82 protein-coding genes and 3 tRNA genes (1 of these 85 running past the window's edge) are annotated in these 85,143 nt (G+C 52.0%); 52 read left to right on the forward strand and 33 right to left on the reverse strand.

What is annotated here, in order from left to right:
• Together PsAD46_RS08830 and PsAD46_RS08835 are read right to left on the reverse strand one after the other, a co-directional pair.
• Nucleotides 1-1,577 carry the 5' portion of an acyl-CoA dehydrogenase C-terminal domain-containing protein gene (locus PsAD46_RS08830; RefSeq protein ID WP_063306614.1) on the reverse strand. Its footprint begins 220 nt before the window's first position, so only the first 1,577 of its 1,797 coding nucleotides appear in the window; its start codon is at nucleotides 1,575-1,577; its stop codon lies beyond the left edge, outside the window.
• 245 nt (nucleotides 1,578-1,822) lie between these two features.
• Entirely contained in the window at nucleotides 1,823-2,503 is a 681-nt protein-coding gene (locus PsAD46_RS08835) for a winged helix-turn-helix domain-containing protein (protein ID WP_063292179.1), read from the reverse strand.
• Nucleotides 2,504-2,638: 135 nt separating this feature from the next.
• Between PsAD46_RS08835 and PsAD46_RS08840 the strand changes: the two genes are divergently transcribed.
• Both PsAD46_RS08840 and PsAD46_RS08845 read left to right on the forward strand, forming a co-directional pair.
• On the forward strand, nucleotides 2,639-2,959 hold the full coding sequence (locus tag PsAD46_RS08840; RefSeq protein ID WP_063287326.1) for an NIPSNAP family protein: 321 nt from the start codon (nucleotides 2,639-2,641) through the stop codon (nucleotides 2,957-2,959).
• 29 nt (nucleotides 2,960-2,988) lie between these two features.
• Nucleotides 2,989-3,297, forward strand: a complete 309-nt coding sequence (locus PsAD46_RS08845; RefSeq protein WP_063287327.1) for an antibiotic biosynthesis monooxygenase — start codon at nucleotides 2,989-2,991, stop codon at nucleotides 3,295-3,297.
• A 139-nt stretch (nucleotides 3,298-3,436) separates the two neighbouring features.
• Here the strand turns inward: PsAD46_RS08845 and PsAD46_RS08850 are convergent, their stop codons facing one another.
• Nucleotides 3,437-3,883, reverse strand: a complete 447-nt coding sequence (locus tag PsAD46_RS08850) for a MerR family DNA-binding transcriptional regulator (RefSeq protein WP_057464950.1) — start codon at nucleotides 3,881-3,883, stop codon at nucleotides 3,437-3,439.
• A 477-nt stretch (nucleotides 3,884-4,360) separates the two neighbouring features.
• On the opposite strand from PsAD46_RS08850, the gene PsAD46_RS08855 reads away from it, so the two are divergent.
• The 3 genes from PsAD46_RS08855 to PsAD46_RS08865 all read left to right on the forward strand — a co-directional run bounded on the left by PsAD46_RS08855 (nucleotide 4,361) and on the right by PsAD46_RS08865 (nucleotide 10,843).
• Complete coding sequence (locus PsAD46_RS08855; protein WP_063306615.1) at nucleotides 4,361-8,974, forward strand: peptidoglycan-binding protein; 4,614 nt, start codon at nucleotides 4,361-4,363, stop codon at nucleotides 8,972-8,974.
• A 157-nt stretch (nucleotides 8,975-9,131) separates the two neighbouring features.
• A complete protein-coding gene (locus tag PsAD46_RS08860) occupies nucleotides 9,132-10,061 on the forward strand; it encodes a sulfite exporter TauE/SafE family protein (RefSeq protein WP_063306656.1) in 930 nt (309 codons plus the stop codon).
• Nucleotides 10,058-10,843, forward strand: coding sequence for a TIGR02186 family protein (locus tag PsAD46_RS08865; RefSeq protein ID WP_063287329.1), 786 nt, complete (start codon nucleotides 10,058-10,060; stop codon nucleotides 10,841-10,843). The genes PsAD46_RS08860 and PsAD46_RS08865 overlap by 4 nt, the downstream gene beginning before the upstream one ends.
• Nucleotides 10,844-10,907: 64 nt before the next feature.
• Here the strand turns inward: PsAD46_RS08865 and pdeM are convergent, their stop codons facing one another.
• Nucleotides 10,908-11,579 (reverse strand): ligase-associated DNA damage response endonuclease PdeM, encoded by a 672-nt coding sequence (pdeM, locus tag PsAD46_RS08870; RefSeq protein ID WP_193758274.1) that lies wholly within the window; start codon nucleotides 11,577-11,579, stop codon nucleotides 10,908-10,910.
• Between the two features lie 68 nt (nucleotides 11,580-11,647).
• Nucleotides 11,648-14,176, reverse strand: coding sequence for a ligase-associated DNA damage response DEXH box helicase (locus tag PsAD46_RS08875; protein WP_063306616.1), 2,529 nt, complete (start codon nucleotides 14,174-14,176; stop codon nucleotides 11,648-11,650).
• A 350-nt stretch (nucleotides 14,177-14,526) separates the two neighbouring features.
• On the opposite strand from PsAD46_RS08875, the gene PsAD46_RS08880 reads away from it, so the two are divergent.
• The 3 genes from PsAD46_RS08880 (at nucleotide 14,527) to PsAD46_RS08890 (ending at nucleotide 16,511) form a co-directional block, all read left to right on the forward strand.
• A complete protein-coding gene (locus tag PsAD46_RS08880) occupies nucleotides 14,527-14,919 on the forward strand; it encodes a DUF4440 domain-containing protein (protein ID WP_057464953.1) in 393 nt (130 codons plus the stop codon).
• A 300-nt stretch (nucleotides 14,920-15,219) separates the two neighbouring features.
• Nucleotides 15,220-15,843: a 2-hydroxychromene-2-carboxylate isomerase gene (locus PsAD46_RS08885; RefSeq protein ID WP_063302342.1), complete on the forward strand. Its 624-nt coding sequence runs from the start codon at nucleotides 15,220-15,222 to the stop codon at nucleotides 15,841-15,843.
• A gap of 143 nt (nucleotides 15,844-15,986) precedes the next feature.
• Complete coding sequence (locus PsAD46_RS08890; protein ID WP_063306617.1) at nucleotides 15,987-16,511, forward strand: hypothetical protein; 525 nt, start codon at nucleotides 15,987-15,989, stop codon at nucleotides 16,509-16,511.
• A 62-nt stretch (nucleotides 16,512-16,573) separates the two neighbouring features.
• Here the strand turns inward: PsAD46_RS08890 and PsAD46_RS08895 are convergent, their stop codons facing one another.
• Nucleotides 16,574-17,443 (reverse strand): thioesterase family protein, encoded by an 870-nt coding sequence (locus PsAD46_RS08895; protein WP_057464956.1) that lies wholly within the window; start codon nucleotides 17,441-17,443, stop codon nucleotides 16,574-16,576.
• Between the two features lie 69 nt (nucleotides 17,444-17,512).
• Entirely contained in the window at nucleotides 17,513-18,478 is a 966-nt protein-coding gene (locus tag PsAD46_RS08900; RefSeq protein ID WP_063306618.1) for an alpha/beta hydrolase, read from the reverse strand.
• 204 nt (nucleotides 18,479-18,682) lie between these two features.
• Between PsAD46_RS08900 and PsAD46_RS08905 the strand changes: the two genes are divergently transcribed.
• The gene (locus PsAD46_RS08905) at nucleotides 18,683-19,087 is read left to right on the forward strand and encodes a secondary thiamine-phosphate synthase enzyme YjbQ (RefSeq protein WP_206599618.1); all 405 of its coding nucleotides are present in this window, start codon (nucleotides 18,683-18,685) and stop codon (nucleotides 19,085-19,087) included.
• Between the two features lie 13 nt (nucleotides 19,088-19,100).
• On the opposite strand, the gene PsAD46_RS08910 is transcribed toward PsAD46_RS08905, so the two are convergent.
• The 3 genes from PsAD46_RS08910 to PsAD46_RS08920 all read right to left on the reverse strand — a co-directional run bounded on the left by PsAD46_RS08910 (nucleotide 19,101) and on the right by PsAD46_RS08920 (nucleotide 21,616).
• On the reverse strand, nucleotides 19,101-19,463 hold the full coding sequence (locus PsAD46_RS08910; protein WP_057464959.1) for a hypothetical protein: 363 nt from the start codon (nucleotides 19,461-19,463) through the stop codon (nucleotides 19,101-19,103).
• Between the two features lie 147 nt (nucleotides 19,464-19,610).
• Nucleotides 19,611-21,323 carry a sodium:solute symporter gene (locus tag PsAD46_RS08915; RefSeq protein WP_063306620.1) on the reverse strand — a complete coding sequence of 571 codons (1,713 nt, stop codon included), beginning with the start codon at nucleotides 21,321-21,323 and terminating at the stop codon, nucleotides 19,611-19,613.
• Nucleotides 21,320-21,616 carry a hypothetical protein gene (locus PsAD46_RS08920; RefSeq protein ID WP_208980478.1) on the reverse strand — a complete coding sequence of 99 codons (297 nt, stop codon included), beginning with the start codon at nucleotides 21,614-21,616 and terminating at the stop codon, nucleotides 21,320-21,322. The genes PsAD46_RS08915 and PsAD46_RS08920 overlap by 4 nt, the downstream gene beginning before the upstream one ends.
• Nucleotides 21,617-22,104: 488 nt before the next feature.
• On the opposite strand from PsAD46_RS08920, the gene PsAD46_RS08925 reads away from it, so the two are divergent.
• Nucleotides 22,105-22,764 carry a response regulator transcription factor gene (locus PsAD46_RS08925; RefSeq protein ID WP_008550072.1) on the forward strand — a complete coding sequence of 220 codons (660 nt, stop codon included), beginning with the start codon at nucleotides 22,105-22,107 and terminating at the stop codon, nucleotides 22,762-22,764.
• Between the two features lie 84 nt (nucleotides 22,765-22,848).
• On the opposite strand, the gene PsAD46_RS08930 is transcribed toward PsAD46_RS08925, so the two are convergent.
• Nucleotides 22,849-26,382 (reverse strand): PAS domain-containing hybrid sensor histidine kinase/response regulator, encoded by a 3,534-nt coding sequence (locus tag PsAD46_RS08930; RefSeq protein ID WP_063306621.1) that lies wholly within the window; start codon nucleotides 26,380-26,382, stop codon nucleotides 22,849-22,851.
• A gap of 160 nt (nucleotides 26,383-26,542) precedes the next feature.
• Here PsAD46_RS08930 and PsAD46_RS08935 point away from each other — a divergent pair, with 160 nt between their 5' ends.
• From PsAD46_RS08935 to PsAD46_RS08955, 5 genes are all read left to right on the forward strand, one after another.
• The gene (locus PsAD46_RS08935; RefSeq protein ID WP_063292159.1) at nucleotides 26,543-27,268 is read left to right on the forward strand and encodes a hypothetical protein; all 726 of its coding nucleotides are present in this window, start codon (nucleotides 26,543-26,545) and stop codon (nucleotides 27,266-27,268) included.
• 534 nt (nucleotides 27,269-27,802) lie between these two features.
• The gene (locus PsAD46_RS08940) at nucleotides 27,803-28,909 is read left to right on the forward strand and encodes a PAS domain S-box protein (RefSeq protein WP_063306622.1); all 1,107 of its coding nucleotides are present in this window, start codon (nucleotides 27,803-27,805) and stop codon (nucleotides 28,907-28,909) included.
• A gap of 52 nt (nucleotides 28,910-28,961) precedes the next feature.
• The gene (locus tag PsAD46_RS08945; protein WP_181952038.1) at nucleotides 28,962-29,564 is read left to right on the forward strand and encodes a response regulator; all 603 of its coding nucleotides are present in this window, start codon (nucleotides 28,962-28,964) and stop codon (nucleotides 29,562-29,564) included.
• A 172-nt stretch (nucleotides 29,565-29,736) separates the two neighbouring features.
• On the forward strand, nucleotides 29,737-30,072 hold the full coding sequence (locus PsAD46_RS08950) for a response regulator (RefSeq protein WP_057464964.1): 336 nt from the start codon (nucleotides 29,737-29,739) through the stop codon (nucleotides 30,070-30,072).
• Between the two features lie 235 nt (nucleotides 30,073-30,307).
• Entirely contained in the window at nucleotides 30,308-31,027 is a 720-nt protein-coding gene (locus PsAD46_RS08955; RefSeq protein WP_063287338.1) for a helix-turn-helix domain-containing protein, read from the forward strand.
• Nucleotides 31,028-31,179: 152 nt separating this feature from the next.
• Here the strand turns inward: PsAD46_RS08955 and hemN are convergent, their stop codons facing one another.
• Nucleotides 31,180-32,529: an oxygen-independent coproporphyrinogen III oxidase gene (gene hemN, locus PsAD46_RS08960; protein WP_063306623.1), complete on the reverse strand. Its 1,350-nt coding sequence runs from the start codon at nucleotides 32,527-32,529 to the stop codon at nucleotides 31,180-31,182.
• A gap of 215 nt (nucleotides 32,530-32,744) precedes the next feature.
• Between hemN and PsAD46_RS08965 the strand changes: the two genes are divergently transcribed.
• The 9 genes from PsAD46_RS08965 (at nucleotide 32,745) to ccoS (ending at nucleotide 42,314) form a co-directional block, all read left to right on the forward strand.
• Nucleotides 32,745-33,857, forward strand: a complete 1,113-nt coding sequence (locus PsAD46_RS08965) for an AbrB family transcriptional regulator (protein WP_063306624.1) — start codon at nucleotides 32,745-32,747, stop codon at nucleotides 33,855-33,857.
• A gap of 359 nt (nucleotides 33,858-34,216) precedes the next feature.
• Nucleotides 34,217-35,869 carry a cytochrome-c oxidase, cbb3-type subunit I gene (gene ccoN, locus PsAD46_RS08970; protein WP_057464968.1) on the forward strand — a complete coding sequence of 551 codons (1,653 nt, stop codon included), beginning with the start codon at nucleotides 34,217-34,219 and terminating at the stop codon, nucleotides 35,867-35,869.
• A gap of 14 nt (nucleotides 35,870-35,883) precedes the next feature.
• Nucleotides 35,884-36,618, forward strand: a complete 735-nt coding sequence (gene ccoO / locus PsAD46_RS08975; RefSeq protein ID WP_063287341.1) for a cytochrome-c oxidase, cbb3-type subunit II — start codon at nucleotides 35,884-35,886, stop codon at nucleotides 36,616-36,618.
• A 10-nt stretch (nucleotides 36,619-36,628) separates the two neighbouring features.
• Nucleotides 36,629-36,787, forward strand: coding sequence for a cbb3-type cytochrome c oxidase subunit 3 (locus tag PsAD46_RS08980; RefSeq protein WP_057464970.1), 159 nt, complete (start codon nucleotides 36,629-36,631; stop codon nucleotides 36,785-36,787).
• Nucleotides 36,787-37,662, forward strand: coding sequence for a cytochrome-c oxidase, cbb3-type subunit III (gene ccoP, locus PsAD46_RS08985; RefSeq protein WP_057464971.1), 876 nt, complete (start codon nucleotides 36,787-36,789; stop codon nucleotides 37,660-37,662). Before PsAD46_RS08980 ends, ccoP begins: the two co-directional genes overlap by 1 nt.
• A gap of 171 nt (nucleotides 37,663-37,833) precedes the next feature.
• A complete protein-coding gene (gene ccoG, locus PsAD46_RS08990; RefSeq protein WP_063306657.1) occupies nucleotides 37,834-39,234 on the forward strand; it encodes a cytochrome c oxidase accessory protein CcoG in 1,401 nt (466 codons plus the stop codon).
• Nucleotides 39,235-39,357: 123 nt separating this feature from the next.
• On the forward strand, nucleotides 39,358-39,885 hold the full coding sequence (locus PsAD46_RS08995; protein WP_063287342.1) for a FixH family protein: 528 nt from the start codon (nucleotides 39,358-39,360) through the stop codon (nucleotides 39,883-39,885).
• A gap of 12 nt (nucleotides 39,886-39,897) precedes the next feature.
• Complete coding sequence (locus PsAD46_RS09000) at nucleotides 39,898-42,117, forward strand: cation-translocating P-type ATPase (protein WP_063302331.1); 2,220 nt, start codon at nucleotides 39,898-39,900, stop codon at nucleotides 42,115-42,117.
• Nucleotides 42,118-42,125: 8 nt separating this feature from the next.
• Complete coding sequence (gene ccoS / locus PsAD46_RS09005; protein WP_057464974.1) at nucleotides 42,126-42,314, forward strand: cbb3-type cytochrome oxidase assembly protein CcoS; 189 nt, start codon at nucleotides 42,126-42,128, stop codon at nucleotides 42,312-42,314.
• 156 nt (nucleotides 42,315-42,470) lie between these two features.
• On the opposite strand, the gene hemA is transcribed toward ccoS, so the two are convergent.
• A complete protein-coding gene (hemA, locus tag PsAD46_RS09010; protein ID WP_057464975.1) occupies nucleotides 42,471-43,748 on the reverse strand; it encodes a 5-aminolevulinate synthase in 1,278 nt (425 codons plus the stop codon).
• A gap of 301 nt (nucleotides 43,749-44,049) precedes the next feature.
• Between hemA and PsAD46_RS09015 the strand changes: the two genes are divergently transcribed.
• Nucleotides 44,050-44,559 (forward strand): response regulator, encoded by a 510-nt coding sequence (locus PsAD46_RS09015; RefSeq protein ID WP_082597066.1) that lies wholly within the window; start codon nucleotides 44,050-44,052, stop codon nucleotides 44,557-44,559.
• 80 nt (nucleotides 44,560-44,639) lie between these two features.
• Here the strand turns inward: PsAD46_RS09015 and PsAD46_RS09020 are convergent, their stop codons facing one another.
• The 3 genes from PsAD46_RS09020 to PsAD46_RS09030 all read right to left on the reverse strand — a co-directional run bounded on the left by PsAD46_RS09020 (nucleotide 44,640) and on the right by PsAD46_RS09030 (nucleotide 45,531).
• Nucleotides 44,640-44,822, reverse strand: a complete 183-nt coding sequence (locus PsAD46_RS09020; RefSeq protein ID WP_057464977.1) for a hypothetical protein — start codon at nucleotides 44,820-44,822, stop codon at nucleotides 44,640-44,642.
• A 527-nt stretch (nucleotides 44,823-45,349) separates the two neighbouring features.
• Nucleotides 45,350-45,424 (reverse strand) — tRNA-Thr (locus PsAD46_RS09025).
• Nucleotides 45,425-45,456: 32 nt separating this feature from the next.
• A tRNA-Thr gene (locus PsAD46_RS09030) sits at nucleotides 45,457-45,531 on the reverse strand.
• A 190-nt stretch (nucleotides 45,532-45,721) separates the two neighbouring features.
• On the opposite strand from PsAD46_RS09030, the gene PsAD46_RS09035 reads away from it, so the two are divergent.
• The 8 genes from PsAD46_RS09035 (at nucleotide 45,722) to PsAD46_RS09070 (ending at nucleotide 51,685) form a co-directional block, all read left to right on the forward strand.
• Nucleotides 45,722-45,937: a hypothetical protein gene (locus PsAD46_RS09035; RefSeq protein ID WP_063302330.1), complete on the forward strand. Its 216-nt coding sequence runs from the start codon at nucleotides 45,722-45,724 to the stop codon at nucleotides 45,935-45,937.
• Nucleotides 45,938-46,241: 304 nt separating this feature from the next.
• Nucleotides 46,242-47,531 (forward strand): UDP-N-acetylglucosamine 1-carboxyvinyltransferase, encoded by a 1,290-nt coding sequence (gene murA, locus PsAD46_RS09040; RefSeq protein WP_063302329.1) that lies wholly within the window; start codon nucleotides 46,242-46,244, stop codon nucleotides 47,529-47,531.
• A gap of 206 nt (nucleotides 47,532-47,737) precedes the next feature.
• The gene (locus PsAD46_RS09045) at nucleotides 47,738-48,184 is read left to right on the forward strand and encodes a DUF2948 family protein (RefSeq protein ID WP_057464980.1); all 447 of its coding nucleotides are present in this window, start codon (nucleotides 47,738-47,740) and stop codon (nucleotides 48,182-48,184) included.
• A gap of 126 nt (nucleotides 48,185-48,310) precedes the next feature.
• Nucleotides 48,311-49,606, forward strand: a complete 1,296-nt coding sequence (hisD, locus tag PsAD46_RS09050) for a histidinol dehydrogenase (RefSeq protein WP_063306625.1) — start codon at nucleotides 48,311-48,313, stop codon at nucleotides 49,604-49,606.
• A 31-nt stretch (nucleotides 49,607-49,637) separates the two neighbouring features.
• Nucleotides 49,638-50,147 (forward strand): UPF0262 family protein, encoded by a 510-nt coding sequence (locus PsAD46_RS09055; protein WP_057464982.1) that lies wholly within the window; start codon nucleotides 49,638-49,640, stop codon nucleotides 50,145-50,147.
• A gap of 2 nt (nucleotides 50,148-50,149) precedes the next feature.
• A complete protein-coding gene (locus PsAD46_RS09060) occupies nucleotides 50,150-50,581 on the forward strand; it encodes a low molecular weight phosphatase family protein (protein ID WP_208980475.1) in 432 nt (143 codons plus the stop codon).
• 172 nt (nucleotides 50,582-50,753) lie between these two features.
• Complete coding sequence (gene infA, locus PsAD46_RS09065) at nucleotides 50,754-50,972, forward strand: translation initiation factor IF-1 (RefSeq protein ID WP_008549604.1); 219 nt, start codon at nucleotides 50,754-50,756, stop codon at nucleotides 50,970-50,972.
• Nucleotides 50,973-51,049: 77 nt separating this feature from the next.
• Complete coding sequence (locus PsAD46_RS09070; RefSeq protein WP_057464983.1) at nucleotides 51,050-51,685, forward strand: Maf family nucleotide pyrophosphatase; 636 nt, start codon at nucleotides 51,050-51,052, stop codon at nucleotides 51,683-51,685.
• Between the two features lie 11 nt (nucleotides 51,686-51,696).
• On the opposite strand, the gene PsAD46_RS09075 is transcribed toward PsAD46_RS09070, so the two are convergent.
• Nucleotides 51,697-52,056, reverse strand: a complete 360-nt coding sequence (locus PsAD46_RS09075; protein WP_057464984.1) for a hypothetical protein — start codon at nucleotides 52,054-52,056, stop codon at nucleotides 51,697-51,699.
• Nucleotides 52,056-52,454: a hypothetical protein gene (locus tag PsAD46_RS28110; RefSeq protein ID WP_193776929.1), complete on the reverse strand. Its 399-nt coding sequence runs from the start codon at nucleotides 52,452-52,454 to the stop codon at nucleotides 52,056-52,058. Before PsAD46_RS28110 ends, PsAD46_RS09075 begins: the two co-directional genes overlap by 1 nt.
• Here PsAD46_RS28110 and yacG point away from each other — a divergent pair.
• The 8 genes from yacG (at nucleotide 52,439) to paaE (ending at nucleotide 59,551) form a co-directional block, all read left to right on the forward strand.
• The gene (gene yacG / locus PsAD46_RS09080; protein ID WP_057464985.1) at nucleotides 52,439-52,636 is read left to right on the forward strand and encodes a DNA gyrase inhibitor YacG; all 198 of its coding nucleotides are present in this window, start codon (nucleotides 52,439-52,441) and stop codon (nucleotides 52,634-52,636) included. The genes PsAD46_RS28110 and yacG overlap by 16 nt on opposite strands.
• A gap of 344 nt (nucleotides 52,637-52,980) precedes the next feature.
• Complete coding sequence (locus PsAD46_RS09085) at nucleotides 52,981-54,579, forward strand: 5'-nucleotidase C-terminal domain-containing protein (protein ID WP_063306626.1); 1,599 nt, start codon at nucleotides 52,981-52,983, stop codon at nucleotides 54,577-54,579.
• A gap of 158 nt (nucleotides 54,580-54,737) precedes the next feature.
• Complete coding sequence (locus PsAD46_RS09090; protein ID WP_153040716.1) at nucleotides 54,738-55,628, forward strand: PaaX family transcriptional regulator C-terminal domain-containing protein; 891 nt, start codon at nucleotides 54,738-54,740, stop codon at nucleotides 55,626-55,628.
• 129 nt (nucleotides 55,629-55,757) lie between these two features.
• On the forward strand, nucleotides 55,758-56,741 hold the full coding sequence (gene paaA / locus PsAD46_RS09095) for a 1,2-phenylacetyl-CoA epoxidase subunit PaaA (protein WP_063306628.1): 984 nt from the start codon (nucleotides 55,758-55,760) through the stop codon (nucleotides 56,739-56,741).
• A gap of 106 nt (nucleotides 56,742-56,847) precedes the next feature.
• A complete protein-coding gene (paaB, locus tag PsAD46_RS09100) occupies nucleotides 56,848-57,135 on the forward strand; it encodes a 1,2-phenylacetyl-CoA epoxidase subunit PaaB (protein WP_054664467.1) in 288 nt (95 codons plus the stop codon).
• 7 nt (nucleotides 57,136-57,142) lie between these two features.
• A complete protein-coding gene (paaC, locus tag PsAD46_RS09105; protein ID WP_063306629.1) occupies nucleotides 57,143-57,901 on the forward strand; it encodes a 1,2-phenylacetyl-CoA epoxidase subunit PaaC in 759 nt (252 codons plus the stop codon).
• A 14-nt stretch (nucleotides 57,902-57,915) separates the two neighbouring features.
• Nucleotides 57,916-58,425: a 1,2-phenylacetyl-CoA epoxidase subunit PaaD gene (gene paaD / locus PsAD46_RS09110; RefSeq protein WP_063306630.1), complete on the forward strand. Its 510-nt coding sequence runs from the start codon at nucleotides 57,916-57,918 to the stop codon at nucleotides 58,423-58,425.
• A 43-nt stretch (nucleotides 58,426-58,468) separates the two neighbouring features.
• Nucleotides 58,469-59,551, forward strand: a complete 1,083-nt coding sequence (gene paaE / locus PsAD46_RS09115; RefSeq protein WP_063301753.1) for a 1,2-phenylacetyl-CoA epoxidase subunit PaaE — start codon at nucleotides 58,469-58,471, stop codon at nucleotides 59,549-59,551.
• Nucleotides 59,552-59,645: 94 nt separating this feature from the next.
• Here paaE and PsAD46_RS09120 read toward each other — a convergent pair whose 3' ends face one another.
• A complete protein-coding gene (locus PsAD46_RS09120; RefSeq protein WP_082597067.1) occupies nucleotides 59,646-60,071 on the reverse strand; it encodes a PACE efflux transporter in 426 nt (141 codons plus the stop codon).
• A gap of 333 nt (nucleotides 60,072-60,404) precedes the next feature.
• Between PsAD46_RS09120 and PsAD46_RS09125 the strand changes: the two genes are divergently transcribed.
• The 4 genes from PsAD46_RS09125 (at nucleotide 60,405) to PsAD46_RS09140 (ending at nucleotide 63,891) form a co-directional block, all read left to right on the forward strand.
• Complete coding sequence (locus tag PsAD46_RS09125) at nucleotides 60,405-61,616, forward strand: serine hydrolase (RefSeq protein WP_063292144.1); 1,212 nt, start codon at nucleotides 60,405-60,407, stop codon at nucleotides 61,614-61,616.
• 346 nt (nucleotides 61,617-61,962) lie between these two features.
• A complete protein-coding gene (locus tag PsAD46_RS09130) occupies nucleotides 61,963-62,460 on the forward strand; it encodes a MarR family transcriptional regulator (protein WP_063306631.1) in 498 nt (165 codons plus the stop codon).
• A gap of 11 nt (nucleotides 62,461-62,471) precedes the next feature.
• Nucleotides 62,472-62,954: a GNAT family N-acetyltransferase gene (locus tag PsAD46_RS09135; RefSeq protein WP_063306632.1), complete on the forward strand. Its 483-nt coding sequence runs from the start codon at nucleotides 62,472-62,474 to the stop codon at nucleotides 62,952-62,954.
• A 223-nt stretch (nucleotides 62,955-63,177) separates the two neighbouring features.
• Nucleotides 63,178-63,891 carry a DNA helicase gene (locus PsAD46_RS09140; RefSeq protein ID WP_063306633.1) on the forward strand — a complete coding sequence of 238 codons (714 nt, stop codon included), beginning with the start codon at nucleotides 63,178-63,180 and terminating at the stop codon, nucleotides 63,889-63,891.
• Between the two features lie 79 nt (nucleotides 63,892-63,970).
• Here PsAD46_RS09140 and PsAD46_RS09145 read toward each other — a convergent pair whose 3' ends face one another.
• Together PsAD46_RS09145 and PsAD46_RS09150 are read right to left on the reverse strand one after the other, a co-directional pair.
• Complete coding sequence (locus tag PsAD46_RS09145; protein ID WP_063306634.1) at nucleotides 63,971-64,588, reverse strand: glutathione S-transferase family protein; 618 nt, start codon at nucleotides 64,586-64,588, stop codon at nucleotides 63,971-63,973.
• Between the two features lie 102 nt (nucleotides 64,589-64,690).
• The gene (locus PsAD46_RS09150) at nucleotides 64,691-65,593 is read right to left on the reverse strand and encodes a LysR family transcriptional regulator (protein WP_063306635.1); all 903 of its coding nucleotides are present in this window, start codon (nucleotides 65,591-65,593) and stop codon (nucleotides 64,691-64,693) included.
• Between the two features lie 141 nt (nucleotides 65,594-65,734).
• On the opposite strand from PsAD46_RS09150, the gene PsAD46_RS09155 reads away from it, so the two are divergent.
• Nucleotides 65,735-66,310 (forward strand): cytochrome b/b6 domain-containing protein, encoded by a 576-nt coding sequence (locus PsAD46_RS09155; protein ID WP_084404369.1) that lies wholly within the window; start codon nucleotides 65,735-65,737, stop codon nucleotides 66,308-66,310.
• Nucleotides 66,311-66,367: 57 nt separating this feature from the next.
• Here the strand turns inward: PsAD46_RS09155 and PsAD46_RS09160 are convergent, their stop codons facing one another.
• The 5 genes from PsAD46_RS09160 to paaG all read right to left on the reverse strand — a co-directional run bounded on the left by PsAD46_RS09160 (nucleotide 66,368) and on the right by paaG (nucleotide 70,373).
• On the reverse strand, nucleotides 66,368-66,919 hold the full coding sequence (locus tag PsAD46_RS09160) for a sugar O-acetyltransferase (RefSeq protein WP_153040721.1): 552 nt from the start codon (nucleotides 66,917-66,919) through the stop codon (nucleotides 66,368-66,370).
• A 233-nt stretch (nucleotides 66,920-67,152) separates the two neighbouring features.
• Nucleotides 67,153-67,764 carry a TetR/AcrR family transcriptional regulator gene (locus PsAD46_RS09165; RefSeq protein WP_063292137.1) on the reverse strand — a complete coding sequence of 204 codons (612 nt, stop codon included), beginning with the start codon at nucleotides 67,762-67,764 and terminating at the stop codon, nucleotides 67,153-67,155.
• 14 nt (nucleotides 67,765-67,778) lie between these two features.
• The gene (gene paaK, locus PsAD46_RS09170; RefSeq protein WP_063306637.1) at nucleotides 67,779-69,092 is read right to left on the reverse strand and encodes a phenylacetate--CoA ligase PaaK; all 1,314 of its coding nucleotides are present in this window, start codon (nucleotides 69,090-69,092) and stop codon (nucleotides 67,779-67,781) included.
• 34 nt (nucleotides 69,093-69,126) lie between these two features.
• Entirely contained in the window at nucleotides 69,127-69,558 is a 432-nt protein-coding gene (gene paaI / locus PsAD46_RS09175) for a hydroxyphenylacetyl-CoA thioesterase PaaI (protein WP_063292135.1), read from the reverse strand.
• Complete coding sequence (paaG, locus tag PsAD46_RS09180) at nucleotides 69,558-70,373, reverse strand: 2-(1,2-epoxy-1,2-dihydrophenyl)acetyl-CoA isomerase PaaG (RefSeq protein ID WP_208981741.1); 816 nt, start codon at nucleotides 70,371-70,373, stop codon at nucleotides 69,558-69,560. The genes paaI and paaG overlap by 1 nt, the downstream gene beginning before the upstream one ends.
• Nucleotides 70,374-70,635: 262 nt before the next feature.
• Between paaG and paaN the strand changes: the two genes are divergently transcribed.
• Complete coding sequence (gene paaN, locus PsAD46_RS09185; protein ID WP_063306638.1) at nucleotides 70,636-72,300, forward strand: phenylacetic acid degradation protein PaaN; 1,665 nt, start codon at nucleotides 70,636-70,638, stop codon at nucleotides 72,298-72,300.
• A 75-nt stretch (nucleotides 72,301-72,375) separates the two neighbouring features.
• Here paaN and iolG read toward each other — a convergent pair whose 3' ends face one another.
• The 6 genes from iolG to PsAD46_RS09215 form a co-directional block, all read right to left on the reverse strand.
• Nucleotides 72,376-73,368, reverse strand: coding sequence for an inositol 2-dehydrogenase (iolG, locus tag PsAD46_RS09190; protein WP_063306639.1), 993 nt, complete (start codon nucleotides 73,366-73,368; stop codon nucleotides 72,376-72,378).
• A 132-nt stretch (nucleotides 73,369-73,500) separates the two neighbouring features.
• Nucleotides 73,501-74,325, reverse strand: coding sequence for a 5-deoxy-glucuronate isomerase (gene iolB, locus PsAD46_RS09195; RefSeq protein WP_057465008.1), 825 nt, complete (start codon nucleotides 74,323-74,325; stop codon nucleotides 73,501-73,503).
• Nucleotides 74,322-75,230: a myo-inosose-2 dehydratase gene (gene iolE, locus PsAD46_RS09200; protein ID WP_057465009.1), complete on the reverse strand. Its 909-nt coding sequence runs from the start codon at nucleotides 75,228-75,230 to the stop codon at nucleotides 74,322-74,324. The genes iolB and iolE overlap by 4 nt, the downstream gene beginning before the upstream one ends.
• Nucleotides 75,231-75,235: 5 nt before the next feature.
• Nucleotides 75,236-77,068, reverse strand: coding sequence for a 3D-(3,5/4)-trihydroxycyclohexane-1,2-dione acylhydrolase (decyclizing) (gene iolD, locus PsAD46_RS09205; protein WP_063306640.1), 1,833 nt, complete (start codon nucleotides 77,066-77,068; stop codon nucleotides 75,236-75,238).
• A complete protein-coding gene (iolC, locus tag PsAD46_RS09210; protein WP_193776925.1) occupies nucleotides 77,065-79,005 on the reverse strand; it encodes a 5-dehydro-2-deoxygluconokinase in 1,941 nt (646 codons plus the stop codon). The genes iolD and iolC overlap by 4 nt, the downstream gene beginning before the upstream one ends.
• Before the next feature lie 142 nt (nucleotides 79,006-79,147).
• The gene (locus PsAD46_RS09215; RefSeq protein ID WP_063287371.1) at nucleotides 79,148-79,999 is read right to left on the reverse strand and encodes a MurR/RpiR family transcriptional regulator; all 852 of its coding nucleotides are present in this window, start codon (nucleotides 79,997-79,999) and stop codon (nucleotides 79,148-79,150) included.
• A gap of 343 nt (nucleotides 80,000-80,342) precedes the next feature.
• Between PsAD46_RS09215 and PsAD46_RS09220 the strand changes: the two genes are divergently transcribed.
• The 5 genes from PsAD46_RS09220 (at nucleotide 80,343) to PsAD46_RS09240 (ending at nucleotide 84,798) form a co-directional block, all read left to right on the forward strand.
• Nucleotides 80,343-81,269, forward strand: coding sequence for a sugar ABC transporter substrate-binding protein (locus PsAD46_RS09220; RefSeq protein ID WP_063306641.1), 927 nt, complete (start codon nucleotides 80,343-80,345; stop codon nucleotides 81,267-81,269).
• 64 nt (nucleotides 81,270-81,333) lie between these two features.
• Entirely contained in the window at nucleotides 81,334-82,440 is a 1,107-nt protein-coding gene (locus PsAD46_RS09225; protein WP_063287373.1) for an ABC transporter permease, read from the forward strand.
• A gap of 2 nt (nucleotides 82,441-82,442) precedes the next feature.
• Nucleotides 82,443-83,222 (forward strand): ATP-binding cassette domain-containing protein, encoded by a 780-nt coding sequence (locus tag PsAD46_RS09230; protein WP_063306642.1) that lies wholly within the window; start codon nucleotides 82,443-82,445, stop codon nucleotides 83,220-83,222.
• 184 nt (nucleotides 83,223-83,406) lie between these two features.
• Nucleotides 83,407-84,519 (forward strand): Gfo/Idh/MocA family oxidoreductase, encoded by a 1,113-nt coding sequence (locus PsAD46_RS09235; RefSeq protein WP_063306643.1) that lies wholly within the window; start codon nucleotides 83,407-83,409, stop codon nucleotides 84,517-84,519.
• A gap of 203 nt (nucleotides 84,520-84,722) precedes the next feature.
• Nucleotides 84,723-84,798, forward strand: a tRNA-Phe gene (locus PsAD46_RS09240).
• A 1-nt stretch (nucleotide 84,799) separates the two neighbouring features.
• On the opposite strand, the gene PsAD46_RS09245 is transcribed toward PsAD46_RS09240, so the two are convergent.
• Nucleotides 84,800-85,143: tyrosine-type recombinase/integrase (locus PsAD46_RS09245; protein ID WP_153040717.1), on the reverse strand; the 344-nt coding region annotated here is incomplete at its 5' end.

Below are 85,143 nucleotides of genomic sequence, written 5' to 3' on the forward strand. Positions count from 1 at the left end.
AGGTGCATGTAGTCGTTGGATCCGGCACCCGCATTGTCCGGGTTCTTCATCGCGTTCTGCATAAACCACATGGTCGCGGCCTGAAGGTCCTTCAAAGACTGCTTCAGCGCTGTGGTGTAAACGCTCAGCTCTTCGTCGCCTTCATGCTCTTTGATGAACGCGCCAACTTCTTTGAACCATGCCTGAATAGCGCGGCCACCGTTTGCTGGCAGCTTACGGCCAACAAGATCAAGCGCTTGAATGCCGTTGGCACCTTCATAGATCATGGCGATACGAGCGTCGCGAACGAACTGCTCCATACCCCATTCCTGAATGTAACCATGACCACCGTAAAGCTGCTGAGCCATCACAGCGTTGTCAAAGCCCTTATCGGTGATAACGCCTTTGATCACTGGGGTCAGAAGACCCATGATGTCGTCAGAAGACTGTCTTTCAGCTTCATCCTCGGAAAGATGAGAGACATCACCATGCAGGCCAGTCCACATGTAAAGAGCACGCGCTGCCTCATTAAAGGAGCGGATGGTCATCAACACGCGGCGCACATCCGGGTGCACAATGATTGGGTCAGCTGGCTTATCTGGTGCCTTAGGTCCGGTCAGGGAACGGCCCTGCAAGCGATCCTTCGCGTAGATAACTGCGTTCTGGTAAGCCACTTCGGACTGGGACAGGCCCTGAATACCAACGCCAAGACGCGCTTCGTTCATCATCACGAACATGGCGCGCAGGCCTTTGTTTTCCTCACCAACGAGGAAACCAGTCGCATCGTCATAGTTCATGACACAGGTTGCATTGCCGTGGATGCCCATTTTCTCTTCAATGGAGCCACAGGAAACGCCGTTCATTTCACCCGGATTGCCGTCTGCATCGAGCTTCTTCTTCGGCACAACAAACAGGGAAATACCCTTGGTGCCGGCAGGAGCGCCTTCGATACGAGCCAGAACGAGGTGAATGATGTTCTCGGAAAGATCATTGTCACCTGCAGAGATGAAGATCTTTGTGCCGGAAATCTTGTAGGAGCCATCCGCTTGCGGAACAGCCTTGGTGCGCAGCATGCCCAGATCCGTACCACAATGCGGCTCGGTCAGGTTCATGGTGCCAGTCCACTCACCGGTTGCCATCTTAGGCAGGTAAGTGTCCTTGATCTCGTCACTTGCATGCGTATGCAGAGCAGCCATCGCGCCAGCTGTCAGGCCCGGATACATGGCAAACGCCATGTTGGCCGAACAGATGTACTCATTCACAATGCCGGAGAAGATGGACGGAAGGCCCTGACCACCATACTGCTCAGGAACGGACAGACCACCCCAACCAGCTTCAACATAGGCGTTGTAGGCTTCTTTAAAGCCTGGAGGCGTTGTCACAGAGCCATCATCATGGCGGATACAACCAGCTTTATCGCCAGAATGGTTCAGCGGCTGCACGATCTCCTCAGAGAACTTTGCGCCTTCTTTCAAGATGGCTTCAACCAGATCCGGTGTCGCCTCGGAGAACCCGGGCAAGTTGGAATGTTTTTCGTAACCCAAAACATCTTTGAGCAAAAAGAGAGTGTCTTCGACGGGAGCACTATAACTCGGCATAGCAATTTTTCCTTCCGACCAACCTTAGAGGCATGGCTTTAACGTTTGCGTAAACGTCAACTTGTGACGGAATATAGAGCGCCCTCGCGCCTGCGGCAAGTTATACCCAAGTGTAATTTCTTAGGGGTAGGTACGTATCCGCGGAATCCTGCGGGTTTGTACCTGATAACTTCCCTGTGAAATCTTAGTGGACCCTGCCTCTGGTACTATGAAAGTGACGGGTAAGCTTTGTCTGCCCCTCAATTTTAAAGGGAAAATATGGCGTGAAAGCGAGAATCGCCGTTTTTGGAAAACTCGATTATGCGGCTTCCGTCCACACGCTTGGCCCAGCCTTGCTCCAGAAAGAAGGAGAGCAGGGAGGTGCCCGCAATTCCTGCCAGATGAGACCGCCGTGCACTCCAGTCCAGACAGGATTTGCACAAGGGCCGCCGCTTGGTCTCCTTGTCCGGTAACACCACGCCCAGTTCACTCAGGAAGGATCGACCGTCTCCGGTGAGGTGAAGCTGCTCACCATCTTCCACCAAAAACTCTCGCGCCAGCAAACTGTCATAGGCCTGCACCCCATACTCTCCGGCCAGATGATTGTAGCAGATACGGGCTTTGCGCAGGGCAGGCTCCTTTGGCCCGGTCCGCACACGGGTCATTCCAGAGCGCATGGCAATCCCGCTCATGGCCTCCAGCAAAGCTGCAACATCAGCATCCGCCAGGTTGTAATACTTGTGCCGTCCTTGTTTGCGCAGGGTGACCAATCCGGCCTCCGCCAGCCGTCCCAGATGAAAACTGGAGGTCTGAGGCGTGACACCAGCCTCCTGAGCCAGCTCACTGGCCGTTAACGCCACGCCAGTCATAAGAGCCTGCAACATGTTCGCCCGTGCCGGATCTCCAATGAGTGCGGCAATCCCGGCAATATTTGGACCTTCTTTCATGTGGGGCTCCATTCTTGAATTCTGCTCGATGACTATAGCACACACGCAAAATTGATAGTTCGATCACGATCGAAACAATAGCGCAGACCAGCTTGCTACACCGGGGGCATTGACGAACTGAACCGGAGATTTGTGATGCTCACCTGTGTCATCCGCTACCAGATAGACCCGACGAAAAAGGCAGAATTCCAACAATACGCGCGCAATTGGGGGCAGGCGATCCCGCGCTGTGGAGCGGACTTGATTGGCTACTATGCCCCTCATGAAGGTTCCACCACATTGGCCTATGGCATCTACAATGTGCAAAGCTTGGCTCACTATGAAGAATACAGAGCCACTCTTGCAAATGACCCGCTCGGGCGCGAAAACTATGAGTTCGCTATGAGAGAAAAGTTCATCCTGAAAGAAGACAGAACGTTTCTCACTCTTGCATCCACGCCGCATGCAAAGCCGTAATCGCCAAACAAGCCGTGAAAGTTCCCAGCATGATTGCCGTTATTTTTGAAGTTGAACCCTTCGCAGACCACAAAGCCAGTTATCTGGATGTGGCCGCCTCAATTAAGCCTGAACTGGAGAAAATCCCGGGGTTTATCTCTGTTGAGCGATTTCAGAGTCTCACCAATCCTGAGAAAATTTTGTCACTGTCATTTTTTGAGGATGAGGAAGCCGTGAAACGCTGGCGCACTCAGGAAAAGCATCAGGAGGCGCAGCAACTGGGAAAAAATGAATATTTCCAGAAGTATCGCATCCGCGTGGCAAGCGTTTTGCGAGATTATGGCTTGGATAACAATTAAATTAAGAAAGTTCGGGAGATATGCCGGTATTTTATAGGTGAAAAATATTGAACGTATTCTTCATGAATAAATTCAGGTGCCTATAAGTGGCTATAAATCAAAAAGGTGGGGTAAAAGCCCCACCTGACCGGACTGAAAATCAGCCTCTTTTTTCGCGCAGCATACCTTCAACAATCGTGACGGTTCTCTGCAGGTCTTCAATCGCTTCATCAATGTTGGCGCGCTGACCTTCAAGCACTTTAATCTGCTCCTGAAAGCGGCTCAGTGCCACCTCAAGCTGGGTGACCTGACCGTCACGCAGATCATAAAGATCCAGCATACTGCGGATTTCAGTGAGAGAAAAACCAACACGTTTTCCCATCAAGACCAACTTCAAACGCGCACGATCCCGACGGTTGTAAATGCGATTAAGCCCGTCACGCTTAGGATTCAGGAGGCCCTTGTCCTCGTAAAATCGAAGAGTGCGGAGGGTAACATCAAATTCTTTTGCCAGGTCGCCAATGGTAAACTGTGTCTTCTTTCCCTTACCCAGCTCATTGGCAACAACATCAACAATCATCTCATTGATATGTAGGGCTTCGCTCATCTGCTTGACCTGTTCTTCTTTGCTCTCACGACACTGCCTCTAATGTACGACATCCGTACTTAAGTACATGCTAAATGATGCACCGCGCAATTTCCATCAAGTTTATACATTGGCAAGAACACGTAGGTCCAGCGTGCGCGGCTTGATAACCCTTAATTCGAGTAAATCGGGACACGAATTATTTTCATGAGTTTGTTCCGTACTCCCTGAAATAGCAGGGTATCTGCATGATAACCGCCGTAATTCACATTCCTTAAGGGCTCTTCACGCAGAATTCGAGCTATTAACCCGCTATTTACCCTAACGAGTAAAAAACTAGTCCTACGAGTTTTAAGACCGGTGCAAAACCGCAAAGTGATTCGTTTCTTGACCCACTCACAGACCACGTAAAGTGGTTGACGTTTATTTTTATAATGTGATTTGGGCAGGGAAAGACGACATGGCGCGGTCCGGACAGTTTTATGAGGCCCTTCAGGCATGTCTTGGAATAAACCAGAATTTGGAAAATCCGCTTCAGACAAGTCCTTTGGTGAAGGGCTGGATGCAGACCACGTAAAGTGGTTGGAGGAAAGTGGAATGGCGCAACATAATCCTGCAGCAGCAAGGCATGCGGCCCATTCTCCCTATTCTGATGAATTTGGTACAGCGGCGCAGCAACCTTACGGACAACCTCATACCACGTCTCAGGAAGCGGCGATGAACGAAGTTGCGCAGGCACTAAGCCGCCTGATGCAGTCTGAAGGCCGTACACCCCTCGCTCATGTAGAACCACAGCCACGTGCACGTGATCAACACATGCATGCGCCGCATGCGCGTGATCCTCATGTTCGCGACCCACATACTCGTGACACCCAAGTTCGTGATCCCCAAAATCGTGATCCCCAAATTCGTGATCCATGGCACCGCTCTGACCTGAGATCCGGTCTTGACCAGTCAACAAGCCCACATGCCTATGAGGATCAGTACGATCCGTCTGCCGACCAGCACCTGTATGCACGCGCTGGTATTTCTCGTGATCCGCTCCTGCATCCGCGCCCGCCAGTTATGCGCAGACAGGAACAGGCTCCTTTACCACAGGCTCCTGAAGCTTATGCGCCGCAGCGCCGTGCCCAGCAATATGCTGAGCCTGCACCAATGCAGCCGCGTGCGCATCAGCCATCCGCTTACCCTGCTGCCCCTATGCAGCCGGAAAAGCAGGAATGGGCCGAACCAGTGGCCAGACAGGACGAAGATCCAAACGCGGAGAATTCCAAGGTAAAGCGCATCAGCTCTGTGCTTGATGCCTTGAACGCCCTGGATGAACGCTTGAACTCCCTTGCTCATAACGAAAATGAAAAAGGGAAGGGTGTTCCGCCAAAAGCTGAAAATACTGCGCCTATGCAGGAGCCGAAACCAGCTCCTGTAGAGCAGAACTGGGCACCCGCCGCGCAAGATTATGCTCGTCCGCCGGTCACGCAGATGGAGCCTCGCTTCAACGCAGGTGCAATGCCGCACGGTGTGGAAGCACGGCAGAGCCAGAGACCAGCAGCACCGCAGCCAGCACAAACTGCGGAATATTCTGAACTCAACACAATGATTGATGGCCACTTCAAGCAGCTGGCCAGTCAGCTTGATACGTTGCGCGAGCCAGATGAGGCGCGCTTTGAGCAGTTGCATGATGGCATGCAGACACAGCTCAACAGCCTGCGCGACGAAATGATGGACCGCACCTCCGACAATCGCTCGCAGCTCTCTGAGATTATTGGACGCCTGCGCGATGAAGAGGGCAACGGCCTGCTGCTCAAAGAACTGCGCCACGAACTGGAGCAGATGAAATCTGCGCTGTCCCGCTCTGACATTGAGGACAGCCTCAATGCTTTGAGCATGGCGCACGCATCCATCCAGTCTCGCTTGCAGGAACTGGCAGAAAAGAATGTCGATCCGGCGATTTACGAGAGCCTGTCTGAGCGGATGGCTGAGGTGGAAAACCAAATCCGCCAGCTGCCTCGTGTTGATCAGCTCAACTCGCTGGAAAACCGTCTGTCCTCCATGGGTGACCGTCTGGAAGATGTTTTGCTGCGCTCCGGCACCGCTGGTCTGGAAGTTGTCCGCGATGAAGTTGCTCAGCTGAGACAAGTTATTGATCGTCTGGATTCAGGCCGCATGATCCATGATGTGGATCAGCGCATCCGGTTCCTGACAGCCCGTATGGATGAGCTGGACCACTTCTCTGCAATTCAGCGTGATATTCAGTCTCGCCTCAGCAGCGTTGAAACGCGCATGCCTGATGGCGAAGTGATTGACCGTCTGCATGGCCGTTTGGACTCCATCTCCAACATTCTGGCTGAAGGCCCGGAAAAAGCAGGCAACAACGATCAACTGAACCGATTGGAAGATCGCCTTTCTGATATCGGCCAAAAGCTGGACCGCATGGAGAAAAGTCCGGAAGCCACAACAGGCTTCGATCAGGCGTTCTCGTCCATTGAAGGTCGCCTCGACCATCTCTGCAACAAAGTGGATGACATTGAAGTCCGCCTGACGGAAACCTCCTTCGAGGTTGCTTTGAACGAGAACGAAAGTGCGGCTCTTGCCCGTCTTGAACAGCGTGTAATGACGCTGACCCAGATGGTTGAAGACAGTGCGCATGCCGGTTCCTCCGACAAAGCAATGTCCATGATCCGCGCTGAGATCGCAGAACTACGTGGCCACATCGGTGCATTGGCAACCTCAGGCGATATTGAATCCCAACTGCAGGAGCTGGCTGCAACCATCTCCAGCCCGTCTGGCCTGTCCTCTGATGTTGAGATCGATCGTCTGGAACAGCAGATCGCAGACCTTTCTCAAAAACTGGATATGTCTCAAACCCAGTTTGGTGCGATCGGCAATCTGGAAAACAGCTTCGGCACCATCGAGCAAGAGATCAAAGGCCTTCACACCGACATGGTGGATAAGGCGCAGCAGATCGCACAGGATGCAGTAAAGGCTGCAACAGACAATCTGGCTCTGGGTAATGGCGCTGAGCAGGGTGAGGCAGTTGAAGCCGCTATTTCTGCGCTGCGTCTTGACCTGCAGTCCCTGCTGGAAGCATCCGGCCAGAAAGACGATGTAGACCAGCATGCTCTGCAAGATGTGCGCGATGTGCTGGGCACCATTTCCCATCGCCTGGAAAATCTGGAAAGCATCCGCAACGCCATTGGCAACACAGAGATTTCCGACGAACACCAGAAACTGGTTGGCGACACGCAAATCAGCAGCATTCTGGGCGCCTTCAATATGGGGCGCAAAGGAAACACAGCGGAACAGGCTTCTGCCGCGGCGGAACCGGAAGGTCCACGTAACCGTAAAGCAGACTTCATAGCAGCGGCCCGCCGTGCTGCAAAAGCAGCTGCCAAAGAAGTGAAGACAGCCAAGCAGGAAGAAGAAAAGCCAGCATCCGGCACGAGCAAAGCACCAGAACGGGCACGCCGTCTGCGTGACTACATCAGCCCGAACCGGACCAAACATGTTGAGGTTCCTGAAAACCTGCGCGCCAAAAAGGCAGCTGCAACGGCTGAGGTTCTTAGCAAACTTCAGGTGGCTGAAGAACCTATTTCTTTAAGCTCAGAAGACATCGTAAGCGAGACAGAGACTGCGGTGAAAGAGCCGATCAATCTGTCTGCTGCACCTGTTGAGTTGGGCAAAGTTGAAACAGAAACAAAAGGCAAGAAGAAGGAAAGCAAATCCAACCGCCGCCGTGCAATCATGCTGGCAGCTGCAGCTCTTCTTCTGACCATCGGCGCGTTGCGGGTGTTCGACACAGGTCTGTTCTCCAGTTCAGACGGCGTTGACACTGCAGGATCTGACACAATGCCAAGCATCATGGCGCCAGATGCACCAATGCCAGGCAAAGACAACTCCTCCCTGCTGAGCGGTGGTGTAGACGCAATTGCAGCGCCTGATGTTGTCAGCCGTGTATCCTCCATGCCCTCTGGGGCAGAGTTACCTTCACCCGTCAGTTCCACAAGCATCTGGCAGTCTGGCTCCGCCACCGCACCGTCCGAACCAACCAAAGAATTGATCTTTGGTCAGGCAACCGACATTGGCGGGGGAAATAGCAAAGCACAGCCAGCTCAAAAAGTTGCCTCCAATGTGGCCGCTGATCCGATCACAACGGCAAGCGTTCCAACCACACAGGCAACCGCCTCTGGGTTTGGAGAGCAGGTGACACCAATCATTCCGCAGCAGCCAGTTCAGCAGGTTGCTCCAAAACAGTCCGCCTACGATCTGCCATATGCAATCGGCCCGATTGATCTGCGCACAGCCGCCGCCACTGGCGAAGCTGCCGCCCAGTTCGAAGTCGCACGCCGCTACACTGAGGGCAATCTGGTTCCCGCCAATCTGGGTGCAGCAGCGGACTGGTACCGCAAAGCGGCAGCGCAAGGGTTGGCACCAGCGCAATACCGCCTCGGCAGCTTCTATGAAAAAGGCCGCGGTGTTGAGAAGGATCTGGCACAGGCACGGGACTGGTATTCCCTGGCAGCCGCGCAAGGCAACATCAAAGCCATGCACAACCTCGCTGTTCTCTTCGTAGAGGGCATTGATGGCAAACCGGATTACACCTCCGCCGTCAAATGGTTCCGCATCGCTGCTGACCATGGCGTAGCAGACAGCAAGTTCAACCTTGCCATCCTTGCAGCGCGTGGCCTTGGCATGAAGCAGGATCTGGTGGAAAGCTACAAGTGGTTCGCCCTCGCAGCCCTGCAAGGGGACGATGACGCCGCCGGAAAACGCGATGAAGTCGCCGCCAGCCTGACTAAGCGCCAGCACGGACAGGCTCTGGAAGCGGTCGCGACCTATCAGATGAAGCCGGTTGATCCTGCAGCCAACAAAGTCATGATCGACACCAAGTGGTCCGGCAAGCCGAAAACCACAGTTTCACAGGCCGGTTCTCCATCTGTGAAAAAAATACAGCAAGCCTTGCTCGATATGGGGTATGATCCAGGCAACCCAGATGGTGTAATGGGACCTAATACACGGCGCGCGATCAAGAGTTTGCAGGCGCGTTTGGGAATGGAAGCAACGGGTGAACCTGACCGGCGTCTGATGACGGCGCTGGCCTCTCAGACCATATAATTTCACGTTACTAGGGGATTTCTGGTTAGATTTGCACTTGCTGCTCCGCGTAGATTGACAGAGCGTCTGGAATGGCGCTTAACACTCTACAATGTTGTTGGATAAAAGGTGACTCGGGGCGCACTGTCAGGTCACCTGAGTGACCCGCGGTGCCATTTTGCAGATCTATCTACCCATCGCAGAACTGCCGATTAATGTCTTTATGATCTTCGCCATGGGCGGAACCGTCGGGTTCCTCTCAGGGCTTTTCGGCATTGGTGGCGGCTTCCTGCTCACGCCACTGCTCATTTTCTCCGGAATTCCGCCAGCGGTCTCTGTTGCAACCGTCACCACACAGATCGTTGCCTCCTCGGCCTCCGGCGTTCTGTCGTACTGGCGCAAAGCGGGCATTGACTTCAAACTTGCCGGTGTTCTGCTGTGTTCAGGTATCGTCGGCTCGGCAATCGGCGTCTGGATCTTTGGCATCCTGCGCAGCCTCGGGCAGTTGGATCTGGTGATCTCGCTGGCCTACGTCACCTTCCTCGGCACCATCGGCGTGCTGATGCTGGGTGAATCCATGAAGGCCATCATGCGCCGCAAAAGCGGGAAAGCACCTGCTGGCCGCAAGCCCGGACAACACAACTGGGTGCATGGCCTGCCGTTCAAGGTCCGTTTCCGCCGGTCTAAACTCTATGTGAGCGTCATCCCGATCTTCGGCATCGGCAGCTCCATCGGTTTCCTCGGCTCAGTTCTCGGCATCGGCGGCGGCTTCATGATGGTGCCAGCGCTTATCTACCTGCTGCGCGTACCGGCCAACATCGTCATCGGTACCTCATTGCTGCAAATCCTCGGCACCATGGCCGTGGCAACCTTCCTGCATGCCATCAACACCCAGTCCGTTGATATCGTGCTCGCCCTGACGCTCATGATCGGCGGCGTGATTGGCGCTCAGTTCGGCGCTCAGGTGGGGCAGGGCATGCGCGGTGAACACCTGCGCCTCGGCCTCGGCCTGCTGGTGTTGCTCGTCGGCCTGCGCTTCGCGTTCAATCTGATTGTGGAACCGGAAGACCTCTATTCCGTCAGCGTGATTGAGGAGCCAGCCAAATGAGACGAGCGCTCCACTCACTCACAACACTGCTGACAGTCCTCTTTCTGGCACTCATCTCTGGTGCACCCGCTCTGGCTGAAAAGCTCGTGTCTGCCGTCTCGTCCTCTCACGTGGCCATCACCTCCAACTTCACCGGAACGCAGATCCTCGTTTACGGAGAGATCGCCAGAGACGCAGAAACCGTCTCCAGAACCGGCAATCAGGATGTGGTCGTCGTTGTGGAAGGCCCGCTGGAGCGAGTCACCACATGGCGTAAGGATCGTATCGTCGGCCTTTGGATCAACGCCACCTCACAAACCTATATCGCTGTCCCAAGCTTCTACGCCGTCCATGCAACGGATGACCTGCGCAACATCGCATCAGACGACTGGCTCAAACAGTACCGCATTGGTTTGGAACACCTGCCGCTTGCAGCCTTGGGCACCCGTGCGCCAGCGTTAGAGCGCAATGCGTTCAAGGCAGCGTTCCTGCGCTCCCGTGTCCAGCACGGCCTTTATTCGCAGATGTCCAAGTCCATCAACTTCCTGAGCCCGACCCTGTTCTCCACCACCGTGGACCTGCCAGCCACCATCCCGACAGGCGACTACAAGGTCACGACCTTCCTCTTCAGCGGAGGCGTATTGCTGGACCAGCAGGAGCAAGTCCTGACCGTGGCGAAAACAGGCTTTGAGCAGGTGACATTCAACCTGTCCCGGCAACATCCGGCAGTCTACGGCGCACTGGCTATCATTCTGGCCCTGTTCACCGGCTGGCTCGCAGGCGTGATCTTCAAGAAAGATTAGGAAGAGAAAGCGTTCAGCGAGGTAGACAAAACAAAAGGCCCTCAAATCAGAAGGGCCTTTTTTGTTAGTCGCTGAGGAGCTTGGAGGCAGTGAATGGGAACAATCGCCCGTTGCCCAGCATAAACACCGAGAACCGCTTCTCGGCAAACACATCAGAAAAAGCTCTGTCCATCACATTCAGGCCACCTGTCAGCGCACCAAAGGCTGGCAACACAAGGCGGTTGCCGTTGGTCGCAAAGCAGGCTCTGCGAATGGTACGGCCCATGCGGCGCACTTTGGCGGCTGGGTGCAAGTGCCCGCAAATCTCGCCGCGCTCAGCCTCTTCATTCGGCTCATGCCGGAAACTGAGGGATTTGATGGAGAGCTCTTGATAGCGCTCACCGCAAATGTGCCGGGCAATCTCAGGGTCGTGGTTGCCGGTGATCCAGATCCACTCCCGTCCCAGCTGCATGGTTGCCAACATGGCGAGATACGCCGCAGGCATGCGCTCGGAGCTTTCGCAGTCATGGAAGCTGTCACCAAGGCAGATCACGCGGCGCGGATCGAACAGATCGATCAGGGCGGAGAGCTTTTCCAGTGTAGCGGCTGTATCATAAGGAGGCAGCATCAGGCCCTTGCTCTTGGCAATGCTGGCTGCTTTTTCCAGATGGAGATCGGACACCACAAGGGTCCGCTCTTCTGGCCACCACAGGGCTCCACTGTCGTGAAGGCCAACAAGTTCTCTTGCGAGAGACAAGTCGTGGCATACAGGAATAGGTTGACGATAACTCGGTTCTACTCGTGGCTGCAACTGACTGTTAAGTCTCACAATTGGGCCTCCAGTAATAAATCATCTGCTGCGTCCGCCAGCAGCTCTTCTGTCGCACTTCCAAAGATAGGCTCTTTCCCAATTTCAAGAAGAACCGGAATAGCCAAAGGAGAAACGCGACCCAAAGCACTATGCGTGATTCTTTTGTCGATACGAGAAAGAAAGTGACCTAAACGAGAGATATCCAGAAGTCCTGTAGCGGCATCCGTCCAGGTTGCTTGTAAAAGCAGGTGATCGGGCTCGTGTTCGTGCAGTACGTTATAAATAAGATCCGTATTTATAGTTATCTGCCGCCCGGTTTTCTCTTTGCCAGGGTGCCGTCGTTCTACGAGACCTGAGATCATAGCGCAATTTCTAAAGGTTCGTTTCATCAAACTACTTTCAGCAAGCCACGCTTCAAGGTCATCACCAAGCATATCTTCTTCAAATAGGTCATCCAGCTTCAAGCGCCCGCTTTTTATGGCAGCGCCCAAATCTGTCAGCCCCCACAGGGCCAGTGAATACTCAGTTGCCACAAACCCCAGAGGATGCAGACCAGCGCGCTCAAGACGGCGTGTCAGCAGCATTCCCAGCGTTTGGTGAGCCAATCTGCCTTCAAACGGGTAGCACACAAGGTAGTGCTTATCGTTCCGCGGAAAGGTCTCTACCAGAAGACGTTCATAATCTGGTAACTGTGATTTCTCTTTTTGTAATTCCAACCATTCACGAACCTGACCTGGCAAAGAAGACCAACTGTTAGGATCAGAGGCAAAGTTGCGTACACCTTCAGCAAGATAGGTGCTGAGCGGAAACTTCCCCCCCTGATAACTTGGGATCTTCGGGTCTTGCGAAGCACTGCGAGACACATAAGCCTCGCTCTCCTTAAGGCCCTCAAACTTCAGCACCTGACCAGCAAACACAAAGGTGTCACCAACAGCAAGCTGTTCAATAAACCACTCTTCAATCTCTCCCAGCATCTTGCCGCCAAACCCAAGAGGCCGCTTGCTGTTGGCCCCCCGTGGTTTCACCTGTCGTACTTTAAGCGTTGCTGCATCTAAAATCGTGCCGGAGTTAAGGCGATACTGCTGGGCAAACTGCGGGTGGGATACGCGAAACAACCCCTCTTTGGTCGGGCGCAACTTGGCGTATCTGTCATAGGCTTTCAGGGCATAGCCACCAGTTGCCACAAACTCTACAGCCTTCACAAACAGATCATAGTCCAGATGCCTGTAGGACTGGCTGCTGATCACTTCTTCATAAAGCTGCTCAGGCTCAAACGGTGCAGCACAGGCAACGCACAAGATGTGCTGAGCCAAAACATCCAGTCCGCCCTCGCGAAGAGGAGGAGTATCTTGCTCACCTGCTTCAGAGGCTTCTAGGGCTGCCTGACATTCCAACACTTCAAACCGGTTGGAGGGCACTAAAATGGCCTTGGAGGCTTCATTCATGCGGTGATTGGCGCGTCCAATACGCTGCGCCAGCCGGCTTGCCCCTTTGGGAGCACCCACATTGATCACCAGATCGATATCACCCCAGTCGATACCCAGATCCAGCGAGGAGGTACACACTACGGCTTTAAGCTGACCCGCCGCCATATGGGCTTCCACCTTGCGGCGTTGTCCCACATCCAGCGAGCCATGATGAAGCGCAATAGGCAGCGTATCTTCATTGATGCGCCAAAGTTCCTGAAACAGCCGTTCTGCTTGCGAGCGCGTGTTTACAAACACCAGTGTGGTGGTGTGGGTTTTAATCTCCTCATAGATCTCCGGCAAAGCATAGATGCAGGAATGACCAGACCACGGAAGACGCTCCTGCGTCTCCAGAATGCTGATATGAGGCTTGGCCCCACCTTTGGCCTTCACAATCTCAGCATGGCGAACGTCTTGCGATAAAGGTTGTTCCACCAGATAGGCACGCAGATCATCAGGGTGAGCAATAGTAGCTGAAAGCCCGATACAGCGTAGGTTAGGCGCCAGCTTGCGCAAACGAGTTAGAGCCAGCGCGAGCAGATCTCCGCGCTTGGAGGTCACCAGCTCGTGCAACTCATCCAAAATGACATAGTGCAGATCAGCAAACAGCCGCTCTGCGTTCTTGTCAGAAAGCAGAAGCGAGATCTGTTCCGGCGTGGTCAGCAAAATGTCTGGTGGAAGACGTTTCTGTCGCTGCTTCTTGTGGCTGGGCGTATCGCCGGAACGGGTCTCCAGCTTGATGGAGAGCCCCATCTCCTCAATTGGCACCTCAAGGTTCCGGTGAATATCCGTCGCCAGAGCTTTAAGGGGAGACATGTAAAGTGTGTGCAGACCACCTGTCCCGGCAGCCTTCGCTTCTCCGGCCTTGCGCTTGTCCGCCTGACGTTTGTGATGCAGGTCCACCAGTGACGGCAAAAAGCCCGCCAGTGTCTTACCGCCACCAGTCGGAGCGATCAAAAGGGCGGAGTTGCCAGCGGTCACCTTGTCAAACAGCTCCAGCTGGTGAGCACGCGGTGCCCAACCACGGCTGCCAAACCAGTTGTTAAAGACTGAGGGAAGGTGAGAGGTGTCTGTCATAAACGACGAAAAGGTCCGATCCTGAAAACAGTTGAGCGCACTTTGCCACCAATGATCACATGTGCCAATCAGAAATGGGGCAAACCAAGAACATTTTAGCAAAGAGGAGAAGGGAGGGGGATAAACCGATCTCACTCAACCCATTGGTGTCAAACCATGAGATATATTCTGTGAGGTGGTCGGGATATCGGCATAAAAAGCGGAAAATACCCATGAAATTTGTTTCCTTCTGAAAAAAGGACTGGCAAACTGAGCCCTATCCACGGCATATAAGGGAAAACGGGCTCCAGAAGCCTTACCTTCGTGAAAAATGCTGGCACATCAATAAGCTGGGAAAAGGGGCAGTCACTATGAGTGTTCAGGACGAAACAGAACTAATGCTCTCCGAGTTGTTTGATAGCTATGCAGATGCCTATGAGGATTATGACGCCGGGCTGATTGCAGATTGCTTTGCATTTCCCTGTGTAATCTGGCAGCTGGAAGAAGGCCATGTCTTCAACGACAAGGCAGAGCTTTGCGAGAACATCGAAGCACTCTTGGAAGTGCACCGCGAGCATTATGTAACCTCTTCCATTTACGAAGTGGTGTCCTCTCACATCTCCGGCTCCACCGCGAGCGTCAGCCTCGACTGGCAGCAGGAAGATGACGAAGGCGAAGCAGTCTTCGATTTCACTTGTCACTACCTGCTTATCAACATCGAAGGCCGGTGGAAGATCGCAAGCATTGTGAACGAGCCTGCCTGATTGAATTCGGCTCAGCAATGAAGAATGAAGCTCCCGACTGCGAAGTTTGGGGGCTTTTTTGTAACCAACGCACAAAAAACGCCTTTAACGCAAACCAACGCACATAAGAACGCAAAGCTGATTTCTGATGTGTATCCGACTCCAATGTGACCGGTTTTCAGATAAACAGCCGTAAAAACAAAACTCTACAGCTGCTCATACGGTCTGCGCGTTTTTGTGAACGCCAGCACAGGGCTTTCTCATTGAAATCTATCTGTTTTTGCAACAGGATAGGCTGAGTGTATACATTGGGGAACAATCATGACTGCACAGATCGATTACTTCTATACGCACCTGTCGCCATGGGCGTATCTGGGCCATCAGGAGTTTCTGCGCATCGCGGAAAACTATGATGTCACAGTGACCTTTCGGCCAGTCAATCTCGCTGTCTTGTTCCCGTTGACAGGCGGTCTGCCGCTGGGCAAGCGCCATCCGGCTCGCCAGAAGTATCGGTTTATTGAGCTTCAGCGCTGGGCAGAAAAGCGCGGCGTTTCAATGAACTACAAGCCAGCCCATTTCCCGGCGGACATTGCACTGGCAGATTCCATCGCAATTCGTCTGCAGGAGCAGGGCGGTCCGGTTGGCACTTATTCCCAGAAAGTCTTTGAAGCTGTCTGGCAAAAAGATCTCAACGCAGCCGATGAAAACGTCCTGACAGCCATCCTGAATGAGCTCGGTCTGGACGCGGATAACCTCATCGCGGCTGGAAAGTCTGATGAGATGCTGGAAGCTTACACAGTCAACTCCCGCATGGCTGAAACGGCAAATGCGGTCGGTTCACCAACCTATCTGCTCAACTCCGAGCCATTTTGGGGACAAGACCGCCTCGATCTTCTGGAAGATGCGTTGAAAAGTGGCCGCGGCCCTTATCAAAGCCTCGAGTAGTTCCCATTTCATGCCTATGTCTGATCGGATGGTCAAGGCGCTCTGATTGCTGCTAAACTGAAAGCCATATCTGCCAGCAGGTATGGCTCTGCAATCTCCAGAGGCTTTAAGTCGTTGATTTGAAACAGAGATGGGAAGAAATCGTGAAACAGTCTTATCTGGCCAGTGGAATCCTTGCGGTCACCTTTGCGCTGAGTGGACAAAGCGCATTTGCCCAAACTGAGCAGGATGTTCCCGTTCGCTTTGAAATGCAGCAGACGGATAAAGGGCTGATCCGCCTCGACACCCGCACGGGGATAGTCTCACTCTGCGCCACCAAGGTCGAAAAACTCGTCTGCCAGCCTTCCCTCGACGGCATCATGGTCTACGAGGACGAAATCACCCGTCTGGAAGCAGAAAACAACAAGATGCGTCAGGAACTTAGACGCATCTCCGAAGCACTTGCTACCCTGACCGAAGACGCCAGCATCGCCGCCATCAAACCCGAAGCAGGCCTCGACCTCTCCATCGCCAAACAACAGGAAGAAGGCTGGTTCGGTGATGAAGAAGAGCAAAAACTGGAAGAAGCACTGGAGTTTACCGAAAACGCCATGCGCCGTTTCTTCTCTGTTGTCGAAGAAATGAAAGACGATTTCCAGAAGGGCGAAAACGAACAGCCAGCGCAGTAACAAGCGGGCATAAAAAAACCGCCTTCAAAGGAAGGCGGTTCTTAACACGTTGATCGCAAAGCTTACTGTGTTTGTAAGGCCACCAGTGCTGTGCGGAAATCTGCGGTCAAAGGAACAGTCTTACGGCTGTTCAGATCCATGCTGATAGACACCTGATCACACACCGCCGCCAAACGCTTGGTACGAGATTCAAACAGATGATGGCGGATCGTGAAGGTGTTTTCCTGAACGCTGGTCAGCGTAGAAATCACCAAGCCCATATCCCCCAGCTTCAGCGGGCTGATCCAGGAAAGCTTCTGCTCCAGCGCAACCCGGCCATATTCATTCTCATCCAACCACGCCGTGTTCATCGGAGTCCGCTCCCACACATGCGCCGCTGCATCAGAGAAGCAGGCAAGTGCAAATGCGTCTTCAGCTTTCTGTTCAGCATTCAGATTCCGTGGCAGAACTGTTGAGCGGCCAGTAATCTGCGCACCGCTCTTGAGCAAATCATCAATGGTTGGTTTGCCAGAGAACGGGCTTGGAGAGATGCCACGTGGAACCGCTGGCTTGGAGATATTCTCCTCAACATCTTTGAAGCGCGCCCGCAACTGCTTTGCAGAACTAGGATTTGGCGTATAGCCATCAATCGCGGTTGCGCAGATCTCCCCGGTGGAGCCTTCAATCATTTCATGCACAACAGAGAGCATGTGCGGCCCGTCAAAGGCCACATAAGACTTCACGGTAATCAGGGATGCAGCAACCAGCTCTGCATGGTAACGCACGTGCCGAACACGGCGCGCACCAACCAGTGCTTCGCTAAATCCGGTCATCATTCTGAATTGACGGTCAGCTTCTTCAAATTTGGAGAAGTAAAACTGCACGTTCAAATGGTCGTTCTCGTCGCATTCCCATGTATTCACAAACGAGAGAAGTGTTTCTAAGCTTGCCATATCCAACCCTTTGTGCAGCCTCGGTCCATAAGCGCTACTGCGATAACCCACCAATTATTAATAATTAGGTCAGGTCGAACCGAATTTCGTCCGAAAAAAACTATCTATCCTTTGGGTGCTCAGCTTGGCAAGAGCAAGATCAAAACTTTGAAAAACATGACATCCATGGGGATAAACCTCAAGTGAAGTCTCCACTTCAGCAGATTTCAACCTGGACGCGAGAAAACAAGTATCATCCAGTAGTGGATCTTCTGTACCTACACTTAGCAGTGTTGGTGGCAATCCTTCCAGCCGGGCATACAAAGGAGAAACAGCTGGTTCCTCCGCGTTTTCCTCGCCAAGCAGAAAATGCCTCCCGAACATTTGAAGGTCACGGGTTGTCGGAAAAAGTACCTCTTCACCCCAGAGGCGGGCAGATGGTGTAAGCCCGATGTCATACCAACCTGATAACAAAACCAACGCCTTAAAGGGGATCATCCCATGCTTGTCCCGCAGACGCAGGGCGGTCGTAAGGGCCAATGTCGCACCAGCACTTTCCCCGGTCAAAGCAAAGGCATCCCAGCCATATTGGCTCGCACCTTCATTCAAAACCCAATGGCAAGCCGCCTCACAATCATCTGGTCCTTGCGGGAAAGGATGTTCCGGAGCAAGGCGATATTCAACTGAAACTACGTCAAGCCCAGTGTTGTTTGCCATGTTCTCCAGATAAGGATCCTGAAAGGAAGCAGAGCCGAAAACAAACCCTCCACCATGGAAATGAATTATCACACCTTTTGATGAGTTTTTATCAGCTTTGAAGAGCCGTAGGGGAATAGAACCATGCTGCCCTTCAATCTCCAGATCTTCAGCTTGCTCCGAGTAGGTGGGGATAGGAAACGCACCAAGCCCCTGTAACCGGCGTTCACGGGTGACAGTAGGGGGGAAACTCCATGGATCAGGAAGCGCGCGCAGCTGCTCCGTCATTTCCTTGTTAAATGCCTTTGCTTCAGCGACGGCCTCTTGACTTATCGACAGAGGAGCGAAATTCTCAGACATGTAGTTTCTCCGGAAGCGACAATAAAATGTTGCCAATATGTTTGTTATAGAAGTTGTCGCGCAATCTCGCGTCAATGACAACGACACGATCTTAATTAACGAATAATAAGGGGATGGATTTCGAGCATGTCGGGTTGGTCAAAAACGAAGAACAGCTGCGAAGTCTGGACCATTGATAGTGGTCAGACGCAGCTTTCTCAGTCCATGGGACGACTGGTGTTCATGACGGAGGGATTGGGCTTTTATGAAGTCACCAAAGAGATCCGGGAATGGGCCAAGGCGCTCCAATTAAAAGATGGATTGCTCACATTATTCGTTCGCCACACTTCGGCCTCTGTCACCATACAGGAAAATGCTGATCCGACTGTTCTGCAGGACCTGCAAAAGGCCCTGACAAATCTCGCGCCTGAAAATGGTGGGTGGCTCCATTCCTATGAAGGCCCGGACGATATGCCTGCGCACATCAAGACCATGCTCACAGGAGTATCTCTGCAAATACCGGTGGTCGACGGCGAGTTGGATTTGGGGACCTGGCAGGGGATCTACTTGATCGAACATAGAAGAGCGCCGCATCGACGCTCCATGACCCTGCATTATCTTGGTTCCTGACGACTGACAGCCCTCAGTCAGAAATACTAGCCACAACGCTGACGAACCAGAGCCCTAGAGCGATAACCATCGCCCGCTTGGAATACTCATGATAGGCGGTGCGTAGCGCGTCGCTTTGCATTTTGTTTGGGTCTTGCCCGCTGCTGTCCTGCCCCTTGATCAAGGCCCACGCATCATCGCCGTCATGCTTACCGTTTGGCATAATCCAGGCTTTGTAAACAAGAACAGCACTCAGAGTGATTGCAAGCATAGCGCCTGTACGGAAAGAACTTGCCGGATCAAAGCTGAGCGCTGCCATAATCAGGAGCACGCCGAGGCAATAAAATCCGCAGATACGAGCAACACTGGCACGGGCAGCACGTTGTAAAGCGTCCATAGGTTTCTCCTAGGCTTCTATTGGAGATAAACTATAGACGCAGCTCTATTGAATTCGACTTAGCGGAAGTTGTAAATTTGAATCGGCGTAAATGGACTACAAACGACGGTCAGTGCTTGTAAGAGTTTACTTACAACTTTCTGAAAATTACATCTTAATCTCTATGAGTTCTTCCGGTTCATCCTTGTCAGAAGTGTCAGGTAGATCTATCGAGAGGTCTCGTTCGCCTGGTTGCTCCAATAAACTTGCCAGATAAAAATGACGCTCATCCTCGGAAAAAGTAACGTAGGAAAGTGAGATTCCGACAGCAAATCCTAAGAACACACCGAGCAATCCGCCCATCTCAGCAGGAAAACCAAACCAGAAGCCCGTGGAACCACTGGTCACGGCAAGAGCGTAAAACAGGGTTGCCAAGCTGCCTGAGAGCATTGCACTGTATGCCGCTGTTGCGTGAAATCTGCTCCACCAGCATGAAAGTACAAGCACAGGAAAGAAGGCTGCAGCTGCAAGGGAGAGCGACAATGTCAGCATGTCTAAGAACAACAAACTCTCGCTATAGGCAAGATAGGTGACAAAGGCACAGATCACCAGAACCACAACACGTGCCAGCACGATTTTCTGGTTGAGTGAGGCACGCGGCAACACCAAAGTCTCAATGAGATCTCGCGAAACGCTTGTTGAAAGCGTCATCAAGAGTGCAGAACTTGCAGCAAGTGCGGCTGCAACAATCCCAGACCTGATCAACGCCGCAATGAGACCGCTTTGATGGCCCTGATCAAGTGCATTCGGCCCAAGCAGGTTCTGAAGCCGTTCATCTGCCAGCAACAGGAAATAGGCCGACCCAACAACCATCAGGAGCAAAAGGAAAGAAAGAGAATATCCGGCAGCGCGACGAGCAGATGCTGAACTTCCTGTTCCCTGGAACTTGCTGAGAAGGTGGGGAAGGCTAGCCATGCCAATAGCAAAGAAGAGAGCTGTGCCAATCAACGGCCAGAGACCGCCAGCATATGGCCCCTGCATCAGGAACCAGCCGATACTTGTATTCTCAATATCAATGATCGCGGCGAGTTGCTCTGTGAGCGAAGTACTGACAACACTGGTGAAACCAACATTCTCAGAAATCATAGGTGAGGTTAGCTGGTCTAAACCAAGCAGGATGACTGGCGAAAGGCAGGCAAACACCATCAGCACACCTTGCAGAGCCTGTGTCCACACAGCTCCGCTGATACCACCAAGCACAACAGAAATGAGCAACACCATTGAAAAGAGCAGAATGCCCGTCGTTGAGGTCGCGTTGAGAGATGTTGCCAGAACCTGACCACCAATCAGCATCTCAGTGCACAGGAGAGGAATACCAACGAGAACAACCAGACCACTGGCAATCAACCGCACCAAATTGCTCTGTAAACGAACACCCAGAAACTCCGGAACCGTCGCCGAACCAAACTTCCTGAGAGGAGAGGCAAAGAGCACTGCACATAAGACAAGACTGCTCACCCATCCTAAAACAATTGGGAAGCTGATGTATTCTGGCAAGAAAACCACACAGAGGAACAGGGGAAAGAAGCTGCCACCAACAAAGCACGCAGCTAAGGTCACACCCGTCAAGCCTGCTGGCACATTCTTACCACCCCAATGATACTCAGAGAGCTTCATCGTCCGCGCCAGAATACCCACCATGGCAAATACCAGCAACGGCAGCAAAGCCATCAACGCTTCGATGAGCACGACAACAACGCCCGCTTTTTCCATAACGGCGAGTAGACCGGTCAGCAAAAAGAGTGCGAGCGTGAACAGACAAAGTGCAAGCGTAAGACCTTTGTATTGTGAAGGATGAGGATCGAGGCTGGAGAGTGTCATGATGTGCTCCCCTGCTGCTGAGAAGAGCCTGTGTTGCTTTCATCAAGCCTGTCTTGTGCGCCGCAAAACCACGAGATCAGGATACTGGCGACAAAAAACAGGAGGCATCCCCACACATAACTGTTTGATAGAGAACCCAAAAGCCCACTCAACTCATTTTGAGGCGCATTTGGATCAGAGCCGGGTGCTCCATAATAGACAGCGATGCCAAAGAAGATGAGCCAGAGAATGAGCGTTGCAGCCATGAGTGCACGTGTTTTGGTCCAATAGGCGACTCTATTTGGTGTACGCACTCCCACCTCCAGTAATGATTACCCAACGTATACATACTCTACAGTCCCCTAAGCGAACCGCTAGACTAAAATTCTACTACCTAATACTAATCCCCAATCCTCGAAGTTCAAAAAACAGAAAAACGCAGGATTTGGGAGACCCATACTTTGGGAGCAACTCTTGAGTTCTATGCATGCCTTCTTGCAATATCTTAATGATTACTGACGGTTTTGTGGTAAAAGTGCGTGAGATGAGTGAAAACAATCAACTTCATGCTTGCCAGCACCTCCCTGTTTCGCATAATGCTTTTGTATAGGGGGATGCGACCGATTGAGACTCTAAGGAGTTCTAAGGTTGTAAAATATCTATCGTGGCGTTTTGGGAGAGCTGCGAAAATCTCGTTCAAGCTCCCAAGGCGTCGAAAACTGTACATCTGATGATCTTATTTCGACGAGACGGATCGAAGGTCATTAGAGGCAGTCCACGACAAGAAATGGAGGAGCACAGCGTGCACAACGCGGTCCACCGCTTTATTATCGCTGATGACCACCCGCTGTTCCGTGGTGCAATGCGTCAAACAATCGAGAAACAGTTCGCATCGGTAAAGATTATCGAGGCTGGGAGCCTTGATGAAGTCACCGCTGCGCTCGATCGGGAGGAAGACGTAGACATGATCCTTTTGGATCTGTCCATGCCGGGCATGCGAGGGTTCTCTGGATTAATGTACTTGCGTGCTCAATATGTGGGTGTGCCAATTGTTGTCGTTTCCGGAACAGAAGATCCGACTACAATTCGCAGTGCCATTGAGTTTGGCGCGTCCGGGTATATTCCAAAGTCACTTGGTATTGATGTTATTCAGGATGGTGTTTCAGTAGTTCTGGAGGGAGGCGTTTGGATTCCACCAGACATTGACCTGAACACCGTTGATGAAGCAACCAAAATGGCTCAGCGTCTGGCCTCTTTAACACCGCAGCAAGTGCGCGTGTTGATGATGCTTTCGCAAGGTTTGCTGAACAAGCAGATCGCCTATGAATTGTCTGTATCGGAAGCGACTGTAAAAGCGCATGTTTCTGCTATTTTGCAGAAGCTTGGTGTTGAAAGTCGGACACAGGCAGTCATTGCAGCGGCAAAGATCGAAGCTGGTCAGTGGCAAAGCATTGCTGGCTAGGTATTCTTCGAGTTGATCTACGAAAAAAGGCGCTCTTTGGAGCGCCTTTTTTGTTGGCAGTACAAAGGTGAGGCTGCTGAAAGATCATGTGTCCCCGAGAGCTGCCTTGCACCGCATCAGGTGTGCTCGCAGCACAGCTGGTTTCAGCGGCTTATGGATCATCTCCATATCTTTGTCAGAGGCCTCTGTTCGCACTTCTGCCGTTCTATCTGCAGTAATAAGCATAGCAGGGAAGTGCACGCCAAACTTCCAGCGCAGGTGCACAACGGCTTCAATGCCAGTCCCCTGATCCAGATGGTAATCTGCCAGAATGATGTCTGGTTGCGTCTTGCTGGCATAGATTGCCTTAGCAGCATCCTGCGCATTTGGAGCCGTCAGCACGTTACATTTCCATGTACGCAACAAAGACTCCATGCCCTCCAGAATCTGCGGTTCATTATCGATAGCCAGCACATTGAGACCAGCCAGCTGACTGACGATAGCACTAGGCTGAGCTTGTTTTACAGCAACCGGCACACTCATAGCCTCTTTAATGGCAAGAGAGAAGCGAGAGCCTTTCCCATCCTGAGACTTGAGTGCCACGTTGAGCGCCAACACCTTACTAATGCGTTCTACGATGGAAAGGCCAAGCCCAAGCCCGGAGGCAATGCGTGCGCCATCATCAAGGCGGCGGAATTCCTTGAAAATCAGCTCCTGCTGCTTTTCTGGAATGCCGATCCCGCTATCGTAGACCTCAATATTTGCCATATTGTTCTTAGTCTTGCGAACACCAACTACGACGCCACCTTTTGTGGTGTACTTCAACCCATTCGAAATGAGGTTCTGCAGCAAACGCCGCAAAAGACGTCGATCTGAGCGCACACAAACATCTGTGCTGCGGATTGTGAGCTTGAGCCCTTTTTCCTTGGCAATTGGAGTGAACTCTACGCGCAGTGGGTTGAGAATATCATCAAGGCGGAATGTCGAAATCTCTGCCTTGAACGCTCGGGTATCCAGACGGGAAATATCAAGGACGGCACCAATGATCTCTTCTACAGACTCCAGTGAGGCCTCGATATTGCTAACCAGTTTGCGGTCTTCCGGGTCTCCGTCCATGAAACGGTCGGTCAGGGTAGAAGAATAAAGTCGTGCTGCATTCAACGGCTGTAAAATGTCATGGCTTGCGGCAGCCAAAAACCGCGTTTTGTCCTGATAAGCCAGCTCAGCTGTCTTCTTGGCAGCCTCGAGCTGCTCATTCACCTTCGTCAGCTCTTCAGTCCGGTCACGAACCCGCTGCTCCAAATTCTCATTGGCGCGGGCAAGAGCTTCCTCTGCAAAAACACGCTCAGTAATATCAGTGTAACTAGTGACCAGGCCACCATAGGGCATTGGGCTGGTACGCACTTCCAACACTGTTCCAGTGCTGACTAGGTGCTCCTGATAGGTCTCTTGGCGATTGATGAAATTGTGCATGCGCAGACCGACAATCTCGTCTACATCGCCATCTCCAAACTCGCCTGCTTCTGCAATATGGCGGATCATCTCTTCAAGCGAAGTGCCAACTTGTCCAAATTTGGCCGGCAACATAAGCATTTCGCGATACTGCCGGTTCCAGCAGATCAGGCGCAAATCCTTGTCATAAACGGAGATACCCTGCCGCACTTGGTCCAGCGCGATCTGCAAAAGGTCGCGGTTATATTGGATGGCCTCGGTCGCATCATCCAGCAGTTTGATGGCTTCCTGAGTGCCCGGGTCTCGCCGTTTGAGCAGAAGAGAAAGCACCAGTCGTGCGGATGCTGATCCGATTGCACTGGCGAGCAGCTGCTCGGAAAAACGCAGGATCACGGCATCAGCTTCTTCGCTGCTGTCAATCGTGATGCGATGCTCCGCAGCATAAGTATCAAAGGAGCGTTGTGTCCGCTCTTCTCCAACATAACGAGAAATCGTTGCTTGTAGATCTCCGATCGTCACTGTTGTCCGCAGCTTCCGCAGGGCGGGGGCCTGTGCAATCCCAGTGGGCACAAAGGTGTTGGCCTGAATGCGCTCAATCGCAGTTGGTTGCCGCGTGAGCGAGAAGACCACGTAAAACAGCAGTCCTGACAAAAGGCTCCAGAGCACACCGTGCACAAACGGATCCATATCAAGGTAAAGCAATGCTTCAGGCTTCAGGAACTCTATGCCGAACGGGCCGTTACTAAGGATGTTTGAGCCAAAGATACTCTCCCGCGCAAAGACTGGAAGCAGCAGAGTGTAGAACCAGACTGCAAATCCAGCCGTCATACTGGCAATCGCGCCGCGCGCCGTCGCTCTGCGCCAGATTAAGCCGCCGATAAAGGCAGGAGCGAACTGTGCAATTGCTGCAAAAGAAAGAAGGCCGATGCTCGAAAGAGCCGCGCTATCACCCGCAACGCGATAGTAGACATAACTTCCTAGAATGACGAGGAAGATCGACATGCGTCGAATGCCCAGCACCAGCTGGCTCATGTCTTCGCCTGAAGTCGAAATGATCTCGTCTTCACTACGCCGGCGCAGAATAATCGGCATCACCAGATCGTTGGAAACCATGATGGAAAGCGCAACGGTGGTCACAATCACCATGGCTGTTGCTGCGGAAAGACCACCAATAAACACCAACAGGGTCAACCAATCAGCATCATAAGCACGAGGCAGCGCCAGCACGAACATGTCCGGGTCGACCGTGTTGCCTAAAATGGTCATACCTGCAAGGGCAATGGGCACGACGAACAGATTGATGGCGATTAGGTAGCTTGGAAACAGCCATGTCGCCCGCTTCAACTCAGCTTCACTGTTGTATTCTGTCACTGTCACATGAAACTGGCGAGGCAGAAGCACAATCGAGAACAAAGACAGGAGCGTGATAACGGCCCACTTGCTGGCATTGATATTCGTGAACAGGTCCTGTGAGCTGTTGGTGTTAGCAAAGGAAGCGTGCAGGAGATCCCATGGCCCATCAAACAGCATGAAGGTAACCCAAATGCCGATCGCGAGAAAAGCAACGAGCTTAACAACGGCTTCAGTCGCGATGGATAGCATCAAGCCTTCTTGGTGCTCTGTTGCATCAATATGGCGGGTGCCGAATAACCACGTAAACACAGCCATGAAAATGGCGATCATCAGTGTCTCATCACCGAAGATCGAAATCTCCGCATCATCAAGCGACAACAAGGGGTGCAGCACAATCGTGCCGACAGACAGATCCAGTGCCTTCAGTTGAAGGGCGATGTAGGGGATCATGCCGATAAAGGCGATCAATGTGACAATCGCGCCGACCATAGGGTTTTTGCCATAGCGTGCAGCAATAAAGTCGGCAACGGATGTAATCTTTTCTGCCTTCGCAAGTTGGATCACCCGCAGGATCAGCGGAAACCCAAAAGCGAATACGAGGATAGGCCCGAGGTAAATGGCAATAAACTCGAAACCATTTCTCGAAGCAGATCCGACAGATCCAAAAAAAGTCCATGATGTACAATAAACGGAGAGCGAGAGAGCATAGATGAGTGGCCGCCCTCTTGTCTTTTTAACGCGGTTCTTGGCGACTTTGTCACCGTAACTCGCGATAACAAATAAGAGCAGTATATATGCCAAAGCGACAAGGACTACGATCCAACCTTGAAGCATGCTTCCCCCGCCGGACTGGTAGGTCCGTTACTTCCATTAAGTGTTTTTTGTCTCTCAATGTTGCACAGTTGACCGATCTTTTGTGAAAGGCAAGAGTTCAATACGAGTTATTGCGTCTTTGTAACCGTAGATTTTTCCGACCGCGACGAAAGGCTATGAGTTGGGACAACAACGCAATTCTACCAAAGAGAACCTGCTAGGTGCCTTTGAAAATATCGAGAATGTATCTCTCGACAGTCCAAGCTGGCTGAAGCGCATCTATGCTTTCTTCTTTTATAGATCCGACTTGGATACCCTTCTTAAGTTAAAGGGGTATCTTGGGCGCAGTGCGGCGTATCTGACTTATAAGAATGTGCAAGAATACTCCCGCTCTCGGGCTGGTGTTCATTGGAAGACACTGCTTGACGAGGAAGATTTTCAGCAGGCTCTCGAAGCCTCCCGTTGGAGCTCCTTCTCCATCACTGTGGAGCTTGTGGGCGAAATGGCTCTCATTGTGTTGCGGCAAAAAACGAGAATGGACCCGCAGGATCTTGCTGGCATGATCGGGCAACTGCTCAAGGAAATCTTGGTTGAGCATCAGGAAGCTTCCGTTTGCTCTGCGCAGGAATGGAATGCCTTAGCTCAGAACATGTCGACCAAAATGCGTACGGATGCTTTAGTGCCAGCCCGCAGTGTTGCAGACATTGCAGCAACACAGGTCTCGAAGATCTTTTGTAGCTTACCGGTTCACAAACGCCTGCATGGTCATGATGAGCTGTTGCTTCTCAACGGATTGCGATTGAACCTTTTGCAACTGCAGCATGAGTTTTCAATACGTGCCAACTTCAAAGCACTTACAGAACTGGCACAAAACCATCAGATCCGATCTCCTGACCCTGATTTGTGAGTGCGAAATAAAATTTCAATCGCGGCACACGACTCAAGGAAGGGGGCTTCGATACCGGGCGAAAAGAGCCTGAAACGTTGTGCTACGGTGGAAAACCTAGGCTCAGAGTATGATATATCCTGCGACATATACGCGCCGTATAGGTGAACACGCTTACTACTTTTGGTTTACTCTACTTAGTCTTATTCCAAATTACGCAATGATTTTGCGTCGTGACCCAAAACTCGTAAAATAATATTTTACATAAACTAACCTAAGGGTTCTCTGGGTTTTACAATAGGTAAATGCATTATCTAGCGGGAGGGCAGCGTCGCTTCCGATGTCTTCAAACTCCAGATTTACACGCACAGGTTTAGAGAACGCTCGTCTCCTACATAATATATCAATGAATTAGCGGGAATTAATCGTTAAATCAGTCGCAGGCTAGGTGATTGACCTAGCTCAGGCCATGGGATAGCTGATTAGTCAAAATACCCATCTAGATACCCGTTTAGATAAGCGTACGGGTGCGCCTACAACAACTAGGAAACTACTATGGTCTCCTCTTCATGCTTGCACAGTGTTCTGGATACAGCCGTTAATGGCATCATCGTCATCGATGATAACGGAACGATCCTGATCTATAACCGTGCTTGCGAGACTATGTTTGGCTACAAGAGCGCCGAAGTCGTTGGCAAGAATGTCAACACACTGATGCCGAGCGCCACTGCTAAGCAGCATGACCAGTTCATTCGGAACTATCTGAAATCCGGAGACCCGAAAGTTGTCGGCATTGGCCGCGAAGTCGTCGGTCGCCATAAAGACGGAACCGAAATTCCAATAGAGCTGTCCGTTGGCGAAGCTCAGACAGAAAGCGGTCATCAGTTCATTGGCGTCCTGAAAGACCTTCGGGCAACCAAGGAATATGAAGAACGCCTTCGTGTGCTGCAATCTAACCTGGTGACGATGACCCGAGTGAACGCGCTGGACGAAATGGGCGCTGCGATTGCTCACGAGGTTAATCAGCCACTCACGGCTCTGATGCTCTATCTGCAAACGGCAGCGCGCCGTGCAAGAGCTGCCGATCAGCCTGATGATCCTATGATCAGCCTGATGGATAAGGCTGTGGTGGAGGCTGAACGTGCTGGTCAGATCATCCAGCGGATGCGTAACTTTGTCGAACGACAGGCTCCGCAATGCATCGGAACCGGTCTTGCAACACTCATTGATGATTGCCTCGAGCTCGTTCGGGTAGGGCACGAAGCGGATGATGTCGAGTTCATCTCTACTTTCGTGGACTATAACTACCAGCTTGAGTTGGACTCCGTACAAATACAACAGATTCTTGTAAACTTGATCCGAAATGCCGGCGAAGCCGTAAAGGATCAACCTGTTAAGCAAGTAGTTGTTTCTGTCGAACGTGACGATGACAATGTGTTTGTTAAGGTTATGGACACCGGACCAGGGCTGGATGAGGAAGCAGTGTCGCACCTTTTCAAGGCCTTTACTGGGACAAAGCGGCGCGGTTTAGGTATTGGACTTGCGATTTCTCGGAGTATAGCCCAAAACCATGGTGGCGATTTACTTGTTGAGCCATATGAGGAAGGTAAAGGTGCAACCTTCACTTTGAGGCTCCCGGTAAACTCAAAAGCAACAAGCTAAGCTGAAGCTGTTGTTTAGAACAACAAGAATAAGGACCTGAGCAATCATGACCATGCCGTCTGTGATCCATATTGTTGACGATGACCCAGCGGTTCGCGACGCGCTTTCTCTGCTGTTTGAAACAGAAGGGTTTCGCGTAAAATCCTTTGCGAATGCTGAAGAGTTTCTTGGTGGGGTAGAAGAAGAAACACCGAACTGTGTTCTTCTTGACGTTCATATGCCAGGACGCTCAGGCATTGATATTCTGAAAAGCCTGAATGGTGAGAACTTCCCTGCACCAATCTTTATCATTTCCGGTCAGGGCGATATCCCAATGGCTGTTGAAGCGATCAAATCAGGCGCTTACGACTTCATTGAAAAGCCATTTGACGTTGAATCCATCATCTCTCGTGTGCGTGAAGCTGTTTCCAGAAATGCACAGGCGAGTGGTGCAAACACACTGACATTCCCTGGCGCAGAAACTCTGACGCCACGCGAACGCCAGGTGTTGACTGAGATCACTGCTGGTTCCTCCAACAAGGAAGCTGGTAGAAACCTCAAGATCTCTCCACGTACTGTTGAAGTTCACCGCGCGCGCATCATGGAAAAACTTGGTGCACGTAATGCTGCGGATCTCGTCCGCATCGTCCTCACTGGTGAGCCACCAGCTGCTTGATGTAGCGCAACTTCATAGGGAATGATTGGCTATACTTTCGGCCAATCTTGTTATTCCCGAGTGTTACTACGCATTACAAGACCCCGGCGCTTGGTTATGGTGACTGGTGAGACAAAGTGCTGCACCTTTGTGCTTTGTCTCATGAGCTACGAGAACAACGCTGGGGTTTGTTGTGATCTATATTGTCGAAGATGATGTATCTGTGCGAGATGCAATTGCCAGGATGTTTGAGAGCCTCGAACTCTCATGCGCCGCTTTTGCAGATGGAGAATCGTTTCTCTCAGATGCTTCACCTCGTATAGATGACACTGTCTTTGTTGATCTGCATCTTCCCGGATTGGCGGGATCTGATCTGATTGAGAAGGTTGCTGCTTTGGATGAGGCGCCACAAATTGTCGCAATCAGCGGCCAGCCTCTCTGGAAGATCACGCGAGATTTGCCAAAAATCACCACAACGCCTGTTGTTCGTAAGCCATTGAAAGAACAGGACTTATTGGTGTACGTGTAAACTTGATCTAACGCAAAATTTCGATTGTTTCAGATCAAATTACTAAGATATGAACCTGCTCCATAAGTTTTAATGCGTATTTTGACGTTGCATTCTAATCAGTAAATCTGCATCAACAGGTCAGGCAAGCAATGACGGATGTTTGCCATGGCCAAGCGGCATTTAGAGAATAGACGAATAGTTCTCGCTACTTGCCCAGGCACGATGTTTGCGGAGATATCCGCGAGGAGGGATTATGGTATCGGCCACATTGACAAAGCTTAGCGACCTTGATGGCCAGGCACCATTCAACGGTTGTCAGGAAAACTTCAAGCAGCCAGAAGCCGCGGGAAAGCATCTTGGTCGTAAGCAGCGTTTGTCTGCGCATGACGTGCTTTTCTATGAAGGTGATAAGGCAGAGCGCCTCTATGAAGTTGTGCGTGGGGTTATGATGCTCTACAAGCTGCTTCCGGACGGACGTCGCCAGGTGGTCTATATTCTGCGTGAAGGCGATATGCTCGGTTTCTCCAACCGTGACTTCTTCGACTGCACGGCTGAAGCGCTGACCGAAGTTGAGTTGCAGGTTTTCGAAAGCCGCGAGATCTCTACTTCTCCGATGATGCAGCACTATGTAAATCGTTGCTTGCTCTCCCAGATGGAGATCCTTCACGAGCACACAGTTCTGCTGGGCCGTAAATCCGCACTGGAGCGCGTTTCTACCTTCCTGATGAGCTTGGTGCCAAACCGTGGTGGACACGGCTGCTCAGGCCCGAATGAAGAGGGTCGACCAGATACCAAGACTGTTGCACTGTCCATGACCCGTCAGGAAATTGCCGACTATCTAGGCCTGACCATTGAAACCGTAAGCCGCGTGATTTCTCAGTTGAAGCGTCGCGGTCTGATCAAGGTTGAAAAGCAGGACAGCATCCACATCACCAATATCTGTGGCATCTGTCAGCTGACTGGTATGCACTAAGAAGCTCACTTCTAGAGCAAAGATGTCCTGATAAGGCATCCGCTGTACATGAATGAAATAGGCGCTGAAAACTCAGCGCCTTTTTTTGTTGTCTGGACAAAAGAAAAGCGGCCCATAAAGGCCGCTTCTTTCATCTTTGGATTAGATCGGGATTAAACCGCGACAGAGTGCCGTGCTTGCTGAGTTGCAAGGTAAGTATCAAACGCCGCTGCCACCACGCGAACATAGCGTCGGCCTGCATCTGTCACTGTAACAACCGTTCCCTCAAGGGTCGCAACGCCATCATCGATCATTTCCTGCATCTCAGCTGGAATGCTGTCAAACTCACTGACTGGCAATCCGTGCTTTTCTGCAGTGGCTGCGTAATCGACCTCATAGTAGGTCATCAGCTGCATGATGATTTCAGCACGGCACAGATCGACCTGATCAACGGCAATGCCTTTCTTGATCGGCAGTACATCATCAACCACCATACGCTCCCATTCGCGAGCTGATGGTGTCGTTTGCACATAGCCTTGTGGCAAGAAGCCGATGGAGCTGCAACCGAAGCCGATCAAGGTATCAGCTGTATCGGTGGTGTAACCTTGGAAGTTCCGGCGTAGGCGGCCTTCCTTCAAAGCGATTGCCATCTCGTCCGTTGGCAGAGCAAAGTGGTCAAGACCGATCACTTCATAACCAGCATCGACAAGCGCATCGCGAGAAACGTCAGAAAGGCGGATACGCTCGTTCGCGCCCGGCAGGTTCTCTTCCTTGATCAACTGTTGGTGTTTCTTGAACCAAGGCACGTGCGCGTAACCGAACAGAGCAACACGGCCCGGCGCAAGTTCTTTGGTGTACTCAACTGTCTCGCGAATTGTCTGCTCAGATTGTCCCGGCAACCCGTACATCAAGTCAAAGTTGATATCGTTCAATCCAACATTACGAAGAGCGGTAACAGCCTTCATCACTGTTTTGTACGGCTGAATGCGGCCAATCTGTTTCTGAACGTCTTCATCAAAGTCCTGAACGCCCAGGCTGGTCCGTGTGATGCCAGCCATTTTAAGTGTCTCGGCCAGATAATCACCAACGGTTCTCGGATCGAGCTCGATCGCGTGCTCTATGTCCTCAGAGAAAACGAAGTTGTCCTTCAGCTTTTCGACAATCTTCAAAAAGGCTTCGCGCGGAACGAGGCTTGGTGTGCCGCCACCCCAATGGATGTGGTGCACCAGACGGCCTGTACCAAGGCGTTTCAGCACAAGGTCGATCTCTTTGAGCATCAACTCCACATACGCAAGCACCGGCGCCATCTTGCGTGTCGCCTTGGTGTTACATCCGCAGTAATGGCACATTTCTTGACAAAACGGCACATGCAGATAAAGCGACAAAGGAGTGTCATGAGGAATACTCTCCAGCCAGTCACCATAGAGAGACGGTGTCACAGCTTCACTGAAGTGAGGAGCTGTTGGATAGGAGGTATAACGGGGTACGTTCAAGGACGCATATTTTTGCTCTAGATCGGTCATGACGCTACCATACGCAAATGGACTAATTGAACTTTGATCCCTGTCAACAACACTGAGTTTTTAAAAAACTGAAGTCCCTTCAAGCAATTCGTGGCTGTTTGCGAACAGTTCTAAACTCTCTGATTGAAATTATATATTGATTGGTTCTATCAAGATTGATCATATGAATTGCGATTTGTACTTCTTGTGTCGTGACGACATGAGGAGGTAAAGCCGTGAGCGGAAAAGACATTCTGAGTTTAGTTGGAGTTCTTGCGCTTGGAGGGGCAGGAGCTGCTGTCTTTGAACTACTTTCTCTTCCTGCTGGTTTTCTGGCAGGGCCTATGGTTGTCTTGGTTCTGGCGAAATCTCTTTCTCTACCTTTGATCGCTAATCAGGATTTCACATTTCCCAAGCATCTAACCTCCACAAATTCCATATTTATCGGAGCTGCAATGGGGACTGCTGTCTCTCCAGATTTCTGGGAGGGGGCCTCTTTGTGGCCTTTGTCGATGTTAGCGCTGGGTGCTGTTGTCGGTGGCATCACCTCAGCGGTCTACCTTTACGCTTACAAGAAATGCAAATGGGGTAGGGATGAGGCATTCTTCGCAGGTTTACCGGGCGCACTGGGAATGACCGCTGCGCTCGCCTTGGAGAGGGGAGCGCCCATGGACCGAATTATGATTGTCCAGCTCGTGCGCCTCTTCCTTTTGATTGCTGTTCTGCCTTTGATTGTCACAAATATGGTCGATTCAAATGAGGTAGCCGACGTTATAACTAAAGATGCCGAAGTGGCGTTCAGTCCAACGGTTGTAGTTGAACTCATAGCTGCTCTTCTGATCTGCACGATCTTTGCAATGCTGGCCTTAAGGCTGAAGGCGCCTGCTGGGCTGCTCACCGGGGCATTCTTTGCCAGTGCTGCCCTTAACTCAACGGGGATTTTAGAGTTTAACTTGCCTGCTTGGCTTGCCATGCCTTGCTACGTAATCATGGGAACCAATGTAGGCCTCTATATTGGGAAGATGGAAAGCAGTACCCTAAAGCCCATGCTTGGCACGTCTCTTGTGGTGTTTGCGATCAGTCTGTCAGTTGCGCTGACAGGGGCGCTGGTGACGTCTTGGGCTCTGGACATCTCATTCGATAAGGTTTTTCTGGCCTTTGCTCCCGGAGGTATGGAAGCAATGCTTCTTATATCGATCCTGCTGGACATTGATCCGGTGTTCGTTGCCACCCACCAGTTAGCTCGCTTTATGGGACTTTTAGCGTTCATGCCGGTTGTGACCAGATACGTGCTGGGGCCAACCTCCGCGCAAAAAACAGATCCCACGGAAAATTCGGTTGCGACCTAGGTCGAGTTTCGCTGCGAGAGTTTGGTGCGCTGCGGTATGGAATTGAGAACTGATCTAGCTAATCATGATTCTATGTATGCGTGCCGCCTCCGCTTCACCTATCAAATTACGCTAACTTTCTCAGGAACCAGTGAAACTCGCTTCAAGCTGCGCCAAAACAACGCATCTTACCCTAAATTCATGTAATATATGACGAAAACCCAATAATGGGGGGTGTAGTTGCGAATTAGAGTAATTTTATTTTTTTTGTTCGAGTTCTTTTTGACATGTATCAAGGGCGGGGCAATTTGCCACCCATAGAACTACGCTCAGGTAGTCCTATCTGGACGAACTTGTTTACTTTATATGGGGCGAACATCATGGGTGAGCGGAAAGTCAGATATCTGTCACTTGAAGAAGGCGGTTACACCGTACTTCTTTTGGTAGCAGCGATTTTCTGTCTGATCATTGCAGGGAAAACCTGGGATCAGGTCTTGGCATTTCATACCGCTTTGATTGCATTAGCATCACTGGCGGGTATCTTCTTTATTTTTCGCCGATACTTCGACGGAAACAACAGTCCGGCACCGTTAGAGATTAACGGCAAACCGAACTATAATATGGGGCCCGTAAAATTTGCGACTTGGGCTTCTGTTTTTTGGGGTATCGCAGGCTTTTCCGTCGGCGTGATTATCGCTTCGCAGTTGGCATTCCCAGCGTTGAACTTTGATCTGCCTTGGACCAATTTTGGGCGTCTCCGTCCTCTCCATACTTCAGCCGTGATTTTCGCATTTGGCGGAAACGTGTTGATTGCGACATCGTTCTACGTTGTGCAGCGCACGTGTCAGGCCCGCCTGATGGGTACGATTTCGCCTTGGTTTGTTGTTCTGGGTTATAATCTGTTCATCGTTGTTGCGGGTACAGGTTACCTGCTTGGTGTTACACAGAGTAAAGAATACGCCGAACCAGAATGGTACGCAGATTTGCTGCTGACTATTGTCTGGGTGGCCTACCTGTTGACATTCTTGGGGCCAATCTGGCGTCGCAAAGAAGCTCACATTTACGTAGCGAACTGGTTCTACCTCGCGTTTATCGTGACAATTGCAGTTCTGCATTTGTTCAACAACGCGTCTATTCCTGTCAGCATCTACTCCACTAAATCCTATATTGTTTGGGGCGGCGTTCAAGATGCGATGGTGCAGTGGTGGTATGGCCATAACGCTGTTGGCTTCTTCCTGACTGCTGGCTTCCTGGCGATCATGTATTACTTTATTCCAAAGCGTGCTGAGCGTCCGGTGTATTCTTACCGTCTGTCAATCGTGCACTTTTGGGCTCTGATCTTCCTATACATCTGGGCTGGTCCTCACCACTTGCACTACACGTCTCTGCCTCAGTGGGCGGGCACGCTCGGTATGACCTTCTCCATCATCCTTTGGATGCCTTCCTGGGGTGGTATGATCAACGGTCTGATGACTCTGTCAGGTGCTTGGGACAAACTGCGGACAGATCCTGTTCTGCGTATGATGGTTGTTTCCGTTGCATTCTACGGCATGGCGACCTTCGAAGGACCTCTGATGTCCATCCGTGCTGTGAACGGTCTGTCACACTACACTGACTGGACGATTGGTCACGTACACGCTGGCGCACTCGGCTGGGTTGGTTACATCTCCTTCGGTGCTCTGTATTGCCTGGTTCCTTGGCTTTACAATAAGTCATTGTACTCTTTGCGCTTGGTTAACTGGCACTTCTGGGTCTCTACACTTGGCATCGTGTTCTATATCTGTTCAATGTGGGTATCCGGCATTATGCAGGGTCTGATGTGGCGTGCTTACGACAGCCTCGGCTTCCTTGAGTACTCCTTCATCGAAACAGTTGATGCGATGTACCCGTTCTATGTCATGCGTGCATTCGGCGGTCTGCTCTTCCTCGCAGGTGCTCTCGTCATGGTTTACAACCTCGTAATGACAGTTCGTGCCGGTGAAGCAGTTGAGAGCGAAGGTGCAGGTCAACCTGCTCTGACGCCAGCGGAATAATCGGGAGATCACGAATGTCTGCTTGGAAAAAACACCAAATCTTCGAGAAAAACTCGCTGATCCTGATTGTTGGCATCATCATCATGATCTCAATCGGCGGTCTCGTGGAAATCGTGCCTCTTTTTTACCTGAAAAGCACGATTGAGAAAACTGAGGGCATGCGCCCTTACACTCCGCTTGAGCTTGTTGGACGTAACATCTATGTGCGTGAAGGCTGTTATGCATGTCACTCACAGCAGATCCGTCCAATGCGCGACGAGTTGGAGCGCTACGGCAACTACTCGCTGGCAGCGGAATCCATGTACGATCGTCCATTCCAATGGGGTTCTAAGCGTACTGGTCCTGACCTCGCTCGTGTAGGCGGCAAGTACTCTGATGAGTGGCAGCGTGATCACCTGATCAACCCACGCTCAGTGTCTCCGACCTCAGTGATGCCTGGCTACCCGTTCCTGATGGATGCCAAGCTCTCTACGATCGAGATCGAGAACCATCTGAAAGTGAATGCATTGTATGGTGTTCCTTATACCGAGGAACAGATCGCAAGCGCAAAAGTGGATCTCCTCGCTCAGGCCGAGCCTGATAGTGATGCAGCGGAAGCGTTCGAAGAGCGTTACCCAGATGTTCTCATCCGCGACTTTGACGGCAACGCCAAAGAAGTGACTGAGATGGATGCACTTGTGGCTTATCTGCAGATGCTTGGCACACTCGTAGACTTTAGCCTCTACGACGAAAAAGCCAACTTGCGCTAAGGAGAAGATGATGGACGCGACTTACACCGCTCTTGCACACTTCGCGCAAACTGGTGGCCTGCTCTATTTCATGGCAATCTTTGCAGGCGTAGTTCTTTACGCTTGCTGGCCAAGCAATGGGGAGCGCTTTAACGATGCTTCACAGATCCCGCTGCGGGAGGACGATTAATGGCTGAGCACAAAAAGGAAATCGACCAGGTAACGGGTGTCGAAACCACTGGTCACGAATGGGATGGCCTGAAGGAACTCAATCATCCGCTCCCTAAGTGGTGGCTCTATATGTTCTACGGCACCATCGTATGGTCCGTAATCTACTGGATCCTCATGCCAAGTTGGCCATTGGTCAACGGCTATACAAAAGGTCTTCTGAACTACAGCCAGCGTGCGGTTGCAACGGAGAACTTTGATGTAGCGGCTGCAGAGCGCGCAGAAACCGGCAAGATGCTTCTCGAAGCATCTCTCGAAGAAATTCGTGATACTCCGGAACTGCTCGAGTTTGCTATGGCTCAGGGTGAAGTGGCATTCGGTGACAACTGTGCACCTTGTCATGGAACTGGTGCGACAGGCTTTGAAGGCTATCCTAACCTTCAGGACGACAGCTGGATCTGGGGTGGTGACTTGGACACCCTCTCAACCACGATCTCTTATGGTGTTCGTTCAGAACATGACGAAACCCGGTATGCGGAAATGCCTGCATTCGGCCGTGATGAGCTGCTTGAAAAAGAAGAGATTGTTCAGGTTGCGAACTATGTTGGTTCTATAGCAGGTCTTCCAACACAAGAAGGCGTTGATCTGGAAGCAGGCAAAGTGATCTATGAAGAGAACTGTGCTGCCTGTCATATGGAAAACGCTAAGGGTGATCTGGAAACAGGTTCTCCGAACCTGACAGCACCAACCTATCTCTATGGCAAGTCCGTAGAAGACATCATCGCGCAGGTGAATGCACCACGTCACGGTGTGATGCCTGCATGGATCGATCGTCTGGGTGAAACCACAGTTAAATCACTGGCTGTGTACGTTCACTCACTCGGTGGCGGTCAATAAGATCTCTGAATATTTTTGAGATGACGACATAAGCGAGGACGCGTAAGTGCCCTCGCTTCACTTGCACAAAGCACATCGCCAACTGAGGAAGACATTATGTCTAGCCAAGTTGAACCCATCGATAAAGAAGAGGACGAAGCCTGGTTCGCGTCAGCGGCTAAAGTTTACCCTATGGAGGTAAATGGCCGTTTTCGGAAAATCAAATGGGCAATCCTTTTTATTACCCTTGGAATTTATTACTTTACTCCCTTCATCCGTTGGGACAGAGGGCCTTTGCTCCCTGATCAGGCTGTTCTCGTCGATTTTGAGAGAAAAAGAGGTTATTTCTTCTTTCTCGAAATCTGGCCACAGGAAGTCTATTACCTCGCCGGATTGCTCATCATTGCAGCTGTTGGTCTGTTCTTGATGAATGCTATCGCGGGTCGTCTCTGGTGCGGTTATCTTTGCCCGCAGACAGTTTGGACAGACCTGTTCTTCCGCGTAGAAAGCGTGATTGAAGGCGATCGCCGCAAAAGGATTACGCTGGACAAACAGCCCTGGAATGCAGAAAAGATTCTCAAAAAGGGAACGAAGCATTTTCTCTGGTTGATGATTGCCTGGTGGACCGGCGGAGCGTGGGTTCTTTACTTCGCGGATGCTCCAACCCTTGCGTATGATCTGGCAACCGGTCAGGCTGCATTTTCTGCTTATGTCTGGATCGGCATCCTGACGTTCACCACCTATTCGCTGGCTGGTCACATGCGTGAGCAGGTCTGTGTGTATATGTGTCCTTGGCCACGTATTCAGGCAGCTCTTACGGATGAGCATGCGCTCAATGTGACGTATCGCTACGACCGTGGTGAACCTCGTGGTCACTTGAAAGAGAGCAAAAAGCGCATCGCAGAAGGCTTGCCAGCTGGTGATTGTATCGACTGTAATCAGTGTTTCTATGCATGTCCGACTGGTGTCGACATTCGTAAAGGCGCGCAGCTCGATTGCATCCAGTGTGGTCTGTGTATTGATGCGTGTGACTCAATCATGACCAAGGTTGGAAAGCCAACGGGTCTGATCGCATATGACACGGACGATAACATTGAGCGTCGTGAGAAAGGTGAGACAGCAGTTTACCGTCTGATCCGTCCTCGTACTGTAGTCTATACAGCAATCATTGCGTTGATTGCAGGTGGGATGCTGTACGCCCAGCTCAATCGCTCCATGACGAGTTTGTCTGTCGTTCATGACCGGAACCCGCTGTATGTTAAACAAAGTGATGGGTCCTTCAGAAACGGCTACTCACTCCGCCTGCTGAACAAACACAACGACGAGCAATCTTTCACGCTTAGCGTTGAAGATATGCCTACAGGGGCTACCTTTGAGGTTGTGGGCATTCACAAGAATGCGGCTGACGTGACAAAGGATACTCAGCTGAGCTTGTCGGTAGATGCTGATACGACCCGTTCTGTACGAGCACTGGTGTTCTCTCCAGCTGGCGTTGAAATGCCAAGCTCTCTGCCTATGAGCTTTAAGCTGGTGGACACAGAGACGGGTGAAACAACAGTGATCAGCGACTTCTTCCGGGCACCCGGCAAATAGTCGTCACAGGCTGTAAAAGCACCTAATTAAACTTGCGTGATAAGGGGTACGCCCCTTATCACTTTAACAATCAAAAGGCGAAGCTCACCCCCCATCTTATGAGCCGCCAAAAGGAGCTAGGATATGACAATGGCTGTAGACCACAAGTCTCCACGCAAGCCACGGCAGATTACCGGCCGAATGGTTCTGTTCAGCCTTATCGCGTTCTTCGGTGCTATCGCCGCTATGAATGCTGTTATGATCTATATTGCGCTCGATACCTTTCCAGGACTGGAAGTCGATAGCTCCTACAAGGTAAGCCAGCGATACAACAAAGAAATCGCCAAGGCGAATGCTCAGGCCGCTCTGAACTGGAGCGTAAATGCTGCCATTGAACGCAACGGTGATGGCTCTGCCCATATTCGCGTTCTGGCTAAAGACAAAGCTGGTGCTCCAATCACTGGCGAAATGGTCACCGTTAAACTGCACCGCCCAACAATCACCGCAGCTGATCAGGATCTTGTTCTGTCTGAGCGCTCCGCGGGTGAATATGTAGCCAATGCATCTGGCATTGGTGCGGGCAACTGGAACGTGGTCGTAGAAATCGCGGATCGAAGTGACAAAACACTTCCGATCTTCCGTTCCAAAAACAAGATTTTCTTCGCTGAGTAAGGCGGTAATAGCATGTCTGCGCCTGAAAGGGATTGGGCTGCATTCGTAACAAATACCGATGATGGCAAGGCTCATATGGACCTTGCCGTTGATGGTATTACGTGTGCCGCATGTATGTACGAAATTGAGCGTGGCCTCCAGAAATTGGATGGCGTAGAAAAAGCACGCGTAAACCTGTCATCCCACCGTCTTTCAGTGGACTGGGATGGAGAGAAGACCAATCCATCTCCTATTGTCGATCTTCTCCAAAGGCTGGGCTATAAAGCGTACCCTTTTGATCCTGCTCAGGTAAAATCCCGCGGCGATGCTGTGGGCAAAGAGATCTTGCGCGCACTGGCCGTCTCTGGCTTTGCAGCAATGAATATCATGCTGTTGTCCATCTCAATCTGGTCTGGCAACGCATCAGATATTGATCCTGAGACCCGGTCTTTCTTCCATTGGATTTCCGCACTAATCGCACTGCCAACCGTCGTTTACTCTGGCCGCATTTTCTTCCGCAGTGCCTACATGGCTGTGAAGACAGGCCGTTTGAATATGGACGTGCCGATCACAATCGGGGTGTTGCTCGCAACTGGCCTATCCATGTGGCAAACCGTTCAGGAAGCAGAGCACGCTTATTTTGATAGCGCAGTGATGCTGTTGTTCTTCCTGCTCGTTGGCCGTTACTGCGATCATCTCATGCGCAGAAAAACGCGTTCTTTTGCGGAAAACCTCGCGACTTTGAAAGCCGAGAGCGCTGCTAAGATACAAGAGGACGGCAGCGCACTCGATGTGCCTCTATCTAAATTGTCTATTGGTGATCGTGTTCTGGTCAGAGCTGGTGAGCGCATTTCCGTCGATGGCAAAATCTCCACGGGCACATCAGAAGTCGATCAGAGTCTGGTGACAGGCGAAACCTTGTTACAGCCTGTCGGGGAAGGGGACCTCGTCTACGCAGGTACCATGAACACCTACGGCGTGTTGGAGATTGAAGTCACAGCTGCTGCAAAAGGCACACTGCTTGATGAAGTGAACAGGCTTTTGGAAACGGCTATGGAAGGTCGGTCCAAATACGTTCATATCGCAGATCGCGCCTCACAGCTTTATGCGCCCGTTGTGCATGCGGCTGCACTACTGACGCTCGTGGGCTGGATCATGCTCGGCATGGCGTGGCAGCCGGCTTTGGTCATCGCGATCTCCGTTCTCATCATCACATGCCCCTGTGCTCTAGGCCTTGCAATTCCGGCAGTTCAGGTTGTGGCAAGCGGCTTGTTCTTTAATGAACGAGTGCTGCTGAACGCTGGTGATGCGATTGAGCGTCTGGCGACAGTTGATACCATTGTGTTCGACAAAACCGGCACTCTGACATTGCCAGAAGCTTCGCTCTCAAAGGAGCATGGTCTTGCAGCTGAACAGTTAGAGCTGGCGGGTCGTCTTGCTCTGTCTTCTTCACATCCATTGTCTCAGGCCATCGCAAAAGCAACCGGCGCACAACAAGCACTGCCAGATGCAAAAGAGAGTGCGGGCAAAGGGGTGGAAGCTGTCGTCGATGGAATGTGTGCGAAGCTAGGCTCTCCCGCATTTTGCGGTGTTTCTGATGAGCAGCTCGAACAAGCAAAAACGCAGCAACCGGATGCTTCCTTTGTCGCTTTCCAATCTGGAGACAAGCCTGCACAATTGCTTCCCGTTGGCCAGTTTATGAGGGAAGGGGCAACTGAAACGATCCAGAAGCTCAAAACTGCGGGCTACACAATTGAAATTCTCAGTGGTGACCATAAAGGTGCAGTCGAACACGCAGCGCAGATGCTTAGTGTTGAAAGTTGGCAAGCTGCTATGAAGCCTCAAGACAAGATCGACCATATCGAAAAACTGAAAGCACAAGGCAAGAAGGTTCTGATGGTTGGTGATGGCCTCAATGATGCCCCCTCGCTCGCGGCAGCAAACGTATCCATCTCGCCTGTTTCAGCGGTTCACGTCAGTCAGGCAGCTGCAGATGCAGTCTTCCTGGGAGATAGCCTTGCGCCCGTTATGAGCGCACTGACAATCTCGAAGAAAGCGCGTTGGGTGATGAACCAAAATCTCGCCATTTCTGTTGTCTATAACTTGATTGCAGTGCCGTTTGCAGTGCTAGGTTTTGTCACACCTCTTGTTGCAGCCTTGGCTATGTCGGGTTCTTCCATTATTGTGACACTCAACGCTGTACGCCTGAGAATGCTCGCAGGCTCATCTACTCAGCCTAATCCGGAGGCCTGAACAGAACTATGGAAGTCTTAATCTACCTCATTCCGATTGCGTTGTTTCTTGGTGGCGCAGGTTTGGTAGCGTTTTTATGGTCCCTCCGCTCTGGTCAGTATGATGATATGGAAGGGCCGAAATGGCGTATACTGGATGATGGTGATTTGCAGGAAAACAGTACACCGGTAGAAGCTGCTAAACGCAAGGTTTCCTGAGTAGGGACCTCAGCGTCACGAGCTGTATTTAGCGATAAGAGAAATGAAATGAGAGGCTTGTAAGCGACCCGCTTCAAGCCTTTTTCTATGCAGTTTTGAAAGCAACAAAAAAGGCCAGCAAATTTGCCGGCCTTTTGCAATGAATTGAGGTAGCGTTTAGCCGCCAGCAAACTGATAAACAGCCTGGCCTTGCGCAGCATCCAGATCTTCTTCCGCTGGAGCATCGGTGAATGGCAACTCAAGAGTCTGCCAAACATCCACCAGAGCATCGCGCAGATGATCAATCAGGGCATCGTTGTGGACTGGGCCCGGAGTGATGCGCAGACGCTCAGTGCCGCGTGGAACTGTTGGGTAGTTGATTGGCTGAATGTAGATGCCATGCTTATCCAACAGCAGATCGGTTGCCTGCTTACACAGATCAGGATCAGCAACCAGCACTGGAATGATGTGTGTGTCAGAAGGCATCACAGGGAGGCCTGCTGCTTTCAGTACATCTTTTGTGCGCTGTGCCTGACGCTGCTGACCTTCGCGCTCTACACCGGATTCCTTCAGGTGCTTGATGGAAGCTGTTGCTGCCGCAGCAAGTCCTGGTGGAATAGCAGTGGTAAAGATGAAGCCTGGAGCATAGGAGCGAACCGCATCAATGATAGTCTGAGAAGCAGTGATATAACCGCCCATCACACCGAATGCTTTCGCCAGTGTACCTTCAATAATGTCGATGCGATCCATGACGGCGTCACGTTCAGCAATACCTGCGCCGCGCGGACCGTACATGCCAACAGCATGCACTTCGTCGATATAGGTCATCGCATTGTACTTGTCGGCAAGGTCACAAATGCGCTCGATCGGTGCGATATCGCCATCCATGGAGTACACGGATTCAAACACGATCAGCTTTGCGCGGTCGTTTCCAGCAGACTTGAGCAGGTCTTCAAGGTGCTCAAGGTCATTATGACGCCATACTTTCTTAGAAGTCCCTGCGCCGCGAACACCCGCAATCATGGAAGCGTGGTTCAGCTGGTCAGACAGGATCAGGCAATCAGGAAGCAACTTTGCAATTGTCGAAATGGACGCTTCGTTGGAAACAAAACCACTTGAGAAAACGAGGGCGCCTTCTTTTCCGTGGAGGTCTGCGAGTTCTTCTTCAAGCTGTACCAGAGGGTAGTTCGTGCCCGAGATGTTACGCGTACCGCCTGCGCCAGCTCCCATGCGCTGAACGGTTTCTGTCATGGCATCAATAACTTTAGGGTGTTGGCCCATCCCCAGGTAGTCGTTTGAACACCAAATGACGATTTCACGGAGGTTTTGATTTTCTTTACGCCACAGTGCGTGTGGGTGACGCCCTGCAATGCGTTCGAGATTAGCAAATACGCGGTACCGTTTTTCATCCTTCAAAGAAGCAATCGCCTCATTGAAGATATTTTGGTAGTCCATTTTTTGCCCCTTATATTGCGGCGGTATTATTCGGCGATACTTTAGAGTTAGCCTAAACTTAGCGATAATCCTTATCCCTGTCGAAGGACACATTGACGCGGTCCATGGAATTGCGGATTTATCAAAGGATTTTTTCACCTAACGCATATCAGCCTATATATATCGCAGACATAGTCTTTGACATAGAACTATAATTGGGCAGTCTTGCAATTTGTTATGTTCTCTGCCACACCTTGTAACTAATAACTGAATTTCTGTTCTAATTTAATTGGGTTGCGTCAAGTGACCGGGGCATGACTGCGTGAGTATAGACCTCTCATCCTTATCGTTTTTGGTGGTTGAAGACAGCGCTTATATGCGCACAATTCTGCGTACAATGCTTCAAGGGTTTGGAGCCCGGAAAATCGTCGAAGCGGAAGACGGAGCGTCTGGTCTGGAAGCGATGGATCGCGCTAATCCGGATATCCTGATTCTCGACTGGGTTATGCCAATTCTCGACGGGGCAGACATGGTACGGATGATCCGTACCCAGAATAATCCGTACGCTTATATCCCGATTATTATGGTCACGGCCCATACCGAACGCAGCCGTATTATCGAAGCCAGAAAGCTGGGCATCCACGAGTTGCTGTGTAAGCCGATTTCTGCCAAAGCGCTCTATCAACGCATTGCATCGATTATTCTTCAGCCAAGAGACTTTGTGAAAACAGCAGGTTACTTCGGCCCGGCACCGCGTGAAATCCGCGGACACAAAAAGAACTGGGACGGAAACAGCATAATTGGCGAGGCAAACTCAGCCACGATGGTCTGAGCTTTCTTTTTTCGCAATGAGGCATGCAACAACCTCCTCGGAGGCGTTGAGTTGCCCCCAAGGTGGATCATCTATGACGCCTATAGAGCGGAGAGGGCCTTGATCGCTTGATCCCATTTCTCTGATGGAAGACTGGATACCAATCGAATGAGTTTGGCGAACTCTGCTTCCTCAAGTTGGTAGCGAAGCATCTGTAGCTCTGCTTCGGAAAACTTTCCGTGTGCTGCTGTCGGGACATCTGCGTCGATGACTGCCTGATCCATTTTTACCTCCTGAAACTCCAACAAAATGAATATCAGCGGACACTTGCGCGAGAGCTCATGCAAGTGCGCTTGGGAGGCATACCCTCTTCCCCGATCCGCAAAACGGTTGGTTGGAAAACTACCCCAATACGCCCCCAAGACCACAGAAACGTCGCAGGACTCCCATCACATGTAAACCAACTCCAAGATGAAATTTGGTCGAATTGTGGCACGTTGCATCTCAGGCACAGTGCCGCAAAGGCATGTAGAGCTCAGCTCAAGAACGTGGAATTTTATTTCATTGAGCTGATATTTATGTGTTCGGGTGAGTTTGTTTGTTTCGCGACCGCTTTGGATTATCGATGGATTACCGTTGATAAGTGCGATTGCTTGCCCTCAGAAAAGTCTGCGCGTTAGAGAGGGCTCACGGCAGAGTTGTAAATTGTTCTAAAATTCAGTGATTTTTTAAAATCAGATTTCACAGAACGCGCAACAGGAAGGCAATGCGCATGACGTAAATCGATGAAACAGTCGATTAAAGAGAAGAATGGTGCTGCCGGAGAGATTTGAACTCTCGACCTCTCCCTTACCAAGGGAGTGCTCTACCCCTGAGCTACGGCAGCGCGCCGAAATTTGTGCAGTGCTGTTAGAAGAATGGTGCTGCCGGAGAGATTTGAACTCTCGACCTCTCCCTTACCAAGGGAGTGCTCTACCCCTGAGCTACGGCAGCATCGCATAAATATGAAGCACTTAAGCGCTTCTCGTATCTTCCAAACCAGCGTATTTTGCAACGAGGTAAGTGCTCCGCAGGCAGCGCCCTCGGAACGAGGAGGCTTATGTCATAACCCTTTTAAACCTGCAAGGGGTTTTATTGGCAGTTCTGTGGAAACTGAATAACACAGTGAAATGAGAGCATTGCCATGCACTTGTCGTATATTAGGGCACTTGGCTTCAATCCCGTCCTCGTGTACCTGTTGAGCATGACAGATTCAAAGAAAACCGAAACAACGGGCAACCAGTCAAAGTCCGTGGCAAAGCCAAAAAGCGACCCGAAAGCAGATCGTTTGGCCGAAGCCTTACGCGCCAACTTACGTCGCAGAAAACAGGCTGCTAAGAAGAATACTGACGAAGACTAGAGATTGCTGCATGCGCTTTGCTCAATCGCGAGGGCGTTAAGTAAAAATCTAGCATTTATCGCTAAATTGAAAATATATGGAAATCTCGCCGAAAACTGCAGGTTTTGGGCGGAGTAGGATGTTGCGGTCTTTGTAAGTCCTGCTAATGCGAAATATCAGCAGGATCTATTGGGGAAAACCGTTGGGGAAGAAACTAGGCAGAAGCGCTGCCTTGCTTATGCCACAGCCCTGATGTTAGTGGACACGATCAATTCTTCTTCAAATTTGTGTTTCCCGCCGCGGGCTTTATTGGGGTTATAGAAGTATGGACAAAATTCGTATTGTTGGTGGCAATCAGCTTAATGGTGTTATTCCGATCTCAGGCGCGAAGAATGCTGCGCTGCCTTTGATGATCGCGTCACTGCTCTGCGAAGATACGTTGACCCTTGAGAATGTGCCCCGCTTGCGTGATGTCGCACTTCTCACTCAGATTCTTTCCAATCACGGTGTAGATTATTCGGTCGACGGCAAACGGGCAGGTCAAGATACAATGACTGGCCAGACCATTCATCTGAATGCCAGCAACATTGTCGACACAACAGCTCCATATGAGCTGGTGTCCAAGATGCGTGCAAGCTTCTGGGTGATCGGTCCGTTACTCGCACGTATGCATACAGCCCGTGTGTCTCTGCCAGGGGGGTGCGCAATCGGGACGCGTCCGGTCGACTTCTTCATCGACGGACTGAAAGCACTCGGTGCTGATATCGAGATGGATCGCGGCTATGTTCAGGCAGATGCCAAGGGCGGCCTGAAGGGTGGCCGGGTCGTCTTCCCGAAAATCTCCGTGGGAGCAACACACACAGTCATGATGGCTGCGACACTGGCCAAGGGCGAGAGCGTAATCGAAAACGCTGCTCAGGAACCAGAAGTCACTGATCTCGCAAACTGCCTGATTGGCATGGGTGCAAAGATTGAAGGTGCTGGCACCGACACAATCCATATTCAGGGTGTAGATAGCCTGGGCGCACATCGCCATCCGGTTATTCCTGACCGTATCGAAACCGGGACCTATGCCATGGCAGTGGCAATGACGGGTGGTGAAGTCACTCTGGAAGGCGCACGCGGCGATCTTCTCGAAGGGGCACTGGATGTCCTTCGTCAGACCGGAACAGAAATCACTGAAACCAATATGGGTCTCAAAATTAAGCGCAACGGTGCTGGTATCAGCCCGGTAGACGTTTCCACTGAGCCGTTCCCGGGATTCCCAACAGATTTGCAGGCGCAGTTCATGGCACTCATGACCCGCTCCAAGGGTGTGAGCAAGATCACTGAGAACATCTTCGAAAACCGTTTCATGCACGTTCAGGAGCTGGCACGCCTTGGCGCCAAGATCACACTGGACGGGCAGGTGGCTTCTGTTGAGGGCGTTGAAACCCTGCGCGGTGCTCAGGTCATGGCAACAGACCTTCGTGCATCTGTTTCCCTCGTCATCGCTGGTTTGGCGGCGGAAGGTGAAACGACGGTCAGCCGTGTCTATCACCTTGATCGCGGCTTTGAGCGGCTGGAAGAGAAGCTGTCTCGCTGCGGTGCGGTGATCGAGCGTATCTCGGCCTAACGAAAACGAAGCAAATGATTTGAACCCGGTCTGTTTTTCAGTCCGGGTTTTTTCATGGAGATATTCTCAAAGAAACTGGATCAGAGCTTCATGCTTGAAATCTGCTGCATTCATTCATAGATGTTTTTCTGTAAATTGTTGTAATAGTAAGGATGTCTCGCGCTATATACGGTGCGTGAGGCTAGGGAAATCTGCAAGGGATTAATATGGAACAGGTAAAACCAATGAAGCTGATGGCGCTGGATCAGGAAGATTTGCAGATCATCTCTTCCATGGTGCAGGACAGTGTTCTGAAACTCGCAGATATCAAGTACTTACCTGCCGAGCGCCGCCTGGTGCTGACAATGAATCGATACCTTTGGGAAACAGACGAAAACAACCAGAAACGAAGAATGCGGGCACGGTCCGTTCTTTCTGTGTCGCGGGTGGATGCGGTCAAAGCTCAGAAAATCAACCAGACAAACAAAGACATGGTCCTGTCTTTGCTCTGTGTGCTGTTTGAAGAGACAAATGCACCGGCTGGTCAGTTGAAGCTTGAGTTTTCCGGTGGGGCTGCTATTGCAGCAAATATCGAGTGCATCGAAGCGCAACTGGCAGATCTGGGCTCCGTTTGGGAAACTGAAAGCAGACCTGAACATGATCTAGAAGGCTAGTTGGAAAGCGCGGGATAGTTTCGTAAAATCCCGGCACAACCTGAAGGCTTGGACTGCATTTCGAAAATTCTGACATCATCTCGGGAAGAACAGTCCCGGGAATTATAGTAAATTGGGAACGATAACGTGGCGATTAAGCTCTCCTCAAAGTCTGAAGGTTTCGAAGAAGAAATTCGTGCCCTGCTTGGAAGCAAGCGGGAAACTTCAGAGGATGTGGATCATATCGTGCGCGACATTCTGCGGGATGTCGAAATGCGCGGTGATGCAGCTGTGCTCGAATACACCAACAAATTTGACCGCATGTCGGCCAAATCTATGGACGAGCTGAAAGTAACTGAAGCGGAGATAGAGGTAGCTGTTGCTCAAATCCCTGCTGAAACACTGGAAGCCTTGCAGCTTGCCCACGATCGTATTCGTTCCCACCATCAAAAGCAGCTGCCCGAAAGCTACACCTACAAAGATGCCATCGGCGTAGAGCTAGGCGCCATCTGGACTGCTGTGGAAGCTGTTGGTGTGTATGTCCCTGGCGGTCTTGCCAGCTATCCATCCTCTGTGCTGATGAATGTCGTGCCTGCAAAGGTTGCTGGCGTTGAGCGCATCGTAATGGTGGTTCCAAGCCCTGATGACGTGCTCAACCCACTCGTGTTGGCAGCAGCTAAGATGTCTGGTGTTTCAGAGATCTACCGCGTAGGCGGCGCTCAGGCTGTTGGGGCGCTGGCATATGGCACAGAAGCAATTACACCGGTCTCCAAGATTGTTGGTCCGGGCAATGCCTATGTTTCAGCAGCAAAGCGCCGCGTATTCGGAACTGTCGGCATCGATATGATCGCTGGCCCATCCGAAATCCTCGTCGTGGCTGACAAAGATAACAACCCGGACTGGGTTGCCGTCGATCTGCTCTCTCAGGCAGAGCATGATCCGGTTGCGCAGTCCATTCTCATCACGGACAGCGAAGAACTGGCAGCGGCTGTAGAAGAGGCCGTGGAGCGTCAGCTCACCACGCTGCCACGCGCAGACGTCGCACGTCAGAGCTGGAATGATTTCGGAGCGATCATCACCGTTGACAATTTAGACGATGCAATGGTGCTCTCCAACCGTTTTGCACCAGAACATCTTGAGCTGTGTGTTGAGGACCCTGATGCACTGCTGCCAAAAATGAGAAATGCTGGCGCAGTTTTTGTTGGACGTTACACACCAGAAGCGATCGGCGATTATGTCGGCGGTTCAAACCATGTGCTGCCGACGGCTCGCTCGGCGCGCTTCTCCTCTGGTCTGTCTACGCTGGAGTTCGTAAAGAGAACTTCGCTTCTGCGCTGTAACCCGGAAAATCTCGCACAAATCGGCCCTGCTGCCGTCACACTGGCAGAAGTGGAAGGTCTGCAGGCGCATGGACGTTCAGTCTCTATTCGCTTAAACCACTAGTTAATTGATCCAGGACGGAAAAGATCGCTTGATGAATAAGGAAGTCCCTGTAAACGAAGAACAGAGACAACAAGGAATAGAACGCCTTTTTGAGGTGGTCCTTGATCCGGATTCTATTGTGCGCGCCGACAAGGACGTCGAGCGGGAGCGAAAAATTGCGATCTTTGATCTGGTAGAGGAAAACATGTTTTCTCCGGTCGGGCCCGATCAGGGCCCGTACCGATTGGACCTGGCTATGATCAAGCGTAAGCTTGTGCTGGGAGTTCGGGATGAAATGGGCAGCGAAATCGCAACCCACATCCTCTCGCTCACCCCTTTCAGGAAGATCATTAAAGACTACTTCATGATCTGTGAGAGCTACTACGATGCAATTCGCAGTGCCTCACCAAAACAGATCGAAGCAATCGATATGGGGCGTCGTGGACTACACGACGACGGCGCCTGCATATTGGAAGAGCGCCTGAAAGGGAAAATCACCATCGACCATCAAACCGCCCGACGACTGTTTACGCTCATTTGCGCCTTGCAGCACCGGGGGTAAGTATGGCCGAGTTTATGTCACGGCCAAGTTCCATCCTGTTTATCTGCAGAATGAACGCCGTACGCTCTCCGATGGCAGAGGGCTTGACCCAACTGCTCTACCCCAAACAGGTCTATACGCGCTCCTGTGGCGTCTTTGCAGGCGAACGTGATCCGTTTGTCGACTCTGTTATGGATGAGCTTGGGATGGACCTGAGCAATCACCATCCAAAAACCTTCGAGGATCTGGCCGAAGACGGGTTCGACCTCATTGTTACGCTTGCTCCGGAGGCTCACCACATGGCATTGGAGCTGACACGCGCACAGCACGTTGATGTTGAGTACTGGCCGACGATTGACCCGACAGTGGCAACAGGAAGCCGTTCACAGATCATGGATGCGTACAGAGCGGTGCGTGATACGCTTAAGAGAAAGATAGAACAACGTATGCAATAAGCTGCTGAAAATACTCTACGCGTGGCCTTTGCATGTGTTTTCCACCCCAAAACAAGGAATAAGCGGTAAAACTCGTCAAACTGCCCTCCAAGAAATGGAGGTAGCCTGTTCACTTTTGGCGAGTTATCCGGTAGGTTCCGCGAAAATTCCATTTAACTAATCAGGAATCCTAATGGCTAAAGAAGAAATGCTGGAGTTTCCAGGCGTCGTCGTCGAACTCCTTCCTAATGCGACTTTTCGTGTGAAACTTGAAAACGATCACGAAATTATCGCTCACACTGCTGGTCGTATGCGTAAAAACCGTATTCGCGTTCTGGCTGGCGATAAAGTGCTCGTGGAAATGACACCATATGACCTGACAAAGGGTCGTATCACCTATCGCTACAAATAAGCGATCCACTGAGCGCGGGTTCATGATGAGCCTGCCTTAGTTGAGCTCTGGTCTGTAATTCATCGGGGAACTGGCATATGACCAAAGAACTGCCGTTAGTATTGGCCTCCGGGTCACCACGTCGTCTGGCGTTGCTTCAGCAGATTGGTATAGAACCGGAATTCCTCCTGCCTGCAGACATTGATGAGACGCCTGTGCGTGGGGAAAGCCCGCGCGCGCTGGCTCAAAGACTTGCACGCGGCAAAGCAGCCGCTGCACGTGTTCTGATCGACCGGGATGACGAAAAAGCGCATTCCATCATCCTGGGGTCTGACACAGTTGTTGCAGTAGGACGCCGCATCCTGCCAAAGGCCGAGAGTAAGGAGCAGGCCAGCGTCTGCCTTCAACTGCTTTCCGGTCGCATGCACAAGGTTTACACCGGCGTTTGCGTGAATATGCCTGATGGCGTGGTTCGCACAAAACTGGTTGAAACCCGCGTACGTTTCCGTCGTCTGTCTTCTCATGACACAGAAAAGTACCTCGCCTCAGGGGAGTGGCGTGGTAAAGCAGGCGGCTACGCTATTCAGGGCCTTGCTGGCGCGTTTATTGCGCGTGTGATTGGATCTTACCCAAGCGTTGTCGGTTTGCCTCTGCTGGAGACCGCAAGCCTCTTACAGTCAGCTGGCTATCCAACTCAAAAAACATGGGACGAAGACGCTGTACCTGCTGCATAGGCAGGAGAAGGCTAACGCGCAAACCCACCCACAGTTTGTACATATCGTGGTGACAAGCTCGCAAGTGCATTGCGCAGCTCCTGAGTTGGTTTGCCATAAACTGTCATGCCTGTTGGGTGCAATGTGTCCATAAACTGCTTGGCATAGGTGTTGGAGAACCACGTCAGGTGCAACATTGCTGAGTTGCTGTCCTTGAAGCTCGTAAAAATCTCGCAGGATTGCCCGTCTTCGCTCAGGTACCAGACATAAGCTGTGGTATCACCCTGCATTTGCTGGACTGCTTTCACCATCTCCACCATTAGTCCTTCAAAGACTTTTGGTTCTGCGGTGGCCAGGTGCGCTGTCAGGATCCAAGAAACTTCATTGTTCATTATACGCTTCCCCGGTGTTCGCGAGATACTTTCAAATCAATACAGAACTTATTGTGTATCCCTGAAACGTGGTTCAGGTGTTCGGATAAGGATACGCGCATGTTTAAAAGTGCCTGCCTATGGCTAATCTTAGTCTGAACTCTAATTGCTGCAAAGTTGTTTGCAGCTAAACTGTTTAACGCCTTAAATTTAGGAGATAATTTGCAGTTGTGAAGGGGTGGCTGACGCGCCGTTACTCCAAATTCAACAAAACCATCAAAATGATCTGATTTTATCTCTTGATGTCCTGTAGATTTCTGGCTAGAGGCACTGGCAGATGCTCTGCTGAGCCGGATAGGTGAACAGCCATATCTGCGAAGATCAAAACTAGCAGTTGAGAGAGATGATGAAGAAGCCATCAGTAAAATGCCCGATCTGCGAGAAACCAGCGCAAGAGGCAACAAAGCCGTTTTGCTCAGACAGGTGTAAACAGGTGGATCTCAACAAGTGGTTGAGTGGTCATTATTCCGTACCCGCGGTTGAGGAAGAGTTCTCTGAATCTGATATCACTGACCTAGAAAATTCACGTATTCTGCACTGAGCATTTGGGGATAAATATTTCGAGAATCTAAGGGTTTTTTCGATAAATTTTACCAAATTTGGGTGTTTTCTACCTCTGATTTATTGAGCCAACAAGTTGATATATTATAAGGATTCTCAACAATCCTACCCCTTGTAATAGGTACTAATAAGGCTCGCGATTAAAAAGTCAGGCTCTGAATTTTTTTTCAGTTAGATGGCGAAATATATCTCCTTTAGTCTTGTGCCTGTCACAGTTATGGGCAATTGTACCGAGCGTGTTCTTGGGAGGTTTGCGCGGATATAGAGATTCTCGCGTAGCCGTCTCGTTAAATTGCTTGGGGCAATTGAATAAAGGCAAGACCTATGAAAAAGCATCTCTTGGGCGCAACTGCGCTTTTGTTGTCTTTTGGCGTTTCCGCGCCGGCTATGGCAGAATTTGATCTGACCATTTTGCATACGAATGATTTCCATTCCCGCATTGAGCCAATCAACAAGTACGACTCGAATTGTTCCGCAAAGGATGATGCAAAAGGCAAGTGTTTGGGTGGCACTGCCCGTTTGGAAACAGCAATCAAAGAGCGCCGTGCGGCTGCTAAAAACTCTATCCTCGTGGATGGTGGTGACCAGTTCCAGGGTTCTCTGTTCTACACTTACTACAAAGGTAAGGCTGCTGCTGAGTTCATGAACACTCTTGGTTACGACGCAATGACCGTCGGCAACCATGAGTTTGATGATGGTCCAGAAGTTCTGCGTGGCTTCATGGACATCGTGAACTTCCCGGTTCTTCTTGCAAACGCTGACTTCTCCAAAGAAGGCAAGCTGATCGGCGTTCTGAAGCCTACCTCCATCGTTGAGCGTGACGGCGAAAAAATCGGTTTCATCGGCCTGACGCCAGATGACACTCATGAGCTGTCCAGCCCTGGCGATCATGTTACGTTCTACGACCCAATCGAAGCAGCTAACAAACACGTTGCTGAGCTTCAGGCTCAGGGTGTGAACAAGATCATCGTTCTGTCTCACTCCGGTTACGACGTTGATAAGAAAATCGCTGCTGCTGTAGACGGTATCGATGTGATTGTTGGCGGTCACACCAACACGTATCTGTCCAACACGTCTGACCGTGCTGAAGGCCCATACCCAACTTGGGTTGAAGCTCCAAACGGTAAGAAAGCTGCGATCGTATCTGCATACGCTTACGGCAAATTCCTTGGTGAGCTGAACGTGAAGTTTGACGACAACGGCAACGTAATCGAAGCTGTTGGCGAGCCAATCATCATGGACGCGAAGGTTGCTGAAAACGAAGTAACCAAAGCACGTATCGCAGAACTTGCTGGTCCGCTTGACGAAATTCGCACCGAAGTTATCGGCGCAACTGCAGCACCAGTAGATGGTGACCGCAAGTCTTGCCGCGCGCGTGAGTGTGAAATGGGTGTTCTCGTAGCTGACGCTATGCTTGCAGCAACCAAAGACAAAGGCGTTGAAATCGCAATCACCAACGGTGGTGGCCTGCGTGCTTCTATCGACGCTGGCGAAGTAACCATGGGCGAAGCTCTGGCAGTTCTTCCTTTCCAGAACACTCTGGCGACCTTCGAACTTCAGGGTAAGTTCATCAAAGACGCGCTGGAAAACGGTCTGTCCAAAGTTGAAGAAGGCGGCGGACGCTTCCCACAGGTTGCTGGTCTGAAGTACACCTTCGATGCATCTAAACCTGCTGGCGAGCGTGTTGTTGAAGTAACCTTGGAAGACGGTTCTGCAATTGAAGCAGACAAAGTCTACAAGCTTGCAACAAACAACTACGTTCGAAACGGTGGTGACGGCTACAAGATCTTCGCCACAGAAGGTAAAAACGCATACGACTACGGCCCGGGCCTTGAGTTCGTACTTGCTGACTTCCTGAAAGCGCAGGGCGATGCTTATGAGCCTAGACTAGCTGGTCGCATTACAGACGCAACCGCAAAGTAAGCTGGCCTTATTGAGCAGATGAATTGAAGCCGGAGGCCATCGCCTCCGGCTTTTTTCTTTACCTTGCTCATTATTGCTCTTTTCAAACAGAGGCTTGCACGAAAGCGCATTGACCCCTTACAAATATGCAGCTTCTGAACCTCAAAAGGCGGGTGAACGTGAGCATTCTTGAAACGGAACAACAACGGCTCATTAATCGCTTTCACGCGCAAAAACCAATCCGCTCTTGGTCCATGATCATCTCGATTTTTGGAGACTGCGTTGCGCCACGCGGTGGTGAACTCTGGATGGGCAACATCACCGAGATCATGCAGATGATCGGTGTGAATTCCGGCGTGGTTCGCACAGCAATGTCGCGCCTTGCTTCTGATGGCTGGCTGGAGCGCACGCGTATTGGCCGTAACTCGTTTTATCGCCTTACCAAAATGGGCTGTGAGGCCTTTGATCAGGCAACACCGCGCATTTATGCCCGCGGTCCTGCTCGCGGAGATGCCAATTGGATCACTGCAATTTTGAGTGAGGGCGAGGGGCGCTCTGAGCGCCGGGAATATCTGACAGATCAGGGCTTTGGCATACTTGCGCCGAACGTGTTGATCAAACCAGACATCGGCCAGCAACTGCCCAGGTCCTCCGACAAAATTGTTTTTATGCAATCTATGGCACCGCCTGAAAAAGCCGTGCAGCTGGCCCGGCAAGCCTGGAATCTGGAGGGTCTGCAACAGGGTTATCGTGAGTTCATTGAGACCTACAGTGACTTGCAGGCGCTTCTTGAGTGCGAGGGCCATGCTCCGATTGCGCCAGAAACGGCTTTGATCATCCGCGTCATTCTGATCCATGACCTCCGGCGACTGGTTCTCAGAGATCCTGAATTGCCTCTGCAAGCCCTGCCAGAAAAGTGGGCGGGCAGTGTTGCACGAGAACTTGCAGCAGGCATCTACAACACCCTGAGAGATCATGGTGAGATCTGGCTTGATTCTAACGCAAGGACAACAGCAGGCGCTTTGCCACCCCCTGAGCCTGCTTTTTTTGAACGGTTCCAGCCTTTGTAATCATTAGCGAATTTAGAATTCTCCTAAAATGCATCCCTAAATGTTACGCAAAATACTTGTGAGAATGATATTCTGTGACATATTGAAGCGCAAACGAACATCGGTGTGCTCTTGGGAGGGACGTGACCTATGTACACGCAAGCATTGAACAACCCGGCTGTTGAGGCTGGTGTTGAGGACGAAGAGAAGCTTGCAGCTTTTCAAACTCGCATTGATCGTGAAGAGAAGATTGAGCCCAACGACTGGATGCCAGCAGCCTATCGCAAGACGCTGGTTCGGCAGATCTCTCAGCATGCGCATTCAGAAGTGGTCGGCATGTTGCCGGAAGGCAACTGGGTAACGCGGGCTCCGTCTTTGAAGCGCAAAGCCATCTTGCTTGCCAAGATTCAGGACGAAGGTGGTCACGGCCTCTACCTCTATTCCGCCGCAGAAACCCTGGGTGTTTCCCGCGAGGAACTGGTGGATCAATTGCTGACCGGCAAAGCCAAATACTCTTCCATCTTCAACTACCCAACGCTCAACTGGGCGGATGTTGGTGCCGTTGGCTGGTTGGTTGATGGTGCCGCGATCATGAACCAGATCCCGCTATGTCGCTGTTCTTTCGGGCCATATTCCCGCGCAATGATCCGCATTTGTAAGGAAGAAAGCTTCCATCAGCGTCAGGGCTATGATCTTCTCGTTGCAATGATGAAGGGCACGGCAGAGCAGCAGGAGATGGTTCAGGACGCCGTCAATCGCCTCTGGTGGCCTGCATTGATGATGTTTGGTCCCTCTGACAAGGACAGTAAGCACTCAGCCGCCAACATGAAGTGGAAGATCAAGCGCTTTACCAACGATGAGCTTCGTCAAAAGTTCGTCGATGCCACAGTACCTCAGGCAAAGGTTCTTGGCATTTCTCTGCCGGATCCTGACCTCAAACTTAATGAGGAAACGGGGCACTGGGAGCATGGTGAGCCGGACTGGGACGAGTTTTACAACACCATTCAAGGCAATGGCATCTGCAACAAGCAGCGGATGAAAGACCGCATCAAGGCACATGAGGACGGTGCCTGGGTGCGCGAGGCAGCGCAGGCGTACGCTGCAAAGCAAGCCGCAAAGAAATCAGCTGCTTAGCATATTCCCGAAAAGTGGAAACCGGTTTTCGGACAAGAATATGCGACAGGAAACAGACATAGCAGTTTTGCGGCAACAGAGCAAAACTGCTAATGGGAGGGATCAGATGAGCGAACAAGCAACACCACTTTGGGAAGTATTCATCAGAGCGCGCAATGGCATGTCTCATAGGCATGCAGGTTCTGTCCATGCAGCTGACGCGGAGATGGCTCTGCAGGCAGCGCGAGACGTTTACACACGCCGCGGAGAAGGGCTGTCTATCTGGGTTGTCCCATCAGCAGCAATCATAGCGAACGATCCGGACGAGAAGGGCGAGATGTTTGAGCCAACAGCCTCAAAGATCTACCGTCATCCGACGTTCTATGAGTTGCCTGATGAAGTCGCGAATATGTAAGGAGGCCATGATGACAGATACGGCACTATTTACATATTGCATGCGGCTGGCTGATGACTCTGCAATTCTGAGCCAGCGACTGGGCGAATGGTGTGGTCACGCTTCTCATCTGGAAGAAGACATCGCACTCACCAATATCGCACTTGATCTCATCGGCCACGCCCGCGAGCTCTACACCTATGCAGGGCAAATCGAAGGCAAAGGCCGCGACGAAGATGCCCTGTGTTTCCATAGGGTTGAGCGTGAGTTCAACAATCTTCTACTGGTTGAACAACCCAATGATGACTTCGCATATGCCATCATGCGTCAGTTCTTCTTTTCCGCGTTTATGCACCCGTTCTGGGAAGCGATGATGAACTCGAAAGATGAGCAGTTGGCAGGTCTGGCAGCGAAAGCAGAGAAAGAAGCAGCTTACCATCTGCGCCATTCTGCTGAGTGGGTGATCCGTCTGGGAGACGGCACCGAGGAGAGCCACAATCGCATAAGTGATGCGTTGGAGTTTCTCTGGATGTACACCGGCGAGATGTTTGAATGTGACGAAGTTGTATCATTATTAGTTGCCAAAGAAGTTGCTATAGACCCCATGTCTATCAAGCACTTATGGGATGAGACGGTGAATACGGTTCTGGTACGTGCCAACCTGGAACGTCCAACTGAAAGCTGGATGCAGACAGGTGGCCGTAAGGGCGAGCACAGTGAGCATCTGGGGCATATCCTGTCGCCAATGCAGTACCTGCAGCGCTCGTTCCCACAAGCCCAGTGGTGATCGGGAGCTAACCCATGGCAGTTGCAGCGAAAATTCTGAGATCTGAACTGGATCAAAAGGCCTGGGATGCGGTGTGCGATGTACCCGATCCTGAGGTGCCGGTGCTCACCATTGAGGACCTTGGTGTCTTGCGCGATGTGCACGTGCAGGCAGATGGTTCTGTAGAGGTGACCATCACACCAACCTACACCGGTTGCCCGGCCATGAGCATGTTCACTTTCGATATTGAAGCGGCTCTGCTCACCGCTGGTTTTGAGAGGGTGGATGTTAAAACCGTTCTCACTCCAGCCTGGACCACCGATTGGCTCTCAGAAAAAGCGCGTGAAAAGCTAAGGGTTTACGGCATTGCGCCTCCAAACGGCAAGGCCTCGCGCCGGGCCTTGTTTGGTGAGGAGCAAGTCCATTGCCCAAAGTGTAGCTCTGCCAACACCAGCCGTATTTCCGAGTTTGGCTCTACCGCTTGCAAAGCGCTGTACCGCTGCAACGATTGCTCTGAGCCTTTTGATTATTTCAAGTGCATCTGACCCGCTCGGCTGAAAGGCTCCGGCAGATGTAAGGGAGGAAACCATGTCACCACGGTTTCATAGATTGAAGATCAAGTCAGTCCATCAGGAAACAGAGGAAGCTGTCTCTATCGCCTTTGAAATTCCTGCGGACCTGAAGTCAGATTATTCTTTTATTCCAGGGCAGTATCTCACCCTGCGCGAATTTATTAATGGCGAAGACACCCGCCGATCCTACTCCATTTGCTCGTCTCCAAAGGATGATGACATCCGCGTTGCGATCAAGAAAGTAGAGGGTGGCCGCTTCTCAAGCTTCGCTCTGGACCATGTCTCTGTTGGCAATGAGATTGATGTGATGACCCCGATGGGCCGCTTCAATCTGCCAAGAGGAACCACTGAAGAAGCAAGGGTTTACGCCGCTTTTGCAGCTGGGTCCGGCATCACGCCAATCATGTCCATGGTACAGGCTGTACTGGAAGACGAGCCGAACAGCCACTTCTTCCTGTTCTACGGCAATAAGAATTCCCAGAGCGTGATCTTCAAGGATCAGCTGGATGACCTGAAGGATCGCTTCCTCGATCGCTTGAGTGTCTACCATGTTCTGTCTCGTGAAGAGCAGGAGCTGAGCCTCTTCAATGGTCGTTTAACATCTGAAAAGATTGAGGAATTCATCACCAAGACCGTTGGTGAGAACAGCATCGACCACGTCTTCCTTTGTGGCCCGGGCGATATGATTGAGGCAGCCAAACAAGCCTGTCAAAGCCATGGCATTCCGCTGGAACACATCCATAACGAGCTCTTTGTGCCTGCTGATGGCGGTGATCCGCACGCAGCCCATAAAGCCAAGGATTCCAGCGCTGTAGACCATAAGGCCAAGGTCTCCATGATCGTTGATGGTGCACGCCACGACGTCACTCTGGAGCCGGGTGAAACCATCATTGATGGTGCCCTGCGGTTGGGCATAGAAGCACCGTTCTCCTGTAAGGGCGGAATGTGCTGCACCTGCCGCGCCAAGGTGGTCTCCGGTAAAGTCGACATGGCCGTCAACTACTCGCTGGAACCATGGGAGATTGAGGCAGGCTACGTGCTCACTTGCCAGTCCAGACCGAAAACAGACGATGTAACAGTCGATTACGACGACATCTGATCTATCAAAACGATAGTTTGCGTTGGTTTGAAAGGAAAAGTCGGAATTTGCGTTATTCCGGCTTTTCTTGCGTTCTTATGTCAGCACCACACGTTCAAACGGCTTTTGCGACCGGAACGGGGAATACCAGATCGTAAACCCAGTTGTAGACAAAGGCGTAAACCAGAAAGAACATCGCAAAGCCGATATCAAGCAGCAATGCCTGAACAAAATTCATCTGCAGAAGCCACATGATTGCGACAATGCCAAATCCAAGCAGCCCGCCTTCAAACAACAGGGCGTGCACAATACGCAAGGCAACAGTCCTTGGCTTGGTACCACGGTTGGCCACATACCATTTGTCGAAGAGCCAGTTGTAAAGAAAGTTCCAGCCCATGGCGATCAGGGACATGACCAGTCCAAGAACACCAATCTCTGAAATGGAATGGCCAGTAATCCAGCTTCCAAACACCGCGACGATGGAAAGGGCGATCCCTTCAAACAGCACGGAGTGTCGAACTCTGTCCCAGAAACTTCTCATGTCACACCTATCTATCTAAGTAGCTTTCTGGATAGATATATTCAAACTAGCTTTCTGGCAAGATTTAATTTAGAAAACCGATAGAGTTGTGATGATCTCAGTGAATGATAAGCGATCACACTGAGTCATCCTGTTTCGTACTGACTATTGAAATGTCATATTAGAGATCGGTCCGGCAGAGTTCAAAGCTGCCACCGCTCTGCGGTTCTATCCAAATGCAAATTCCTGGTTTACTATTTTCCCGGACTGTGGCTGACTTTGGGTTGATTTGGAAACGAATCTCTATTGATTTTAATGAATTCCAAAGAGTGAATTTTCGAGAGTGTGCTTCCTATGAAACGCCGTTATCTGCTAGTTGCGCTCGCCGTTGTGCTGGTTGCTGCATCCGTACTGACTTATCTCATAGAGACCGGAGAACGTGGACCAGGAGGTCAGGAACGGCCCATCCGAAACCTGAACGTAACCCGACTTGACGCAGCTAAGATCGAAGATTTGAGTTGGGACCCAAAGAGGCTGGACGCAGTTTTTAACTATGCTGCCGGTTTGAGCACTGACAGCTTCATGATCGTCACCAATGGTCAAAGGGTTGGCGCATTCGGTGATCTCTCAAAATCCTATAGTGTTCATTCGATAAGAAAATCGCTTCTGAGCGCTCTGGTTGGTCAGCAACTGGCTTCGCATACAAACGAACTGCGCCTTGAGGCGACGCTGCTGGAACTGGGCATTGATGATGCCCCGGTTCCGCTAACGCAGTTGCAGCGACAAACAACCGTGCGCCATTTGCTGCGAAGTGTTTCAGGTATTAACCACCCTGCAGCCGCATCAGGTAGCCTGCAAGCGGATATAGACAGGCGTTTAGGGTATGCAGAAAACCAGCCGGGTACCATCTGGGCTTACAACAACTGGGACTATAACGCGCTGACGACAGTCTTTGAGAAGGCAACAGGCTCCGGGATTGCAGAGTTGTTTGATATCGGGATCGCACAACCTGTCGGGATGCAAGACTTTGATCGCTCTGCCGTGTCTTATATGTTTGATCCTCAGCAGTCCGAACATAGGGCAGCAATGTTCAAATTGTCTGCGCGTGATCTGGCAAGAGTTGGTAGTCTCTACCTCAATCGCGGAGCTGCTGGTGGACAACGCATTCTTGCTGAAAACTGGATAGACCTCATTACGACCGATTTCACTGAAACAGGCTTTGGCGGGCTGCGAAACGGGCATGGATATCTGTGGTGGATACCCGCAGAAGAAACTGGTTTGCCTGAGGGGACTTTCTGGGCGTGGGGGCTGGGAAATCAGGCACTCATAGTGATCCCAAAATGGAATACGGTCATCGTCCACCAGTCAGACACCACCGAGTTCCTGAAGCGATTTTTACCCCTGACCCTTAGTGAAAAAATGACCGGAGAAGAGGCGATAATGCAGCTAATTCTCTCATGCCGCAAACCCGCCGCCCGCGAAACTGAATATTGCATCGAGCATCGCTTTATCGCTCGGCGCGAGTTTGAAAAGCTAATATCATTGGTTGTTGCTGCAAGAGAATAAGGCGGTTGATGCAATCGCAATAAACGCACCTGCGCATATGGGCAAGATTAAAGTTCCAGGCAATTTCGCCGAAAACAGCGACAACCTACGGCCCCACCCTCGATGACCTCTGACCGCCAGAGGTTGCAGGGTTGACCGACCTGTGGCGTTCACAAACTGCTCAGACTGACGGAGAAATCCTCACAGCTATGACATTTTATAACTTAGAAAGTTGCCGTGGAAGCAATTTTGACGCATGTCAATATGCAACTTAATTTTCTGCTATGTGATCGGTATCGGCACACTTCCCGGAATCGAATAGCTTGTCGGTATGAGGCTCTATTGCTCTCCGACAGATGAGGATCTCATGTCGAAAGCCTACCCAATGGGCAAAGCCCTGGAACAGATGCGCCAGAACTGGCCAGAAGCTGTCTCTGTAGAAACCGAGCTGTTTCTGAGTATGAACCGGTTCAGCGAAATCCTCGATCAGAACTGCACAAAAGAGCTGGAGGTCTATGGCCTGACCAACGGCGCCTTTGAGGTGCTGGTGGCACTGCGAGGCCGTCCTGAGCCATGGGAAATGTCCCCCAGTGATTTGTACCGCGCTCTGCTGATGACTTCAGGCGGCATGACCAAGATCCTTAAGCAGCTGGAATTTGATGGCCTCGTCACGCGCATTGATCACGATACCGACAAACGCAGCAAGATCGTACGCCTGACCAACAAAGGCAAAACCACCGTGGAAAAAGCCATGGAAAGTGTCATGGCCGGCGACCGCCGCGTCATCTATCAAAACCTCACCAAAGAAGAAGTCCAATCCCTCCGCGATATCCTCCTCAACGTGGTGGTCAAGCTGGGGGTGTAGGGGAGGGGACTATGTATCTTGCCACCAAACGTTGCTCACTCTCCCAGCCAACGCATTCAGATAAAACCGCACTCCGACGACTGTTCGCCAATGAGCAAACAAGAATGTTTCTGGGAGGAAAGCAAAGCCCAGAAGCTATCGAAACTCGATGTGCAAGGGTTGTCGCTGAAACAGCAGCGTATCATGCTGTAGTGCGATCCAGCAGAACCAACGAGTTCCTCGGCCTGCTCAGTCTAGCTCCTTATCATCAAGGAGACGACATGGAAGTCTCCTACGAATTCCTGCCAGAATATTGGGGGCAGGGATATGCCGAGGAAGCCCTCAAAGCCTTCCTGCCATTTGCTATGCAGGAGCTAAACCTGACATCCCTTCTCGCTGAAACCCAACTCCAGAACACCCGCTCCATCCGCCTGCTACAAAAGCTGGGCATGCAACAAACCCGGCAACTTGAACGGTTTGGCGAGCAGCAGGTTGTGTATCGGCTTGATCTTTGAGCAACCGGCAGAGGCTGGGTCTTTTCAGCAGCATGTTGAAAAGCACAACTGGCTCTTGATTGCGGTAAGCCAGATTTCTATCCTTGCAGCAAGGCTAAGTCCAAGCCTCCGCCCTCCAATCCGGGAAGCATTGCACATGTAGGACGTCAGGATCAGAACCATACTGTTCGAGCAAGCGCATAAGGAGGGACTGCAATGTGTGCTCTGAAGAGAGGGTTCTTCAATGAAACTGTCCAGTCCTGTTCACCAGCTGAAAAGACAAGCGAAGTTAACCGCACGCGAAAGTGGCATGCCGCTGCATGCGGCGCTGGATCAGCTCGCGCAAAAAGAAGGCTATAGCAGCTGGAGCCATCTGTCGGTTTCTGGCTCACGGTCTGGCCGCGCTCAAAAATGCCTTCGCCAGTTAGACTGCGGAGACCTTGTTCTAATTGCTGCACGTCCGGGCCAAGGCAAAACTCTGTTTGGATTGGAACTGGCCATTCAAGCCAATAGAGCAGGGGGCGAGAGTTACTTTTTTACCCTTGAGTATACGCCTGCAGATGTTTTGAAGCGTGTGTCCCAGCTCGGCTATAATCCTGCTCAGATGAGGGAGGCTTTCCATCTGGATTGCTCGGATGAGATTTGTGCCCGCTACATCATAAATGAACTTCGGCATGCGCCCTCAAAGACGCTTGTTGTCATTGATTACCTGCAGCTGCTCGATCAGAAACGCCAAAACCCGGAACTCTCCTCTCAGCTGAATGAGCTCAAAGAGTTTGCAAGGAAAGCAGGGATCATCATCACCTTGATATCGCAGGTTCAAAGGGACTTTGATCTGGCAATGAAACCCTTGCCGGACCTGTCTGATATTCGTCTTCCCAATCCGGTTGAACTGGCGGTTTTCACCAAATGTTGTTTTCTCCATAACGGAGAAATTGCATTTGAGGTGGTCAACTAAAACGCCTAATTGGTATTGAGCCAATGCAAAGCAGCTGCCTCGGATGTAAAGCGGCAGCTGCCCTGTTTGGGTCAGGAACCTAACCCAGCATCCCCGCAGCTTTCACCGCTTTCACGCAATCCCGCTCTTCCATCAGCTTCTGGAAGGCGTGGAACTTTGGAAACGGCGTGATGTCCACACCATCGCCTTTGAGCCAGGTGCTGACCACGTAAAGGTAGGCATCTGCAATGCTGAAGGTGTCGCCAAGCACGTAAGGGCCGGTGACGATGTTCTCTTCCACATAGGCACAGCAGGCAGTCATGGTTTCCGGCACCTTGGCGCGCATGTCGTCCCAGCTGGCTTCCTTGTCTGCCCAACGGGCACCGCGCAGTTTGTGGGCATGGTTCACATGCATGGTGGAAGCCAGATAGTACATGGCCTCCCGCATCTTGGCGGCCTTGTAAGGATCAGAAGGCTTCAGACTGTCATCCGGGGCAAGATCAGCAACGTAATCGAGCAGCGCACCGGCCTCTGTCAAAACGCCATGGTCTGTCACCAGAACAGGAACACGGCCCTTCGGGTTCACCTCTAAGAGCTGCGGACGGCTGACCTCCGGGTTCTTAAAGTCGATCTTGTGCGTGGTGTAAGGGACACCGGATTCTTCAAGGGCAATGGCAACGGCAATTGAAATGGTGCCGGGAGCGTAAAACAGTTTCATAGGTCACTTATGTTTGCTGGAATGATCAGATGCCCACAGCCTATACGCAGCTTTACCAACCTGCAATTGAGCTTATTGTGACCAGCACTTAAGCGAACTGCTTTAGCGCCTGTAAAGTTCGCCTTGCATGTCCTCTCGCAGGGCCATGAGTTCCTCAGCCAGAAAATCCACAAAGCGGCGGATGCGGACGGTTTTGCGCAGGTCTGCATGAAGCACAATCCAAAGCGACTGCCCCAACTCAGTCTTGGTGCCGGGCACGCGGCACAAATCAGGAAAGAACCGTTCAAAAACCACAGGGAGGTAAGAGAGACCGCAGTTCTCTCGCAACAACCGGAGGCGCATATAGCCGTCGGACACCATGTGCCGGATGTCAGCATGAGGGAAGGGGCTTTGAGCGACCCAATTGGTCGTGTGTGCGTCACCTGGCCAGCCGATCCAGGAAAGACCAGAGCCTTGCTGTCCGGACTGCGCAAACGCGGCGTCAATGTAGGCCTGGCTTGCATAGATGCCGATGGCTATGGGGTAGAGTTTGCGGGCAACCACATCCTCGCTCACTTCATAGGCCGCACGCAGAGAGACATCTGTCTCGTCCTTGTTGATCTCCTCAACGGCAGAAGTGAGCCTCAGCTCCACCTGAATATCAGGATAGGCCTCCTGAAACCTGCTGATGATTGGAGAAATCACATCATAGGCAAACGTGGGCGTGACAGAAAAGCGGAGCGTCCCCGCTTCGCTCTTGTCCAGCCCCTCAACACGTTTGCGCGCATTGATGATCACCTGTTCTGCCTGCTCGGCAAACGGAAGCACGGTTTCGCCGGCATCAGTCAGTTTGAAGCCTTTGGTGGAGCGACTAAACAACGCCACGCCATAACTGGCCTCAAGAGCCTGAATGTTGCGGTTCACAGTGCCATAGTTGGTATGAAGCAACTCAGCGCCCGCTCTCAAACTGCCCGCCCGCGCAACAGCAAGAAAAGACGGCAACAGCTCCCAGTCCAGTGACCTCATGGTGTCTCTCTTGTTACATCAGAGTAATGCCTTGTTTCTTATTATATCATTCTTGTTCTCATTAGGTAACGTAAAATGCACTCCAGACATAATTAGGAACCCACCGTCGGTTCCGTTGAAGATTGATGATTGGAACACCCGATGACAACACGCTATCACCCGGCCTTAGTAGCCCTGCACTGGATCCTCGCTCTGATGATATTTATGGCGCTGGTGGTGGGAGGGCCCATGATGGCAGCTATGGAAAGCACCGACCCGCAAAAACTCACCGGTATGACTGGACATATCATCTGGGGCATGACCATCGGCGTGCTCATCCTCCTGCGCCTCATCACCCGTTTTGTAACAACAAAGCCTGCAAAAGCAGACACGGGAAAAGCCGCACTCAACACTGCCGCTGGGCTGACCCACTGGGCCATGTATGCGCTGGTTGCAGGTATGGTGCTCTCTGGTCTCGTTATGGCCTATAACGCAGATCTCTTCGCAATAACGCTGGGCGGTTCTGGAGCCCCACTCCCCGCAGATCTCACAGTGTATCCGGCACGTGTCGCCCATGGTGTCATCGCGAACGTGCTGACTGCTTTGCTTGTGCTGCATGTTGTTGGATGGGCGTTTCACCAGTTTATCCTGCGAGATAACCTCATCAGCAGAATGTGGTTTGGAAAGAGACAAGCAGCCCCAAAGGCAGAAGCCGGGCGACAAACGCTGGAAGCCTGACCCCGATCCAAACTGGCTGCATGGGAAAATCGGCAGCCAGTTTCTCTCTTTGGAGAGTTAGCCTCTCGCCCGCGCGGGGTTACCTACCACGGTGGCTCCGGCGGGCACATCTTTGGTCACCACACTGCCTGCGCCAACAATGGCCTCATCACCAATAATCACGCCCGGCATGATGATCGCAGCCCCGCCAATCCATGCTCGCTTGCCAATGGTCACCGGCTTTGCGACTTCCAGTCCCGCACAGCGCTTCTCTGCATCTTTGTGGTGCTGGGCGCAATAGATCTGCACATTCGGCCCAAGCATGGTCTGGTCACCAATTCGCACAGGCGCTGTATCCAAAATGGTGCAACCCGCATTGAGGAAAACCCGTTCTCCCAAATGAATGTTGATGCCATAAGCGCAATGAAACGGCGCCTCGATGATTGTGCTGTCGGTGGAACTGCCAAGCAGCGCACGTAGGGCAGGGCTTATCCAGCCACGCTTGCTCGGGTGCAGCGTGCGATGCTCATGTACAGCGTGGTAGGCTGCTTGCCGCAGCGTTTCCAGCTCGTCATCGATGCAGGTGTACCATTCACCCGCTTCCATCTTTTCGCGTTCTGTTTTCATGATGGGTCTGTTCCTTGAGTCTTCCCGTAACTCTCGGAAAAATAGAAGAGTCTTGCAAGCTGCATTTTTACTGCAATAAGGCATTTGGGAAAAAGGCAGGCATCGCACACCGCAAAGCCTGCCCGTCACTCAACAGATGCCACAGCCTCAACTGGAGATCCCCCAGCATGGTGAAGGTACTACGCATCGGAGAGCTGATGACTTAGGAAACCGGCGATATCGGGAGCAGGCGAGGCTTAGCTCGCCGCCGTACCTTGTATGGATTGCGAGCCGTTTAGCAACAACTGCACCACCAGATCCGCGTAACCTTCGCGGGTCAGGTCGCCGCCCGGTTTAAACCACAGATAAGACCAGTTGAGCATGCCAAACAGGCTCATGGTCACGGGCTTGATCAGGGCACTACCATCGCCAAACTGCGGGTTTGTGGCCGCAACTGCCTTGGCGAAGATGGCAACAAGTTTGCGCTCCAGCTCAATGATGTCCTGCTTCTTCTCAGTTGGAAGAAAGGACAGCTCGTTGATCTGCAGCTTATGCTCAGAATCTGCGTCCTCATAAGCCAGCAGTAAAGCACGGCACAGGCCGCGTAAGCGTTCCAATGGGTCCGGCTCTGCCTGAGCAACACTTTCCACCGCCTCCACCAGCTCTTCAAGGTGAGCGCTGATGATGTCGATCAGCAGCGTCTCTTTGTTCTCGTAATAGTGATAGAGCAAAGCCTTGGAGAAACCACAGATCTTGGCGAGCTGTGCCATTGAGGTTTTGTCATAGCCTTGCTGCGCGAAGGCGCGCGCCGATAACTTTAAGATGGATTTGCGTTTGTCGTCATAATCCGCTGCTCTGGTGCGCGCCATGCTTTTTAATTCCGTTAATCTTCTTTAGGCCGCAGGTCGATAACCCGCGTGGCCTTGCCTTGGCTTCGTTCTATGGAATTTGGCAGGCCCACGTCTACCCCAACCGAAATTCCGATGTTGTTTTTCACATGAACCGCCAGTTCCTTGGCACTTGCCAGACGATCAGCGTCAGACGTTGCATGTGCAGCGGCTTCCACGTTGACGGTCAGCTGGTCCATACGCCCCTTGCGGGCAATCTGGATCTGGTAGTGAGGGGAGAGCCCGTCACAGCGCAGCATCTGCTCCTCAATCTGGGTCGGGAACACATTCACACCACGTACGATCATCATGTCATCAGAGCGACCAGTGATCTTCTCCATACGCCGCATCTTGCGGGCTGTGCCCGGCATCAGGCGGGTCAGGTCGCGGGTGCGGTAGCGGATGATCGGCAGGCCTTCCTTGGTCAGCGTAGTAAACACCAGCTCACCTTCTGATCCATCCGGCAGAACCTCACCAGTTACCGGATCAATGATCTCCGGATAGAAGTGATCCTCCCAGATGTGCAGACCGTCTTTGGTCTCCACACACTCCTGCGCCACACCCGGACCCATAACCTCTGAAAGGCCATAGATATCAACCGCATGCATGTCGAAGGCTTGTTCAATCTCTTCGCGCATGGAGTTGGTCCACGGCTCAGCTCCAAAGATGCCGATCTTGATGGAACTCTTGCGCGGATCAAGGCCTTCTTTGCGATACTCATCCAAAATGGAGAGCATGTAAGACGGGGTGACCATGATGATCTCAGGCTTGAAATCCTCAATGAGCCGCACCTGCCGCTCTGTCATGCCGCCCGACATTGGTATAACGGTACAGCCAAGCGCTTCCGCGCCGTAGTGCGCACCCAGACCGCCCGTAAACAGCCCGTACCCATAGGCGATGTGCACTTTGTCACCCGGCTTACCGCCTGCTGCACGAATGGAGCGCGCAACCACACCAGCCCAGGTTTCAATGTCTTTCTTGGTGTAGCCAACAACGGTTGGTTTGCCAGTGGTGCCAGAGGATGCATGTATACGGCAGATATCCTCTTCCGGAACAGCAAACATTCCGAACGGATAATTGTCGCGCAAATCCTGCTTGGTGGTGAAAGGAAACTTCGCCAGATCAGCAAGGCTTTGCAGATCATCAGGATGCACGCCAGCTGCATCAAAACTGTCTTTGTAGAACTTTACGTTCTCATAGGCGTGCTGCACTGACCAGCGCATGCGCTCCAGTTGCAGTGCGGCAAGGTCCTCCCGCGCAGCCGTTTCAATAGGCTCCAGATCGGGCCTGCGTTCTTCAACCTCCAACATTTTCTCCTCCTCAAATGCTGGTTATCCATAAAAACTAGGTGCTTAACTCGATATGAGTCCCTTTGATGGTCCTCGAGTTTCCGCGAAATTCTGCAATATGCGCGCCATCCTGATTGCGCACATGAATGTCGTAAATGCCGGATCGGCCTTGCACGGTAAGTTCCTCGGCAGTTGCCGTTAAAACATCATCCTCAAAGGCTGGGGCGAGATACGTGATGGAACACTGAAAGGCGACAACACGCTGGTTGTGGCTGTTGCATGCGAACGCAAAGGCGCTGTCCGCAAGGGTAAAAATGTACCCACCATGACAGGTTTTGTGCCCGTTGGTCATGCGCTCTAACACCTTCATGGAAATCACAGCCCGTCCGGGTGCAATCTCGTCCAGCGTCATCCCAAGCGCTTGCGTTGCTTCATCTTCGTCCCACATGGAGGCCGCAACGGCCTCCGCCAAGTCCTGCTTGTTCATCAGCGCTTGCCTGAATACTTTGGAGCCCGCTTATCCATGAAGGCCGTCACGCCCTCCAGATAATCCGGTGTCCGTCCGGCTTCGCCCTGGTAATCCCGCTCCAGATCAAGCTGTTCATCCAGCGTGTTGCCTTCAGACGCATTCAGCGCTTGCTTGATCAGACCAAGGCCGATGGTTGGTCCAACAGAAAACTCCTGCACCATGGCAGTGGCTTCTTCCAGAAAGGTCTCGGCAGAAGAGCACTTCCAGATCATGCCCCATTCCGCGGCCTGCGCAGCGGTGATAGGTGTGCCGAGCATGGCAAGGCCGCGCGCACGGGCAGAGCCGACAAGCCGTGGTAGGAAGTAAGTGCCGCCAGAATCCGGCACCAGCCCGATTTTGGCAAACGCCTGAATAAACTTGGCTTTTTCAGAAGCAATCACAATGTCACAAGCCATGGCGATGTTGGCACCTGCACCAGCTGCCACCCCATTGACCGCACACACGATCGGCATGTTGATCGACTTCAGCTTGCGGATGAGGGGATTGTAAAAATCGCCGATAGTCTGAGTAAGATCGGGTGGAGGGGAGTCCGCTGTTGGCTTAACGCGATCTCCAAGGTCCTGACCTGCGCAGAACCCTTTGCCTGCAGCCGTCAGCAAAATAGCGCGGCAGTTGTCATCTGCGTCCGCAGCTTCCAGCGCCGCATAGAGCGCGCGATGCATCTCGTCATTGAACGAGTTCAGCTTGTCAGGGCGGTTCAGCGTAATCACGTGGTAGTTGTCATTCACATCCACCAAAATGCTCTGCTCGGAAATGACAGTGGTCTCGCTCATGGTTTCTCCCTCCAAATAGATCAATCATCACTCCCCAGTGAACCACCGAATCTCCTTCAATGAACTTCCAAATTCATGAGGAGAGCCCTCTGGAAAACCTAATCACTTCGTAGGCTGGTCGATGGTTCTAGCACTTTTTGCTTGAAATGACTGACCGGTCGGTAAATTATTGTCTGGAAGTGAAACCGCTGTCAATTGGAATTCAACTCACACATTGGTCGAAGAAGCACTGCGGTAGGCGCAGGTTTTTCGAGGAGGAACAATGAGTAACTTTTTTGAAACGCACAAAGACACGCTCTTTCAAGCAGTAAAGACAAGTAAATCAAGAGACTACTGGTCTGCTTATCCTGAGATTGCATCCGGTAAGATCTATGGTGAAACAGCAAAAGACGATCAGCTTGCAGAATTTGAGGGGATTCTCGGCAAGCCATTCGCACTGGGCCAGCCAACCAACGGCAACTGGACAGGCGCAGAATCGTCTCCCTATGGCAAAGAGCTGGGTGTCACCTATGAAGATGCTGATCCCGCAGAGCTGGTCAAAGCAGCCTCAGAAGCAGGCAAGAGCTGGGCGAAGGCCACCGTTGAAGAGCGCGTTGGCGTTGCGTTGGAAATGCTGGCTCGCATCAACAAAAAGTCATTCCTCATCGCTAACGCGGTGATGCACACTTCCGGTCAGGCCTTCATGATGGCGTTTCAGGCAGGTGGCCCACACGCGCAGGATAGGGGACTGGAAGCCGTCGCTTATGCTTATGACGCAATGACCCAGACACCGACCGAGGTGACCTGGACAAAGCCGCAGGGCAAACATGACCCGATCGTGCTCGACAAGAAGTTCCGCGTTGTGCCACGCGGTGTCGCGCTGGTTATCGGCTGTGCAACCTTCCCAACCTGGAACACCTATCCAGGCATGTTCGCAAGCTTCGTTACCGGCAATCCGGTCATCATCAAGCCGCATCCAATGGCGATCCTGCCAATGGCCATCTCCATTCAGATTGGCCGCGAAGTGCTGAAAGAAGCAGGCTTTGATCCAAACGTGCTGATGCTGGCTGCTGATACCGCGGATGCGCCAAAAACCAAGGAACTGGTGACCAATGATGCTGTAAAAATCATCGACTTCACCGGCTCCAATGCCTTTGGGGCATGGGTGCGTGAAAATGCAGGCGATGCATTGGTTTACACCGAGGAAGCAGGCGTCAACGCGATTACGATTGAATCGACCGACAACCTGCGCGGCATGGCCAGCAACATCGCGTTCTCACTGTCGCTCTATTCCGGTCAAATGTGCACCACACCGCAGAACATCTTCGTTCCCCGTGATGGCATTGAAACCAACGACGGCAAGAAGAGCTTTGAGGAAGTGGCGCAAGCCATCAAGATCTCACTGGACAAGCTCCTTGGCGATCCGGCTCGTGCCGCTGCCATCCTCGGCGCCGTGCAGAACCCATCCACATTGGAACGTATTTTTGCAGCAGGAAAACTGGGTAAAGTGATCCGCTCTTCTGAACCAGTGGAAGGCATGAACGGAGCACGTTCTGCAACGCCTACCGTTGTAGCTGTCGATTCCAAAGAGGAAGAAGCCTACATGCAGGAGCGCTTCGGCCCGATCTCCTTCCTCATCGCCTGTGATGACATTGACGATGCCATCGCCCGCGCAGCAGGCTCAGCCAAGAGCCACGGTGCCATCACCGCAGCGCTGTACTCAACCAACGAAGATGTGATCGACAAAGCCACCGATGCCTACGCATGGGCAGGCGCACCGCTTTCTGTGAACCTGACTGGAAACATCTACGTGAACCAGTCAGCAGCGTACTCTGACTTCCACGTCACCGGTGCCAACCCGGCCGGCAACGCCAGCCTCACAGACGGCGCCTACGTCGCCAACCGCTTCCGCATCGCCACCGTCCGCCGTCAGGCAGCCATGGCGTAAAGCGAAGGCTTTAGACCAATAAAAAAGGGCCGTTGCAATGCATCGGCCCTTTTCATATTCAGTTTTTAAAGCAGCTTAAGCGTTTGCCAGATCGCGTGCTTTGGCAACTTCTTCAGTTGCAGCTTCAGCAAGTTCGAGAGCCTTCAGGCCATCAAAGCCGTTTGGAGAGATCTCGGAACCACTGGTCAAGGCATCAACGAAGGCAGCAAGCTCAATGCGATAAGCTGCTTCATAACGCTCCATGAAGAAGTCCATGAGTGGCTCAGCAGTGTAGCCGTCACCATTTGCAACAGTTACTGTGGTGGTGCGCATGTTTTCTGCAGACACCATACCCTTGGAACCGTGCACTTCCACGCGCTGGTCGTAGCCATAAGTGGCGCGGCGGGAGTTGGTGATGGTGCAGATCTTGCCGCTTGCTGTCTTCAGCGTTGCAGTTGCCGTGTCCACGTCACCAGCAGCACCGATCTCTTCAGATACGATTGCGCTGCCCATGGCGTTTACTTCAACAACTTCTTCGCCAAGCAGGAAGCGAGCCATGTCAAAGTCATGGATCATCATGTCTTTGAACAGACCACCAGAGCGCTTCACGTAGTCGACTGGTGGCGGGGAAGGGTCACGAGAGGTGATCTGAACCATCTCAACGTCACCAATCACTCCAGCTTCAATCTGGCGCTTCACTTCAGCGAAGTTCGGGTCAAAACGACGGTTGAAGCCAACCATCAGCTTTGCACCGGTCTCCTCAACAACCTTGAGGCATTCGCGCACACGGTCGCCGTCCAGATGGATTGGCTTTTCGCAGAAGATTGCCTTACCAGCACGCGCAGCCTGCTCAATCTGCTCAGCGTGCAGATCCGTTGGGGTCGCGATGATCACAGCATCAATAGCCGGATCATTCATGATGGCGTCAAGGCCGTCAACGCGTGCACCTGTCTGAGCTGCAATCTCTTTTGCAGCATCTTCAAACGGGTCGAACACAGCAGCCAGCTTGGCATTTTCAAGCTGGCTCACAGCTTTTGCGTGGGTCTTGCCAATACGGCCAGCTCCCAACAGGCCAATTGAAACAGTCATAGCTTATCTTTCACAACAGCGTTTATATCGCGCATCTCCAACGAATGCCTGGTGGTTTCCGCAGAACCTACGCGCTTATTAAACGCGTGCTCCCAAAGAAATATCAGTGGGAACACGCGGATATCAGGTGCCTTAGGCGTCCGCAGGTTTTGCGTCGCGCTGTGCAATCCAGTCGTGGTCAGGGTGGTTCTGGAAGCGCCATTTGCGCATCGGGCCAGCCATCACATTCAGGTAGTACATCTCGTAGCCATACGGAGAGCCGCAAGGGTGGTGCCCTTTTGGAACAAGCACAACATCCCCGCTGGACATAGCAATCGCCTCATCCAGCTCACCATCTTCAGTGAACACACGTTGGAAGCCGAAACCCTGGTCCGGGTTGAGACGGTGGTAGTACGTCTCTTCCAGATAGGTCATTTCCGGGAAGTTATCTTCATCATGACGATGCGGAGGGTAAGACGACCAGTTGCCCTGAGGGGTGTAAACCTCAGTCACCAGCAGGCTCTCTGCAAAGTCCTGGTCTTCCATGGCAATCGGGTGGATGTAGCGGGTGTTGGCACCAACGCCGCGCTCAACGCTTGGAATGTCATCCGGACCAATCACGCGGGCAGGGTAGCTGCCGTCTTTTGCAGGGGCAGTACACACAGCCAGTGTCAGCTTGGTAACAGCAGTTGCGCTCCACTCAGCTCCGGCAGGAACGTACACACACCATGGCTTGATGCGCTCAAACACGTTCTTGCGCTCACCAAGCACACCAAAGTCCTGACCATCAGAAGTGATGGAAGCTTTGCCTTCCACGATAACCAGAATGGCCTCGCGGCCCTTCATCAGCTCCTTGGCGTTTGCGCCCGGTTCCAGATGATAAAGGCCAAAACCAACGTAGCCCCAACCGGCAGATTCAGGCGTGATGTCATGCACCTTGCCTTCTGTACCATTGGGTTTTACGAGAAGCTTGCTCATGCGACTACCTTCTTATCAAGACCAGCGCTGATAGCCATCTCACGCAGTGCTTTCAGGCCCATGCTCTGGTATGTGAACGGATTGCGCTGATCAGGGTCCTGCTCTGCTTCAATCACCAGCCAACCTTCATAGCCATGCTCGGCTGCAACCTTCAGCACAGGTTCAAAATCAACGCCGCCTTCTTTATCGCCAGGAACGGTGAACACACCGCGGCGGACGCCTTCCAGGAAGCTCAGGCGCTCGCCTTCAACCTGTGCGCGGACAGTCGGGCGAACGTTCTTCGCATGCAAATGGCGTACACGCGCCATATGCTTCTTGGCAACTTCAACCGGATCTGCTCCACCAAACCATGCATGGCCAGTGTCCAGCAGCAGGTAGGTGTTCGGTCCGGTCACGTCCATAAAGCGATCAATCTCTTCACCGCTCTGTACCACAGTACCCATGTGGTGATGGTAAACGAGCGAGATACCCTGCTGTGCGCAGTAAGCAGCAACTGCTTCAACATCAGCGCCAAACTTCGCCCACTGGTCATCAGCCAGCACAGGCTTGTCTGCCAGCGGGGTGTCATCAGCACCGTGGATCGCGTTGGAGGTTTCACAGGTGATGCAAACCTTGCAGCCCATGGCTTTGAGCAGATCGAGGTGCGGCTGGATCGCCTTCTTTTCCTCTTCAACGCTGTGAGCCAACAGGTTCAGGGAATGCCAGCCAGAAACAAAGGCAAGACCATGCGGGTCGAGCGCAGCTTTCAAAGCAGCTGGCTCGGTTGGCATCTTGTGGCCCTTTTCAATGCCGTCAAAGCCGATTTCGCCAGCCTCGCTCAGGCACTGTTCCAGAGAAATGTGCGCACCAAGAGTACGGTCGTCGTCATTGCTCCACGCAATTGGGTTGGTTCCGTAACGGATCATTGGCCTTAGTCCCCCAAACGCTGATTGGTCAGCGCATGCTCATAGCCCTTGCGAGCTTCATTAACTTCTTTTCTTTTTGATACTTCTGGCACAGCTACATCCCACCAGTGGCCACCTTCCGGCATGGTTGGCAGCGGATCAGTGTCGATCACAATGCAGTAGGACTTGGTGCTGGCTTTTGCGCGCTCCAGAGCTTCACTCAGCTCTTCAATGCTTTTCACGTGCTCAGAGGTTGCCCCCATTGCACCCGCATGTGCAGCAAAATCAATGTTGGATGGCTCAACGTGGTAGGCGTCATCCAACAGGTTGTTGAAGTTGTCACCACCGGTTGCCATCTGCAAACGGTTGATGCAGCCGTAACCGCGGTTGTCCAGCAGAACCAGAATGATCTTGTGACCCAGCATGACGGAGGTCGCCAGCTCGGAGTTCATCATCATGTAGCTGCCATCGCCAACCATGACGACCACTTCGTTCTCTGGCTTGGCCATCTTCACGCCAAGACCACCTGCAATCTCATAGCCCATGCAGGAGAAGCCGTATTCCAGATGGTAACCACCCGGCTTGTCGGTCTTCCAAAGCTTGTGCAGCTCGCCCGGCAGACCGCCAGCAGCACACACAACAGTGGTGTCTGCATTGGACGCACGCTGAACAGCGCCAATCACCTGCGCATCAGTTGGCAACTCATTGCCGCCCTCGGGGGCTGCCGTTGCATTCTCAACGGCAGAGAGCCAGGTCGCAAGGTGAGACGCAGTCTCGGTCTCGGCCTTCCAGCTACCCAGGTTTTGGCTGAGAGCCTGCAGGCCAACACGTGCATCACACACCAGCGGAAGTGCATTGTGCTTGCCAGTGTCATAAGAAGCTGCGTTCAGCTGCAAAATACGACGATCCGGGTTCTTAAACAGTGCCCAGGACCCTGTCGTGAAGTCCTGCAAGCGTGTTCCGACTGCAATGATCAGATCAGCATCTTCAGCAACAGCGTTCGCAGCAGAAGAGCCGGTCACACCAACACTGCCCAGATTCAGCTCATGATCCCATGGCAGAGCGGACTTGCCAGCCTGCGTTTCAGCAACGGGTACATTGTGCGTCTCGGCAAAGCTCTTCAGATCATCCGTTGCCAGAGAGTAGTGAACACCACCACCAGCAATGATCATCGGCTTTTTCGCAGCACGGATCGCAGCAACCGCAGTTTCCAGCTCAGCTGCATCAGGTGCAGGGCGGCGGAAGTGCAAGGTGCGCTCTTCAAAGAAGCTCACAGGCCAGTCATAAGCTTCAGCCTGCACGTCCTGACACATGGCCAGTGTAACAGGGCCGCACTCGACCGGATCAGTCATAACCGCCATAGCGCGTGGCAAAGCTGTCAAAAGCTGCTCAGGGCGCTGGATACGGTCATAATAACGGCTTACAGGGCGGAAACAGTCATTCGCGCTGACAGTGCCATCCTGAAAGTCTTCAATCTGTTGAAGCACTGGATCCGGTGCACGGTTTGCAAACACATCACCTGGCAACAGCAGAACCGGCAGGCGGTTCACGTGAGCCAGCGCAGCAGCTGTCACCATGTTGGTCGCGCCCGGACCAATGGAGGTCGTCACAGCCATCGCACGGCGACGGTTGGATGCCTTGGCATAGGAGATAGCCGCATGGGCCATACCTTGCTCGTTGTGACCGCGATAGGTCGGCAGCGTGTCCTGCGTGTGATAAAGCGCTTCACCAAGACCCGCCACGTTGCCGTGACCGAAAATAGCCCAGACCCCAGCGATAAAGCTGTCTCCCTCAGGCGTTTTCTGGGCTGCTAGATAGCGAACCAGAGCCTGCGCGGCTGTTAATCTGATCGTGCTCATGCAACTTCTTTCTTATCCATTCGGGCCTGCTCCCAGACAGATCCGAGGCCTTCAAATTTTGCAGCCATGTTAGCGATGGCTTCTTCGTCAGATAGGTTTCCGCCAAGCCACTTCTCAGCAGCCTCAGCAAAAATAGTGCGGCCCACAGCAAAACCTTTCACAAGGTCATACTTGCCTGCAACCTTAAAGCTCGCAGCGAGCTCCTCAGCTGGTGCATCAAGGCCAAGAACAACAATACCGCGGCACCAGGGATCATTTGTCTTGATCGCGTCACACGCTTTCTGCCAGCCTGCATCGGTCTTCAAAGGCTCCAGCTTCCACCAGTCAGGGTAGACACCCAGATCATAGAAGCGCTGAATGATGGTCGCGGTGGTATCATCATCAACCGGTCCAACCTTGGACGGGATGACTTCCAGCAAAAATTCCAGATTGTTTTGCCGGCATGCATGCGCAAGGCGTAAAATGGTCTCTTCCTGACGGGCCTTCATCTCAGCGCTGTCATCTGGATGATAGAAGCACAGCACCTTGACCACATGCTCAACCGGCCATTCCGCCAGCTGCGAACCAAGGTCCGGACCAATCTCCAGCTCCAGTGGGCGAGAGCCCGGCAATTCAACCGGACGGCCAATCCAAAGACCGGAACCCGTTGCTTTGAACAGAGCTTCCTCACCAAGACGGCCATCACACAAAATACCGTAGTCGTCACCACCAGCACGAACCTGCTGAGCAGCTTTGAGGCAAAGCTCTTTGAACTCAGGGATCTTGTCTTCGGATGCGCCAACTTTGGCTGCCATGTCTTCCAGCTGAGAGCGGTGATCGAAGGCAAACACCTTCATGTTGGACCATTTACCCTTGCGGTTGGTAGACCAGTGGATCTGCTCAAGCTTTTTGTCTTTGCGCAGAGCATGCTCGGAGGAACCGTTATCAAGGAACCACTGCAGCTCTTCCCAGCTTGGGTAAGCAGGCGCACAGCCGTGACGGGAGACAGCAAACGCGCCACATGCATTGGCATAGGTGAGGGTGGTTTCCCAAGTCTCATCCTTCAGCCAGCCGCGCAGCAGGCCAGACATAAAGCCATCGCCTGCGCCAAGCACGTTGAACACCTCAATCGGGAAACCCGGACCGGACTTGCCATCATCAAGGCTCGTGCCAATCTCGTCTTCAAACACCACAGCGCCCATTGGGCCACGCTTGCAAACCAGAGCAGCCTTGCTGACCTTGCGCACAGCATTCAATGCTTCAAGAGTGTCGGTAGAACCGCCGGCGATGTGGAACTCTTCTTCCGTGCCCACGATCAGATCAAACAGGTGCAAGTGCTTTTGCAGCTCAGTGGTCACCTTTTCAGAGGCGATGAAACGCTCTTCGCCATCACCATGACCTGCAAGACCCCAAAGGTTCGGGCGATAGTCAATGTCCAGAGCAGTGCGGGAGCCGTTCTCTTTTGCAAGACGCAGCGCTTTTAGAACAGCAGCTTCCGTGCGTGGGTGCGAGAGATGGGTACCGGTAACAGTCACACAACCAGCTGAGGCGATGAATTCAGGATCAATATCATCTTCGCACAGCGCCATGTCGGCACAGTTTTCGCGATAGAAAATCAGCGGAAACTGCTCTTTGTCGCGAATGCCAAGAATAACAAGGGCGGTCAGGCGATCCTTGTCAGTAACAAGACCATCAACGCAAACGCCTTCTTTAACCAGTTGCTCGCGGATGAAACGGCCCATGTGCTCATCCCCTACGCGGGAGATAAGGGCAGATTTCAGCCCAAGACGGGCTGTTCCGACTGACATATTGGTTGGTGAGCCGCCGACATACTTATTGAATGAAGACATGTCTTCCAGTCGGCTGCCAACCTGCGTTCCATACAGGTCGACCGATGACCGGCCGATTGTGATGACATCAAGTGATTTCAACGGATTCTCCCAATCAGGTACTAGCATTTCCTGAAAGATTACATATTCCAAAAATAATCACAAGTGGAATATCTGTTCAAAATAGAATGAGCTTTGTTCCAAAATTTTAAACAAGCTCTCTTCCAAATTCAGTCCTTTGCCGGCTTCCTATTGATTCCTTAGAGATACTCTAGGAGAGGGACGTCCACTTTCGTGCATCACCAACCGCAACAGCGATAGAAGTGGCAAGACACATGGTTGTGGAGAGTGATCTGAACGCGCCATGCTCGGCCTCATTAACCTCCAGAACGGTTGAAGAAACGCGGGCAATTGGAGACAGAACGCTGTCGGTCAAGGAGATAACAGAGACACCCCGGCCAAAGGCCTTGCTCGCAAACTCAACCACCTCAGGAGAGTAGGGGCTGAAGGTCGCAACAAACAATGCATCGTTCTCATTGATGAACTGAACGCGTTCCTCCAAAATACCACCCGTGTATTCCAGCAGGTTTGTTCTCACGCCCATCTTGCCCAATGTATAGTGTAGGTAGCTGACGACCGGATATGCACGCCGCAGGCCTAATAAGTGTATGTTTTCTGCAGCTGACAGTGCCTCAATGGAGCGCTCAAGAGCGACCGTGTCGACCTGGCGCAGAAGGTCATCAAGCGACTGTTTGGACCGTTCTACAAAGTTGCCAAGAATGCTGCCTGGAGTGTTTGTTCCACTCTCGCGGATCTTCGTCAGGCGCTCCGTATATTCAGAGTTACGGCCAACCAACTGCCCCTGAAAAATCTGCTGCATCTGCGAGAAACCGTCAAATCCCAGCGTTTGGGCAAAGCGAACAAGAGTAGAAGGCTGCACGCCTGCAGCGCTGGCAATCTCGGCTGTGGTGCCAAGAGCGATTCTGTCCGGATTCGCCAAAGCATATCTTGCGCACTGCAAAAGGCGCTTGGGCATGCTGTCCGAAAGAGTACTTATTCGAGCTTTCAGGCTCTCGTAATCCGAGGGAATGTCTGGGCTAATTGCGTCTAAATTCTGTGTCATGAAAAAAATCTATTCCAAAACTTGAAAAACCGCAATGTACGTTCTATAAATTTGGAATGAATTTTCCGAATTGCTCAAATTTGGATGAATTCTACGATTGTAGGGCCGGTAACACGTGCTCTGTCCATCACTTTCTTAAAGTGCTGTTTCAGCACGGATTTGCCGCAATCAGGCTTGCGTTGATATAATGGGGGTGATGGGTGCTTTTGCCCGTGGGACGGCTGAGCACTACAATTCGTGCGGAAACGCATTCGAACTCCAGTGTTTGTGGACGAGATAAACACCGGACTTCTAGGGGAAACCCTGACTTAAAATTGGCATCCGCCAATCTTGGGAGGTTTATATGAAAAAGACTTTACGCGCGTTCGTAGCTGCTGCTGCGATCATGACTGCACCTGCTGTAATGGCTGCTGACATCATTGTTGTGAGCCACGGCCAGGCAAACGACCCATTCTGGTCTGTTGTTAAGAACGGTGTAGACAAAGCAGCAAAAGACAGCGGCGCTAACGTTTCTTACCGTGCTCCAGAAACTTTTGACATGGTGGCCATGAGCCAGCTGATTGATGCAGCAATCGTTCAGGAGCCGGACGGAATTGTTGTGTCCATTCCAGATGGTGACGCGCTCGGCCCATCCATTACCAAAGCAGTGGAAGCTGGCATTCCAGTTATCTCCATGAACTCCGGTAGTGATGTGTCTGCAAGCTTCGGTGCTTTGTTGCACGTGGGCCAGGACGAGTATGACGCCGGTAAAGCAGCAGGCCAAAAGCTTGCTGACATGGGCGGCAAGGTCGGCATCTGCGTCAACCAGGAAGTGGGCAACGTGTCCCTCGATCTGCGCTGTGACGGTTTTGCAGCTGGCTTTGGCGGCAAAGTAACTGTTGTTCCAACAAACAACGATCCAGCTGAAGTTGAAGCGAAGATCAAGGCAACTCTGCAATCCAACGAAGACATCGACACCATCATGGGTCTTGGTGCATCTCTCGTGGGTGAGCCAGCAGTGGCAGCTGTTGAAGCAGTTGGACGCACTGGCGAAGTAAACGTTGCAACCTTCGACATGTCCGCAGGCTTCCTGCAGTCAGTTGTTGACGGTAAAGCAGCATTTGCAATCGACCAGCAGCAGTTCCTTCAAGGCTACCTGCCTGTTATCTTCCTCGCTCTCAATGCAGAGTACGGACTTATCCCTGGTGGCAACGTTCCATCCGGTCCAAACCTGATCACCGCTGATAAAGCCGGTCAGGTTGTAGAGCTGTCCGCTCAAGGCATCCGTTAAGGAGCTTTGCTGTGGGAGGGGTGTACGCATCCCTCTCATTTCATGCAAAACTGAGGGAAATAAAATGTCCGATCTTGCTGTTGAGAGCGCGGACGAAAGAGTAAAAAACGTCTCGCTCATCTCCCGGCTCATGAAGCGTCCTGAACTCGGCGCCATTGCTGGCCTTGCTCTCGTAACAATCTTCTTTCTTTTTACTGCTGACCCTAAGATGTTCACCCTCGCGGGGATCCTGAACTTCATGACGCCTGCTGCCCAACTCGGCATTCTGGCTATTGGGGCGGCACTTCTCATGATCGGCGGTGAGTTTGATCTCTCCGTTGGCTCTATGGTTGCGTTCACAGGCCTGATTTTCGGCGCGGCAATGGTCACCTTCGACCTGCCACTCTATGCAGCGATTATTGTTACCTTCATCGTGGCAGCTGCAATGGGTGCCATCAACGGACAGATCGTCATCCGTACGGGCTTACCGTCTTTCATTGTAACGCTTGCGTTCTTGTTTATCCTGCGCGGCCTGTCTCTGGTAGGCCTTAAAGCGGCAACCGGCGGCTCCACTCAGCTGCGCGGCATCCGCGCAGAGTTTGAAGGCAGCTGGCTTGCTGACTTCTTTAGCGGAGAAGCATTCACACCGTTCTTCTACTGGCTGGCTGAAGCGGGTTGGATCGACACCTTCAAGTCTGGCAAGCCGAAAGTAGATGGCATCCCGGTTGATATTCTCTGGTTTGGCCTGCTGGCTCTTCTGGCAACCTGGGTTCTGCTTCGCTCCCCGTTTGGCAGCTGGATCTTTGCAGCTGGTGGCGACAGCAACGCAGCAAGCAACTCCGGTGTGCCGGTGCGCAAGGTCAAAATGTACCTGTTCATGTTCACCGCATGCTGTGCAGCTCTCGTTGCAATCCTGACTGTTATGGATGCTGGCTCAACGGACGCCCGCCGTGGCTTCCAAAAGGAGTTTGAGGCAATCATTGCAGCGGTGATCGGTGGCTGTTTGCTGACAGGCGGTTACGGTTCCGCAATCGGTGCCTTCTTCGGCTCCATCATCTTCGGAATGGTGCTGATCGGCCTCAGCTACACCAATATCGATCAGGACTGGTATCTGGTCTTCCTCGGTTCCATGCTGCTGATCGCGGTGTTGTTTAACAACATGATCCGCAAGCGCGTCACAGGGGAGCGCTGATCATGACGACACCTATTGTTGAGATGAAGAACATCGAGAAGCATTTTGGCTCCGTCATTGCTTTGGCAGGTGTTTCCTTCTCCGTCATGCCCGGCGAAGTGCATTGTCTGCTTGGTGACAATGGTGCAGGTAAATCCACCTTCATCAAAACCATGTCTGGCGTGCACAAGCCAAGTAAGGGCGAGATCGTCGTGGATGGTCAAAAGCACGTCTTTGAAAGCCCACGTGATGCCATGAATGCAGGCATTGCAACGGTGCATCAGGACCTTGCGATGATCCCGCTCATGTCCATCACCCGAAACTTCTGGCTTGGCCGTGAACCAGTCAAGAAGTTCGGCCCGATCTCCTATTTCGACCATAAGTACGCAAACGAAGTCACTATGGAAGAAATGTCCAAGATGGGCATTAATCTGCGCGAACCGGATCAGGCTGTGGGCACACTGTCTGGTGGGGAACGTCAGACAGTCGCAATCTCGCGCGCCGTGTATTTCGGCGCGAAAGTCCTCATCCTCGATGAGCCGACCTCTGCTCTGGGTGTACGCCAGACGTCAAACGTGCTCTCGACCATGGATAAGGTCCGCAAAAAAGGTGTTGGCGTCGTGTTCATTTCGCACAACGTACGCCACGCCATGGCAGTGGGAGATCGCTTCACGGTGCTGAACAGGGGGCAAACCCTTGGTACTGCGAAGAAAGGCGAAATTACCGCTGAAGAACTTCAAGATCTCATGGCTGGCGGGCAAGGGCTTGCCAGTCTGGAGGCATCATTGGGCGGCACTGTGTGATGTGCATTCCCGAAAATCCTCTGTCGGTTTTCGGGTCAGGCATACGCAACTTACAGGATGTTCAGTGAGACACTGAGGAGCGGCATTACCCGATCGTGCCGCTCCTTTATTTTATCAATGCCCCGTTCATAACGCGTTCTATTCCAATGAACTCTATTCTAGGGGTACTTCCAGGATTACTGAGATGGAAAAAATCGGCGTAGGTCTGATTGGAACCGGATACATGGGCAAATGTCATGCTCTGGCATGGAATGCTGTATCCGGTGTGTTTGGTGGTGAGCTGAAGCCAGAATTGGTGACGCTTGCTGAGGTGAATGAAGAACTGGCTGCAGCACGCGCAAAAGACTTTGGCTTTGCCAAGTCTACGGGCAACTGGCGTGATATGCTGGCCGATCCGGATATTCACATTATCTCGATTACCACGCCGAATGAATTCCACCCGGAAATGGCGATCGCAGCTCTGGAAGCGGGCAAGCACGTCTACTGCGAAAAGCCAATGGCTCCGTCCTATGCGGATGCGCAGAAAATGCTGGAAGCCTCCCGCAAATCCGGCAAGAAGACCTTCCTTGGTTATAACTACATCCAGAACCCCATGATACGCCGCATCCGCGACTTGCTGAATACGGGTGAAATCGGCGATGTGCTTCAGATCCGTCTTGAGATGGACGAGGACTTCATGGCCAACCCGGATGATGAATGGGGCATCAAAAGCGGACTAGCCTCCGGCTTTGGCGCACTGGATGACTTCGGCGTGCACACCATGTCCTTGCTCATGGCGCTGGATCTGCGCATTGCCAAAGTCATGTGTCACATGACCAAGCCATACGCGACCCGCAAGGACGCTGCTGGCAACGACAAAGCCGTTGAAACCTTTGATGCAGCCACCGTGCTGTTTGAGCTGGAAAATGGCGGCAACGGCACGTTGCAGCTCAATCGCTCTGCATGGGGACGTAAAGGCCGCATCGCCGTACAGATCTTCGGCTCCAAAGGCTCCATCGTTTATGATCAGGAGCGTATGAATGAGATGCACGTCTACAAAGCTGAAGGCGAAGTCGCAGGGCAGGGCTACACCACAGTTCTGGCAGGGCCAGCTCATGCGCCATACGACCGCTTCATCCCGGCCCCGGGCCACGGTCTCGGCTTCAACGATCTGAAGATCATTGAGGTCAACGAGATCCTGAAAAGCCTGCAGGGTGAAGACAGTCACCTGATCGACTTCGAACGCGGCATCTTCATTGAAGACCTCGTCCAGACCATGGCCAAATCTCACGAACAGGCCAGTTGGGTCAGCGTCTAAGTCTATTGAGAGTAGAAGAAAACTAAGGGCGCATGAACAGCGCCCTTTTTTTGTGAGCCAGCCTCTTCCTTGCAATACGTTCTGAGAAAAAAAGATTTAACCCCCTAAAAGCCTTTGGGAAAACTCATTGAGGTGCTGGACAGAGGAAATCAGGCGCCCTATAAGACCCTCACCTCAGCGGGGCACACTGCCCAACGCGAAATGCCCGGATAGCTCAGTTGGTAGAGCAGCGGATTGAAAATCCGCGTGTCGGTGGTTCGAATCCGCCTCCGGGCACCATTTATCTCCTTGAAATTAATAGATAATAAACCGAGCATTCGCTCAGCTTTCTCAAGGTTTGACACTTTTGCTCCAACCGCTTGCTGAACTCTTCCCCGCGCAGAGTGATTTCCTTCTCAAATCGAACAGCAATATCCGACATGCTTTTGCGCAAATCAGCACCTTTGGCATAAAGCCGTGCCATGGCTTCTGTCTCATGTCCAAGCGCAGCGGCAAGATCTCTGTCATTCAGCCCAATCTCCCGCAAAATGGTCGCCACCGTATGCCGCAGACCATAAAGAGTAAGGCCCGGCTCAATCAGGTTCTTATCTTCTAATTGGATGCGCAGCTTTCTCCACGATGCTC

The sequence above is a fragment of the Pseudovibrio sp. Ad46 genome, assembly GCF_001623065.1.
In the GTDB taxonomy this organism is placed as follows: Bacteria; Pseudomonadota; Alphaproteobacteria; order Rhizobiales; family Stappiaceae; genus Pseudovibrio.

Excerpts from the sequence above, each read along its gene's own strand:
- PsAD46_RS08995 (WP_063287342.1), top strand. The coding sequence starts at position 39,358 with ATGACAATGGCTGTAGACCACAAGTCTCCACGCAAGCCACGGCAGATT.
- PsAD46_RS08930 (WP_063306621.1), bottom strand. The coding sequence starts at position 26,382 with ATGCTTCAAGGTTGGATCGTAGTCCTTGTCGCTTTGGCATATATACTG.
- paaC (WP_063306629.1), top strand. The coding sequence starts at position 57,143 with ATGATGACAGATACGGCACTATTTACATATTGCATGCGGCTGGCTGAT.
- PsAD46_RS09220 (WP_063306641.1), top strand. The coding sequence starts at position 80,343 with ATGAAAAAGACTTTACGCGCGTTCGTAGCTGCTGCTGCGATCATGACT.
- PsAD46_RS09230 (WP_063306642.1), top strand. The coding sequence starts at position 82,443 with ATGACGACACCTATTGTTGAGATGAAGAACATCGAGAAGCATTTTGGC.
- PsAD46_RS08840 (WP_063287326.1), top strand. The coding sequence starts at position 2,639 with ATGCTCACCTGTGTCATCCGCTACCAGATAGACCCGACGAAAAAGGCA.
- PsAD46_RS08980 (WP_057464970.1), top strand. The coding sequence starts at position 36,629 with ATGGACGCGACTTACACCGCTCTTGCACACTTCGCGCAAACTGGTGGC.
- PsAD46_RS08955 (WP_063287338.1), top strand. The coding sequence starts at position 30,308 with ATGGTATCGGCCACATTGACAAAGCTTAGCGACCTTGATGGCCAGGCA.
- PsAD46_RS09075 (WP_057464984.1), bottom strand. The coding sequence starts at position 52,056 with ATGAACAATGAAGTTTCTTGGATCCTGACAGCGCACCTGGCCACCGCA.
- PsAD46_RS09120 (WP_082597067.1), bottom strand. The coding sequence starts at position 60,071 with ATGAGAAGTTTCTGGGACAGAGTTCGACACTCCGTGCTGTTTGAAGGG.
- PsAD46_RS28110 (WP_193776929.1), bottom strand. The coding sequence starts at position 52,454 with ATGGCTTCTTCATCATCTCTCTCAACTGCTAGTTTTGATCTTCGCAGA.
- PsAD46_RS08835 (WP_063292179.1), bottom strand. The coding sequence starts at position 2,503 with ATGAAAGAAGGTCCAAATATTGCCGGGATTGCCGCACTCATTGGAGAT.
- PsAD46_RS08875 (WP_063306616.1), bottom strand. The coding sequence starts at position 14,176 with ATGACAGACACCTCTCACCTTCCCTCAGTCTTTAACAACTGGTTTGGC.
- PsAD46_RS08895 (WP_057464956.1), bottom strand. The coding sequence starts at position 17,443 with ATGGCAAGCTTAGAAACACTTCTCTCGTTTGTGAATACATGGGAATGC.
- PsAD46_RS09000 (WP_063302331.1), top strand. The coding sequence starts at position 39,898 with ATGTCTGCGCCTGAAAGGGATTGGGCTGCATTCGTAACAAATACCGAT.
- PsAD46_RS08845 (WP_063287327.1), top strand. The coding sequence starts at position 2,989 with ATGATTGCCGTTATTTTTGAAGTTGAACCCTTCGCAGACCACAAAGCC.
- PsAD46_RS09165 (WP_063292137.1), bottom strand. The coding sequence starts at position 67,764 with ATGGCGCGCACCAGAGCAGCGGATTATGACGACAAACGCAAATCCATC.
- PsAD46_RS08885 (WP_063302342.1), top strand. The coding sequence starts at position 15,220 with ATGACTGCACAGATCGATTACTTCTATACGCACCTGTCGCCATGGGCG.
- paaB (WP_054664467.1), top strand. The coding sequence starts at position 56,848 with ATGAGCGAACAAGCAACACCACTTTGGGAAGTATTCATCAGAGCGCGC.
- ccoO (WP_063287341.1), top strand. The coding sequence starts at position 35,884 with ATGTCTGCTTGGAAAAAACACCAAATCTTCGAGAAAAACTCGCTGATC.
- PsAD46_RS08910 (WP_057464959.1), bottom strand. The coding sequence starts at position 19,463 with ATGGACGCTTTACAACGTGCTGCCCGTGCCAGTGTTGCTCGTATCTGC.
- PsAD46_RS08905 (WP_206599618.1), top strand. The coding sequence starts at position 18,683 with ATGGGACGACTGGTGTTCATGACGGAGGGATTGGGCTTTTATGAAGTC.
- PsAD46_RS09035 (WP_063302330.1), top strand. The coding sequence starts at position 45,722 with ATGCACTTGTCGTATATTAGGGCACTTGGCTTCAATCCCGTCCTCGTG.
- PsAD46_RS09020 (WP_057464977.1), bottom strand. The coding sequence starts at position 44,822 with ATGGATCAGGCAGTCATCGACGCAGATGTCCCGACAGCAGCACACGGA.
- PsAD46_RS09135 (WP_063306632.1), top strand. The coding sequence starts at position 62,472 with ATGTATCTTGCCACCAAACGTTGCTCACTCTCCCAGCCAACGCATTCA.
- PsAD46_RS09235 (WP_063306643.1), top strand. The coding sequence starts at position 83,407 with ATGGAAAAAATCGGCGTAGGTCTGATTGGAACCGGATACATGGGCAAA.
- PsAD46_RS08855 (WP_063306615.1), top strand. The coding sequence starts at position 4,361 with ATGTCTTGGAATAAACCAGAATTTGGAAAATCCGCTTCAGACAAGTCC.
- PsAD46_RS09155 (WP_084404369.1), top strand. The coding sequence starts at position 65,735 with ATGACAACACGCTATCACCCGGCCTTAGTAGCCCTGCACTGGATCCTC.
- iolB (WP_057465008.1), bottom strand. The coding sequence starts at position 74,325 with ATGAGCAAGCTTCTCGTAAAACCCAATGGTACAGAAGGCAAGGTGCAT.
- murA (WP_063302329.1), top strand. The coding sequence starts at position 46,242 with ATGGACAAAATTCGTATTGTTGGTGGCAATCAGCTTAATGGTGTTATT.
- PsAD46_RS09145 (WP_063306634.1), bottom strand. The coding sequence starts at position 64,588 with ATGAAACTGTTTTACGCTCCCGGCACCATTTCAATTGCCGTTGCCATT.
- paaI (WP_063292135.1), bottom strand. The coding sequence starts at position 69,558 with ATGAACAAGCAGGACTTGGCGGAGGCCGTTGCGGCCTCCATGTGGGAC.
- PsAD46_RS09215 (WP_063287371.1), bottom strand. The coding sequence starts at position 79,999 with ATGACACAGAATTTAGACGCAATTAGCCCAGACATTCCCTCGGATTAC.
- paaD (WP_063306630.1), top strand. The coding sequence starts at position 57,916 with ATGGCAGTTGCAGCGAAAATTCTGAGATCTGAACTGGATCAAAAGGCC.
- PsAD46_RS09225 (WP_063287373.1), top strand. The coding sequence starts at position 81,334 with ATGTCCGATCTTGCTGTTGAGAGCGCGGACGAAAGAGTAAAAAACGTC.
- PsAD46_RS09055 (WP_057464982.1), top strand. The coding sequence starts at position 49,638 with ATGAATAAGGAAGTCCCTGTAAACGAAGAACAGAGACAACAAGGAATA.
- paaK (WP_063306637.1), bottom strand. The coding sequence starts at position 69,092 with ATGTTGGAGGTTGAAGAACGCAGGCCCGATCTGGAGCCTATTGAAACG.
- PsAD46_RS08850 (WP_057464950.1), bottom strand. The coding sequence starts at position 3,883 with ATGAGCGAAGCCCTACATATCAATGAGATGATTGTTGATGTTGTTGCC.
- PsAD46_RS09045 (WP_057464980.1), top strand. The coding sequence starts at position 47,738 with ATGGAACAGGTAAAACCAATGAAGCTGATGGCGCTGGATCAGGAAGAT.
- PsAD46_RS09070 (WP_057464983.1), top strand. The coding sequence starts at position 51,050 with ATGACCAAAGAACTGCCGTTAGTATTGGCCTCCGGGTCACCACGTCGT.
- ccoS (WP_057464974.1), top strand. The coding sequence starts at position 42,126 with ATGGAAGTCTTAATCTACCTCATTCCGATTGCGTTGTTTCTTGGTGGC.
- ccoG (WP_063306657.1), top strand. The coding sequence starts at position 37,834 with ATGGAGGTAAATGGCCGTTTTCGGAAAATCAAATGGGCAATCCTTTTT.
- ccoN (WP_057464968.1), top strand. The coding sequence starts at position 34,217 with ATGGGTGAGCGGAAAGTCAGATATCTGTCACTTGAAGAAGGCGGTTAC.
- paaA (WP_063306628.1), top strand. The coding sequence starts at position 55,758 with ATGTACACGCAAGCATTGAACAACCCGGCTGTTGAGGCTGGTGTTGAG.
- PsAD46_RS08880 (WP_057464953.1), top strand. The coding sequence starts at position 14,527 with ATGAGTGTTCAGGACGAAACAGAACTAATGCTCTCCGAGTTGTTTGAT.
- hemN (WP_063306623.1), bottom strand. The coding sequence starts at position 32,529 with ATGACCGATCTAGAGCAAAAATATGCGTCCTTGAACGTACCCCGTTAT.
- paaG (WP_208981741.1), bottom strand. The coding sequence starts at position 70,373 with ATGAGCGAGACCACTGTCATTTCCGAGCAGAGCATTTTGGTGGATGTG.
- infA (WP_008549604.1), top strand. The coding sequence starts at position 50,754 with ATGGCTAAAGAAGAAATGCTGGAGTTTCCAGGCGTCGTCGTCGAACTC.
- PsAD46_RS08945 (WP_181952038.1), top strand. The coding sequence starts at position 28,962 with ATGCCGTCTGTGATCCATATTGTTGACGATGACCCAGCGGTTCGCGAC.
- iolD (WP_063306640.1), bottom strand. The coding sequence starts at position 77,068 with ATGAGCACGATCAGATTAACAGCCGCGCAGGCTCTGGTTCGCTATCTA.
- PsAD46_RS09085 (WP_063306626.1), top strand. The coding sequence starts at position 52,981 with ATGAAAAAGCATCTCTTGGGCGCAACTGCGCTTTTGTTGTCTTTTGGC.
- PsAD46_RS09140 (WP_063306633.1), top strand. The coding sequence starts at position 63,178 with ATGAAACTGTCCAGTCCTGTTCACCAGCTGAAAAGACAAGCGAAGTTA.
- PsAD46_RS09130 (WP_063306631.1), top strand. The coding sequence starts at position 61,963 with ATGTCGAAAGCCTACCCAATGGGCAAAGCCCTGGAACAGATGCGCCAG.
- PsAD46_RS08940 (WP_063306622.1), top strand. The coding sequence starts at position 27,803 with ATGGTCTCCTCTTCATGCTTGCACAGTGTTCTGGATACAGCCGTTAAT.
- paaN (WP_063306638.1), top strand. The coding sequence starts at position 70,636 with ATGAGTAACTTTTTTGAAACGCACAAAGACACGCTCTTTCAAGCAGTA.
- paaE (WP_063301753.1), top strand. The coding sequence starts at position 58,469 with ATGTCACCACGGTTTCATAGATTGAAGATCAAGTCAGTCCATCAGGAA.
- iolC (WP_193776925.1), bottom strand. The coding sequence starts at position 79,005 with ATGCTAGTACCTGATTGGGAGAATCCGTTGAAATCACTTGATGTCATC.
- ccoP (WP_057464971.1), top strand. The coding sequence starts at position 36,787 with ATGGCTGAGCACAAAAAGGAAATCGACCAGGTAACGGGTGTCGAAACC.
- iolE (WP_057465009.1), bottom strand. The coding sequence starts at position 75,230 with ATGATCCGTTACGGAACCAACCCAATTGCGTGGAGCAATGACGACGAC.
- PsAD46_RS09150 (WP_063306635.1), bottom strand. The coding sequence starts at position 65,593 with ATGAGGTCACTGGACTGGGAGCTGTTGCCGTCTTTTCTTGCTGTTGCG.
- PsAD46_RS09125 (WP_063292144.1), top strand. The coding sequence starts at position 60,405 with ATGAAACGCCGTTATCTGCTAGTTGCGCTCGCCGTTGTGCTGGTTGCT.
- PsAD46_RS08900 (WP_063306618.1), bottom strand. The coding sequence starts at position 18,478 with ATGTCTGAGAATTTCGCTCCTCTGTCGATAAGTCAAGAGGCCGTCGCT.
- iolG (WP_063306639.1), bottom strand. The coding sequence starts at position 73,368 with ATGACTGTTTCAATTGGCCTGTTGGGAGCTGGCCGTATTGGCAAGACC.
- PsAD46_RS09060 (WP_208980475.1), top strand. The coding sequence starts at position 50,150 with ATGGCCGAGTTTATGTCACGGCCAAGTTCCATCCTGTTTATCTGCAGA.
- hemA (WP_057464975.1), bottom strand. The coding sequence starts at position 43,748 with ATGGACTACCAAAATATCTTCAATGAGGCGATTGCTTCTTTGAAGGAT.
- yacG (WP_057464985.1), top strand. The coding sequence starts at position 52,439 with ATGATGAAGAAGCCATCAGTAAAATGCCCGATCTGCGAGAAACCAGCG.
- PsAD46_RS08915 (WP_063306620.1), bottom strand. The coding sequence starts at position 21,323 with ATGACACTCTCCAGCCTCGATCCTCATCCTTCACAATACAAAGGTCTT.
- PsAD46_RS08865 (WP_063287329.1), top strand. The coding sequence starts at position 10,058 with ATGAGACGAGCGCTCCACTCACTCACAACACTGCTGACAGTCCTCTTT.